The following is a 115,343-nucleotide window of genomic DNA, read 5'->3' on the forward strand; positions in this document are numbered from 1 at the left end:
GCATCAGCCGCGGGGCGAACTCCACCACGGCGGTGTCGAGGTTCAGCCCGCGCAGGGCGTTGGCGGCTTCCAGGCCGAGCAGGCCACCGCCTACCACCACGCCGGTGGTGGCGGTTTCGGCGGCGGCACGAATGGCGTCGAGGTCCTCCAGGGTGCGGTAGACCAGGCAGCCTTCGCGGTCGTTGCCGGGAATCGGCGGCACGAAGGGGTAGGAGCCGGTGGCCAGCACCAGGCGGTCGTAGCGGTAGCGGCCCTGGGGCGTGACGACCTCGCCCTTGTCGCGGTCGATGGCGGTGACCGCCTCGTGCAGGCGCAGTTCGATGCCGTGCTCGGCGTAGTACTCGCTGGTGGAGAGCGCCAGTGAGGCGGCATCGCGGCCGCTGAAGTATTCGGAGAGGTGCACGCGGTCGTAGGCCAGGTGGCGCTCCTCGCCGAACACGGTGACGGCGTAGCGCTCGGTGGCGCCCTGTTCGACCAGTTGCTCGACCAGGTGGTGGCCGACCATGCCGTTGCCGATGACGATCAGTTGCGGTTTCGCGGGCGTGTTCATGCGGCCTCCTTGGCGGGGCGTTGCGGTGATTCGTTCAGGGCGTCGTCGAGCAGGGCCTGGGCGTCGGCGGCGCCGAGCAGCAGCGCGGCGCGGCAGGCGGTGAGGTCGCGGCCAGCCAGGGCCTGCTCGAAGTACCAGGGGCCGGAGGCGGTGTCGCCGTAGAGCACGGCGCCCTCCAGACGGCCGCCTCTCAGCAGCAGGCGGCGGTAGTCGCCCTGCTGGGGATCGCGGTAGCTGAGTACTTCGTGATCGGGTTCGGCTTCGGTGGGGCCGAAGGCGTAGAGCGAGACGCCGCTGACCTTGAGCTTGGTGGCGGTCGGTTTCTCGACGTAGCCCTGGGCGGGCTCGGCATCGGCGTGGTCATGGTCGAGACAGAGCCGCTCGGCCAGCACCTCGACCTGGCGCCAGATCGGCTCGACCAGGCCGTAGAGGTTGCCGCGGTGTTCGCAGCACTCGCCCAGGGCGTGGATCGCCGGGTCGCTGGTGGTCAGCCACGCGTCGACGATCACGCCACGGTTGCTCTCGAGCCCGGCGGCGCGGGCCAGTTCGGCATTGGGCACGATGCCGATGGCCACCACCACGCAGTCGGCGGCGAGCCGGGTGCCGTCGCTCAGATGCGCGGCGCACACCTGGCCCTCGGCGTCGGCTTCCAGGCGCTCGAGCTGGGCGTCGGTATGGATGTCGAGGCCGCGACCGCGCAGCTCGTTTTCCAGCAGGCGGGCGGCGGTGAGATCGAGCTGGCGGTTCATCAGCCGGTCGTCGCGCTGCAGCAGGCTCACCCGCATGCCGCGTTTGCGCAGCCCCTCGGCAGCTTCCAGGCCGAGCAGGCCGCCGCCGATCACTACGGCGTTGCGGCCGGTTTCGGCGGCGCGTGCGAGGGCGTCGGCGTCGTGCAGGTCGCGGAACACGTGCACGCCGGGAAGCTCGAGCCCCGGCACCGGCGGGCGGGCCGGGTTCGAACCGGTGGCCAGCACCAGGCGGTCGTAGTCGAGTTCACGCCCGGCATCGGTGGTGAGGGTGCGTGCGTCGCGGTCGATGGCCTCCACCCGCTCGCCGAGGATGAGTTCGATGCCCTGCTCGGCATACCATTCGGCGCTGCGCAGGGTGAGGGCCTCGCGCTGCATTTCGCCGGCCAGCAGCGGCGAGAGCAGGATGCGGTTGTAGGCCGGCGTCTGCTCGGCCCCGATGACCGTGATCCTGGCGGGGCGCCCGGTCCGGGCGAGGAGTGCCTCGGCCAGCCGGTGGCCGGCCATGCCATTGCCGACGATGACCAGGTGCTCGACGGTGGATGTCTCGGGATGTCGCCTTGGCATGCGAACACCTCCTCTCGCTGCGCTTGTCAGAATGACGGGCCTATAACGCAACGACGCCTCGGCGCTTCCCCTGTCGATTCGAGGATCGAACCGGGGAGCACAGAGACGTCGTTGTCGCTTTCATGTGGGCGATCGCCTTTGATCGCCGCTCTGTCCTGCAGTATCAAGATCCCGGCCAAGGTAACAGGTGCGTGATCTTTTTCCTTTTGTGCCAGTGTCTTGGGGAGGAGGTCGAAGGTCTCGGTGCAGGCCGGTCAGCGCTCAGCTTGGCCGCCCGTGCACATCAGTGGTGCGTTGCGGCATCGAAATGCACAGGGCTGTAGCACGCCGCCAGCAGCGCGGGGTCGAAGCGGCCACCCTGGGCTTCCAGTTGACGCACGATGGGTTCGGCGAAGTGCAGGGCGGCCTGCGGCGTCGGGCGCAGCAGGTCCCCCCCGCAGAGCTGCTGATGGATGGGCGCTGCATCGCTGTCGAGGGTGTCGAGGTGGCGAATCGAGCGATCGAGGTAGGGCGGCAGGGCCAGCCATTCATGTGCCTGACGGCGATGATCCGGCGAGGCGGCCAGCCACTCGCCGGCTGCTACCAGGGCGCGCAGCAGGGCGGCCAGTGTGGCCGGGTAGCGCTGCGCCCAGGAGCGGGTCACGCCGAGCACCTTCTCGGGGTGGCCGGGCCACAGCTGGGCACCGGTGGCGACCAGCCGGCCCACACTGCAGTGGCGGGCGAGGGTGCCCCAGGGCTCGCCGGCGCAGAAGCCATCGATCTGGCCGTCGCGCAGGGCTTCCACCATGCGCGGCGGCGGCAGGGCGACCAGCTCGACGTCGCGGTCGGGGGCGATGTCGCCCAGCGTCAGCCATTCGCGCAGCTGGTAGTGCTGGCAGGAGTAGGGATACACCATGGCCAGGCGCGGGCGCCTGCTGCTGCCCGAGCCGCGCAGCCAGTCGCCCAGCGCCAGGGCGCTGCTGCCCGGGTCTGCGTCGAGGGCGGCACCGCTGGCCTGACACAGCGACGTGGAGAGCGTGATGGTATTGCCGTTGCGCGAGAGCAGCAGCGGCGCCAGCGTTTCGCAGGGGGCGCGGCCCAGGCCCAGGCTCATGGCCAGCGGCATGGGGGCGAGCATCTGCGCACCGTCGAGCAGGCCGGCGGCGACCTTGTCGCGCAGGGTGGCCCAGGCGTTCTCCCGCGACAGGCTGACGTCCAGCCCCTGGGCGGCGAAGCAGCCCCGTTCGCGGGCGACGATCAGCAGGGCGGCATCGAGCAGCGGCACGAAGCCGAGGGTGAGGCGCGCGAGTTCCGGGCTGGCGGCGTGAAGTGGCGGTTGGCTCATGAGCGGGTTCCCCGTTTGTCGGCGGCGTGCCCCTGGGGCAATAGCGGGTTCAGGCGGCCGAGAATGTCGACGACGCTGTCGGCGACCTCGGCGATACGCTGGCCGCGGTCCATGGCGAGCTTGCGCAGCATGCGATAGGCCTGCTCCTCGTCGCAGCCCTGATGCTTCATCAACAGGCCCTTGGCGCGCTCGATACGCTTGCGCTCGGCCAGTTGGTTGCGCGCCTTGTCCAGCTCCTGGCGCATGCTGTGGAAGGCGTCGAAGCGGGCGATGGCGACCTCGACGATAGCCTCCACGCGCTCCGGCACCAGGCCGTCGACGACGTAGGCGCTGACGCCGGCCTTGAGCGCGGCCTGCAGCGTGTCGGAGTCGTGCTGGTCGGCGAAGAACACCACCGGGCGAGGGTTCTCGCGGTTGAGCAGCGCCATGCTCTCCAGCGTGTCGCGGTCGGGGCTCTCCATGTCGATGATCACCACGTCGGGCTGATGGCGCGCGACCATCTCGTTGAGGCTGGCCGGGTTCGAGAGCCGGCAGATGACCCGGTGTCCCTCGGCCATCAGCGCCTCCTCGACCATGGCGGCACGTACCACCTCATCGTCGACCAGCAGAATGTTCAGGGGTGGTGGCATAGGGTCTCGCTCGTGAATGGCATGCCTAGGTGGTCTTTTCCTGTCTCCAAGCAAGAAACATTCCATCTTTCGCTTCGTCGCAGGCGGGTGGCGCCTCAGCCGGCGCTGGCGGCGGGCAGCCAAGTCATCCGGCGTGCCCGCTCGGCACTAGCCTGGTGCAAGGGCGGAGCCGGTCGTGGGGAAATGGTGCAGGGCAGCATGCGGGAGGGGCGCGGGAAAAGAGGCATCTAGCTGATAGCCGTTCGGTCTTCGGTGGATGGCACGCTTCCTGCTTGATACGGGTCAATACTCTACCGAGGGCGCCATGCGGCGCCCCGAGCGGCAACGACGCCCGCCAACGCCGCCCTTCGGGGTTGGTCGTTGGCGGGCGTCGTCGTTTCGCCAGGAACAGACAGGAGATCGACATGCGCGAGGCCCGAACCACTTGCCCATACTGCGGCGTCGGCTGTGGCGTGCTGGCCAGCGTCGAGGATGGCGAGATCGTCGACGTACAGGGCGACCCGGCGCACCCGGCCAACTTCGGCCGGCTGTGCGTGAAGGGCTCGGCGCTGCACGAGACGCTGGGGCACCATGGCCGCCTGACCCGGCCCAGGGTCGACGGTGTCGAGACCGACTGGGACACGGCGCTGGACGCCGTCGCCGAGCGGCTCACGGCGGTGCGCGACCGCCACGGTGCGCAGGCCGTCGCCGCCTATCTTTCGGGGCAACTGCTCACCGAGGACTATTACGTCGCCAACAAGCTGTTCAAGGGCTTTCTCGGCACGCCGCACCTGGATACCAACTCGCGGCTGTGCATGGCCTCGGCGGTGGCGGCCCACAAGCGTGCCTTCGGCGCCGACGCCGTGCCGTGCAGCTACGAGGATCTCGAAGAGGCCGAGCTGGTGGTGCTGGTGGGCTCCAACCTGGCCTGGAACCATCCGGTGCTCTACCAGCGCCTCAAGGTGGCCAAGCAGCGCAACCCGCTGCTGCGGGTGGTGGTAATCGACCCGCGGGTCACCGATACCTGCGAGATCGCCGACCTCTACCTGGGGCTCGCGCCGGGCAGCGATGCGCGCCTGTTCACCGGATTGCTGGCCTGGATGGCCGAGCGCAACAAGCTCGACCGGGTCTATCTGGAGGCGCATACCCAGGGCTTCGAGGAGGCGCTCGCCGCGGCACGGGAACAGGATGCCTGGGTGGAGGCCATCGCCGCCGACTGTGACGTCGATGCCGAGCGCCTGGAGACCTTCTTCTACTGGTTCGCCAGCCACCTGCACGTGGTCACGCTGTTCTCCCAGGGGGTGAACCAGTCGAGCAGCGGCACCGACAAGGGCAACGCCATCATCAACTGCCACCTGGCGGGCGGCAAGATCGGCCTGCCGGGGGCGGGGCCGTTCTCGATCACCGGCCAGCCCAACGCCATGGGCGGGCGCGAGGTGGGCGGGCTGGCCAACCAGTTGGCCGCCCACATGGACTACGACACCCCCGGCGCGCGCGACCGGGTCACGCGCTTCTGGGCCACCGAGCGACTGGTGCCGTGCCTGCCCGAGGCGCCCGGCCACAAGGCGGTGGCGCTGTTCGAGGCGATCGAGCGCGGCGAGGTGCAGGCGCTATGGATCATGGCCACCAACCCGGCGGTAAGCCTGCCGCGGGCCGACCGGGTGCGCGAGGCGCTTGCGAAGTGCCCGCTGGTGATCGTCTCCGAGTGCATGGCCAATACCGACCTGCTGCCCTATGCCGATATCGTGCTGCCGGCCTCGAGCTGGTCGGAGAAGGACGGCACCGTGACCAACTCCGAGCGGCGCATCTCGCGCCAGCGCGGCATCCTGCCACCGCCCGGGGAGGCCCGGCACGACTGGTGGATCGTCTGCGAGGTGGCCAGGCGGCTGGGCTTCGGCGAGGCGTTCGCCTATACCCATCCGTGCGAGATCTTCGACGAGCACGCCCGGCTCTCGGGCTTCGAGAACGGTGAGGGGCCGGGGGAGAGCCGCCGGCTGTTCGATATCTCCGGCCTGGCCGGGCTCGACCGCGCCGCCTACGATGCCCTGGCGCCGATCCAGTGGCCGGTCAACGCCGCCGCCCCCCACGGTACCGCGCGGCTGTTCACCGATGGCCGCTTCGCCACGCCGGGCGGTCGCGCCCGCCTGCTGCCGGTACGCCCGCGCCCGCCGGCCCAGGCATTGGACGCGGCACGCCCGCTGCGGCTCAACACCGGGCGCGTGCGCGACCAGTGGCACACCATGACCCGCACCGGCCGTGCACCGCGGCTGATGAATCACCGCGCCGAGCCGTTCATTGAGCTCACCCCGGAAGACGCCGCCGAGTGGGGCGTGGCGGAGCATGGCCTGGCGCGCCTGGCGGGAGCGGGCGGCGACTATGTCGGCCGGGTGCGGCTGTCGCGCGGCCAGCGTCGCGGCGAGGTGTTCGTGCCGATGCACTGGAGCGGCTACTTCAGCGGCACGGCGCGCATGGGGGCGCTGCTCGAGGCGCACCTCGACCCGTTCTCCGGCCAGCCGGAATCGAAGCACGGCGCGGTGGCGCTGGCGCCGCTGGCGGTGGAATGGGAGGCCACCCTGCTGGTGGCCGACGACCTGGGCGTGGCGGAATCGAGCTGGTGCGACGAGAGCCGCTACTGGGCACGCATTCCGCTGCACGGCTGCCAGCGATGGCAGTTGGCTGGCGGCGAGAGCGCCTGCGGCGGGGTTGCGAAAAAAACGGCGCAGCGCGACTGGCTGACCTGGCTCGAGGCAACGCTGCCGGTGGCGCCGACGCTGTGGTGCACCGATCCGGCTACCGGAAGGCTGCGTGCCGCCGGGGTGGATGCCGCAGGGCGCCTGCGCTGGTGGCTGATGGCGGGGCCGCCGCTGGAGCTGCCCAACCTGGCCTGGCTCGATGCGCGCTTCGAGGAGGCCAGCGCCGGCGCGGGGCTCTCGGCGCAGCACCGCCGCCGCCTGCTGGCCGGTTGCGACGACGGCGCCGCCAACCAGGGGCCGGTGGTGTGCAGCTGCCATCAGGTGGGCCAACGCGCTATCCTAGAGGCCATCCGTGAAGGCGACGACAGCGTCGAGGCGTTGGGCGCCAGGCTGGCCTGCGGCACCCAGTGCGGAAGTTGCGTTCCCGAGCTGAAAGCGCTGATCGAAGAGGAGAAGGCCCATGCGAGCGCTGAGCCAATTGAAGTCACTGCTGTCGCCTGAGCTGTCGCGCCTGGCGCAGCGGCCCCGGGCGCTGGGGCAGGCGGCGTTCTCGCGTCTGCACGGCCTGGGCCATATCGTGCGTTCGCCGTTCGGCCGTTCCACGCGCGTCGAGGCGCCCACCCTGACGCTGGACGGCGAGTGCCGTGCCGGCCGGGTCTACCTGGTGGGGGCGGGCAGCGGCGACGTCGAGCTGCTCACGCTCAAGGCGGCGCGCCTGCTGCAGCAGGCCGAGGCGGTGGTCTACGACCGCCTGGTGGGCGACGACGTGCTGGCGCTGATTCCCGCCGGCCACGAGCGCTACTACGTGGGCAAGGAGCGTGGCCACCACAGCGTGCCCCAGGCCGAGATCGGCGCTTTGCTGGTGAGGCTGGCGCGGGAGGGCAAGTCGGTGGTGCGGCTCAAGGGCGGCGACCCCGGCGTATTCGGGCGCATGGGCGAGGAGCTCGCCGCACTGGCCGAGGCCGGCGTCGAGGCCGAGATCGTGCCGGGCATCACTGCTGCCTCGGCGGCCGCGGCCGGCATGGGCATCCCGCTCACCGACCGCGCCCACGCCCAGCAGCTGCGCTTCGTCACCGCCCAGCTGTGCCGCAAGGACGGCGAGCCCGACTGGGCCACCCTGGCGCGCCAGGACGAGACGCTGATCTTCTACATGGGCCTGACCAAGGTCGAGGCCATCTGTGCCGGGCTGCGCCGCAATGGGCTGCCCGACGACTGGCCGATCATGCTGGTGGCCAACGCCAGCCTGCCCGAGCAGGCGTCGCTGGTGGGCACCCTGGCCGACATGCCGGGCAAGCTGGCCGCCTCGCCGCTGCCTTCACCCTGCCTGATTGTGGTCGGCAGCGTGGTGCGCATGGTCGCGACCAGCCCGGCCGCGGCGGCGTTTATCCAGGGCGAGCAGGACGAGGGTCACACGCCTCGCTGAGCCGTGCGTCGCATTGGAAAGGCGCGACGTTGCGCTGCACCAAGAGTGAGCACGGCGCCCCGGGATGCACCGAGGTGGCCGATTTCGCCGGGGGCATAGCGCTTCTCTGACCGCCGGTCGCCGAATCCCGATGGCTGGCGGCTTCGTCTGAAACCCTCCGCGGTTGCCTTCCGGTGGCGTATTTGTCGGGGGCGCCAGTGTGTTGGCACGTAACGTGCTTATTCATGGCAGGGCTTTGCTGCCGATGCAGGCGGGTCAGCGGGATCAACGACGATCGCCGCTGCCTTTCTTCGCAGGCCCACGACAACGCGACGAACACAGGCAAAGGCGCCTGAAGCTTAAGAGCTTCAGGCGCCTTTGCGTTTGTCACGTCAGCCACGAGACGAGAGGCGCCACGCGCGTAAGAACGTTATGTCCTATCTGCTTCCTTCCGAGTTCGCGACCAAGATGGTGGATGCCGGCGAGTCCAAGCTCCACATGGCCACCCGAGACGTCCTGATCCGCGCCTTCATGGCGGGGGCCATCCTGGCCCTGGCCGCGGTGTTCGCGGTGACCATCACGGTCCAGACCGGTTCGGCCATCCTCGGGGCCGCGCTGTTCCCGGTCGGCTTCTGCATGCTCTACCTGATGGGCTTCGACCTGCTGACCGGGGTCTTCGTACTGACGCCGCTGGCCTGGCTGGACCGGCGCCCCGGCGTCACCATCGAGAGGATCCTGATCCACTGGGGCAAGGTCTTCTGCGGCAACCTGGCCGGCGCCCTGACCGTGGCGGTGCTGATGGCGATCGTCTTCACTTACGGCTTCGCCACGCCGCCGGACGAGGTGGGGCAGAAGATCGCCGGTATCGGCCATGCCCGTACCGTGGGCTACAAGGAGTTTGGCGCGGCGGGCATGCTGACCATCCTGATTCGCGGCATCCTGTGCAACTGGATGGTCTCGCTCGGTGTCGTCGGGGCGATGATCTCGACCACGGTGGGCGGCAAGGTGATCGCCATGTGGATGCCGATCATGGTGTTCTTCTTCATGGGCTTCGAGCACTCCATCGTCAACATGTTCCTGTTCCCCTCGGCGCTGATGATGGGCGGCGACTTTTCGATCGCGGATTACCTGATCTGGAACGAGATCCCCGTGGTGGTAGGCAACCTGATCGGCGGGCTCTCGCTGACCGGGCTGACGCTCTACACCACCCACGTGCGCACGGCGCCGCTGCGCGATATCTGAGATGTCGGCTTTCGAACCCGGCCGGATGCTGCGGGTGTCGCTGGGCCAGTGCTCGGAGGCAGGGCGCAAGGCGGTCAACCAGGACTTCCACGGCGCCTACGTGCCCCGCGAACCGCAGCTTTCGAGCAAGGGTATCGTGGTGGCGCTGGCCGATGGCATCAGCAGCAGCGAAGTGAGCCGGGTTGCCAGCGAGGCGGCGGTGAAGGGGTTCATCGAGGACTACTACTCCACCGCCGAAAGCTGGACGGTGAAGACCTCGGCGCAGCGGGTGCTGGTGGCGACCAACTCCTGGCTGCACGCCCAGAGCCGGCGCAGCGAATACCGCTGGGACAAGGACCGGGGCTACGTCTGCACCTTCACCGCACTGGTGCTCAAGTCCGCCACGGCGCACGTTTTCCACGTCGGCGATGCGCGGCTCTATCGGCTTGCCGCTGGCCGCCTGGAGCCGCTGACCCGCGAGCACCGCGCCTGGGTGGCACCCGACAGAAGCTACCTCAGCCGGGCGATGGGCGTCAGCGAGCAGCTCGAGATCGATTACCTCGCGCTGCCCGTCGCGGCAGGGGAAACCTTCCTGCTGATGACCGACGGCATTCACGAGCACGTCGGCGAGGCGGCGATGCTGGCGGCGCTGGCCGAGCACGAAGGCGACCTGGACGCCGCTGCCGCCGCCATCGTGCAGGAAGCTTATGCCCAGGGCAGCGAGGACAATCTGACGGTGCAGGTGGTGCGGGTCGAGGAAGTACCTCCGACAGGGGCCGGCGAGATCGCCCCGGGAGCGGTGTCGCTGCCGTTTCCGCCAGCCCTCGCGCCGCGCATGGTGCTGGAGGGGTATCGCATCGTCAGGCAGCTCCACGCCAGCCACCGCAGCCACGCCTACCTGGCGGTGGACGAAGCCAGCGGCGAGCAGGTGGTGATCAAGATGCTCTCTACCGAGCTTCAGCAGGATCCCGACCAGGTGGAACGCTTCCTGATGGAGGAGTGGATCGGCCGGCGCATCGACAGCGCGCATGTCGTCAAGCCGCACCGCTCGGAGCGTCGGCGCCAATATCTCTACAGCGTGACGGAATACATCGAGGGGCAGACCCTGGCCCAGTGGTTGCGCGACCATCCGCACCCGGCCCTGGAGACGGTGCGCGGCCTCGTCGAACAGCTGGCCCGCGGCCTGCGTGCCTTCCATCGCCTGGAGATGGTGCACCAGGACCTTCGGCCGCTTAACGTGATGATCGATGCCACCGGCACGGTGAAGATCATCGACCTGGGGTCGGTGCGCGTGGGTGGGCTGGTTGAGACCGCTTCGGCGCAAGCGGGGGAGGTACCGCTGGGTACGCTGGCGTACACTGCGCCGGAGTGCTTTCTGGGCGAGCCGGCCACGCCACGCTCGGACCTCTACTCGCTGGCCGTGATCGCCTATCAGCTGCTCACCGGGGAGCTGCCCTACGGCACCCAGGTGGCCCAGGCGCGTACCCGCGCGGCGCAGCGGCGGCTGAGCTATCGCCCCGCGCTGGCCAGCAATCGCGAACTCCCGGCCTGGGTCGACGAGGTACTCAGGAAGGCGCTGCACCCCATGCCCGAGAAGCGCTTCGATGCACTGTCGGAGTTCGTCCACGAGCTGCGCCAGCCGAGCCGCGAGTTCCTCGCCCGGGCCCGCCCGCCGCTGATCGAACGCGACCCCGTACTGTTCTGGAAAGGCGTGGCCGCACTGCTGGCGCTGCTCGTTCTGGTGCTGCTGCTCGAGTGAGGCTGCGGGGTGCTTTACATTCGCTGCTAGGCCCGCGAACTCTTGCCGGGGCGCTGACGGCGAGCGGCGAGGGCATGCACGAGCTGTCGCTTGTTCATGCTCGAGCGGCCGCCGATGCCCCGCTCGCTGGCGAGCCGGTAAAGCTCGTCCTTGCTCTTCGCTTCGAGCTTCGTCGCCTCACCGTCCGGCTTGCGCTCGGCGTGCCCGTCGGGCTTCGGCTGCTCGGCCGTTTTCTCAGGTTGGGGCCTCCCTGCCAGCTCCATACATGCCTTCACCGCATCCAGCAGCTCCTCGCGTTTCATCTTCGACGTGCCGGAGAGTCCATACTTCCTCGCCATGTCGAGCAGCTCGGCCTTGGTGCGCAGGTTGAGCCCGTACACGTGCTCGTGCTCGCCCACGCTGTAGGGCAGGGCTTCCGATGCGTCGGCCTCTTTCAGCTCGGCGATCATCTGTTCCAGATACTCGATCACCTTCTTGCGCTGGGCTTTTTCGCTGACGTTCCAGGCATGGCTGCTGGCACGCTTGTGCGCAACCTTGAATTTCTTGCCTTCCAGGCAGGTCATGTAGCTGTTGGCATCGAGCTTGTCGACGCGCTGGTGGGACACGATCAGCCAGTTGTACTCCGTGCCGATGGGGGCGCCGGACTCCTCGGGCGCGCGAGCCGCCCGCCGCTTGGTGGTCTGGTAGTAGATCTCCCACTCGTCGGGGCTGATCTTGCGCTCGCGCCACTCGCCCTGGTCGTAGTACCACTTGTGCGAGCGGCCGACTTGCATTCCCGAATAGCCCTGGCCTTCGTGCTGCTTGAGGCGGTCATAGCCCTGTGGCCTGCGTTCGTCATCAGCCATCGCCGCTGTCCTCCCTGGTGGCGTTCGATATGGGCGTCTGCTTCATAGAGGCAGCATAGCCGATAGGGTTTCCCGTGATCGGTTCGCGCGGCGGCATCTGCTAGGCTGAGCCCACAGGCGCCTGGAAGGGCGCGGGCGGATGCCGCTGCAACCGGCAAGGAGCCGATATGTCCGATAGGGAGAGTGCCACCGACGCGATCTCGTCTTTCACCCGCCGTGCATTGATCGTCATCGGGCTCGTCGGCCTGGTGTCGGTGCTGCTCTATTTCGCCAACCGGCTGCTGGGTGTGCTGCTGCTGGTGTTTGCCAGCGTTCTGGTCGCGGTGGCCATCGACGGAATGGTGCGGCTGTGCCAGCGCTACCTGCCGCTGTCGCGACCCTGGGCGCTGGTGCTGGCCGCCGTTCTGATCCTGCTGGTCCTGGTGGGGCTGGGGGCGCTGGTCGGGCCGCCGCTGATGGAGCAGCTCTCGCAGCTGACCCAGGAATTGCCGCAGGCGTTCCAGCAGCTCGTCGGCATGGCTCGCGAATTGCCCGGGGTCGAGCAGGCGCTGGGTGGGGTCGAGGACCCGGCCCGCTCGCTGGCACAGCCGGTGCTGAATCGCGCGACGAGCGTCTTGTCGACCACCTTCGATGCGCTGACCAGCTTTCTGCTGGCCCTGTTGGTGGGCGTCTATCTCGTGGTCGACCCGGCCGAATATGCCCGCAACCTGCTGATGCTGTGCCCGCCGGCTCGACGCGAGCGGCTGGGGCAGGTGCTGGGCATGCAGGGGCAGGCGCTACGGCTGTGGCTGATCAGCCGGCTGATCTCGATGGTGTTCATCGGGGTGTTCGTGGCGCTGGGCCTCGCCGTCATGGGGGTTCCGATGGCCGGGGCCCTGGGACTGATCGCGGGGCTCCTCACCTTCATCCCCTACCTGGGGCCGATCCTGGGCGTGATTCCCACCGTGCTGATCGCCTTCCTCCAGGCGCCGCAACTGGGGCTTTACGCCGTGCTTCTCTACTTGTTCATCGAGACGTTGGAGTCCAACGTCGTGACGCCCCTGGCGGCCAAGGGCATGGTGCGCTTGCCCCCAGCCTACACCGTGGTGGTGCAGCTCGCCGGCGGGGCCGTGGCGGGGGTCGCCGGCGTGATGCTTGCCACGCCGCTCGCGGTGGCGATCGCAGTGGCGGTGCAGATGCTCTATGTGGAGGACGTGCTGGGCGACGATGTCGAGGTGCTGGGAGAGCCCTAGGCGGAACGATCGCTCATGGTCGATAGACCAGCACCGTGTAGTTGCGTCCCTCGATTTCCTCGAAGTTCTTGAGCTTGTCCATCAGGTGCTGATCGAGCCGCTTGCCTTCATGCAGTAGTAACATGCCGCTGGCGGAGTAAATGTCCTGGGCCAGAATCATGCCCGGCTTTACCTGGCTCGTTTCTAGCGAAATGACCGCTTTGCCACTGGTCTGCAGGTCCGGAGCCTTTTCGACACACAGCTTGACGAAATCATGGCACAGCTCGGGGTCGTAGATGCGTCCCGCAAACTTGCGCAGCAGAGCCAATGCCTGCGGGCGTGGCACTTCACGTGGCAGGACCATGCCACGCTGGAGTTCGATGAAGTCCACGGCCAGCCCCAGCAGGCGTGAACCATAGGGAATGTCACTGCCTTCGAGTCGATCGGGAAAACCGTTGCCGTTCCAGCGTTCGCGATGGTGGCGAACGAATTTTGCCGCTCTCTTCAGCTGAGGCATTGCCATCAGATGGTTCTCGCCGCTGACCGGGTAATGCTGGTAGGCAGTCCGTTCATTGGCCGACAGCTGCTCGGACGGGGTGGCAAGTAAATGATCGTCCCAGGTGAGTTTGCCGATGTTGTAGAGTGCGGCAGCCAGCTGCAGGTCTTGCTGTAACGTATGGTCCAGCGCGTGTGTCTCGCAGAACGCAGTGACCAGGGCATATACCTGTTCGTTTGTCTGAAGATGGCGAGGCAGGCGATGATGGAGAAGATCGCCGATTACGCGTGCTGTCGTCACATGCATGTGCAGCAGCTCATCGTACGTCTTATCCAGCATTTCGGCGGTTTGCTTGAGCTCTTGCTGAGTTGCCTCGATCCGTTGCTCCAGCGCAGCATTGAGCGCGATCAGATCCTGGTTCTGTTCGAGCAGCGCCATCTCGCGCTGCATCCACTCGCGCTGAGTGCCGAGATGCTTCCGCGATCGGCGAAGCAGCAGGCGAAGTCTCTCTTCGTGCCACGGTTTGGGGATAAAGCCGTAGACGTGCCCTTCGTCGATAGCGCGAAGAGCCTCTTCTAGGCCGGAGGAAACATCGGTCATGAGCAGGCGAATACAGTCCGGCCAACGCTCCTGGATGAGCTCCAGCACTTCGTGGCCATCCAGGCCTGGCGTGAGCGCGTCGCATAGCACCATGTCGACGGGCTCGAGTTCCAGGATCGCCTGGGCATCCTGCGCGCTTTCAGCATGCAGGACGCGTAAGCCCTCCTGCTCCCCTATGTCGGAGAGAGAGGACAGGGTTTCGGTGTCCTCGAGTACCAGCAACAGCGTTACCGGCTCGGGATCTGCCTGAGCCGGCATCTGGCCTGGCTGCCGTTGTTCGTTGTGAATCGCTTCGCCTTCCATGCTGCTCCCCCCAACCATTGAAGCAGTGAGCCGAATTCGGCTTTAACTGCGATATCGGCCACATTGGGAGAAGCTTTAGGGAACGCTGCGTTTCAGTTCGACAGATGCGCCAACACAGTATCGACGCTGCTCTTGTCGACCACACCGCGTTCGGTGTCAATGCCGACGTACGACACCACGCCATCCTCGGCGATCAGTGCGAAGCGCAGGCAGCGAATGCCCATGCAGGCGCCACTGGCATCCTTCTCCATGCCCAGGGCGCGGGTGAATTCGGCGTTGCCGTCGGCCAGCATCAGGATCGCCTCGGCGTTCTGGTCCTTCTGCCAGGCGCGCATCACGAAGGCGTCGTTGACCGCCATGCAGGCCAGGGTGTCGACCTTCTCCAGCACCTTGTCGGCCTTGATCACGAAGCCGGGCATGTGGGTGTTGGAACAGCCGGGGGTGAAGGCGCCGGGCACCCCGAACAGCACCACCCGCTTGCCGGCGAACAGCTCGCCGGTGGAGATGTCCTCGGGCCCGTCGGGGCCGTTGGTCTTGATGGTGACGTCGGGAATCTTGTCGCCTACGGAAATGGGCATGGACAGCTCCTGTTCATCTATTCGGTGGGAACACTGTAGTGCAAATCGGCACCCGGGTGCGTTGCCGAGTGTAGCGGCGGTCAACTGCCCTGATAGGCGTCGAAGACTTCCTGGCCGGTCATGTCGTGGGTCTCGTTGGCGAAGCGGTAGTACTCGGGTTTCTGGTCGATGAAGATCTGGCTGTCGAAATTCCACGCTTCGCCGCCGTCGACCAGGCCCACCGGAACGGCATAGTGGTTGCCGGTCTTGAGGCGGTAGAAGAGATGGGTGCCGCAGCGTCGGCAGAAGCCGCGTTCGGCCCAATCCGACGAGGCATAGACGGTGACGTTCTCCTCGCCTTCGATCTCGACGTCGCTGACCGACTCCAGCGCCAGCAGCGGGCCGCCGCCCCAGGTGCGGCACATGCTGCAGTGGCAGGCGCCGACGTTCTGCTTGTTGACGGCCACGGCGACCCTGACCGCGCCGCACAGGCAGCTGCCGCGTGCATTCATCCCGTCCTTCATGTCGCTCCTCCTCTCGTCGTGTAAGCCGTGGGCGCGACGTCGCCCAAGTCACCAGTGTAGCCGCTGATCGCGGGCATTTACCGTACTCCTCTGACCGTCCCCACATGCCGTGGGCGCGCACCCGGGTCGACCCGCATGCCCGCGTCTCCCTGATCGGTTAGTCGGACTGGAAGGCTTGACGGTGAAAGGCGGCCGCAGCCTCGACCTCGGCAATGCCGGTAATGCCGGGCTCGGGGATGGCGCCACCGGCCAGCACGCTCAGCACCACCCTCACGCCGCGTGCCAGGGAGACGAGGTGATAACCCCCCTCCAGGACAAGGACCAGGCGACCTTGGCAGTGACGCCTCGCCAGGTCCTGAAGGATGCCGGTCATGGCGGCGAAACCCTCGTAGGAGACGTTCAGCGCGAGGTCGAAGGGGTGCGGGTCGAACCCGGCCGACACCAGGATCAGCTCCGGCTGGAACCAATCGGCGGCGGGGACGAGGATCTCCTTGAAGGCCTTGAGATAGGCCTGGTCGCCGGCGCCCGCCGGCATGGGCACGTTGACGGTGGTGCCCTCTCCCAGGCCGGCACCGATCTCCTCCAGTTTCCCGGTCCCCGGGTAGAAGGGCGAGGCCCGGTGGATGTCGCAGAACAGCACATCGGGATCCGCCCAGAAGATGTCCTGGGTACCGTTGCCGTGATGAGCGTCCCAGTCGACGATCATCACGCGACGACAGCCGAGGGCCTCCCGCGCATGCGCAGCGGCGACCGCCACGTTGTTGAACAGGCAGAAGCCCCTGGCGCGGACCGGCTCGGCGTGGTGACCTGGCGGGCGGACCAGGGCAAAGGCGCTCTCCGCGCGACCGTCGAGTACCGCTTCGACCGCGGCGATGGCGGTGCCGGCGGCCACTTCGGCGGCCTCGATGCTGCCGCTGGACACCGCCGTGGTATCCACGTCGAGCCAGGCATTCTTGCCGCGTAGATCGAAGATATGGCTGAGATAGGAACTGGTGTGGACGCGTCCCAGCTGCTCCCTGGTCGCCGGCTTGCCGCTCTCGAAGCGCAGGCCGGGGACCGGTTCGAGTTCGAGGAGGTTGAGGATGGCGCTCAGTCGTCCGGCGTGTTCCGGATATTTCCAGGGGACATTGAGCGACGCAAGGAGCTGGCGGATGCGCCGCTCCATGCGGTTGGGCAGGAAAGGCGCGTCGGTATCCGGCTGGTGAGACAGGACGCGCTCGTCATAAAAGGCGATGACGCTGTTGGGCTCGGCCACGTGCAGCTCCTGCAGGAAAGGTGTCGTTTTCCCACAGCATAGCCGCTTGTAAAACGCTAGCCGGCTGGATCCAGGGGCGACTCCTGAATCATTGCGCGCAGCGCCGCGGCGGCGGCCGAGAGCGGGTGGCGATGGCGAATGACGATGCCCAGCGGGCGCTCGACGTCGGGTGTCGTCAGCGGTCGGTAGTCGATGCCGTCGGTGGCGATCTGGCGAAAGCTCAGTCGCGGCAGCACGCTGATGCCGAGCCCGGCGGCGACCATGCGGCCCACGGTGGCGATCTGGCTGGCGTCGCACAGGATCGAAAGCGGCGCGCCCACCTCGGCCATGATGCGGTCGATGTCCTGGCGCGAGCTGGAGAGGCGACTGATGCCGATGAAGGGGTGTCCGGCCAGCTGCCGCCAGTGCACGCTCGCTTGCTCGAGCAGCGGATGACCGCTGGGGCAGACCGCCACGTAGCGATCCACCAGCACCGGCTCGAAGGCGAGCTCCTCGGTGTCGTGGGGGGCCACCGACAACCCCAGGTCGGCGCGCCCCTCGCGCACCAGCTGGCTGACCTGCTCGGCCAGCACGTCGTGCAGGCTCAGGTTGATGCGCGGGTAGCGGGCGTGAAAGGTGGCGATGATGCCTGGCAGCAGCCCCGCCGCCAGGGTGGGCAGGGCGGCCACGGTGATCTTGCCGCGCTGCTTGGAGAAGCGCTCGCCGAGATCCTCGAAGGCCTCGGACCAGTCATGCAGCAGGCGTACCGCCACCGGCAGGAAGGCCTCGCCCTCGGGGGTCAGGCTGAGCTGGCGTGTGGCGCGCGAAAATAGCGCGCCGCCCACCGTCTCCTCGAGCTTGCGCAGGGCGATGGAGATCGCCGGCTGGGAGAGATGGATACGCTCGCTGGCTTCGGCGAGGCTGCTCGACTGGGCCACGGCGACGAAGGCGCGCAGCTGCTTGATGCTGGGATTCATTTGGAAAGTAAAACACAAGTTAAAAACTATTCAATATACAAAACATAGGGGGCGCACCATGCTGATCGAGTGGGATGACCCCATCCGCCACCTGACAACAACAAGCCCGCCAGGCCGGGCCCAAAGGAGCCACTCATGAAGCCAACGCCAAAGATGAAGACCCTGCTGGCCGCCATGACGGCCAGCGCCGCGTTTGTTGCCGCTGCCGCCACCGCTCAGGCCGAAGAGCGCCTGCTGATCGGCTCGACCTCCAGTTCGTCGAGCCACTATGGCTACTTCGTCGCCGTCAACCAGATCATCAACAGCCAGGTCGAGGGCGTGAGCGCCTCGGTGGCGGAAACCGGCGCCACCGTCGACAACCTGCGCCGCCTGAGCCGCAACCAGATCGACATGGGGCTGGTGACCACCAACACCGGCTACCATGCCTACGCCGGCCAGGAGGACTTCGACGGCCGCCCGGTCGACAGCCGCCTGCTGTGGGTCTATACCGTGGCGCCCCAGAACGTGGTGATTCGCGAAGACGCCGGCGTGACCACGCTCGAGGAACTCGAGGGGGTGCGCTTCAACCCGGGCATCACCGGCTCGGCCACCGAGAGCACCACCGAGGCCGTGCTCGAGACGCTCGGCATCGCGCCGGACTACGTGCGCGGCTCCACTACCGACGTGGTCGACTCCATCAAGGACGGTCGCATCATGGGCTACGTCAAGTCCGGGGTGGGCAACAAGCTCGACGGCTCGACCATGGACATTGCCACCTTCACGCCGATCAACGTGCTCTCGCTCACGGGCGAGCAGGCCGACACCCTGCGCAGCGAGATGCCAGACCTCGCCGTGGTCGACATTCCCGAGGGCGCGGGGGAGGGCGTTCCGGCCTACACCACCTGGGCCTTCGGCGTGGCCGTGCACGCCCACCCGGACCTCGACGAGGAGACTGCCTACCAGATCGTCAAGGCGGTGATGGAGAACCCCGAGCCCCAGGCCAACGCCTTCTCGGCGGTACGTGACGAGGATCTGGCGAAGATGACCCTCGAGGTGGGCACCGTGCCGCTGCATGCCGGCGCGGCGCGCTACTTCGAGGAGCAGGGGATGGCGATTCCCGACGCCTTGCGGCCCGCCGAATAACGGCGAGGGGAGACGATCGTCATGCGCGAGAACCTGACCAAGCTGCTGGCCCTCATGCTGGGCGGGCTGATCCTCTACACCTCGGCGACCGGCCCCTTCGAGAGCCTGATCCAGCGAGGCATCTTTCTTGCGCTGGTGATCCTGCTCGGGTTGACGCTCTATCCGCTGGGGGAGGGGCGGCGCTGGCGACCGCTGGGGCTGGCCCTCGACCTGACGCTGGCGGTGGGCACGGTGCTCGCTTGCGGCTACGTGGTGGCGAACCACGAGCGGATCCTCGTCGAGCTGCCCTGGGCCACGCCGCGGGACATGCTGTTCACCGGCGTACTGCTGGTGGCGGTGCTGGAGCTGTCGCGGCGCGCCATCGGTGCGATCTTCCCGCTTCTGGTGCTGGCGGGGCTGGCCTATGCCTGGCTCGGGGCGGCGATCCCCGGGCCGCTGGGGCATCGCGGCTTCGACCTCTACTACATCACCGAGACGCTCTATCTCGGCGACCTCGGCGTGTGGGGCATGCTGGTCGGCGTGGCCGCCACCACCATCGCCGCCTTCGTGCTGTTCGGCTGCCTGCTGCTGCACACCGGCGGCGGTCAGACCTTCATGGACCTGGCGCTGCGCATCAGCGGGCGCTCGCCGGGCGGCGCCGCCAAGGTGGCCACCGTGGCTTCGGGGTTGTTCGGCATGGTCAGCGGCAGCGCCGTGGCCAACGTAGCGACCACCGGCAACTTCACCATCCCCATGATGAAGCGGCTCAAGTATCCGGCGCCCTTCGCCTCGGGGGTGGAGGCGGTGGCTTCCACCGGCGGCCAGATCGCCCCGCCGATCCTGGGGGCGGCGGCCTTCATCATGGCCGAGATCCTCGGCGAGAGTTACCTGCGCATCGCGCTTGCCGCGCTGCTGCCGGCCATCCTGTTCTACCTCGGCGTGTTCATGACCATTCACCTGGTGGCGCGCCGGCGCAATCTGCAGGTGGTGCCCGACGAGGAGCTGCCGAGCTGGCCGGAGGTGCTGCGTCCGCAGCGCATCGTGCCGATCCTGGCGGCGCTGGGCGGGCTCTTCTACGGCGTGCTGTCGGGGCGCTCGATCCAGACCGCGGCCTTCTTCGGCATCCTGATGACGGTGTTAACCTTCGTGCCCTTCGCCCTGCTGGCGCGCATGTCGCTGCGTGAGATCGCCGCCAAGCTGTTCGCGGGCCTGATCGATGCCGGCAAGGGCATGGTGATCATCGGCGTGCTGCTGGCCGGGGCGCAGATGCTGGTGGCGATGATCGGCATGACCGGCATCGGCGTGACGCTGGCCAGCCTGATCGTCAACGTGGGCGGGGAGTCTCTGTTCCTGGTGGCCTTCATCGTCGGCGGCGTGTGCCTGATCCTGGGCATGGGCATTCCCACCACGGCGGCCTACGTGCTGGTGGCCTCGGTGCTGGCCCCGGCGCTCACCACCATCGGCGTCGAGCCGCTGATCGCCCACCTGTTCGTGTTCTACTTCGCCACCCTGTCGGTGATCACGCCGCCGGTGTGCGTGGCGGTGTTCGTCGCTGCGGGCATTGCCGGCACCAACTGGCTGCCGGCGGCGGGCGAGGCGGTACGCCTGGCGGCGGCGATCTACGTGATTCCCTTTCTGCTACTGATCTATCCCGCGCTGGCTGGCTTCGGCAACGCCCTGGATATCCTGCTGGCCAGCTCCCAGGGCGTGGTGTTCGTGCTCGCCTTCGCCTCGCTGATGTCGCGGGTGGCCATGACCGGCAATCGGCTGCTGGATGTGGCTGGGCTCGTGCTGGTAGTGGGCCTGGCGTTGATTCCCGGCTGGCTGACGACGAGCGCGGCGCTGGTGCTGCTGGTGGGGCTCTTCGCCCGGCGTCGGCAACGCCTGGCCGCGGCCTCGCCCGGCGGCAGGAGACCTGACGGGCAGAGGCCCGGCACCCCGGGCGTGGCGGCCAAGGAGACCCACTCATGACCTTCCTGCTGGGCAGCGGGGCCGGCTTCTCCGGCGACCGCACCGATGCCGCCATCCCGGTGGTGGCGGAGCTGATCCGCCGCGGCCAGCCTGCCGCGCTGGTCTTCGAGACCTTGGGCGAGCGCACCCTGGCGGCGGCCCACCGCGCCCTGCGCGACGACCCGGCGGCGGGCTACGAACCGCTGCTGGAGGAGCTGCTCGCGCCGGTGCTCGACGACTGCCTGACGCACGGCATCGCCATTCTCGGCAACTTCGGTGCGGCCAACCCCGACGGCGCCTGCCGCGTGGTGGCCGAACTGGCCGCCGGCACGGCGCGGGGCGAGGCGAGCATCGGGCGAGTGCATGGCGACGACATCCGCGCGCGGCTGGCGGAGCTGGATCTTCAGCGCTGGGAGGCCGAGAGCCGCGAGCTGCCCGGCGAGGAGGCGCTGATCTCGGCCAACGTCTATCTCGGCGCGGCGCCCCTGGTGGAGGCGCTCGGGCTCGGCGCCGAGGTGGTGGTCTCCGGCCGGGTGGCCGACCCGGCGCTGTTCCTGGCGCCGCTGATGCATCATTTCGGCTGGGCCTGGGACGACTGGGACCGCCTGGCCGCCGGCATGATGGCGGGCCATCTCGGCGAGTGCGGTGCCCAGGTCACCGGGGGCTACTTCGCCGACCCCGGCTTCAAGGAGGTTCCCGGCCTGGCCACGGTGGGCTATCCCATCATCGAGGTGGAGGAGAATGGCCGCCTGGTGGTGACCAAGCCCGCTGGCACCGGCGGCATGGTCACCGCGCGCACGGTCAAGGAGCAGCTGCTCTACGAGGTACACGACCCGGCCAACTACCTGACGCCCGACGTGGTGGTGGACCTCTCCACGGTGCGGGTGGAGGAGCTCGGACCCAACCGGGTGGCGGTGAGCGGCATTCGCGGAAAGCCGGCGCCGCAGCGGCTCAAGACCACCGTCTGCTACGAGGGTGGCTGGCAGGGCGAGGCGGAGATCTCCTACGCCGGACCCAATGCCCTGGCCCGGGCCCGGCTCGCTGCCGAGGTGCTGCGCGAGCGGCTGACGTTTCGGGCTCCGCCGGAGCTGCGTTCGCGACTGGACATCGTCGGCCACGCCAGCGTGTTCGACAGCGATGCCGGCGACCTGCAGCGCAGGCTGCCGGCATCAGACAGCGGCGACTACCGCCTGCGGCTGGCCGCCGAGCACGCCGAGCGGCGCTGGGTGGAGCGTGCCACCCAGGAGCTGCTGGCGCTCTACTGTGCCGGTCCGGCCGGCGGTGGCGGGGTGCGCCGCCAGTTCCAGCGGCGCGTGTGCACGGCGTCCTACCTGGTCAAGCGTAGCGACGTGGAGGCCTTCGCCACGCTGTTCGAGGCAAGCCCGGTCAACCAGAGGAGGGCCGCCCATGGCGCACGCTGAAGCGAACGTGACCGCAAGCCTAGCCGAGGGACACGCCGTACCGCTGCACCGTCTGGCCCACGCCCGTGCCGGCGACAAGGGCGACCGGCTCAACCTGGCGTTATTCGCCTATGATCCATGCCGCTACGAGACGCTGGTGGCGCAGGTCACCGAGGAGCGGGTGCTGGCGCTGTTCGCCCATCGCGGAGCGAGCCGCGTGCGCCGCTACCTGATGCCGGGCCTGGCCGGCATGAACCTGGTGATCGACGACGTGCTGCAGGGTGGCGTCAACGGCGCCCTCAACCTGGACGGTCACGGCAAGACGCTGTCGTTCCTGCTGTTGAGCATGGATGTGGTGGTCGGGAAGACCTGACGCGCTACTGAAAAGAACGGCGCCTGCCCGGGTTCGCATGACATCGTCATGGGAGCCCGGGCAGGCGCCGTTGTCTGGCGATGGCCCTCAAGGCTGGGCCGGGTAGCCCAGGCGAGCTGCGCTCAGCGCAGCGACAACGCCCCGGCGCCAGTGTCTTCGCCCACGGCATCGGTGTAGGCCTTGGCCTCCTCGGCCTCGACCTCGGGCGAGAAGCGCACCACCAGGGCGCACAGCGAGGCGATCACCACGGCAATGCCGAGGTAGAACAGACCCTGCTGGTAGGAGAGCGACTCCGAGCGGAACAGGAAGCCGGCCGCCACGGCACCGGCGTTGCCACCGGCGCCGACGATGCCGGCCACCGCCCCCAGCGCCTTCTTGTTGATGAAGGGCACCACGCCGAAGGTGGCGCCCTCGGCCATCTGCACGAACAGGCTGAACACCAGCATGATACCGATGGCCAGCGTCAGCACGTGCATCTGCGAGAAGAACATCAGCGCAACGCCCTCGCAGAGCATGGCGATGAACAGCCAGCGCACGCGCCCCTTGAGCCCGCCGTTGCGGGCGAAGAGGTCGGAGAAGACGCCGCCCAGGGTGCGCGCGAAGATGTTCATCAGCCCGAACAGGCCGGCGATCATGCCTGCGGTGGCCAGGGTCAGGTCGAAGTTGTCGAAGAAGTAGATGGCGGCGATGTTGTTGATCGTCAGCTCGACGCCGAAGCAGGCTGCGTAGACCACGAACAGCGCCCACACGCGGATATCCTTGGCCGCGGCCTTGAAGCTCGCGCCCATGCCGTGTTCGCCATTGGCCTCGGGGAGCTCGCCGCGAGCGCGCAGGTCGCTGAAGTTGCCGTCGGGGGCGTCCTGGGTGAACAGGTAGTAGCCGATGCCGGCGAAGAACAGCACCACGCCGGGGACGATCATCGCCAGGCGCCAGCCCAGCGCCTCGTTGACGCCGAGCATCAGGATGCCGGAGAAGATCAGCGGCATCAGGATCTGGGTGGTGCCGCCGCCGAGGTTACCCCAGCCGGCCGAGGTGGCATTGGCGGTACCGACCACGTTGGGTGCGAACATCACCGAGGTGTGGTACTGGGTGATCACGAAGGAGGCGCCGATGGCGCCGATCGCCAGGCGCGCCAGGAAGAAGGTCTCGAAGCTCGAGGCCAGGCCGATCCCCATCACCGGCAGTGACCCCAGGCACAGCAGCCAGGTATAGGCCTTGCGCGGCCCGATGCGGTCGCAGAGCAGGCCCATGACCAGGCGCACCAGGATGGTGATCGCCACCGAGGCGATGATGGTGTTGCCGATCTGGGTCTTGGTCAGCCCCAGGTCGTCACGCACGACGGCCATCAGCGGAGCGATGCCGAACCAGCCGAAGAAGCAGAGGTGGAAGGCGAACCAGGAGAAGTGGAAGGCGCGCATCTGGGGCGTGCGCAGGGTCAGGAGGCGAATGCGGTTCGCCTTGTTGCGAATTTCCATGGGCTTTGACCTCGTACGGATTGCCGATACATGTGTTCGCCCTTCTCCGTTGAAGGTCAGGTCTGACGCACTCGTGCTTCCTTCAGGAAGCCTGGTCCACGCCTACCCGGCATTGACTTATGTCAAGCAACCTGTTTGCCACATCATTGGCTTGTTCTTTTAAAACACTGGGTTGTGATTTGATAGGAGCAGAAGAGAGTGGCCGGGAGCGCGTGTCGCCGTGATAAGAGTGGTGCAGTGCCGCACACGATGCCCCCTGCTGGTGCCAATAGGGGGCTCTCTCCGTTCACGCTGATTCAGTACATGGCCAGCTGCGTGGGCACGCGGTCGCAGCCGAGGAAGGCGGAGTTTTCCAGCCACTCGGGGTCGGGGTAATAGGCGAACAGGTAGTGATCCTCCTTGATGCTGTCGATCAGCGGATAGGCCACTTCCTGGCGCACCGCGGGGCAGCCGTGGCTGCGGCCCAGCCGGCCGGTCTTCTGGATGAACGCCTCGCTGACGTAGTCGGCGCCATGAATGACGATGGCACGCTGGTAGGCCAGGTCGTTGACGCCGGCTTCCAATCCCTCCAGGCGCAGCGAGTAGCCGTTGCTGCCGTAGTAGCTGTTCATGGTGCGAAACAGCCCCAGGCTCGACTGGTGGCTCTCGGGGGTGTTGGAGAACAGCGTGGCTTCGGCATCACCCGAGCCGCGACCGTGGGAGACCAGTTCCTCGAACAGCAGTGCCTCCTCGGCCAGGTCGAACACCCACAGGCGCGGTTCGCTCGAGGGACGCGAGAAGTCGATCACCGCCAGCCGCTCGGCATCGGGCTCGGCGCAGGCCAGGGCGCTGGCGGCCAGCTCCAGCACCCGGGGGTCGGCGCCCGGCGCCAGGCGGGTCAGCGTCTGGCGCAGCGACGAACCGGGGGAGGAGAGCCCGGCTTGAGCAAGGAAGTCGCCGGCCTGGGCCGTGGGCAGGGTGGCCAGCAGGGCAGCGGTCAGGATCGGTAGCGGGAGTCGCAGGGTCGGGTGAAGACGCATCGTACATGCCTATGACGTGGATTCCTCATGCCGAGCATGCGGAAACGCAAAAAGGTGAATAAGGTAAATAAGGTATGGACCCGGCTGGCTTGCAGCCAAGTACCAGGCACTATTATGGGGGGAGTGGCCAGGAAGGCCAGACCAGCCATCAACGGAGCAGGAGCCATAGATGCGGGTTATTACATGGATGGGTTTATGGGCGTTGTTGCTTGGCCTCGGGCCACTGGCCTGGGCAGAGCCGGAAGCGGCGTGGCAGGGCGACGATGCAAGCGGCGTTGTCGCCGAGCTGGTGCGTCAGGTGGCCTCGCAGGATCAGCGGTTGCGGGACTTCTATGCCCTGCGTGACCATCGCCCCGCCTGGCAGGATGCCGATACCGTGGCGGCATTCACCTCGGCGCTGCATACCCTCGAAAGCGATGGGTTACACCCGCAGGATTATCGTCCGGATGAGCTGAGAGCTCGGCATCGTGAGGTCTATGAACAGGGCGCCGATATCGAAGCGCAGGTGCAATACGATCTGTTCGCTACCCGCACGCTGCTCACGGCGCTGGGGCATCTGCAGCGTGGCAAGGTCGATCCCGGGGCGCTCGGCACCGGGTGGGAAGTGCCGGTGTCGAAGCCTGACTTCTCCCTTGCGGCGGTGTCCGGCGCGATCGACCAGCTGAGATTCGAAGCGTTGATCAATGAAGTACGTCCGGATTTCGTTCCCTACCAGCGGTTGCGTTCGGGGCTGGCGCGCTATCGCAACATCGAGCGGCTCGGCGGCTGGCCTCGCTTGCCTCCACGTGAGCAATCGCTGCGCCCGGGTGATGTCGACGACGATGTCGCGCTGTTGCGCGAGCGCTTGACGAGGATAGGGGAGCTGGAATTGGTCGCTGTCGATAGCGACGCGTTCCCGGGCGCCGGGCTCGAGGCATTCGATCCACGGCGCTACGATGGCGGGCTCGAGGCCGCGGTCAAGCGCTTCCAGCGCCGGCACCTGCTGGAACCGGATGGGGTCGTCGGGCGCCAGACCCTGGCGGCACTCAACGTTCCGGTGGAGCGTCGCATCGACCAGATCCGCCTCAACATGGAGCGTGCCCGCTGGCTGTTGCACGGCTTGCCGGAGTCCTTCGTGCTGGTCGACATCGCCGGCTATCGGCTCAGCTATTTCCGCCCCAACGGCCAGATATGGCGCTCGCGTATCGTGGTGGGCCGGCCCTATCGGCGTACGCCTTCTCTACGTTCGGAAATCACCCACGTGACCGTCAACCCCACCTGGACGATACCGCCCACCATCAAACGCGAGGACGTGTTGCCCCGGGTGCGGCAGGATCTTGGCTATCTGTGGCGCGAGCGGATCCAGGTGCTGAGCCCCTCGGGCACACCCCTCGACCCCTGGGAAATCGACTGGGACAATCCCGGTAACATCGTGCTGCGCCAGGCGCCGGGGCCGCAGAATGCCCTGGGCCAGCTGGTCATTCGGTTTCCCAACGACCATATGGTCTACCTTCACGACACGCCGTCCCAGGACCTCTTTTCGCGCGAGCAGCGTGCCTTCAGCTCTGGCTGCATTCGCGTCGAGAACATTCGCGAGCTGGCCCAGCTATTGATGGACGACACCCACAGCGAACACGACATCGAAGCGCGCATCGACAGCGGTGAAACGCGTAACGTCTCGCTCGCCAACCGCATGCCGGTCATCATCCACTACTGGACGGTCAACCCCGGCGACGACGGCGAACTCTCGTTCCGCCCCGACATCTACGAGCGCGACGACGCCCTGCTGCGTGAACTGGATCGCCCGCTGGCGCTGTGAGCCGGCGGGCGGGGAAAAGGCCCCGGCCACGTCCTGCGGCCGGGGCCATGGCTAAGCCAGGCTGGCTCCGCAGCGCGGACAGACCTCGCCGGGACTTTCGCCGGCACCGGGGGCGGCGCTGGAAGCCGCAACGGCTCCACTCCTGGGAGCGAAACGTTCCGGGTTGATCGGTACCAGCTTGCCGCGCTCCCAGCGCAGGCCGATGTCCTTGAGCATGCGTGGGTCGCAATCGCGCAGCAGGGCATCGCGGCGGCGGTTGGCGTAGTAGCTGCGTACGGCGCGAAGCAGGCGACGGGTGGTGCGTAGTACTGCCATGATCTCGGTCTCCTTGAGTGGAGGCCGGGAACTTGTGCGCGACGGGTGGGAAAAGTGCTATCCAGGCTTGGCCGCGACAAGTGCCGCGGCCAGCGTCCCTCAAGTGTCGTCGTTTCGACGGCCGGCCCACGGCAGCAGCAAACAGGTACGCATCGCGTTAATGCATACGCGATGTTGCCAATTTGCCTTTTTGCCTGGAAGTAGCCGCATGAGGAACGCGTCTCGATTGAGGGATTGGTTGGGATTGTGCCGCATCGACGATACGACTCTTTTCTTATAGACATTCGCTCAACAAGCGTCAACCGATGATCCGAAAAGTAGGCTATCGATAGCCTTCTGCCTGGAGGCGGAACAGCCGGGCGTAGCGGCCGTTCTGTGCCATCAGGCTTGCGTGGTCGCCGCGCTCGATGACCTCGCCGCCGTCGATCACGAGAATCTGGTCGGCGGCGCGCACGGTGGAGAAGCGGTGCGAGATGAGGAGGGTCATCTTGTCGCGGCGGTGCTCGCGGAAGTCGGCATAAACGGCCGCTTCGGCGGCGGCGTCCATGGCCGCGGTGGGTTCGTCGAGCACCAGGATGTCGGCGCTCTCGCGCATGTAGGCCCGGGCCAGGGCGATCTTCTGCCACTGGCCGCCGGAGAGCTCCTGGCCGCCCTTGAACCAGCGGCCGAGCTGGGTGTGGTAGCCGCCGGGCATGGTGCGGATGAACGTGTCGGCGAGGCCGCGCTCGGCGGCCTCCTGCCAGCGCGCCTCGTCGGCGAACGCCTCGACGTCGCCGGCACCGAGGTTCTCGCCCACCTTGAGCTGGTAGCGCACGAAGTCCTGGAAGATCACGCCGATGCGCCGGCGCAGGGTATGGACGTCCCACTCGCGCAGGTCGCTGCCGTCGAGCAGGATACGGCCCTCGCTGGGCTCATAGAGGCGCGTGAGCAGCTTGATCAGGGTGGTCTTGCCGGAGCCGTTGGCGCCCACCAGCGCCAGGCTATGGCCCGGTGCCAGGTGCAGTGAGACGTCGCGCAGCGCCGGTGCGTCGGCGCCGGGGTAGGTGAAGCCGACCCGCTCGAAGCGGATGCCGTCGCCCGGCTTCGCGCCCTGGGTCAAGCTGCCGCCCTGCGGTGCCACCGGTTGCTCCAGGTACTCGTAGAGGTTCGACAGGTAGAGGTTGTCCTCGTACATGCCGCTGATCGAGGTGAGGCTGGCCGACAGCGCCGCCTGGCCCTGCTTGAACACCATCAGGTACATGGTCATCTCGCCCAGGGTCAGGGTGCCCGATACGGTTTCCACCACCACCCAGGCGTAGGCGCCATAGAACGCCAGCGTGCCCAGCAGACCGAGCAGGAAACCCCAGCTCTCGCGGCGAAGGGTCAGGCGCCGGTCTTCGCCGTAGAGGGTATCGAAGATCCGGCGGTAGCGCTCGAGCAGCAGCGGCTCCAGGCCGAACAGCTTGACCTCCTTGATGCTGTCCTCCCGGGCCAGCACGGTTTCCAGATACATCTGCATGCGGGTCTGGGGCGAGCGCCAGCGGAACAGGCGGAAGGCATCGCCGGAGAACTTGGCCTCGGAGACGAACACCGGCAGGGCGCCGAGCACCAGGATGCCGATCGCCCAGGGCGAGAACTGCACCAGCAGCACGCCGAAGCTGGCCAGCGAGATGCCGTTCTGCAGCAGCGCGAAGGTTTTGTTGACCAGCCCCAGTGGCCGGGTCGAGGCTTCGCGGCGGGCGCGGGTCAGTTTGTCGTAGAACTCGGAGTCCTCGAACTGGGCGAGCGATAGCGTGCCGGCCTTCTCCAGGATCATGACGTTGACCTTCTGGCCGAGCAGCGCGCGCAGCAGCGACTGCTGTGCCGCGAGCCCCCGCTGGGCCAGAGCGATGGCGGCGATCACCCCGGCTTCCGCCAGCACGTAGCGCAGCACCGGCCAGGTGGATTCAAGGGTCAGGGAGGCGCCTGTCTGTTGATGGTGGGCCATGGCGGCGACCACGGCATCGACGATCAACTGGCCGATCCAGGCGGCCACCGCCGGCAGCACGCCGGCGATCAGGGTGCAGGCCGCGAGCCCCAGGGTGAGGGCGCGCGAGGTCTGCCACACCAGCGTCAAGGCGCGTCGGCTGTAACGGAACACGCCGAAGAAGGCGGCCAGGCGGTTGCCGTTGGGAGGCGGTGGGGCGGGTGAAGTGCGGCGCATGGGCTGTGTGAGGAGAGAGCTCCGATTCAAGAAACGACGCCCTGCTCGAGGGCAGGGCGTCGCATGTCATGCTGGCGGCTGATCGAGACGCGATCAGTCGTCGTCTTCTTCGGTATCGGCCTGGGCCACCACCGGGCCGGTCTGTCCGGAACGCAGCGCGGCAAGCAAGGGCTCCGCCTCACGCTGGAAGGCCACCAGGCGCTCGCCGTCGAGACTCTGGCTCTCCGGCAGCTCGACCTTCATGGCGTCGACCGCATTGTTGTCGACGATGACTTCGTAGTGCAGATGAGGGCCGGTGCTGCGGCCGGTGTTGCCCGACAGCGCGATGCGCTCCCCCATCGAGACGCGGTCACCGCGATTGACCAGCGCCCGCGAGAGGTGCAGGTAGCGGGTGCGGTAGCCGTTGTCATGGCGCACCACGATGTAGCGACCCGCCATGGGATGGTTGCCGACCTTCTCGACGCGACCGTCGGCCGGGGCGGTGACCGGCGTGCCGATGGGCATCGCCCAGTCGGTGCCGCGGTGCGGACTGACGCGACCGGTCACCGGATGCGTGCGGCGCGGATTGAAGCTGGAGCTCATGCGATAGCTACCCTCGAACGGGTAGCGGCTGAAGGCGGGGTCGAGGCTCTGGCCGTCCGGCGTATAGAAGTTGTTGTCGTCGCTGTTGCGCACCAGCGTCAGGTTCATGCGCGCGCCTTGGTACTCGATGGCCAGCACGCGGGAGTCGAAGCTGCTGCCGTCGATGATGTCGGACTCGATCAGCACCTGGAATTCATCGCCGCGACGGGTGTCGCGGCGGAAGTCGAGCTTCTTCTCCAGCAGACGCGATATCTGGGCCACTTCGGTGCTGGAGAGGCCGGTGGCCTGGGCGGAACGGGCGAAGCTGCCGCTGACGCTGCCGGCAAACAGTCGCTGAGTGGCCTCGCCGGCACGCTCGATGGTGGCGACATCGAAACCGTCCTCGTCGCGCTCGAGCATGAAACCTTCGCGGGCATTCTTCATGATGCGCAGGGCCAGCAGACGCTCCTGCTCGTCGAGCTGGTATTCGAAGGTGTTGCCGACCCGCCAGTGGGTCAGCAGGCGCTGGTCCGGCATGTCTTCGAGCAGGCGCATGGCCTCGCTGTAGCCAAGGCCGAGTTCGTTCTGGGCCAGCACGGCGAAGGTGTCGCCCTGCTGTACGGTATAGGTACGCCATTCCGGCACGTGGGGTTCGGTGGCGGCGACCTCGTGGTCGAAGTGGATCGGGCCTTCCTCGAACAGCGCCAGCTCTTCGTCCGGATAGTCCTCGTAGGAGGTCGCGTCGGCGGCCAGCGCCTCGTCGTCGGTATGCATGTCGTCGAGCATGCCGCTGGCCAGGGTGCCGATTACCATGGCCATGTGCAGCGCGCCGGAATCCAGCTCCGTTGCCAGTTCGATGCCGCCGGTATCGCCGGGAAGACCAGCGGTAGCGGCATCGAGCTCGGCAGCGGCCGGAGCGGCCTGTGGCTGCGCCCGGGCTACGGCGACCCCGGACAGGTCGACGATCTCGCTGGGCTGCAGTTGGGAGAGCGGAATGTAGTCACGGGAGGCGTCGATGGCCTGGGTGGCGATCTCGATGGCATCGGCGACGGAGTAGCGCTCGCTGTTGAGAGCGGGGAGGCCGGGCTGGGCCTCGGGCGACAGGGGGAAGAGAACGGTCTCGGGCACCTGCCCCTCGCGCTGGGTGTTCTCGACGAGGGTGACGATCTTTTGCGCGCCCAGCACGGTCACCATGGTGGCGACGGGTAACAGCAGTAACTTATGCGTGCGGGGCAGCGAATGAAGGATTCGCAACATGTGTTTTGGCCATAAAAAAAGATGACAAGAATATAAAAAGCCACGGGAACCTTAACCCATGATATATGGCCTGCCTAGACTGTACGTGCATACAGAAAAACACGCCCGGAGTCCCTCGACTGAGGCTCCAGGCCGCTGGCATAGAGTCGAACACTGTTCAACAAAGTCATTGAACGTGAATAAAAGGCAGGAAACAACCCCTATTCGGTAAATGAACTCGAGTCGATCAGTCGGTGAAGCTACCGTTGCGGTAGTCGCGTAGCGCCTGGTCGATCTCGTGCATGTGGTTCATCACGAAGGGACCGTAGTGCGCGATCGGCTCGCGATGGGGAGTGCCCGCGAGCAGCAGGCATTGCGCACCCTCGCGGCTGGCGAGGGCCAGGGTATCGCCGGCGCCCAGCCGGGCCAGCTGGCCGGCTGCCACGGTCTCCTCACCGATCTGCAGCGTCCCCTCGAAGACGTAGACGGCCAGCGTCTCGCTGTGAGCGGCGAGGGTCAGCTCGCCGCCGCCCTTCAACTGGGCATGGGCCACGGCGCCGTCGCCCGCCAGGCTCTCCAGCGGGCCCGCGATGCTGTCGCCCGCCATGGACGTCCAGTGTCCACCCAGGGCGATCAACTCCGCCTTGTCTGCTTTCAGGCGCGGCATTTCACCGCTGCGCACGTCGCGGTAGCGTGGCTCGCTCATCTTCTCCCGCGCCGGCAGGTTGAGCCACAGCTGAAAGCCATGCAGGCCCTGGCTATCGGTCAGCGGCATCTCGGAATGCACGATGCCACGGCCGGTATGCATCCACTGGGCGCCGCCGGCCTGGATGGCGCTGCTGTGGCCCAGGTGATCCTCATGGGTGATGCCGCCATGGATGATGTAGGTCAGCGTCTGAATGCCGCGGTGCGGATGGGGCGGGAAGCCGCCGATGTAGTCGTCGGGCCGGTCGGAGCCGAGCTCGTCGAGCATCAGGAAGGGGTCGAGCTCACCGTCGAAGCGATGGATCCGCTGGATGTGCACGCCATCGCCATCCTGGCTGGGATGGCTCTGGATCAGGCGTTCGATGCGGCGAAAGCTGGGGCTGGCGACCATGATCTGCGTCCTTCGATGAAGTTCAGAATGATAGATATGCCTGGCATTCTAGGCCGCTTTTTTCGAAGATTAAGCGCAACGTTTCGCAGCTTTCATTCGAGGAAGTCGAATATGTCCCGTGTCACCCTGGCCCAGTGGCAGATGCTTGCGGCGGTGGTCGACCATGGCGGCTTCGCGCGTGCCGCCGAGGCGGTGCACAAGAGCCCCTCCACGCTCAATCACGCCGTGCACAAGTTGGAGCAGCAGCTCGGCGTGAAGGTGCTGGAACCGGTAGGGCGCCAGGTGCGCCTGACCGAGGCCGGCGAGATGCTGCTGCGCCGGGCACGCCAGCTGATCGAGGGCGCCGAGGCGCTGGAGGACGTCGCCGGCCGTCTCGCGGAGGGGCTCGAGGCCGAAGTGGTGCTGTCGGTCGACCAGATCTTTCCCACCGGCGCCTTGGCCGTGGCGTTGAGCCGCTTCTCCGCCGCTTACCCCTACGTGCGCGTGCAGCTCCACGAGACCGTGCTCAACGGCGGCATCGAGATGCTCTACGACGGCCGCGCCGACCTGGCCGTTTCGGGCCTGGCGGCGCAGGGGTTTCTCGGCGAGCCGCTGGTGACGATCCGCTTCGTTGCCGTGGCCCATCGCGACCATGAGCTCCACGCGCTGGAGCGCGAGCTAGACCTGCGCGACCTGCAGCGCCATCGTCAGCTGGTGGTGCGCGACTCGGCGCTGCGCCAGTCGATGGATGCCGGCTGGCTCAAGGCGGAGCAGCGCTGGACGGTCAGCCATCTCGAGACCTCCATCGACATGGTACGGCGTTGCCTGGGGTTCGCCTGGCTGCCCGAGACGCGCATCCGTGGCGACCTGGAAAGCGGTGTGCTGCGTCCGTTGCCGCTCTCGGCCGGCGGGATCCGTGAGGTGCCGATGCAGATGATCTTCCGCGATCGCGACCGGGCGGGGCCCGCGACCCATGACATGGCCCGGGCGCTGAAGGAAGCGGTGGCGAGCGAGTGCCCGAGCGAGGCATGATCTTTCGTTTTTTTCGATGTGAAGGGCGGAAAAACTGCGCTTGAGCATCAAGCAAATCGGTTTAACCTGCTACGGAAACACTGCACAAATGCCTGCGCGAGCGAATCGCTGCGTTGCGCGGTGCCGAAGCGTCGGACCGGCGGATCCTCAGATATACCCCATAGGCTCCGGTTGACTCGCAGCCTTCGGCTTCTCGCCCCTCCGGGGCCAGCCTACGGCTGTTTGTCGCTTCGCTCGGTTCTGTGCTCCGTGCGCCTTGCGACCCACAGGGATGTGGGAAGTGCGTTGGTTCGTCGGGAACGAACCTAGCCGCTTCATCTCGCTCGTCGATTTGTTCAGAGCTTCCTTAGTCAGACATTTCCAAACCCGGAGGACATGATGGGCCTGTTGATCGACGGCAAATGGCACGACCAGTGGTACGACACAAAGAAGCACGGCGGCGAGTTCGTGCGCGAGTCGGCCAAGCTGCGCGACTGGGTCACCCGCGACGGCGAGCCGGGGCCTCAAGGCCAGCGGGCTGTACCGGCGGAGGCGGGGCGCTTTCATCTCTACGTGTCGCTGGCCTGCCCTTGGGCGCATCGCACCCTGATCATGCGCAAGCTCAAGGGATTGGACGAGCTGATCGGCGTCTCCCACGTCAGCCCGCTGATGCTCGACCAGGGCTGGACCTACCACGAAGGCGAGGGCGCGAGCGGCGATCCGGTCAACGGCGTCGAGTACCATCGCGAACTCTACACACTGACCGACCCGCACTACACCGGCCGGGTGACGGTGCCGGTGCTGTGGGACAAGCGGGAAGGGCGCATCGTCAACAACGAGTCCGCCGAGTTGGTGCGCATCTTCAACGATGCCTTCGACGAGCTCGCCGATAACCGGCTCGACTTCTACCCCGCGGATCTGCGCGAGACCATCGACGCGATCAACGAGGACGTCTACGAACACATCAACAACGGGGTTTACAAGTCGGGCTTTGCCACCGAGCAGAGCGTCTACGAGAAGCACGTGACGGCCTTGTTCGAGGCGCTCGACCGCATCGAGGCGCGTCTGGCCGAGCACCGCTATCTGGCCGGGGAGTGGCTCACCGAGGCCGACATCCGCCTGTTCACCACCCTGGTGCGCTTCGACGCCGTCTACTATGGCCACTTCAAGTGCAACTTCCGGCGCATCGAAGACTACCCCAACCTCTCCCACTACCTGCGCGAGCTCTATCAGTGGCCGGGGGTGGCCGAGACGGTCAGCCTCGATCACATCAAGCGCCACTACTATTACAGCCACGACACCATCAACCCGACGCGCATCGTGCCCAAGGGACCATTGCTCGATTTCGAGCGTCCCCACGATCGTGAGCGGCTGCCGGGGCAGGGAATTCGCCAGAAGGGGTAAGCTACTAGCGGCGGGCAACGAGCTGCGAGCCATAGGTTAAGCTTGCTGCCGAAGCCCGAAGCCCGAAGCCCGAAGCCCGAAGCCCGAAGCCCGAAGCCCGAAGCCCGAAGCCCGAAGCCCGAAGCCCGAAGCCCGAAGCCCGAAGCCCGAAGCCCGAAGCCCGAAGCCCGAAGCCCGAAGCCCGAAGCCCGAAGCCCGAAGCCCGAAGCCCGCGACTTCACGGCTTCCTGGCATGCTTCGCCAGCCACCGGTCCAGCGCGTTGGCGAACTCGCGCCGGTCGGCGTCGCTGTAGCCCTTGGGTCCGCCGGTGTGCTCACCGCTGGAGCGCAACGTCTCCATGAAATCCCTCATCTGCACTCGCGCACGTATGTTGTTCTTGTCGAGGATCTCGCCGCGGGTGGTCATCACCGCCGCGCCCTTGTCGATGGCCTCCAGGGCCAGCGGCAGGTCGGAGCTGATCAGCAGATCGCCTTGCTCGAGGCGGGCCACGATCTCGTTGTCGGCGGCATCGAAGCCATGGCTCACCGACAGCGACTTGACCCATTTCGAGGGCGGCAGGGGGATCGAGTGGTTGGCCACGAACCAGGCCGGGGTGGTGGTGCGCTCGGCGGCGCGAACGATGATGTCGCGCGCGACCTTGGGGCAGGCGTCGGCATCGACCCAGAGCGTGGGCATTCGGCAAGGCTCCTCGAAGAAGAAAAAGCAAGGTTTGGGTGATCGTAGCGTTGAAAGTACTGGTCATGGAACCAGTGTCGATGGTAGCATGCGCGCTCCTCGCATGTGTTGACCCCGCCATCATGACGATTCGCTCCACACGACGAAGTGTGAGAGGCAATCACCGAGACCGGCAGCGATCTGCTGCAACGTCCGAGATGTGAAGATGGAGCGCTACAGGATGCCGCCAACCGGGCGACATCGGCGCAAAAAGGTCGCCACAGCGGTTCGTGTCCAGGGAGACGAGCCGGATGCCAGGTGCGACCGGCGTCCCACGTAAAACGTGATCCGCTCTGTCCAGGCCGAAACGGCCGCATGACAGGGCCACCGACCATGCCACATGGCTGCGTCGGGGATGCCTCAATGTGATTGCCGGCGAGTGCCGGCCTACCAAGGTGTGATTGATGACCTCGACTTCTGTCGCCTCGCCGAGCTTCGGCGATCTTGCGCTGCTGCCTGCCGTTCTTGCCGCTGTAGAAACACTGGGTTACGAAATTCCTTCACCGATTCAGGCGCAGACCATTCCGGCGTTGCTGGAAGGGCGTGACATGCTGGGCCAGGCCCAGACCGGCACCGGCAAGACCGCGGCCTTTGCCCTGCCGCTGCTGTCGCGTCTCGAGATGACCCGGCGCGAGCCTCAGGTGCTGGTGCTGGCGCCGACCCGTGAGCTGGCCCAGCAGGTGGCCGTTTCCTTTACCAAGTACGGCCAGAACCTGCAGGGGCTGGAAGTGGCCACCCTGTGCGGTGGCCAGGAATATCGTGAACAGCTGGGTGCGCTCAAGCGTGGCGCCCAGGTGGTGGTGGGCACGCCGGGCCGGGTGATCGACCACCTCGACCGCGGCAGCCTCAAGCTCGATGGCCTCTCTGCGCTGGTGCTGGACGAAGCCGACGAGATGCTGCGCATGGGCTTCATCGACGACGTCAAGCGCGTGGTCGCCGACACCCCGCAGGACGCCCAGCGGGTGTTCTTCTCCGCCACCCTGCCGGCCGAGATCGAGCGTATCGTCAACCGCTATCTGGTCGATCCGGTCAAGGTGGCGATCGAATCGCGCACCACCACCGCCGAGAGCATCGAACAGCGCCTGGTGCGGGTCGACGGCGGCGCCAAGCTGGAGGCGCTGGCGCGCATCCTCGAGGTCGAGCCGGTGGACGCCGCGATCGTCTTCGTGCGTACCCGGGCTGCCTGTACCACGCTGATGGAGCAACTCTCCGCCCGCGGCGTGAACGTGGCCAGCCTCTCCGGCGACCTGGACCAGAGCCTGCGCGAGCGCACCATCCAGCGCCTCAAGCGCGGCAAGATCGACGTGCTGATCGCCACCGACGTGGCCGCCCGTGGCCTCGACGTGCCGCGCATCACCCACGTGATCAACTACGACCTGCCCCAGGACAGTGAGGCCTATACCCACCGTATCGGTCGTACCGGCCGTGCCGGTCGCGAAGGTGTGGCGATCACCTTCGCCGGCTTCCGCGAAGGCCGCAAGATCGGCTGGCTGGAGCAGGCCACCGGTCAGCGCATGACCGAGATGGCGCTGCCCGACGAGGCCGCCATCCGCGCTCATCGCGACGAAGTGTTCCATCAGCGCGTCATCGGCATGCTGACCGCTGGGGCCGACGAGCAGCGTGCTCTGGTCGAGCGGCTGGTGGCGGAAGGCCATGACCCGGTCGAGCTGGCCTGTGCCTTCGCCGCCCTGGCGCGTGCCGACGAGGCGCCCATCGGCCGCCTGCAGGCGCCGCGCAAGGAGCGCACCGAGCGCGCCCCGCGCGATGGCAAGCCGCCGCGTCGCGAGCGTGGCCCGAGCGAGGGCATGACCCGCTACCGCGTTGCCGTCGGTCACAAGGACGGCGTCAAGCCGGGTCAACTGGTCGGCGCTCTGGCCAACGAGGGCGGCATCGAGGGTTCGCGGATCGGCCGTATCGATATCCGCAACGCCTTCTCGGTGGTGGAGCTGCCCAGCTCGCTGCCGCCGAGCATCCTGGCCAAGATGGCCCGCGCCCGCGTCGCCGGCCGCCCGCTGGAGATCAGCGAGGATGGCGGTGCCCCCGAGCGCGCCCCGCGTCGTCGTCGCGAAGACGGTGATGCACCGGTGCGTCGCCGCACCAGCGCCTGAGCGCAGCGTTCGCCGCTAGCGGCGAACGCGGAAGAACAAGGCCCAGACCGGGAAACCGGCCTGGGCTTTTTCATGTCGACTTGCCAATTGCCATACTACCATACTAGTCTGTTCAGGGCGGCGACGCTCAGTGAACAATGAGAAAACGGAGAACGGTGCCCATGACAACTCCCCTGCAGGCCATGTGGCAGGAAGCGCAGGACGACGGCTCGGTTCGCGAGCGGCTCTACCGCGTGCTGCGCCAGGCGATCATCCGCATGGTGCTGGCCCCCGGGCAGGCGCTGTCCGAGAAGGAGCTGGCCGACGCCTTCTCGGTGAGCCGGCAGCCGGTGCGCGAGGCCTTCATCCGTCTGTCGGAGGCGGGGCTGGTCGAGGTGCGCCCGCAGCGCGGCACCTACGTGGTGAGGATCTCGCAGCAGGCCGTGCTCGAGGCCCGCTTCGTGCGTGAGGCGATCGAAGTGGCAGTGGCGCGTGAGGCCGCCACGCTGGGCGTGGCCGAGCGCACCCTCGATGAGCTGCGCGAGCTGATCGAACGCCAGCGGCGCTGCAGCGTTTCCAGCGATTACGACCGTTTCTTCCAGCTCGACGAGGCCTTCCATCGGGCGCTGTCGCTGGGGGTGGGGCATACCGCCGCCTGGCGCGTGACGGAGGAGGTCAAGGCACAGCTCGACCGGGTGCGCTACCTGAGCATTCCCGATTCGACGCCGATCGCCAAGCTGACCGACCAGCACTCGATGATCGTCGAGGCCATCGGTAGACGCGACCCCGAGGCGGCGGGGCAGGCCATGAGCGTGCATCAGCGCGAAATCCTGCACTCCCTGCCGGAGCTCATGCGCCGCTTCCCCGAGATGTTCGACGGTGCGCCCAGTGCGGTCTCCGTTGGCAGCAGGTAGCCATCACGCAGCAAGACGCCAAGCACGAGACGCAACAATCATAACACACGTCAGGAGGCTCACATGAAGACAATCGCACTCGTATCCGCCGTGGCACTGGCCGCCGGCGCCAACCTGGCCCACGCGGCCTACCAGTTGAATCTCTCCTCGGCGCTCAGCGCCCAGGACCCCATCGTGCAGGCCATGGAGGAGGCCAGCCAGACGATTGCGGAACGTTCCGATGGCGAGCTTACCGTGCAGGTCTTTCCCAACAGCCAGCTCGGCTCCGACGAGGACGTGGTCGAGCAGATCCGCAGCGGGGCCAACATCGCCGTCCTGATCGATGCCGGGCGCCTCTCGGAGTACCAGCCGGAGCTGGGCATCCTCAGCGCGCCCTACCTGGTGGAGTCCCACACGGACTACGAACGCATCACCTCATCGGATCTCTATCGGGAGTGGGTCGAGAGCCTGGCCGAGAACAGCGGCCTGCGTCTGCTTAACTACAACTGGTTCCAGGGCTCGCGCCACATGCTGACCCAGAAGCTCGTCGAGACGCCCGAAGATCTCAGCGGCGTTCGCGTGCGCACCATCAACTCGCCGGTGTGGGTCAAGACCATCGAGGCGATGGGGGCCACCCCCACGCCGCTGCCCTGGTCGGAGGTCTACTCCGCGCTGCAGCTCGGCTCGATCGACGGCGCCGAGGCGCAGCTCACCGCCGCCGAAGGCCAGAACCTGCACGAGGTGATCACGCACATCGCCCTGACCGGCCATATCCACCTGATGACCGGTCTCGCCACGTCCGAGCAGTGGTACCAGTCACTGCCGGAAGAGCTGCGCACCATCCTCGACGAGGAGCTGCGCAGCGCGGGGGAGGCGGCCAGCCAGGCGACCGTCGACGCCCAGGACGCCGTGCGCGGGCGCATGGAAGCGGAAGGCGTGACCTTCACCGAAGTGGACGTCGAACGGTTCCGCGAGCGCGTCTCCGGCGTCTACGAAGAGCTCGGCTACGACCAGTACCGCGACCAGCTGACTGCGGAATAGTGAGCCGGCCCGCCCCCGTCGCGTACGCGGCGGGGGCCTGGCTATATCCGGGTTCGAGGATTTTCCCTTATGTGGTACTGGTACGACCGATTCGAGGCGTGGCTTGCCGTCGCGCTGCTGGGTGGCACTTCGCTGACCCTGCTGGCGAGCTCGACGGCGCGCGCCATCGGCCAGCCCTTCGCCGGCGGCGCCGAGCTGGCCCAGCTGCTGTTCATCTGGACTGCCGTGCTGGGTGCCGACATCACCTTGCGCCACGGGGGACAGGTACGCATCGACGCCCTGACGGTGCGCCTGCCGCTGCCGCTGCAGCGCCTGGTCACGGGGCTGTGCCTGGCGCTGATGCTGGGCTTCCTGGCTTTGCTCGTGTGGTACGGCTTTCCCCTGGCGCTGTCCAACTGGCAGCGACCAATGGGCGTGGCCGGGCTGAGCTATGGCTACATCACCCTGGCGCTGCCGGTGGGTGCTGCGCTGATGATCGTCTCGCTCGTGCGGCGCATCGTGGCCAAGGGCATCGTGGCGAGCCTGATGCCGGAAGACGATGTCGTGGAGGAGACACTATGACGGCCGCACTGCTGTTGGGCCTTGGCCTGGTGCTGATGGCCATCGGCATGCCCGTGGCCTTCGCCATCGGTATCGCCGGGTTCACCTACTTCTTCCTGCCCGAGACTTTCCTGCCGACCAATATCGGGCCGCAGCGTATCGTCTCGGCGACGCAATCCTTTCCGCTGCTGGCGGTGCCGCTGTTCATCTTCATCGGCCATCTGATGAACGCCAGCGGTATCACCCCGCGGCTGATGCGGCTCTCCACGCTGCTGGCCGGCTGGATGAGCGGCGGCCTGGCCCAGGCCAGCATCGTGCTCAGCACGCTGATGGGCGGGGTGTCGGGTTCGGCGGTGGCCGATGCTGCCATGCAGTCGCGGGTGCTGGGGCAGGGCATGGTGCAGCAGGGCTACAGCCCGGGCTTCACCGGGGCGGTGCTCTCCATCGGCGGGCTCGTCACCGCCACCATCCCGCCGAGCATCGGCCTGATCCTCTATGGCTATCTGGGCGAGGTCTCCATCGGGCGGCTGTTCATCGCCGGCGTGGTGCCCGGCTTCCTGCTGATGGTGGCGCTGATGGTGACCACCTACTTCGTGGCCCGGCGGCGCGGCTACACGCCGGTACGCGAGGGGCTGCCTGCCGGCCGCGAGGTGCTCTCGGCCGCACGCAGCAGCCTCTGGGCGTTGCTGTTCCCGGTGTGGCTGCTGGTGGGCATCCGCTATGGCCTGTTCACGCCCACCGAGGCGGGGGCCTTCGCCGTGGCCTATGCACTGCTGGTGGGCTGCGTGATCCATCGCGAGATGGGATGGCGCGAGATCCTCGCGGCGATGCACGCCAGCGTGCGCGACATCGGCATGATCATGCTGATCATCATGTTCTCGGGAATCATCGGCTACGTGGTCTCCTTCGAGCGGGTGCCGCAGACCATTGCCGAGCTGACGCTGGGCGTGTTCTCCAGCCACGCCACGCTGCTGCTCACCCTGGCCGTGCTGCTGGTGCTGCTCGGCATGCTGCTCGAGGCCACCGTGGTGGTGATGCTGCTGACGCCGATCCTGGTGCCGGTGGTCAAGGCGGCCGGGGTCGATCCGGTGCACTTCGGGCTGCTGATGATGACCCTGGTGACCTTCGGCGGCATGACCCCACCGGTGGGCATCTCGATGTACACCGTATGCGGCATCCTGCGCTGCTCCTTCTTCGACTACAGCCGCGAGCTGGTGCCCTTCGCCCTGGCGGTGTTCGTGGTGGTACTGGGCATCATCTTCTTCCCCGACATCGTGCTGTTCCTGCCCAACCTGCTGATGGGCTGAGGCTGGCCGCGCGTCAATCATGGAGGATTCTATGACTCACTCCGACAAGATCGCCTTCATGGGCCCCGATTTCCTGCTCGAGAACGAGCCGGCGCGCCGGCTCTACCACGAGCATGCCGCGGCCATGCCGATCTGCGATTACCACTCGCACCTGAGCCCGGAAGAGATCGCCGGCGACGTTCGCTTCGACAACCTCACCGAGCTGTGGCTCAAGGGCGATCACTACAAGTGGCGGGCGATGCGCATCGCCGGCATCGACGAGCGGCGCATCACCGGTGACGCGAGCGACCGCGAGCGCTTCCAGGCCTGGGCCGAAACGGTGCCGGACTGTCTCGGCAATCCGCTCTACCACTGGACCCACCTGGAGCTGCGCCACCCGCTGGGCATCGAGAACACGCTGCTCTCGCCGGCTACCGCCGAGGAGATCTGGACCACCGCACGCGAGCGGCTGGCGATGCCACAGCTGAGCGCCCAGGGCATCCTCGAGCGCTTCCACGTGCGCACCGTATGTACCACCGACGACCCGGTGGACGATCTCGGCCTGCACCGGCGGCATGTCGAGAGCGGGACAATGCCCGCCATGCTGCCGACCTTCCGCGCCGACGCCGTGCTCAAGATCGAAGCACCCGGCTTCGCCGACTATCTCGGCGAGCTGGAGCGTGCCAGCGGCGTGGCTATCCGCGGCTACGACGATCTGCTGGCGGCCCTGTATCAGCGCCTCGAGCACTTCGCCGCCCACGGCTGCTGCCTCTCCGATCACAGCCTGGAGAAGCCAGTGTTCGTTTCCCCGCCGAGCACGGCCGAACTCGGCCGGATGATCGAGCGCCGCCGCCAGGGCAGAACCCTCTCTGGCGACGAGAATGCCGCCTTCACCACCGCGCTGCTGCTGTGGCTGGGACGCGAGTACGCCCGCCGCGGCTGGGTGATGCAGCTGCACCTCGGCGCGCTGCGCAGCCTGAGCCAGCGCGGTCTGGCCGAGATCGGCGCCAACAGCGGCTTCGACGCCATCGGCGACGTCACCTACGCCGAACCGCTGGCGGCGATTCTCGATGCGCTGGACCGCGAGCGGGCACTGCCGCGCACCGTGGTCTACAACCTCAACCCGCGCGACAACGAGATGCTGGCAAGCCTGGTCGGCTCGTTCGCCAGCGACGGCATCCCCGGCAAGCTGCAGTTCGGTGCCGCCTGGTGGTTCAACGACCAGCGTGACGGCATCGAGCGCCAGCTCGTCACCCAGATGAACTTCGGCCTGCTGCGCCACTTCGTCGGCATGCTCACCGATTCGCGCAGCCTGCTGTCCTTCTCCCGTCACGACTACTTCCGCCGCATCTTCTGCCAGATGCTCGGCGCGCAGATCCAGCGCGGCGAGTTGCCGAACGATCTCGACCGCATCGGCGAGCTGGTGCGGGCGGTGTGCTACGACAACGTGCAGCGCTACCTCTTCGAGCGATAGGAATTCTTCCATATCAGAGCGATGGAACACTCATGAAAATCAGCGACGCCTATGTGATCGTCACCTCGCCGGGGCGCAACTTCGTCACCCTCAAGATCGTTACCGAGTCGGGTACCTACGGCATCGGCGACGCTACCCTCAACGGCCGCGAGATGGCCGTGGTGGCCTATCTCGAGGAGCATGTGATCCCCGCCCTGATCGGGCGCGACGCCAGCCGCATCGAAGATATCTGGCACTACCTCTACCGCGGGGCCTACTGGCGCCGGGGGCCGGTGACCATGGCGGCGGTGTCGGCGGTGGACCTGGCGCTGTGGGACATCAAGGCCAAGGCGGCGGGCATGCCGCTCTACCAGCTCCTCGGCGGCAAGAGCCGCGAGCGGGTGATGACCTACGCCCACTGCACCGGACGCGACATCGAGGGCTGCCTCGCCGAGGTCGAGAAACACGTCAAGCTCGGCTATCGCGCCGTGCGGGTGCAGGCCGGGGTGCCCGGCATTCCCACCATCTACGGCGTGGCCAAGCGCGAGGGCGAGCGCTACGAGCCCGCGGACGCCGAGCTTCCCGCCGAGCACGTGTGGAGTACCGAGAAGTACCTCAACCACGTGCCCAAGCTGTTCGCCGCGGTGCGCGAGCGCTTCGGCGACGAGCTGCACGTGCTGCACGACGTGCATCATCGCCTCACGCCCATCGAGGCGGCGCGCCTGGGCAAGGCGGTAGAGCCCTATCACCTGTTCTGGCTCGAGGACTGCGTGCCGGCGGAGAACCAGGAGAGCTTCCGCCTGATTCGCCACCACACCACCACACCGCTGGCGGTGGGGGAGGTGTTCAACTCGATCCACGACTACCGCGAACTGCTCGAGAACCAGTGGATCGACTACATCCGCACGCCCCTCACGCATGGCGGCGGCATCACCCACCTGCGGCGCATCGCCGACCTGGCCGGGCTCTACCACGTGCGTACCGGCTTCCACGGACCGACGGACCTGTCGCCGGTGTGCCTGGGCGCGGCGGTCCATTTCGACACCTGGGTGCCCAACTTCGGCATCCAGGAGCACATGCCCCACACGCCGGAGACCGACGCCGTCTTCCCCCACGACTACCGCTTCGAGGATGGTCACTTCCTGGTCGGCGAGGCGCCGGGGCACGGCGTCGACATCGACGAGACCCTGGCCAAGCAGTACCCCTACAAGCGCGCCAGCCTGCCGGTCAACCGGCTGGAGGACGGCACCCTGTGGCACTGGTGAGGAGTCAGCTCATGCCAGACGTGACCCGCCTACCCGCCGCCGAGCCGACCGGGCATATCGGCATCGTCCACCTGGGGCTCGGTGCTTTCCACCGCGCTCATCAGGCGGTCTACCTGGAGCGCTATCGCCAGCGCAGCGGCGATGGTGCCTGGGGCGTGAGCAGCGCCAACCTGCGCGGCGGCGTGGCGCTGGTGGATGCCCTGCGCGACGCCGACTATCACTACCATGTCGCCGAATACGCCGACCGCGACCATGTCACCCTGCGCGAGATCGGCGTGATCGAGGAGGCCCTATTCACTGGCCGGGACCCTTCGGGCCAGTGGGGGCGCGACCTCGCGGCGCTGCTGGCGCGCCTGGCGTCGCCCGACACGCGACTCGTCACCCTGACGGTGACCGAGAAGGGCTACTTCCTGAGCCCCGCCGAGGGCGCCTTGCTGCGCGACGACCCGCTCATCGCCCACGATATCGAGCATCCCCAGGCACCGCGCAGCGCACCGGGCATCCTGGTCGAGGTGTTGGCTCGGCGACGCGAAGCGGGAATCCCTCCATTCACGGTACTGTGCTGCGACAACATGCCGAACAACGGCCAGCGCACGAGGGAGGCGGTGGTGCAACTTGCCGCCTGTCGCGACGGCGAGCTGGCCGCCTGGATCGAGCGCGAGGTGGCGTTCCCATGCAGCATGGTCGACCGCATCGTACCGGCCATGACCGAGGCCGACCTCGCCCGCCTGGCCGAGCTGGGCGTCGACGACCCCAGCGCCGTGGTGGGCGAGGCGTTCTCGCAATGGGTGGTGGAGGACGACTTCCCCCTCGGCCGACCGGCCTGGGAGGCCGAGGGCGTGAAGATGGTCGCCGACGTGGCGCCGTTCGAGACCATGAAGCTGCGTATGCTCAACGGCAGCCATTCGCTGCTGGCTTACCTGGGGGCGCTGGACGGTATCGAGACCGTCTTCGATGCGGTGAGTCGCGACGACCTGGTGGCGCTGCTGCATCGCTACATGCTGCGTGAGGCGGCGCCGACCCTGGCGATGCCGGCCGGTACCGATCTCGAGGGCTACGCCGAGCAACTGCTCTACCGCTTCGCCAACGACAGCCTGCGCCATCGCCTGCAGCAGATCGCCATGGACGGCTCGCAGAAGCTGCCCCAGCGCTGGCTGCACGGCGCCCTGGCCAGGCTAGAAGCGGGAGGCGAGGTGCCTTGTACGGCACTGGGCGTAGCGGCGTGGATTCGCTACACCGCCGGACGCGATCTGCACGGCAATGTCCATGCCGTTGACGATCCCATGGCGGGCACGTTCGCCTTGCTGCACGAAGCCCATGGCGAGGATCATGAGAGTCTGGTGCTGGCCTTCCTCGAACTCGATGCCGTGGTACCCCCGGCGTTGGCCGAGCACGCCGGCTTCGCGGCGGAGGTGGTGTCGGCCTACCGCTGCCTGACGACGCTTGGTCTCGACGCCGCGCTTGCGCGGCTCGATGCACCCACCTGATAGCGAGAGGTTCGTCATGGAACATACCTGGCGCTGGTTCGGCCCCAGCGATCCGATCACCCTCGACGAGATTCGCCAGACCGGTGCTACCGGCATCGTCACGGCGCTTCACGAAATACCCAACGGCACGCCCTGGCCGGCGGGTGACATCGCTGAGCGCAAGGCAATGATCGAGGCCGCGGGGCTCTCGTGGTCGGTGGTCGAGAGCGTGCCGGTGCACGAGTCCATCAAACAGGGCGCGCCCGAGCGCGAGCGCTACATCGCTGCCTACCAAGAGACCCTGCGCCACCTGGGCGACTGCGGCATCGACACCGTCTGCTACAACTTCATGCCGGTGCTCGACTGGACCCGCACCGATCTCGCCTGGCGCCTGCCGGACGGCGGCCTGGCGCTGCGCTTCGACCAGGCTGCGCTGGCTGCCTTCGACCTCTTCCTGCTTGGGCGGCGTGGCGCCAAGGCGGAATACAGTGAGGCCGAACAAGCCGAGGCCAGGCGCTACCTGGAGGGGCTGGACGAGGTGTCGCGCCAGCGACTGGTCAACAACGTCATCGCCGGCCTGCCCGGGGCCGAGGAACACTACACCCTGGCACGGTTCCGCGAGGCGCTGGCCGAGTACGACGGCATTGATGCCGAGCGCCTGCGTGAAAATCTCGGCCATTTCCTGCGTGCCATCGTGCCGGTCGCCGAAGAAGCCGGCGTACGGCTCGCCATCCACCCGGACGACCCGCCGCGTCCGCTGTTCGGCCTGCCGCGGGTGGTCTCCACCCCCGAGGATGCCCAGTGGCTGCTCGATGCCGCACCGAGCGAGGCCAATGGCCTGACGCTGTGCACCGGCTCCTATGGTGTGCGCGAGGACATTGACCTGGCCGCCATGGCGCGCCGCTTCGGCCCGCGCATCTACTTCGCCCACCTGCGCTCGACTCGGCGCGAGGCCGCCGATCCGCGCACCTTCCACGAGGCGCATCACCTCGGCGGCGACGTCGACATGGTGGCAGTGATCGCCGCCCTGGTGGAGGAGGAGCGGCGCCGCGAGCGAGAGGGTGGGCCGCGCCTGCCGCTGCGGCCGGATCATGGTCACCATATTCTCGACGACCAGCGCCGCGACACCCGCCCCGGCTATCCGCTCTACGGGCGCATGAAGGGGCTCGCCGAGCTGCGCGGCGTGGAGCTGGCAGTAAGGCGGTTGACGAGCTGAAGCCTACCGGGTGAAACGACAAGGCCCACCGTGCAGCAGCCGGTGGGCCTTGTCATGTGACGGAGTGTTTTACTGGCCGGGAGCGGCGACCTGGCCTGCCGACGTGCCGGTGCTGCGCCCGGGCTGCTACGTGGTGCACGATCACGGCCTCTACCGCGAGGCCCAGCGCGATGTGCTGATGCAGCGCCCCGATCTGCAGCACGGGCTCGAGCCCGCACTGGAGGTCTTCGCCCAGGTGCAATCGCTGCCCGAGCCTGGCCTGGCGATCGTCGCCCTGGGCAAGCGCGACATCGGCCACGACCAGCTGCCGGTGCCCCTGCGTCGCTACCGCGAAGGGGGCGCGCCGGACGCAACGCTCTCCGTGACGGGGTGGCAGGTGGCCAAGCTGATGGACCAGCACACCTTCGTGTACCTGCCCGGAGACGCCAACGATATCGCCGTGGGCGATATCGTCGCCGTCGGCGCCTCCCATCCATGCCTCACCTTTGACAAGTGGCGTCATCTGCTGCTGGTGAACGAGGCGCTGGAGGTCCAGGACAGCCTGGCAACCTGCTTCTAGCCGCCCTGGGACGCTCGCTTCTCATGCCTCGCGTTTGCCATCGACCAACCGTGACACCCCCCAGGGGTTGCCGTCACGCAGCACCTCGGGCAGCAGTCCCTGCGGCAGCGCCTGGTAGCACACCGGGCGCAGGAAGCGGAAGATCGCCGCGCTGCCCACCGAGGTGCTGCGCGAGTCGGAGGTCGCCGGGTAGGGGCCGCCGTGGACCATGGCGTGGCAGACCTCGACCCCGGTCGGCCAGCCGTTGGCCAGGATCCGCCCCGCCTTGCGCTCGAGGATCGGCAGCAGCGCCTTCGCCGCGTCCTGGTCGGCGTCGTCCATCTGCAGGGTGGCGGTGAGCTGGCCTTCGAGCTGGGAGGCGACCTGGCGCATCTCGTGCTGATCGGCGCACTCGATCACCAGCGAGGTGGCGCCGAACACCTCCTCCTGCAGTTCGGTATCCGCGAGGAAGTCCCCGGCCGCGGTGACGTAAAGCCCCGCCTGGCACGGGTGGGCCGATTCGCCCACCTGGCCGCGGGCGACTTCCCTGACCTTGTCGTTCGACGAGAGCCGGCCCACGCCCTGCTGGTAGGCGTCATGGATGCCCGGAGTGAGCATGGTCTGGGCGGCGCTCTGTTTGACCGCGTCGCCCGCGGCCTCGACGAAGGCATCGAGTTCGGCGCCCTTCACCGCGATGACCAGGCCCGGGTTGGTGCAGAACTGCCCGGCGCCCATGTTGAGCGAGGCGACGAAGCCCTCGGCGATCTTGGCCCCACGGGCACGCAATGCCTCGGGCAGCAGGAACACCGGGTTGATCGAGCTCATCTCGGCGTAGACCGGGATCGGCTGCGGGCGGGCCTGGGCGGTCTTCATCAGCGCCGTGCCGCCGCTGCGGGAGCCGGTGAAGCCCACCGCCTGGATGCGCGGGTCACTGACCAGCGCCTGGCCGATCTCGCGGCCCGAACCGAACAGCAGCGAGAACACCCCCTCGGGCAACCCGCACTTCTCGACGGCGCGCTGCACGGCACGCCCGACCAGCTCGGAGGTGCCGGGGTGGGCGGAGTGGCCCTTGACGATCACCGGGCAGCCGGCGGCCAGTGCCGAGGCGGTGTCGCCACCGGCCACGGAGAAGGCCAGCGGGAAGTTCGAGGCGCCGAACACGGCGACGGGGCCGAGCGGAATGTGGCGCTGGCGCAGGTCGGCGCGGGGCATCGGCTCGCGCTCGGGCAGCGCCGGATCGACACGCACGTCGAGCCACTCGCCGGCGCGCACCACGCTGGCGAACAGGCGCAGCTGGCCGCAGGTGCGGCCGCGCTCGCCCTCCAGGCGCGCCCGGGGCAGGCCGGTCTCGGCGATGGCGCGTTCGATCAGTTCGTCGCCGATGGCCTCGATCTCAGTGGCGACTGTCTCGAGAAAGGCGGCGCGCGCTTCGAGCGTCGTCTCGCGGTAGGTGGCGAAGGCCGCCTCGGCCAGCTCACAGGCGCGCTCGACCTCGGCCTGGGTGCCGCCCACGTAGGTGGGCTCCAGGCGCTCGCCGGTGGCGGGATTGACGGCGTGGATGGGCTTTGAACTGCCGCTTGCGGCCTCGCGGCCGATCAGCATCTTGCCTTCCAGGGGCATAACGAACTCCTTGCTGCTCAGAGCGATTTCACTTCGATGGTTGGCTTGTCTGCCTCGAAGCGTAGTGGATTACGCAGGGGGCGGCCGAATTCGCTCAGTGCGATCTCGAAGCGGTCGCCATCCCGGGTCTGGATGCCGTCGGCGAAGCTCAGGGTGGCGGTGCCGAAGAAGTGTACGTGCACGTCGCCGGGGCGACGGAAGCCCGGGTACTTGAAATGGTGGTATTCCAGGTTGGCCAGGCTATGGGCCATGTTGGCCTCGCCGGTGAGGAAGGGCTTTTCCCACAGGGTGTCGCCGCCGCGCACGATTCGGCTGGTGCCTACCAGATGCTTGGGCAACTCACCGATCAAAAGTTCCGGGCCGAAGCTGCAGGCGCGCAGCTTGGAGTGGGCCAGCCACAGGTAGTTGAAGCGCTCGGTCACGTGGTCGGAGAACTCGTTACCGATGGCGTAGCCCACCCGCCAGGGCCGGCAGTCGTCGCCGATCACATAGAGCCCGGCCAGCTCCGGCTCCTCGCCGGCGTCCTCGGCGAAGGGTGGCACGGGCATTTCCGCCTCGGGGGCGACGACGCAGCTGCCGTCGCCCTTGTAGAACCACTCCGGCTGGGCGCCGACGCCACCGGCCTGTGGTTTGCCGCCCTCCACGCCGAGCTTGAACATGCGCATGGAGTCGGTGAGCTCGGCCTCACTGACCTGGGCCTTGGCATGCATGGCCGAGCGTGTATCGGCACTGCCCAGGTGGGTGAGGCCGGTGCCGGTGACCAGGCAGTGGGCCGGGTCGGGATGGGTCAGCGGCGGCAGCAGGCGTTTCTCGTCGACCAGTCGCTGGTAGTCGAGGCGGGTCTCGGTCAGTGCTGCCTCGACGGCGTCGGCCAGCGACTGTCCCGCGGCGATGGCGCGGCGGGACAGCGTATAGGTGTCAACGTCGAGCAGGCGAACCTCACGGTCGCTCTCGACCCGGGCGGCACGGGCCTGGCCTTGGTACTCGCATTGCATCAGGCGCATATGGCGGTTTCCTCGTGTTGAACGGTATTCAGAGCGGCCAGATCGCCAGCTGTGGCCACAGCAGCAGGGCGGCCAGCACGCAGAGCTGGATGAGCATGAACGGCAATACCGAAAGGTAGATGTCCTTGAGAGAGACTTCCGGGGGGGCCACGCTCTTGAGATAGAACGCTGCCGGGCCGAACGGTGGTGACAGGAACGAGACCTGCATGTTCACGGCGAACAGGATGCCGAACCAGATCGGATCGAAGCCCAGCTCAGTGACGATGGGCAGGAAGATCGGCAGGGCCAGCATGGCGATGCCGATCCAGTCGAGGAACAGGCCGAGCACCAACATGATGCCCATCATTACCAGGATGACGACGATCGGCGCCACTTCGAGACCGAGGATCAGGCCCGAGACGAAGCGGTTGCCGCCCATCAGATTGTAGACCCCGACCAAAGCGGCGGCGCCGATGCCGATCCAGATGATCATGCCGCAGGTATTCAGCGTCTGGCCCAGGCTGTGGTGCAGCATGGCCAGCGAGAATTCCCGGCGCACCACGATCGCCAGCATCACGCCGAACACGCCCATGGCCGCCGCCTCGGTGACCGAGGCGATGCCGCCGTAGATGGTGCCGAGCACCAGGAAGGCGATCAGCCCGGGGAGCAGGATCGCCTTGGCGGCGTCGAGCCTGTTGGCGAAGGGGTTGTCCTGGCTCTCTTCGGTCAGCGGCGGCCCCATGTCGGGGTTCTTGAGGCAGCGCACCAGCACGTAGGCGATATAGGAGCCCATCAGGATCACGGCGGGAGTGACGGCGGCGGTGAACAGCTCGGCGATGGAAACGCTGGCGATCAGGCCGTAGATGATCAGCACGATCGACGGCGGCATCATGGTACCCAGCGCGCCGCCGGCGCATACCACGCCGATCGACAGGCGCTTGTCGTAGCCCAGGCGCAGCATCTGCGGCAGCGCCAGGATGCCCAGCAGCACGATCTCGCCGCCGATGATACCCGAGAGCGCCGCCAGGAAGAACGCCACCACGATGGTCTGCACCGCCACGCCGCCGGGCAGGCGGCCGGCGAACACGCGCATGGCGTTGAACAGGTCCTTGGCGATGCCGGAACGGTCGAGCAGCGACGCCATCAGCACGAACATCGGCACCGCCACCAGCGAGTATTCGGTGATGAAGCCGTAGACCCGGCTGGTGACCAGCGGCAGGGCGGTCTCGCCGAACCAGCCGAAGGTGAAGGCCATTGCCACCAGGCCGGTGATGAAAGCCAGCGGCAGGCCGGTCACCAGCAACGCGAAGATGGCGCCGACCATCAGCAGGGTCGCGGTCGAGATGTCCATCAGCGCACCTCCCGACCGGGGCGGGCCCGCAACGACTGGGCCAGGTGCAGCAGCGCCTGCAGCGTCATCAGGGCCAGGGCGAACAGGATCGCGCCCTTGACCAGGGCCGGAAAGGGCGGGTTCCACGAGGTGCCGGAGCGCTCGAGGCGCCACTCGCCGAGCGGGTTATGCGAGGCTTTCCAGAACATGGTGAAGGCGGCATAGCTCATGGCCAGACAGAAGCCCAGGGTCACCAGGTCGTTGAAGCGATCCATCCAGCCCCTGAGACGGGGGCCGACGTTGTCGTAGAGGACCCTGACCCGAATGTGGCTGTTGCGCGCCAAGGCGGCGGGGCCGCCCAGGGCGAAGCTGATGGCGATCAGGAACACCACGCTTTCGTGCACCCAGGAGGTGGGGGAGCCGAATCCATAGCGCAGGAAGACCTCGACCACGCTAATGGCCATGGCCAGCAGGATCATCCAGGCGGCGCCCCGTGCGCCCCGCGATACCAGGCGGTCGAGGGCATTGCGCTCGGGCGAGGCGTCCTCGACCTGCTCCACGATGTCGGCGAGTTCCTGTTCGGGCAGGGGCTTGGGGTCATGTTGTGGCTGCGACATGGCGAGTCTCGATAGGCGTTGCGGGCCGCCAGAAGCTGGCGGCCCGCGTCGGTTGCCGGTGCTTGGGTCAGAGCAGGTTGCGCGAGCGCAGGAAGGCGGTGGCCGAGTCGTAGATCTTCTGCGTCATCTCGTTCTCGCCGGCCCACTCCTGCCACTCCTGTTCCGCGGCGGCACTGAACTTGCGACGCTCTTCGGCGGGCAGGTCGAAGGGATGGACGTCCGGGTCCTCCTGCAGGCGTTGCAGGGTCTCGATGTCCTGGGCCTTGAGCCGGGCGATCAGGTCGTAGGCCATGCCGTCGAAGGCGGTCTCGAGAGTCGCCTGCAGGTCCTCGGGCAGGTCGTCCCATATCTGCTTGTTGATCGACACGGCGATCATCGGCATCGAATGGAACCCCGGGTACAGCGGGTAGGGGGCGAAGGCGTGCAGGCCCATGGCGTCGTTGTTGGAGAGCACGGTGGAGTCGGCGGCGTCGATGACCTTCTTCTCCAGCGCGGTATAGACTTCGGAGCCGGGCAGGTTGACGGGGCTGGCCCCGATGCGCTCGAAGACGTTGTATACCATGCCCTGCGGGGCGCGGATCTTGAGGCCCTCGAAGTCATCGAGCGTCTCGATCGGCACGGTGGAGGGCACCGACTCGAGCGGGAAGGTGGCCGCACCGATCAGGTGCACGCCGTAGGGCTCGACCAGCTCGTTGTAGAGCTCCTCGCCGCCGCCGTGCTTCATGTATTCAAGGAAGTCGTAGGGGTTCTGCCAGGCGCCGACCAGGTTGCCCAGCATGCCGAACGCCGGGTCCTGGCCCGAGAAGTAGCTGGGGTCGGTCATATGGCCCTGCAGGATGCCGGAACTCACCGCATCCAGGGTCTCGGTGGGGCCGACCACGGCGTTGATCGGCATGACCTCGATCTCGATACGTCCATCGGTCATGCGGGAGATACGTTCGGCCCACTCCTGCTTGATCTTGAAGCTGGGCTCGCCGGAGGTCTCCGAGGCCTGGAAGGACCATTCGTATTCGGCGGCATGAGCCGTAGAGAGACCCAGCAGCAGAGCCGAGCCAACGATGCCGGCGCGCGAAAGGCGAGATGTGAAATGAGACATACGGGCTCCAGGGGTTGTTTGTTGTGGTGGGCCGCTTATATGTTGAACATATAGCATCCATGTTCAACATAAACTTTAGTCGTGTCATCTACACTGGCGTGAACGAATTTCTCGTCATGAACCAAAGGATTTGGCAATGCAAAGCATCAAGATCGGCCTGGTCGGGGTGGGCAAGATCGCCCGCGACCAGCACCTGCCGGCGCTGGCCGGGAGCCGGGGTTACGAGCTGGTGGCGACCGCGGATCCCCACGCCCGCCACGCGCCGGTACCCGGCTACACCGCCTTGGGTGAAATGCTCGAGGCGCATCCCGAACTGGAAGCAGTGGCCATCTGCACGCCGACGCACCTGCGCTACTCCCAGGCGCGCATCGCCCTGGAACAGGGCAGGAGCGTGCTGCTGGAGAAGCCGCCCGGGGCGACCCTGAGCGAGGTGGAGGATCTGGTCGAGCTGGCCGAGCGGCAGGGTCGCACCCTGTTCGCCGCCTGGCATTCGCGCTTTGCCCCGGGCGTGGAGCAGGCGCGCGACTGGTTGCGGGATCGCCGTATAAGGCGGGTCGAGATCGACTGGCGGGAAGACGTGCGGGTGTGGCATCCCGGTCAGGCGTGGATCTGGGAGCCGGCCGGCATGGGCGTCTTCGACCCCGGCATCAATGCCTTGTCGATCATCACCGAGATACTGCCTCGCGCCTTCTTCCTGCGCGAGGCGCGGCTGTGGGTGCCAAGCAACTGCCAGGCGCCGATCGCCGCGGCGCTGACCTTCGGCGATACCGAGGGCACGCCGATCGTGGCCGACTTCGATTTCCGCCAGCCGAGCCCGCCGATCTGGAGCATTCACGTCGAGACCGAGGCGGGGCGGCTCAGCCTGCTGCGGGGCGGCTGCCGGCTGGAGCTCGACGGCCAGTGCCTGCTCGACGCCGAGGAGCGTGAGTATCCGGGCCTCTACGCCCGCTTCGCCGAACTGGTCCGGCAGCGACGCAGCGACGTGGACCTGGCCCCGCTGCGGCACGTGGCGGATGCCTGCCTCGCCGCCTGGCGCGAGCCGACCGAGCCCTTTATCGAGTGAACTAGATAAGCCCCTGCTGGCGCTGATGAGCCACCAGTTCACGCACCATGCCCATCAGCGTTGCCGCCCCCGGGGAGGGCCGGCGTCGTCTCAGGCTCACCAGGCCGAATGGCTGCACGCTGAGCCGCTGGTGGAAAGGCAGGATGCGAAAGCGCGTCGGGGCGCACAGCAGGTCGGCCACCTGACGCGTGGTGGCGGTGATCGTGTCCGAGCGATCGATCAACGCCAGCGCCACCAGGATGTCGGTGGTATCGACGACCTGTGCTGGCGGCTCGACGGCATAGTGGAGAAACAGCGCGTCGACCCGCTGGCGCATCAGCGCCCCCTGGGGCTGTAGCGCCCACGGGTAGGCGGCCATGGCCGCTAGCGTCAGCGGATCGGCTCCCGAGAGCGGGTGTCCTTCGCGACACACGAAGCAGATCTCCTCCTCGCCGATCTCCTCGAACACGAACGGCTCGGACGAGAAGCCGGCCGGTATCCGGGTAATGGCGAAATCGAGTTCCCCTTCCAGCAGCCGCGGCACCAGCCGCTTGCTGACGTCGACCTCGACGCTGACCTTGAGCCTGGGGTGGCTTCGGTGCACCCGCTCGATGGCGCTGGCCAGAAGCGTCACCGCCGGCGCCATCACCGTGCCGATGGCCACCTTGCCCGCATTGCCCTCGAACAGGGCGTTCAACTCTTCGCCGGTATTGTGAAGCTCAGAGAGCATGGCCTGGGCATGCCGGACCATGACCTCTCCGTACCAGTTCGGCTCGAGCCCACGTGGGTGGCGGTCGAACAGCTTGACGCCCAGTTGAGACTCGACATCCCCCAGCAGCTTCGAGGCCGCCGGCTGGCTGATGCCCAACTGGGCGGCCGCGCGATGCAGGTTGCGCTGCTCGTCGAGGGCCAGAAAGAGCTGGAGATGGCGCAACTTTAGTCGTGCTTGCAGGAACCAGTCGTCACCCAGCGTGCGCATGGCGCCCCTCCGCCTCTTCTGGAAATAATAATTTTGATATCGATTTATCGACCACTGCATATTGGTTGGTTATGTCATGGCTGTCTACTGTAGCGACGGTATCCGCGACGACATGTCGTACCGACAACAACAATTCCAAGATCAAGGAGACAGATCATGTCACTCACCTACGCCTCGATGCGCGGTGCCGTTTCGCCCCTGTTGCTGAGTGCCGGCGCCGTCATGCTGATGCTGGGCGTGGCCGAGGCCCATGGCAGCGCCGAGTCGACGACCAACGGCACCACCTCGCGTAGCCTCGACAAGTCATCGTTCGGCCAGCTGCCCGACGGCCGCCAGGTCGACGTTTACCGCATGACCAACGCCAATGGCATCGAGATGCGTGTCATCAACTATGGCGGCATCATCCTTTCGCTGAAGACGCCGGATGTCGACGGCGACTTCGACGATATCGTGCTGGGCTTCGATTCGCTGGAGGAGTATCTCTCCGATACTTATCGTCAGGCCAATCCCTACTTCGGCGCGCTGATCGGCCGCTACGGCAACCGCATCGCCGGTGGCCAGTTCTCTCTCGACGGCGAACCCCACTCCCTGGCGACCAACGACGGGGCCAACCATCTGCACGGTGGCCAGCAGGGGTTCGACAGGGTGCTATGGCAGGCCGAGCCGTTCGAGAGCAACGAAGGTGCCGGCCTGACACTTCGCTATACCAGCGAGGACGGCGAGGAGGGCTATCCGGGCAGGCTCGAGACGGAGGTGACCTACACCCTGACCGACGCCGACGAGTTGATCGTCGACTACCGGGCCACGACCGACAAGGCGACGCCGGTCAACCTCACCCAGCACAGCTACTTCAATCTCGAGGGAGAGGGCGGCGACAGCATTCTCGACCACCGGCTGATGATCAACGCCGACGCCTTTACCCCGGTGGACGACACGCTGATCCCCACCGGCGAAATCCGCTCGGTCGAAGGCACACCGTTCGACTTCACCCAGCCGACGCCGATCGGCGAGCGCATCGGGCAGGACAACGAGCAGCTGGCGTTCGGCAAGGGGTACGACCACAACTTCGTGCTCGCCGAGCAGGGCGCTTCTTCCAGTGAGTCCGTGCTGGCCGCCAGGGTCTGGGAGCCGGACAGCGGACGGCTGCTGGAGATTCTCACCACCGAGCCGGGCATCCAGTTCTACTCGGGCAATTTCCTCGCCGGCGACCTGACGGGCAAAAAGGGGCAGGCCTACGAGCATCGCTCGGGGTTCGCGCTGGAGACCCAGCACTTCCCCGACTCGCCCAATCAGGAGGCTTTTCCCAGCACCGTTCTCGAGCCGGGGGAGACCTATCGCTCGCGCACGATCTATCGATTCTCCGCCCAGGAGACCCCGGACTCGTGAGGCATGAGTTCGAACACCAACAACAACACCCCGTAGAGACTCCAGGAGGACGACATGCCAATCGCAACCACACTTTCCCGTTTGACGCTGGGTGGCGCTCTGACACTCACCGCAGTGGGCGCTGTCCAGGCGCAGGATGACGTACGTATCGGCTTCATCGTCAAGAAACCCGAGCAGGCCTGGTTCATCAACGAGCAGGAAGCGGCGACCCAGGTGGGCGAGGAGCTGGGCTTCCGCGTCGTCCGGCTGGGCGGCGAGGACGGCCAGGAGGTGCTCAGCGCCATCGACAACCTCAACTCCCAGGGCGCCCAGGGCTTCGTCATCTGCCCGCCCGACGTGCGCCTGGGGCCGGCCATCATGAACCGCGCCGAGCAGTATGGCATGAAGGTAGTGACGGTGGACGACCGCTTCGTGGGCGGCGACGGCGAGCCCATGGAGGAAGTGCCGCACCTGGGCATGTCCGGCTACAAGATCGGTCAGCAGGTCGGCGAGGCGCTGGCCGCCGAGATGGAGGCGCGCGGCTGGGACCCGCAGGAGGTCGCCGCGCTGCGCATCACCAACTACGAGTTGCCCACCGCCAAGGAGCGCACCGACGGTGCCACCGACGTGCTGCTGGAGTGGGGGTTCCCGGAAGACAACATCTTCGACGCGCCCCAGCAGAACACCGATACCAGCAGCGCCTTCTCGGCCGCTTCGCCGGTGATCTCCCAGCGCGGGGACTTCGAGCACTGGATCATCTACGCCCTCAACGAGGAGAGCGTGCTGGGCGGCGTGCGCGCCACCGAGCAGTACGGCCTGGCTCCCGAAGACGTGATCGGCGTGGGCATCAACGGTTCCGGCGCGGCCTTCGCCGAGTTCTCGCGCAGCAATCCGACCGGCTTCCACGGCACGGTGGCGGTGAGTTCCACCCAGCATGGGCAGCAAACCGCGGAAAATCTCTATCGCTGGATCACCGAGGGCGAGGAGCCGCCGGCCAACACCGAAACCTCCGGCACCCTGATGACGCGCGACAACTGGCAGGATGTGCGCGCCGAACTCGGGCTGTGAACGTGACGGATCACGATGACCGGGAGTGCACCATGACGGAACCCTTTCTCCGCTTCGACGGCATCAGCGTGGTCTTCCCCGGCGTGCGCGCGCTCGACCAGGTCAGCTTCGGGGTCCATGCCGGCCAGGTTCATGCACTGATGGGCGAGAACGGCGCCGGCAAGTCGACGCTGCTCAAGGTGCTCAGCGGCGTTAACCGTGCCAGCGAAGGAGCGCTGTGGATCGACGGCGAGCGCCATGTGTTCGCCAATGCCCGCGAGGCGCTCGGCCAGGGCATCGCCATCATCTATCAGGAGCTGACGCTGGCGCCCAACATGTCGGTGGCCGAGAACCTGCTGCTCGGCCAGCTGCCGGCCAGCCTCGGCTTCATCGACCGGCGGCGGCTGCGCGATCGGGCGATGCGCATCCTCGAGGAACTCGGCGAAGGTGGCATTCACCCCTCGACCAAGGTGCGCGACCTCTCCATCGGCCAGCAGCAGATGATCGAGATCGGCCGTGCGCTGCTGCGCGATGCCCGCATCATCGCCTTCGACGAGCCGACCAGCAGCCTGTCGGTACAGGAGACGCGCCAGCTCGAGCGCATCGTCGCCCGGCTGCGCGACGAGGGGCGCGTAGTGCTCTACGTGACGCATCGCATGGAGGAGGTCTTCAAGATGTGCGATGCGGTCACCGTGTTCCGTGACGGCAGGCACATCCGCACCCACGACAGCCTCGACGCGCTCGATCACGACACCCTGGTCAGCGAGATGGTCGGTCGCGATATCGAGGACGTCTACGGCTACCGCGAGCGCGAGCAGGGCGAGGTGGTGCTGGAGATCGACGCCATCGAAGGCCGGGGGCTCAAGGCGCCGATCAGCTTCGAGGTGAAGCGCGGCGAGGTGTTCGGCCTGTTCGGCCTGGTAGGGGCCGGGCGCAGCGAACTGATGCGGCTGGTGTGCGGCGCCGAGACCGCCAGGGCGGGCGAAGTGCGCTTCCAGGGAGTGGCGCGCCGCTTCGCCAGTACCGGCGAAGCCATTCGCCAGGGCATCGCCATGTGCCCCGAGGATCGCAAGTCGCAGGGCATCTTTCCGGTGGCCAGCGTGGCCGACAACCTCAACATCAGCTGCCGGCGCTTCTTCAAGCGCTGGGGGCTGCTGCGCGACCCGCGGCGCGAGCGTGCCAACGCCGAGGCGTATATCCGGCGGCTGAGCATCAAGACGCCGGGGCCGCGCACGCCCATCGGCACGCTCTCCGGCGGCAACCAGCAGAAGGTGATCCTGGCGCGCTGGCTGGCCGAGAAGATCGACCTGTTCGTGGTCGACGAGCCGACCCGCGGCATCGACGTCGGGGCTCGCCGCGACATCTACACCCTGCTCTACGAGCTGGCCGAGCAGGGCAAGAGCGTGATCGTGATCTCCAGCGACCTGGCCGAAGTGAGCTCCATCTGCGACCGCATCGGCGTGATGCGCGACGGCGCGCTGATCGACATCGTGCCGCGCCGGGAGGCCACCCAGGAGCGCCTGCTGGGGCTGGCGCTGCCCGCTTGAGCCGATCGCCACGGACATCGTAAGTACTTCGATAAGAGCCATCCGAGGGACATGACATGACAACCCAAAAACTCACCGGGGCTGATGCCGGCACGACGGCGGCGCCCCCGCGCCGGGGCCTGCCCAAGCCCCTGCGCACCCTGCTCGACACCTCCGGCCTGATCGCCATCTTCGTGATCCTGTTCGTGGCGCTGGCCGTATTCATCCCGGGCTTCCTCACCGGGCGCAACATGGTGGGCCTGCTGCTCTCCATCACCCTGATCGGCACCATCGCCACCACCATGATGATGGTGCTGGCACTGGGCGAGGTCGACCTGTCGGTGGCCTCCATCGTCGCTTTCGCCGGCGTCGTCGCCGCCGTGGTCACCTCGACCTCCGGCAGCGTGACGATCGGCGTGCTCGGCGGCGTGCTCGCCGGGGGCGCGGTGGGCGCCTTCAACGGCTTCGTGGTGGCGAAGTTCGGCATCAACTCGTTGATCGCCACGCTTGCCGCCATGGAGTTCGTGCGCGGCCTGGCCTACATCACCTCTGGCGGCGATGCGGTGATGATCACCGTACCCGAGTTCTTCGATCTCGGCAGCGCCTCCTTCCTCGGCCTGACGCTGCCGGTGTGGACCATGATCGCCTGCTTCGTGATCTTCGGTGTGCTGCTCAACATGACCGCCTTCGGGCGCAACGTGCTGGCCACCGGCGGCAACCCCGAGGCGGCGGCGCTGGCCGGGGTCAACGTGCGCCGGCTCAAGGTCATCGTCTTCGGCCTGCAGGGCGTGGTGGCGGGCATCGCCGGCGTGCTGCTCACCTCGCGCATGGGGCTCGGCGATCCCAATACCTCGATGGGCCTGGAGCTGGCCGTCATCTCGGCCTGCGTGCTGGGCGGCGTGGCGCTCTCCGGCGGCGTGGCCACCATCACCGGCGTGCTGGTGGGTGTGTTGATCATGGGCTGCGTGCAGAACGCCATGGGCCTGCTCAACGTTCCCACCTTCTATCAGTACCTGGTACGCGGCGCGATCCTGCTGCTGGCGGTGATGTTCGACCGCTGGAAGCAGACCCGACGTCAGCGTGCATGATCCTTCGGTTTCAGGAGACCTCGTATGACCGACCGCAAGCGTCCCTTGCGCAGCGCCCAGTGGTTCGGCACCGCCGACAAGAACGGCTTCATGTACCGCAGCTGGATGAAGAACCAGGGCATTCCGGACCACGAGTTCGAGGGCAAGCCGATCATCGGCATCTGCAACACCTGGTCGGAGCTCACGCCCTGCAATGCGCATTTCCGCAAGCTGGCCGAGCACGTCAAGAAGGGGGTGCTGGAAGCGGGCGGCTACCCGGTGGAGTTCCCGGTGTTTTCCAATGGCGAGTCGCTGCTGCGGCCCACGGCGATGTTCACCCGCAACCTGGCCAGCATGGACGTGGAGGAGTCGATCCGCGGCAACCCGCTGGATGCGGTGGTGCTGCTGGTGGGCTGCGACAAGACCACGCCGGCGCTGTTGATGGGGGCGGCGAGCTGCGACATCCCTACCATCGTGGTCAGCGGCGGGCCGATGCTCAACGGCAAGCACGAGGGCAAGGATATCGGTTCGGGCACCGTGGTCTGGCAGCTCTCCGAGCAGGTCAAGGCGGGCAAGATCTCGATTCACGAGTTCATGGCCGCCGAGGCCGGCATGTCGCGCTCGGCGGGCACCTGCAACACCATGGGTACGGCCTCGACCATGGCCTGCATGGCGGAATCCCTGGGTACCTCGTTGCCGCACAACGCGGCGATCCCCGCGGTGGATTCGCGGCGCTACGTGCTGGCGCACCTCTCCGGCAATCGCATCGTCGAGATGGTCCATGAAGACCTGCGGCTGTCGAAGGTCCTCACCAGGCAGGCCTTCGAAAACGCCATTCGCACCAATGCCGCCATCGGCGGCTCGACCAACGCCGTGATCCACCTCAAGGCGATCGCCGGACGCATCGGCGTCGAGCTCGACCTCGACGACTGGAGCCGCGTCGGCCGCGGCACGCCGACCATCGTCGACCTGCAGCCCTCGGGGCGCTTCCTGATGGAGGAGTTCTACTACGCCGGCGGGCTGCCCGCGGTGCTGCGCCGGCTGGGCGAGGCCGACCGCCTGCCACACAAGAAGGCGCTGACGGTCAACGGTCGGACATTGTGGGACAACGTCAAGGACGCCCCGCTCTACAGCGACGAGGTCATCCGCCCGCTGGACAAGCCCCTGCGCGAGGATGGCGGCATGTGCGTGCTGCGCGGCAACCTGGCCCCGCGCGGGGCGGTGCTCAAGCCCTCGGCGGCGAGCCCCGAGCTGATGACCCATCGCGGCCGGGCGGTGGTGTTCGAGGATTTCGACGACTACAAGGCGCGCATCAACGACCCCGAGCTGGAGGTCGATGCCAGCAGCGTGCTGGTAATGAAGAACTGTGGGCCGCGCGGCTATCACGGCATGGCCGAGGTCGGCAACATGGGCCTGCCGGCGAAGCTGCTCGAACAGGGTGTGACCGACATGGTGCGCATCTCCGACGCGCGCATGAGCGGCACCGCCTACGGCACCGTGGTGCTGCACGTGGCCCCCGAATCCGCCGCCGGCGGGCCGCTCGCTGCGGTGCGCGACGGTGACTGGATCGCGCTCGACTGCGATGCCGGCACGCTGCACCTGGAGATCGACGATGCCGAACTCGAGGCGCGCCTGGCCCAGCGCGACCCTACCGCCGAGTCGCGCCGGATCGCCAGCGACGGCGGTTATCGCCAGCTCTATATCGAGCGGGTGCTGCAGGCCGACGAGGGCTGCGACTTCGACTTCCTGCGCGGCTCGCGCGGGGCCGAAGTGCCAAGGCATTCCCATTGAGCCGGCTGGCAGGAGCGCGAAGCATGGTCGAAGGGGCGGTGGTGCAATGCGTATGGCGGGGCAGGGCGCAACTGGGCGAAGGGCCGCTATGGTGCCCCGGGCGGGGCGAAGCCGGTCAACTGCTGTTCGTCGACATCATCCGGCGCTCCCTGCATGCGCACGACGTCGCCAGTGGCACGACACGCGGCTGGCCGCTCGAGGAGGCGTGCTGCTGGCTGGTGCCGCGGGCCGACGGCGACGGCTTCATCGCCGGGTTCGCCTCGCGGCTGGTGCACCTGCGTCTCGACGAGAGCGGGGCGCGTATCGTCGGTGACTGGGCCACCCCCGACGAGCCGGCGGGCAATCGCTTCAACGACGCGGCGGTGGACGCCCGGGGGCGGCTCTGGTTCGGCTCGATGAAGGAGGACGCGAGCAAGAGTGGCGAGCCCGGACGGGGCTCCCTCTACTGCCTCGATGGCGCGGGCCTGCGCCGGGTCGACCATGGCTATGGTGTGGCCAACGGGCCCGCCGTGAGCCCCGACGGCAGGACGCTCTACCACAGCGATACGGCAGCCGGCATCGTCTACGCCTTCGACCTTTCGCCGGACGGCGAGCTGTCCGGCAGGCGCGAGCACCTGCGCTTCCACGGTACCCAGGGCTATCCGGACGGCATGACCTGCGACGCCGAGGGCGGCCTGTGGGTCGCCCACTGGGGCGGCGGGCGCGTCAGCCGTTTCCTGCCCGACGGCACGCTGGACGAGACCCTGCTCCTGCCCGCCTCGCGAGTCACCTCCTGCACCTTCGGCGGACCCGAGCTGAACCAGCTCTACATCACCACCGCCGCCGACGGCCGCGACCAGGAAGCGCTGGCAGGCGGCCTGTTCCGTGTTGATCCAGGAGTCCGGGGCCTGGCCTCGTCAATGTTTATCCCCTAGCCATTTTTCGAGCAGTGCCTAGGCGGGGTCGAGCCAGCTGCCCAGCGTGCCGTCGCCCGGCTCGATGCCTAGCGCGTCGGCCGTTCCCTGAAGCACGTCCCGGGCGGCCAGGAAGGCCTCGCGGGGCTGACGGGTGCGAATCGCCTCCATCACCCGGCGATGGCGCTCGAAGCTGGCCACGGGGTCGGCGGTGCTGTCGTTGGAGGTCTCCACCAGCAAATGGATCGAGGGGCGCAGGATGTGCGAGAGCTGCGCCCAGACGATGTTGTGGCTGGCCTTGAAGATGGCCACGTGGAAGGCGACGTCGTGGTCGCTGTAGCGCTGCCGCTCCTCTTTGGTTTCGGCATGGAGATGGCGGCTCATGCCCTCCAGCGCTTCCTCGATGGCCACCAGGTCGACGGCCTTGGCTCGCCGCGCCGCCGTCATCGCCACGTAGGGTTCGACGTCGAGCCGGAAGGCCAGGATCTCGCGCTGGATGCGCGGGTTGGGCGAGGCGTAGCGGGTCATCCACTCGGTCACCGAAGGATCGAGAATGTTCCACGCCTCGTAGTCGCGCACCTTGGAGCCGTGGCCCGAGATTCGCGCGATGATGCCGACGTCGACCAACTGGCGCAGGTCGCTCCTCACCGCTGAGCGGTTGATGGCGAACTGCTCGCAGAGATCGATCTCCTTGGGAACGAAGTCGCCGGGCTGGTAGCGCCCGGAAAAGATGGCTTCGGCGAGGTATTCCACCACGCTGGGGCGGGCAGGCTTGGCGTTGCGCTTGGGCGGGTTGGCGGTCATGGCAGCTCATGTCGATGATTTGCCACGCAAAGTGCCATATGTTCAACATATAGGCAATGCGGCCTAGGTCGCAACGACAGGGCGGGAGTGTCGCCCTGTCGTTGCGCAGCCTCTTGAGGAGCGCCGCCTAGCGATGACGGTGGGCCATCCACTGGCGTATACCGAAGGTCCACGGCGGCAGCTTGTCGGAGCGGTCGACGCGGTTGACCAGCGCGCCCAGCGCCGGCGTGGCGATGGTGACGCTGTCGCCGATGTGATGGGTGAAGCCCTGGCCCTCGCCGTCGCGGTCCTGGGTCGGCGAGAACATGGTGCCGAGGAACAGCATGAAGCCGTCCGGGTACTGGTGGTGGGCGCCGACGGTCTGGCGCACCAGGTCGAGCGGGTCGCGGCTGATCTCGCGCATGTCGCTCTCGCCTTCGAGCAGGAAGCCGTCGTCCTCGCCCTCGATGCGCAGCGTCACGTGGGCCTGGCGCACGCTATCCAGCGTGAAGCGCTCGTCGAACAGGCGGATGAACGGACCGATGGCGCAGGAGGCATTGTTGTCCTTGGCCTTGCCCAACAGCAGGGCGCTGCGGCCCTCGATGTCGCGCAGGTTGACGTCGTTGCCCAGCGTGGCGCCCATGGGTTCGCCCCGGGCATCCACCGCCAGCACGATTTCCGGCTCGGGGTTGTTCCACTCGGAGGCCGGATGCAGGCCGACCCGGGCACCGAAGCCCACCGAGGAGAGCGGCTGCGCCTTGGTGAACACCTCGGCGTCGGGGCCGAGGCCCACCTCCATGTACTGGGACCAGGCACCGCGCGCCTGCAGCGCCGCCTTGAGTGCCATGGCCTCGTCGGAGCCCGGGGCGATGCGCGACAGGTCCTGGCCGATCATCTCGTTGAGCTCGCTGCGCAGCTGGCTGGCCTTGGCGGCATCGCCGCCGGCCTGCTCCTCGATCACCCGCTCCAGCAGGCTCACGGCGAAGGTCACGCCGCAGGCCTTGATCGCCTGCACGTCGCAGGGGGCGAGCAGGTAGGGCGCTTGCTGCGGTTCGGCCAGGGAGTTCTGCAGCAGGGTGGCGACAGGGCCCAGCGACTCGCCTTCGGCACGCCGCACGAACTCAGCGGCATCGTCGCGGTCGAGCAGGTCGGCCATGCAGTCGCACTGGGCGGAGATGTCGATCACCTCACCTCGGCGCACCACGACCAGGGCCGGGCCGTCGTCACGCCATACGCGGCCCACCAGCAGGGCCTGTTCCACGTCTTGGGGTAGATAAGTCACTGACTTGTTGTCGTTCACGTCTCATGCCTCGCGTTTGCCATCGATCAACCGTGACACACCCGTCCTTCGTGAGCCAGCGTTGGCGCATGCCTGACAGGCCCGGGCGATAGTACGGGATGACGTTATGATGGTAGACGTGTATGACTCAACCCTAACGTGATATGGGAAAGCCGACGACGCAGAACCATCCGGCCGAGACAGGGCCGCCGACTCGCACGAGGAACGCGACATGACCGACCGCAAGATCACGCCCGACCAGCTGCGCTCGCGCTGGTGGTTCGACAATCCCGAATCGCCGGGCACCACGGCGCTGTGCATCGAGCGCTACATGAACTACGGCATCACCCTGGAGGAGCTCGCCAGCGGCAAGCCGATCATCGGCATCTGCCAGTCGGGCTCCGACCTGACGCCGTGCAACCGCCACCACATCGAGCTGGTCAAGCGGGTCAAGGACGGCATTCGTGCCGCCGGCGGGGTGCCGTTCGAGTTCCCGCTGCACCCGATTCACGAGAACGCGCGGCGGCCCACTGCCGCGCTCGACCGCAACCTGGCCTACCTGGGCCTGGTCGAGGTGCTGCACGGCTATCCGCTCGACGGGGTGGTGCTCACCACCGGCTGCGACAAGACCACCCCGGCGAGCCTGATGGCCGCCGCCACGGTCAACATTCCCGCCATCGTGCTTTCCGGCGGGCCGATGCTCAACGGCTGGCGCGGGCCGGACCGGGTCGGCTCCGGTACCATCATCTGGGAGCTGCGCAAGCGGCTGGCGGCGGGCGACATCGACTATGCCGAGTTCCTCGCCCGGGCCACCGATTCGGCCCCATCGGTGGGGCACTGCAACACCATGGGCACCGCCTCGACCATGAACTCCATGGCCGAGGCGCTGGGCATGAGCCTGCCCGGGTCGGCGATGATCCCGGCGCCCTACAAGGAGCGCTCGATCGTGGCCTACGACACCGGCACGCGCATCGTCGACATGGTGTGGCAGGACCTGCGCCCCAGCGACATCCTAACCCGCGAGGCGTTCGAGAACGCCATCGTGGTGTGCTCGGCGCTGGGCGGCTCCTCCAACGCGCCGATCCATATCAACGCCATCGCCCGACACTCGGGCGTCGAGCTGACCAACGACGACTGGCAGGCGCTGGGCCATGCCATCCCGCTGCTGGCCAACGTGATGCCTGCCGGGGCCTATCTCTCCGAGGAGTTCCATCGCGCCGGCGGCGTGCCGGCGGTGGTCAACGAGCTGCTCGGCGCCGGCAAGCTGCATGGGGAGGCGCTCACCGTCAACGGCCGCACGCTGGCCGACAATGTGGCGGGCTGCGAGACCCAGGATCCCGAGGTGATCCGCCGCTACGACAACCCGCTGGTCGAGCAGGCCGGCTTCCTCAATCTCAAGGGGAACCTGTTCGACTCGGCGCTGATGAAGACCAGTGTGATTTCCGCCGACTTTCGTGCGCGCTTCCTCTCCAACCCCGATGATCCCAACGCCTTCGAGGGCAAGGTGGTGGTGTTCGACGGCTCGGAGGACTACCACGCGCGTATCGACGACCCGGCTCTCGGCATCGACGAACACACCATCCTGGTGATGCGCGGTGCCGGGCCGGTGGGGCATCCCGGCGGCGCCGAGGTGGTCAACATGCAGCCGCCCGAGGCGCTGATCAAGCGCGGCATCGAATCGCTGCCGTGCCTGGGCGACGGGCGGCAGTCGGGCACCTCCGGCTCGCCCTCGATCCTCAACGCCGCGCCCGAGGCAGCCACCGGCGGTGGCCTGGCGCTGCTCGAGGATGGCGACCGCCTGCGCGTCGACCTGAATCGCGGCGAAGTGCGCCTGCTGATCGATGATGCCGAGATACAGGCGCGACGTGAACACTTGGAAAAGCAGGGCGGTTACCGCTATCCCGCTCATCAGACGCCATGGCAGGAAATCCAGCGCACCCTGGTCGACCAGCACGACCAGGGCATGGTGCTCAAGTTGGCGCCCAAGTACCGCGACGTGGCACGCCAGAGTCCGCCGCGCGACAATCATTGAGGCGATGGAAGACGTGACAGGCAAGGGAGGTCATATGCCAGAGGGCAGTATCGAAGTGGCGGTTAAGCTCGACATGAGCCTGGGCGAGAGCCCGGTATGGTCGGTGGAGCGCCAGACGCTCTACTGGGCCGATATCAACAACGGTCATGTCTACACCTGGCGTCCGCAGGAGGGCGGTGCTCCGGCACGCATCGAGCTGGGCGAGAAGGTGGGCTGCGTGGCGCTTGCCGATTCCGGGCTGGTGGCTGCCGCCGCGTCGGGCATCCTGCGCCTGCCCGAGAGCGGCGAGCCCGAGCGGCTGGTGGCCAACCCTGAGTGGAAGAAAGCGCAGCAGGCGGGGCAGGGTAATCGCTTCAACGACGGCCGCTGCGACGCCGCCGGCCGGCTATGGGTGGGCACCATCGCCAGCGACGAGACGAGCCCCAGCGCGGCGCTCTACTGTCTCGACCGCGGCGAACTCACCCGGCGCTTGCCGAATGTCCGCATCTCCAACGGCCTCGCCTTCAGCCCCGACCGGCGCTGGCTCTACCACACCGACTCGCCGAGCCGGCGCATCCTGCGCTACCCCTTCGACCTCGACAGCGGCACGCTGGGGGAGGGAGAGACCTGGGTCGACCTGGAGACGCTGGGGCTGCCCGGCGTGCCCGATGGCGCGGCGGTGGACAGCGAAGGTTGCTACTGGAGTGCGCTCTACGACGGCGGTCGCATCGTGCGCTTCTCGCCCGAGGGCGAACTGGTGGCGGAGCATGAGGTGCCTTGTCCGCACCCGACCATGGTCGCCTTCGGCGGGCCCGACCTGCGCACCCTTTATATCACTACCGCGACCCAGCACCTGGATGCAGAGGGCAAGGCGCGCTGGCCGCTGGCCGGTAGCCTGCTGCAGATGCGGACTGGCGTGGCGGGGCTTGCCGAGCCCGGCTTCGGCAGTTAACGGCTGGCCAGCCGTTGCCCCAGCGCCTGCATGAAGCGGCTGCCCGCCGCGAGCTGCTCGAGCTCGATGTATTCGTCGGGCTGGTGGGCCTGGCGAATGCTGCCGGGGCCGCAGATCACGGTGGGTAGCCCCACGCGCTGGAACTGACCGGCCTCGGTGGCGTAGGCCACCGCGCCGCTAGGCTGCTCGCCGAGCAGCTCGCGGCACAGGCCGAGCACCTCGGCATTGTTGTCGTCGGCCAGCGCCGGCACGGTGATGTTGAGCGCTTCGGTGACGATGCTCGTCTCGGGCGCACGCTGCTGCATCTCGGCCTCGAGTTCGGCGGCGTAGTCGTTCACCCTGCCGAGCAGTTCCTCGACGCGGTCGCCGGGGAGGTGGCGGATCTCCCATTCGAAGGTGCACTCGCGGGCCATGATGTTGATCGCGGTGCCGCCGGCGATCTTGCCCACGTGCAGGCTGGAGTGGGCGACGTTGAAGGCCTCGTCGACACGCCCTTCGGCGCGCAGCTCGCTCATCACGTCCTCGATTCTGGTCACCAGCCGTGCGGCAACGTGGATCGCCGACACGCCCTGGTCGATCTGGCTGGAGTGCGAGGCGCGGCCGGTCACGGTGGTACGCAGGTTGGTGGCGCCCTTGTGGGCCACCACCGGCTGCATCAGGGTCGGCTCGCCGACGATCACCGCCGCCGGGCGGGGGTGGTCGGCCATCAATCTTTCGATCATGCGCGGTGCGCCGATGCAGCCCACCTCCTCGTCGTAGGAGAGGGCCAGGTAGAGCGGTGCACTGAGTTCCAGGTTCACCCATTTCGGCAACTCAGCCAGGGCGCAGGCGATGAAGCCCTTCATGTCGCAGGTGCCGCGCCCGTAGAGCTTGCCGTCGCCCTTGTCGACCAGGGTGAACGGGTCGGTGGACCAGGGTTGGCCGTCGACCGGCACCACGTCGGTGTGTCCCGAGAGCACCACGCCGCCTTCCACCGCCGGGCCGATGCGTGCCAGCAGGTTGGCCTTCTTGCCGTCGTCGCTCTCCACCCGCCAATGCTCGACCCCCTGCTCGTCGAGGTAGCCCTCGACGAAGGCGATCAGTTCGAGGTTGGAATCGCGCGACACGGTGGCAAAGCCTACCAGGCGTTCGAGCATCTCGGCGGCAGTCATGATTCTCTCCTTCGGGGCATTGCCTGAAGCCTAACACGCCTGCAGCTCGCAACGGATGGTCGTCTTCGGCTTGGCATGACGAAAGGCTGGCTCAATCGAATATGGCGGTGTTATTGAAAATGGCTATTGCTGCGGTGTGGAAAATCAAGTCTCTCTCTTTCGGTTCCGCTGATATACCTGTTCTCACACTACAGCCACATTTTCACGACAACACGTCACAAAGGGAGAGCGTCATGGATCAGAAAGTCGACAGCAGCGCAGGCAAGTGCCCCGTCATGCACGGGTCACGCACAAGACATGGGGACAAGGGCAACGCCACACACGACTGGTGGCCCAACCAGCTCAATCTGAACATTCTTCACCAGCATGCGCCCAAGTCCAACCCGCTGGGCGAGGCGTTCGACTACGCCGAGGCGTTCAAGTCCCTCGATCTTCCCGCCGTCAAGCAAGACCTCGAGGCGCTGATGACCGACTCCCAGGAGTGGTGGCCGGCCGACTATGGCCACTACGGTCCGCTGTTCATCCGCATGGCCTGGCACAGCGCCGGCAGCTACCGGGTGGGCGACGGCCGCGGCGGGGCGGGCACCGGCACTCAGCGCTTCGCGCCGCTCAACAGCTGGCCCGACAACGGCAACCTCGACAAGGCGCGCCGCCTGCTGTGGCCGATCAAGCGCAAGTACGGCAACAAGCTCTCCTGGGCCGATCTCTACATCCTGGCGGGCAACGTCGCCCTGGAATCCATGGGCTTCAAGACCTTCGGCTTCGCTGGAGGGCGTGAGGACGTCTACCAGCCGGAAGAGGACATCTACTGGGGCGCCGAGGACGAGTGGCTGGCCGACAGCGGCCATGCCAAGAGCCGCTACAGCGGCGAGCGCGAGCTGGAGAACCCGCTGGCCGCGGTGCAGATGGGCCTCATCTACGTCAACCCGGAAGGCCCCGACGGCAACCCGGATCCGCTGGCATCCGCACGTGACATTCGCGACACCTTCGCCCGCATGGCGATGAACGACTACGAAACAGTGGCCCTGACCGCTGGCGGCCACACCTTCGGCAAGACCCATGGCGCCGGCGATCCGGTCAACGTGGGGCCTGAGCCGGAGGCGGCGCCCATGGAGGAGATGGGCTTCGGATGGAAGAGCCGCTACAAGAGCGGCAAGGGCCGCGACACCATCACCAGCGGCCTCGAGGGCGCCTGGACCCCGACGCCAACGAAGTGGGACATGAGCTACTTCGACGTGCTGTTCGGCTACGAGTGGGAGCTCACCACCAGCCCGGCGGGTGCCAAGCAGTGGGTGCCCAAGAACCTGGCCGAGAAGGACATGGCGCCGGATGCCGAGGATGCCTCGAAGCGTGTGGGCATCATGATGTCCACCGCCGACATGGCCATGCGCGAGGACCCGGCGTATCGCAGGATCGCCGAGCACTTCCACAACAATCCGGACGAGTTTGCCGACGCCTTCGCCCGCGCCTGGTTCAAGCTGACCCACCGCGACATGGGCCCGAAGGCACGCTACCTCGGCCCGGAAGTCCCGGCCGAAGAGCTGATCTGGCAGGACCCGGTGCCCGCCGTGGACCATGAGCTGATCGATGCCCGGGACATCGCCAGCCTCAAGAGCAAGATTCTCGGTTCCGGGCTGAGCGTCGCCGAGCTGGTCTACACCGCCTGGTCGTCCGCCTCCACCTTCCGTGGCTCCGATATGCGCGGCGGGGCCAACGGCGCGCGTATTCGCCTGGCGCCGCAGAAGGATTGGGAAGCCAACCAGCCCGAGCAGTTGGCCAAGGTACTCAGGACACTAGAGAACATCCAGGGCGACTTCAATGCCACTCAGTCCGGCAGCAAGCGGGTGTCGCTGGCCGACCTGATCGTACTCGGCGGTGCCGCCGCCATCGAGAAGGCGGCCAGGGACGCCGGCCATGCCATCGAAGTACCGTTCACGCCGGGCCGCACCGACGCCAGCGCCGAGCAGACCGACGTCGACTCCTTCGAGTGGCTGCGCCCCGAGGCCGACGGCTTCCGCAACTACCGCCGCGCTCGCTTCACCGTCTCCGACGAGGAAATGCTGATCGACAAGGCCCAACTGCTGGGGCTCAGCGCGCCGGAGATGACCGTGCTGGTGGGTGGCCTGCGCGTGCTCGAGGCCAACTACGGCCACTCGCGCCACGGCGTGTTTACCGATCGCCCCGGCACCCTGACCAACGACTTCTTCGTCAACCTGGTCGACATGGGCACCCGGTGGCAGCCGGCCACGGCGGAGGCCGACGTGTTCGAGGGACGCGACCGCAAGAGTGGCGAGCTGAAGTGGACCGGCACCCGGGTCGACCTGGTGTTCGGCTCCAACTCACAGCTGCGCGCCATCGCCGAGGTCTATGCCCAGGACGACGCTAGGGAGAAGTTCGTTCAGGACTTCGTTGCCGCCTGGAACAAGGTAATGAACGTGGACCGCTTCGACCTGGCGTGAGCCAGGAAACGCACCGTAATGAGACAGTGGCGCCCCGGCAACGGGGCGTTCTTATTCGTTGACGAAACGCATTTTTTCGACACGTCATGCCAACATGTCGATGTGATAAACATGTCTCTCAAACATGTTTAAAAAATCCGTTTTTTTCGACACGTCCTCTGGATAACCCGCTCAGTAGCGGCTTTCGGGTCTCAATTCCTCCTCGACGGGCCTCACCTCGATGGTGCCAAGTCGCGCTGACGGCCAGCCGGCAGCAATCTCCAAGGCTTCCTCTTGTGACGCGACCTCGATCAGGAAGAAGCCGCCTAGCTGCTCCTTGGTCTCGGCAAAGGGCCCATCGGTCATGATGAGTTCGTCATCACGAATTCTCAGGGTGTGAGCCTTGGTGGCGCTCTGCAGGGCGTTGGTCAGGACCAGCTTGCCTTGTCTCTGCAGGTCGGCCACATACTCCAGGGTTTCCTGTAGTAGCTCATGCCACTGGGCCTCCGTCATTTCGCTGAATATTCGCTCTTCCTCATAGGCGAGACAGAGATACTTCATGAGAGACCCTCATGTTGGGAATGCTGTCCGGTAGAAGATGGCGCACGGGATGGGCCGGCGCAATGGGCCGTGAAGGGCGCGGACGTCAAAGGCTAACCAACCTGGCCCGGCTCGTGCCATTGCCCAGCGGTTCCACCTGGATCTGTACCGGAATGCGCTCGTGCATTTCCTGAACGTGGGAGATCACGCCGACGCGGCGGCCGAGGGCCTGCAGGCCGTCGAGAGCTTCCATGGCCAGTGCCAGTGACTGCGGGTCGAGGCTGCCGAAGCCTTCGTCGATGAACAGCGATTCGATGGTGAGCTCGCCCGAAGCCATGGAGGCGAGCCCCAGGGCCAGCGCCAGCGAGACGAGGAAGGTCTCGCCGCCCGAGAGCGAGTGCACCGAGCGGCGCTCGTCGCCCATGTCGTGGTCCACCACCAGCATGCCGAGTTCGCTGCCGCCGCGGGTCAGCCGGTAGCGTCGGCTGAGGCCGCCGAGGTGAGCGTTGGCGTGCTCCAGCAGCTGGTCGAGATTGTAGGCCTGAGCGATACGACGGAAGGTCTTGCCGTCGGCGGAGCCGATCAGCTCGCTGATACGCGCCCAGCGCGCATGCTCGGTGCGGGCCGTTTCCAGCTCGGCCTGGCCCTCCTGCTGGCGCGCGCGGCGGCGGTCGTCGTCGCGCAGGGCATGAACCGCGTCGTCACGCGCCTGCTGGGCGTGTTCCACCTTAGGCGCCAGGGCCTGCCGTTCGGCGACGAGTGCCTCCCGGCGATTGGCGATCTCCGCTTCGACCTCTTCACCCAGTAGCGCATCGTCGCTGTCGTCATTGGCCAGCGCCTGCCCGTGGCGATGCTCGAGCAGGGCGCGGCGCCGCTCGCCAAGGCTTGCCTCGGTGCGCTGGCATGCCTCGTCGGCCTCATTCAGTTCACGCTCCTCGCGCTCGGCTTCCGCCTCGGGCTGTGCCAGCAGCCGGGCCAGCGTGGCATCGTCCAGCTGTGGATGGGCCTGGCGCCAGTCGGCCAGCTCCCGCTCCAGCGAGGCGCCTTCCTGGACGAGCTGCTCGATGCGCTGGGCCTCGTGGATGGCCTGCTGGGAGAGCCGCGCCTGTTCCCGCTCGGCACCATGGCAGCGCTCGATGGCCTGTTCGCGCTGCTGACGGGCCGACTCCTGGCGCGCCTCCAGCTGCTGCTGCCAGGCATCGACGGAAGGCTGTTCACCGAGCAGGGCTTGGAGGGTAGCGGCCACCTCGCTGCGCTGGCGGCGCAAGGGAGGCAGCCGTTGTGCTTGCTTGTTCAGCTCCGCTTCGAGCGCGGCCCGCCTGGCCTCGAGCTGGGCGAGGGCGAGCTCGCCCTGGCGCAGGGCATCCTCGAGCGGGACCAGCTCGGCCTCGGCGCGGGTCAGCGCCTGGAGCGTGCGTTCGCCATGCTCACGCTCGCCATCGCACTCCCGGCGCTGGTATGCCAGCCAGGCGTTGCGTTCGGCGGCGTCGATGGCATTGAGTTCGGCGTGGAGCGGGTGCTCGATCAGGGCTTGCTGTGCCTGAGCCAGGCGACTATTGGCCTGCTGCAGTTCCTGGCGACAGCGGGCCAGCGCTGCCAGGACGGCGCGGTATTCGCCCTCAAGTTCGTTGCGTGCCAACTGGGCCTGCTCGAAGGCCTGCCTGGCCTCGGTCAGCTGCTGCTCTTCCTGCGCCTGTTGGGCGGCGAGCTGCGCTGCCTCGGGCGTGGCTGGGGGCTGATGGCGGAAGGGGTGGTCCAGCCCGCCGCAGACCGGGCAGGGCTCGCCTTCATGGAGTGTTTCACGCAGGCGTGCCACGCTCTCGCTGCGGGCGGCGCGGCTGCGTTCGACGAAGTCGCGCAGCGTGGTGTAGTGACGTTCCCGCTCGTCGAGCCGTTCCCGGGCGGCCTTGCCTTGGGTGACCAGTTCGGCCTGGCGCGCTTCGTCGTCGCTGGTCTGCTTGGCCAGCTGCTGCCGGGCCTGCTCGGCGCGGCAGGCCTCCTGCCATCGCCCTTCCAGCTCGCTCAGCGCCAGGCTTCGCCGAGCGGCTCGGTCGTGAGCCTGCTGGGCTGCCTGGCGTGCCGCGTCGAGTCGTTCATGGCTGCCCATCAATTGGCGCAGCGCAGCCTGCCACTCGTCGCGTTTGCGCTTGTGTTCGAGCTGCCTGGCGTCGGCTTCCCTGCGCTGCTCGGCCAATCGCTCGGTCTGTTGTCGGCAATCGCGATGCTGCGTCTCGAGTTCGTCCAGCTGTTGGTCCAGAGTGACGAGTGACTGGGTCTGTTCCCGGGCCTGGCGCAGGGCGGGTTCGGCTTGCTGGCGTGCCTGAGTGGCGACCTCCAATTGTCGTGCAGCCTGGTCCCGCGCCTGTTCGGCAGCCCCTTGGGCGGCCTTGGCCTGTTCGAGGGCCTTGAGGGTCTGGCGGTGGGTGTCCTCCAGTGCAGCGATCTCGTGAGGCAGTGCGACCTGACGCAGCAGGCGGTGGCGCTGAGGCGCGAGCAGGCGGCGGCATTCTCGGTCGGCTCGAGCGTCGGCAAGCGAGTGCCAGCGCGCTTCGGTATCGCGCTGCTGCCGTAGCCCTTCGGCGTAAGCCTGGCGCAGCCGGTCGTCGCTGACATGCCACTGCTGGCGTGCTTCCAGGCTTTGGTTCTGTCGCTGCAGGGTGGCCAGTTCGGTCTCGGCTTGTTTGGCGGCCTGCTCGAGCTCGGCGCGGGCTTCGGGCTCGGCGGGCAGGTCGTCGGCGAGCCGGGCCTGAAGGGCATCGACGCGCTTCTTCGCTTCGCTGGCACGGCGATAGGCGGCCATGGAGATCCGCGAATACTCGGCGGTGCCGGTCAGGCGCTCCAGCAGGTCGCTGCGCTCGTTGTCGTCGGCCTTGAGGAAGGCGGCGAATTCGCTCTGGGCCAGCAGCACGGCGCGGGTGAACTGGTCGAAGGTGAGGCCCAGGCGCTCCGGCAGCAGGCGGTCGAACTCGCGTTTCTGGGCGGTGAGCAGGCGATCGTCGTCGAGATCGCGCAGCGACTGCTCCGCGGTCTGCAGGCGTCCGCCGGCCTTGTCCCGGGCGCGGCGAACGGCCCAGCGGGCACGGTAGCGGCGCCCGTCGCGGCCGAGGAAGTCGACCTCGGCATGGCCACTGGCGGTACCCCGGCGCAGCAGAGTGCGCGGGTCGGCGGTGCTCACCGTGTCGCCCTCCACGTCGGGTAGCGGGGCGTCGCGTACCGGCGCCTGGCGCAGCCGCGGGGTGTTGCCGTAGAGCGCCAGGCACAGGGCGTCGAGCAGGGTGCTCTTGCCGGCCCCGGTGGGACCGGTGATGGCGAACAGGCCGGCGGCATCGAGCGGCGGCATGGTGAAGTCGAGTTCCAGCGGGCCGGGCAGGGAGGCCAGATTGGCCAGGCGCAGGGCGAGGATCTTCATGGGCGGCCCTCCGTGCCTGCGTCTTCCGTTTTGCCGTCGAGCACGTCCTGCAGCAGCCGGTCGAAGTCGGCCATGACCTCGGCCTCGGGGGCCTCGCCCCAATGCGCTTGCCAGGTTCGTTCGAACAACTTGCGTGGCCCCAGCTGTTCCAGGTCGACCCGCTCCGCCGCCGGCCCGCCCTCGTGCTGGGGCAGGCGGCGTTCCAGGCGCAGCAGGCGCAGCGCCTTGCCCTCCAGCACGGCTTCGACCCGGGCGCGCAGGTCGGGCATCGGGGCGTTGAGTGCGACACGCACTTCCAACCAGGGCCAGCGCTCGCGCGGCAGGGTCGGGTCGTCGGGCAGTGCCTCGAGTTCGGCCAGCACGGCATCGAGTTCATTGGGGCCGACACGATGCATGGCCACCGGGCGCGGCACGGGGATCGCTTCCGTGGCGGCGAGGGTTTCGCCCTGAAGCACCGCCTCCACCACCTGATGGGGATAAGTTACCTCGCTGAAGTCGAGTGGCAGGGGGCTGCCGCTGTAGCGGATGCGCGCCTCGCCGACCTGCTGGGCACGGTGCAGGTGGCCCAGGGCCACATAGGCGATGTCGGCGGGAAAGAGGCCGGCGGAGATCGACTCCTCGCCGCCAATGACGATGGGTCGCTCGCTGGCCTCGGAAACGGCGGCACCGTACAGGTGGGCGTGGCTCATGGCCACCAGCGCCTGGCCGGGTAGGCGACGCTCGCGGGCGGCCGCGATCAGCTGCTCGTGGACGCGGGAGATACCGGCGACGTAGTCGTTGCGTGGCGCATCGTTGTGCGGCTCGCCTTCGCTGACGTCGGCACGGGCCAGGCCGTGACCGGTGACCTCGGCGGGGCGCAGGAAGGGCAGTGCCAGGCACCAGGCGCAGGTTTCGCCGGCGGCATCGGTGAGCGGAACCAGCAGGCGCTCGGTATCGAGCGCGCCATCGTCGAGCCAGCTCACCCGGCCCAGGGCATGGGTGCGCAGGCGGCGCATCAGCGGCGCCGGCAGCTCGATGCGGTTGCCGCTGTCATGGTTGCCGGCGATCAGCACGATATCCAGCATCGGCAGGCGCTCGTGGGCGGCAGCGATGAAGTCGTAGAGCAGCGCCTGCGCCTGCAGCGACGGGTTGACCACATCGAAGACGTCACCGGCGACGAGCAGCGCGTCGGCCTCGCGTTCGACGAGGGTCTCGAGCAGCCAGTCGAGGAAGGCGCGATGTTCGGCGTGGCGCTCCTGGCCGTGGAAAGTCTGGCCCAGGTGCCAGTCGGCGGTATGGAGGATTTTCATCGTATCCCTTGCGGCTTTGGCCTGAGGCGATAGTCTACGCGAGACCCAGGGAGGAAACAGGAGGACAGGGATGCCCGCAGAGACGCTTCACGACTGGAATCTGAGCCCCGAGGAGGCCATCGCGCTGCAGAAGCGCATGGCCGGTCGCATCGAGCGCGAGGATCGGCTGGGGCCGGTGCGCCATATCGCCGGCGTCGACATCGGCTTCGAGCAGGGCGGCGAGATCACCCGGGCGGCGGTGGTGGTGCTGGCCTGGCCCGGCGACCCGCTTGCCGGGCTGGAGATCGTGGAACAAGTGGTGCACCGCGAGCCGACCCGCATGCCCTACATTCCCGGGCTGCTCTCCTTCCGCGAGATTCCGGCGGCGCTGGAAGCCTTCGGCCAGCTTGTGACACGCCCCGAACTGGTGATGGTCGACGGCCAGGGCATCGCCCATCCGCGGCGTCTCGGCGTCGCCTCCCACCTGGGGCTGTGGCTCGACCTGCCGACCATCGGCGTGGCCAAGTCGCGCCTGTGCGGCGTACATGACGAAGTACCCGAGGCGCGCGGCGAGTCGACACCGCTGCGCCATCGCGGCGAGACCATCGGCGCGGTGCTGCGCACGCGGGTGGGCGTCAAGCCGCTGTTCGTCTCGCTGGGGCATCGCATCAGCCTCGAGACCTCGCTCGACTGGGTGGTGAAATGCCTGGGCCGAACCAAGCTGCCGGAGCCGACCCGGCTGGCCGATCGGCTGGCCTCCCGGCGGGGACCCTTGCCACGACCGGCGGATTGAAGCCGCGCCCGGCATCGGCTCGGGTATACTGGCTCTCCACCATCACCCGAGCCTGCCAATGCCTGACTCCCTGACGCCCGCCTGCGCCGCCACCCGTGCCTGGGTGGAAGGCTTCGTCATCGCCCATAACGTTTGCCCCTTTGCCCGGCGGGAGTTCGTAAGCGATTCCATCTGTTTCGTCGAGGTAGCGGCGAACGGGTGGGAGCCAGCGCTGGAGGCGATGATCGAGGAGTGCCGCCGGCTCGACGCCACGCCCGGGATCGAGACCACGCTGATGATCTTGCGCCCGGGGCTCGAGGATTTCGACGACTATCTCGACTTCCTCGCCGTGGCCGAGGGGCTGCTGGTCGAGCAAGGCTACGAGGGGGTCTATCAGCTTGCCAGCTTTCATCCCGACTACTGCTTCGAAGGCGCGGCGGAGGACGATCCGGCCAACTTCACCAATCGCTCGCCCTGGCCCATGCTGCACCTGCTGCGCGAAGCGGGCCTGGAGCGCGCCCTGGCCCACTATCCCGACCCCGAGGCGATTCCCGAGCGCAACATCGAGGCGATGCGCCGGCTCGGCAGTGAACGCCTGGCCGCCGCGCTGGCGGCGCTGCAAGCCAGGGTCGACAAGCGCTAGACGATATCCAGCGGCTCCTTGCGATCCGGCGCCGGAAAGGCTTCGTCGAGCCGGGCCAAGGTAGCGTCATCGAGTTCAACCGTCAGCGCCCCGGCATTCTGTTCGACGTGCTGCGGCTGGACCGCCTTGGGAATGGCGATGACGTCGCGCTCGCCCTCCACGGGGCGGATCGTCCAGGCCAGCAGCAGTTGAGCGGGGGTGACGCCGAGCCCGTCGGCTACTTCTCTCACCACCGGGTGGCCGAACAGATCCTGGCGCAGCTTGCCGGCCTGCGCCAGCGGGCAGTAGGCCATCAGCGGCATGCCGAGGCGCCGCATCAAGGGGCGCAGGGCGTACTCGGTGCCGCGCGAGCCCAGATGGTAGAGCACCTGGTTGACGGCGCAGTCGCTGCCGCCGGGCAGGGCGTGCAGCGTCTCGATTTCGTCCGCGTCGAAATTGGAGACGCCGAAGCGGCGAATCTTGCCCTGCTCGCGCAGCCGCTCGAACGCCTCCAGGGTCTCCTCGAGCGGAATATCACCGGGCCAATGGAGCAGGTAGAGGTCGAGGCGGTCGGTGCCGAGCCGCGTCAGGCTGCGCTCGCAGGCGGCGATGGCACTGTCGCGACCGGCGTTCCACGGATAGACCTTGGAGACCAAAAAGGCCTGGTCGCGGCGGCCGGCGAGCGCCTCGCCGACCACCTCCTCGGCGCCGCCGTCGGCATACATCTCAGCGGTGTCGATCAACGTCAGGCCCAGCTCCAGGCCGTGCTGCAGGGCCCGCACCTCGTCGCGACGAGGCGCCAGGCCCTCGCCCATGTACCAGGTGCCCTGGCCGATGGCCGGCAGGCGGATGGCGGCCTCACTGACGGTGGCGGTCAGGGTGACATGAGGAGATTGTCGAGACATGATGGCGGCCTTTGTGGAAAAAGTTTCCATAATGTTGCGTCAAGGGGGATGGCGAAGACAAGGCCATGCGCTATGGTGAGGGAGGGCAGCGCGCAACGGCGTTGCTCTTCAATCCTATGGCCAGTTCTCTACAAGGAGTCGACCCACATGAGCATCAAGAAAACCGGTAGCGCTGTCTGGGAGGGTAGCCTGAAAGAAGGCAAGGGTCAGGTCTCGACCGAGAGTGGCACGATCAAGGATGCGCCCTACAGTTTCGGCAAGCGCTTCGAGGGCGAGCCCGGCTCCAATCCCGAGGAACTGATCGGCGCGGCGCACGCCAGCTGCTACTCCATGGCGCTGTCGATGATCATGGGCGAGGCCGGCCTGACCCCCGAGCGTATCGCCACCGAGGCGGCCGTGACCCTCGAGCAGGACGCCGGCGGCTTCAGCATCACCAGGATCCATCTCACCACCCGGGTACGCAGCCCCGGTACCGATGCCGATGCCTTCCACGGCGCGGCCGAAAAGGCCAAGGAAGGGTGCCCGGTCTCCAAGCTGTTCAAGGCCGAGATCACCCTGGACGCCGCGTTGGAAAACTAAATCCCCCAGCGTTGCGCGGCCACCCTCGGGTGGCCGCACTGGTTTCGGGCGCCTAGATCGCGGGCATGGCCTGGCGCGCCGCCTCGACCAGGGAGCGAACCAGACGTTGCTGGGGGCGGTTGAAGAGCAGCCACTCCGGGTGCCATTGCACGCCGATCAGGAACTCGTGCTCGCGCGATTCGATGCCCTGGACCAGGCCATCGCGGTCGCGGGCAACGATGTCGATGCCGCGCCCGGCTTCCTGCACCGCCTGATGGTGCAGGCTGTTGATGCGGCACCAGCTCACCTTGAGGATGCGTCGCAGCTGGGTATCGGGCGCGATGTCCACCGTCTTGCGCGGCAGAACGGTGCGCCGACGCTTGAGCCCTTCGTGAGTGGTATAGATGTCGGGGTCCAGGGTGCCGCCGAGGTGGACGTTGAGCATCTGGGCGCCGCGGCAGATCCCCAGGACAGGCTTGCCCTGCGGGATGAAGCGTTCCATCAGCTCGAGTTCGAGTTCGTCGCGCTGGGGGTCGAGGCGTACGTCGAGCTGCACCTCGCCGCCGTAGAGGTGGGCCTGGATGTCATCGCCACCGCCGATGATCAGACCGTCGAGCGCCTCGGGCAGCGGTCGGGAAGGGGAGAGGCGAAGCGGCCGGCCGCCGTGTCGCCACACGGCGAACCAGTCGAACCACCAGGCGATGCGACTCTTGTCATCCGACGTGGTGATACCGATGAGCGGGCGCGTCATGAGGGCGAGCGGACCTCCTTGATCCAGTTCCGCAGCCTGCCCACCATGCGGGTCATGAGCGACTGCGTGTGCAGATTGACGTAGCGGCTGGCGCGTCCGTCGAGTTCCTTGCGATCGGCGGCGAGTCGCTCCACCGCCACCCAGCGATTCCACTCCACCACGGCGCCCCAGCCGCGCTGGGACAGCTGGGCATTGGGCAAGCGGTAATGGTACGTGGGGCGTGGCTTGATCAGGTTGTTGCGGAACAGCTCGTCCGGGTAGTCGGGGCACAGGTGGGCGAACAGCGGGTAGAGATCCAGTTCGCGGTTACGCGTGGGGTTGAAGCTGATGTAATCGGCGATCAGCGTATCGAGATCGGGGGCGTAGTCGGGGTCGAGCACCTTGAGCGCATAGTGCTTGGGGAAGGGGTTGGCGTGCGGCAGTACTTCCCGCGTGATGTCGATGTCGATCTCCTTGCGCAACCAGGCCGCCATGAGCAGGAAGGCGCGGAAATGTCGAAGGATGGCCTCGGGTTCCAGGCTGGCGGCCTCGGGGTTGAGGTGCAGGCCGAAGCCATACAGCAGGCTGGCATCGGTGCCCTTGGCGCCATGGGCGTGAAGAGCCGCGAACAGCGCGTCGAGCTCGGCGAGCTCGTTCCAGGGCACCGGTGGGCAGACGATCTCGGTCGGCACCAGGCCGGTCACGACGTCGCCGATCAGTTCGCGGGTCTTGTTGTGAAAGTCCAGCCGCATCTGGTGGCGTTGGCGCTCCCATTCGGTGTCATGGCGCGGCAATGCCTCCAGCAGCCTGGCATCGGGGTGGGCATACTGGGTGTCGAGCTCGATGACGAAGTCTCCCCAGCGGGTGGCTTCGACTCGCAGCCGATGGGGGCTGACCAGCTTCAGTTCGCCACCGAACAGGTTGCGTACCAGCTCACCGGTCTGTTGAGGGGGGAGCCCGGCAAACTCGATTTCGGCGCCAACCCGTCGGGTCCTACCCTGGACATTCAGAGGCTCGGGTGGTGATTGCGGCAGCATGAAGGCATCCTGTGCGACTCGAGAGTCTGAACGCCAGCCTAGCACAGTGCGGCGACAAGACCGCAGGGAGCACCGCTGGCCGGCTGTTGTCCCAGGCACATGACAAACGGAACGAGGGAGTGTCGATCGATGCCAGGAGCTTTTCCCCCGCGCAGTGGCGCCGCGTACTGGCGAGTGGCGATTCGCATCGGGCTGCTGCTGCTGCTGGCCTGGGCGGTCCCCGCGAACGCCCAACTCTCGCTCGGCGGGCTGGGGCAGGAGGAGCAGACCCAGGAGACTCCCCACGACGCCGAGACGTTTCAGCAATCGCTCGATGACGTGATCACCACGCTGGAGGATGACGAGCGCCGTGGCGCCCTGCTCGACGAGCTGCGCGAGATTCGCCAGGTCCACGAGGGCGGCAGCGCCGAGGATTCCATTCAGCGCCAGGGGCTGCTCGGCGCCTTGGCCGAGACCTTCAGCGAGCTGGGCGACCAGGCCGAGGCCGGCGAGTCGCCGCTCGACGACTGGCGGCGCCAACTGGAGCAGGGCTGGGCGGGGCTCAGCGAGCTGGTGGTGGAGACCGGCACCGGCGAGATCGCGCGCTTCGCCGTCCACAGTGCGGTGCTGCTGGGCATCTGGGCCGGCGCGCTGGTCATTCTGGTTGCCCTGGGCAGGCTGCTGTTCGTGCGTCAGGGCTTGCCGCTCGACCTGCCGCGGGAGCCGCGCGGCTGGCTGCTGGCGCTGCACTTCCTGCGCCGCATGCTGCCCTGGGCGCTCGCCTTCGTCCTGACCATGGGGTTGGTCCAGGTACTGCCTCCCAGCCCGGGGCGCACCCTGGCCCTCATCTTCACCTACCTGGCGCTGTGCGGTCGTACCCTGTCGGTGGTCGTGGAGTGCGTGGTGTCGGTGTTCACTCGCGGGCATCGCTTCCCCGCGGTCGTGATCCTGCAGCAGCGGGGTCTGCGCCTGCTGTTCGTGATCGGCGCGCTGATTGCGCTCGGCGATGCGCTCAATGCAGAGCGGCTCTCCTTGATCGTGGGAGAGGAACCGGCGGCGCTGGGCTCGGTGTTCGCCAACATGCTGGCAGCGCTGCTCAGCATCCGTTTCATCTTCAAGTTCAAGCGTCCGATCAAGCACTTGATCCGTAACCGTTCCTGGCGCGTGCGCCGCGAAGGTGGCACCGCCATCGAACTGGCGCGCGTCGTCGGCGAGCTCTGGCACGTGCCGGCGTTGCTGATCGTCGTGGTCTCGTTGCTGGCGATCTTCGTCACCGTGGGGGATGTGGGGACCGCATTGGCGCGCTCGATCATCTCGGCGGCGCTGCTGGTGTCGACCCTGGTGGTCACCGGCCTGATCCAGCGCCACAGCGAGCGACGCAGCCGGCGCCGCCGCATCAGCGAGTACCGTCGCCGCCTCGAGCGCGTCGGCTATGCGCTCTCTCATATGGTGGCGTGGATCGTCTTTGCCGAGCTGTCGCTGCAGGTGTGGGGCGGCTCGCTGTTCGGCCTGGGCCGCGAGGGCGTGGCCGGGGTGCGTATCGGCCAGGCCCTGCTGGCGCTGGGCTTCACCGTGCTGCTGGCCTGGCTGGCGTGGATCTTCGCCGATACCGCCATCCAGCGTGCGCTGGTCTCTTCCGCCCGTTCGCGGGGACGGCGCGTCAACCAGGCCCGCGCCCAGACCATCACGCCGATGATCCGCAACGTGATATTCGCCACCATCGTGCTGATCGCCGCCATCGTCGGGTTGGCCAACCTGGGGGTCAACGTCACGCCGCTGCTGGCCGGTGCCGGCGTCATCGGTCTGGCCGTGGGCTTCGGCGCCCAGACCCTGGTGCAGGACCTGATCACCGGTATCTTCATCATCGTCGAGGATTCGCTGGCGGTGGACGACTTCGTCCAGATCAACGGTCACATGGGTACGGTCGAGGGGCTGACCCTGCGCACGGTGCGCCTGCGCGACCTGGACGGCATCCTGCACATCATTACCTTCAGCGCCATCCAGTCGATCCACAACATGTCGCGGCACTTCGGTATCGCGCTGATGCGCATCCGCATACCGCACACCATGAAGATCGACGATGCCATCTCCCTGATGCAGGAGACCGCGCAAGAGCTGCGCCAGGATCCGATGATGCGACATTACATCTGGTCGCCGCTGGAGATGCAGGGCGTCGACCGTTTCGACGAAGGCGCCGCCGTGCTGCGCATGCGTTTTCGCACCGCGCCGGTCATGCAATGGGACGTGGCGCGTGCCTTCAACCTGCTGCTCAAACAGCGCATGGAACAGCAGGGCTTGGACCTCGGCATGCCGCGCCTGAGCGTGAGCATGGAGGGCCAGCCTGGCGATGCCATGGCAAACGGGGAACCGGAAGGCGGCGATACGGCGCCCCCACGCGATGCCAAGGGGCGAGCACCGGGGGAAGCCGGCATCGCCGATCCCGAAGGCGCGACCAACCCGCAGCGAGCCTCGCCGGACTCCTCGTGAACAGCGGCGCGAAGGCGCGTGTCGTTGCCCGAAGCCGGTCCGAGATGGAAAGCAGGGCGGCATTGCCCGTACTATGAAAATTACTTGGTCCGTCAATGGCCTCCGGTACAAGGAGCTGCGCCGACGTGATTACCGTCGAACGCAAGGATAGCTTCCATCTCAAGGTCTCCCGCGTGCTGCAGGAGGAGACCTCGCATCGGCTGGATCTCTTCCTGTTCGTACCTGGAGAGCTCGGTCTCAACGAACATGTCATCTCCGAGGATGCGTTCTACTACAGTGCGATCCACGTCAAGCGGACCTATTACAGCGACAAGCACCACCTGCCGCTGGTGCTCAGCCGCCTGGCCAGCCGCGGCCGGCTGAGCAGCGAGCAGTACCGCCTGAGCCTGAGCCTTTATGCCTATCAGTATGTGGTGGCCCTCGAGCGGGCGACGCAGTCGCTGCTGGATACCGCCAGGCGCGTACAGCAGGCCGAGCGCCATGCCGAAACGGCCGAGCGAGGCGAGGCGCCGGGTGGCGAGACGAATGGCGCCGGCGGCGGCGAGACGCAGGAACGCATCGTGGCGGCCGGCTTGCAGGAGCGCCTCGAGGAGCTGTGCGAACTGGCCCAGGGCATCCTGCGGCGCCTGCGCCGCAACCAGCCGAGCGAGGAGAGCCTGCACAAGTACTACGCCAATATCGACAACTACCTGTCGTGGTTCACCGAGCAGCGCCTGCTGGCGCTGGTCGCCCACTTGCCGCGAGGGCGCGACTACCGCACCATTCGCGAGCGCCTGCTGGAGATCGGCCAGGCCGAGGCCGCTCACCGCGAGCTGGCCGAATACAACGCCAGCCGCGTCGTGCGCGACCCCACGCGCATGTCCAACAAGATGCGCCTGCTGCGGCGGCTCATCGAGTACCCGGTCACCCTCAAGCAGCAGAGCCAGGAGCTGGGCGGCGCGGAGCAGAAGGCGGTCAAGGGGTTGGCCACCGGCGTGGTGATGATCTTCGTCTCGCTGGGGCTGCTGCAGGCCCGCGACACCGTGGGCAACGTCACTGCCCTGTTCGTGCTGGCCATGGCGGTACTGTACGCCATGCGCGAGGTGTTCAAGGACGACCTGCGCAACACCCTGTGGCGCTGGTTGCGCAAGGGACGCCCCAAGTGGCGGCGCCAATACTTCGATGCGACCAGCAACGAGCTGGTGGGGCGCCAGCTCGAGTGGTTCGACTACAAGCGTTTCGGCAAGCTCGACGAGCAGATCCAGCGGGTGCGCATGCGCAACGTGGCTCAGCGCGAGGAGGTGGTGCTGCACTACCGTTCCAGCTCGCGCATGTCGCCGACGCGCTTTCTCAGCGGTTACGAGAAGACCCGCGAGACCGTCTCGCTCGACCTGTCGCAGCTGACCCGGCTGATGGACAAGGGCAGCCACCGCGTCTATCGCCTCAAGGATGGCCAGGTCACCCGGGAGTCGGTGGAGAAGCGACACCTGCTCAACCTGGTGATACGCGAGGAGGGCGCCAATGCCGAACCCCTGCTGCAGCGCTGGAAGATCGTCATGAGCCGTTCGCGGGTCGTCGACGTGGTCAAGGTGCACCAGGAGGGAGGCAAGCCCGGGGAGCAGGACGATGCTCAGGGTGAGCCTCATGCCGTGTAACGCGATATGACTTCGACATTGTTCCAGGTCAAGTCGAAGCCAAGGTCGGTTTGCTAGTGTCAAGGGGTGCGGCGAATTGTGACACTCGCCAAGTCGAACTAGATTTCAAGTTAGGTCGGCCTCAACCCTGATCGCTCCCTTTACGGAGGTGCTGCCATGCAAGCCGTTGATGTCATGACTCCCAAAGTGATAACCGTATCGCCCGACGCCGACGTTCGGGAGATTGCACGCCTCCTGCTCGAGAACAACATCAGCGCCGTGCCCGTCGTGGATGCAGAGGAGAGGGTCCTCGGCATCGTCAGCGAGGGTGACCTGATGCGTCGTGTCGGGAGCGGCAGCGAGCAGAGCAAGTCTTGGTGGCTGAAGGCGTTCTTCACCGGGGGCAACAGTGCCAGCGAGTACGTCAAGACCCACGCCCGCAAGGCGCACGAGATCATGACCCGCGACCCCATCACCATCGGCGAGGACGAGTCGCTGCAGCGCGTGGCCAAGCTGCTGGAGAAGCATCACATCAAGCGGGTGCCGGTCGTACGTGACGGCAGGCTGGTGGGCATCGTCAGCCGTGCCAACCTGCTGCGAGGCTTCTCGGCCACGGCGCCCGATGCGCAGACGTCGGTCACCACCGACGATCGCCAGATTCGCGATGCCATCCTCAAGGAGGTGGACGAGAACACCGGGGTCTGGGTCGATCGCATCAACGTCATCGTCACCGAGGGTGTGGTGCAGGTCTGGGGGCTGGTCGAGAGTCAGGAGGAGAAGATGGCCGTCCAGGTCGCCGCCGAGAACACGCCCGGCGTGAAGTCGGTGGAGAACAACCTGGGCATGGTGCCCCGCGGCGTAGGGCATTTCTGAGGCGAAGCCGGCAGTGGAATGCAAGCGGGGCGGCCGGGCGGCCGCCCCGCTTGCGTCGTGTGCCGTGGCGGCGAGCTCAGCCGATCCGCTCGAGCGCCGCCTCCAGGTTGGCCAGGCTGCGCTCGGGGGCGTGCAGCTTGTCGAGCCCGAACAGGCCGATACGGAAGGCGCGATAATCGTCGCCTTCGTCGCACATCAGCGGCACGCCACCGGCGACCTGGAGGCCGGCAGCGGCAAACTTGGCCACGATATCGGCGTCGTCGGTGTAGCAGACCACCACGCCCGGCGCCTCGAAGCCGGGCGCCGCCACGCTGCGGTAGCCGTAGCGCGCCAGCAGTTCACGCGCGCCGCGACCCAGCGCCCACTGCTCCTCGCATACCCGATCGAAGCCGTAGTCGGCGGTCTCTTGCATGATGTCCCGCAGCCGCGCCAGGCCGTCGGTGGGCATCGTGGCATGGTAGGCGTGGCCGCCGTTCTCATAGGTCTCCATGATCGAGAGCCACTTGCGCAGATCGCAGGCGAAGCTGGTGCTGACGGTCCGCTCGATGCGCTCGCGGGCCGCTTCGGAGAGCATCACCATGCCGCAGCAGGGCAGACCGCTCCAGCCTTTCTGGGGGGCGCTGACCAGCACGTCGATGCCGAGCTCGACCATGTCCACCCACAGCGTGCCCGAGGCGATGCCGTCGAGCACGAACAGCCCATCGACCTCGTGCACCGCCGCCGCGACCCGCTTCAGGTAATCGTCGGGCAACAGCAGGCCGGCGGAGGTCTCGACATGGGGCGCGAATACGACCCCTGGCCGTTCTTCGCGGATGGTGCGCTCGACCTCCTCGATGGGCGCCGGAGCGAAAGGGGAGTGCGGATCCTGCGGGTCCGGACGGCGCGCCTTGAGCACCGTGGTCGAGGTGGCGATGGCGCCCATCTCCAGGATCTGCGACCAGCGATAGCTGAACTGGCCGTTGCGGATGATCAGGCAGTGCCGGTTGGTGGCGAACTGGCGGGCCACGGCCTCCATGCCGAAGGTGCCGCTGCCGGGCACGATCACGGCGCTGCGAGCCCGATAGACCCGCTTGAGCGTCGACGAGACGTCGCGCATCACGCCCTGGAAGCGCTGGGACATGTGGTTGAGCGAACGGTCCGTGTAGACCACCGAGTATTCGAGCAGGCCATCGGGGTCGACGTCAGGCAACAGGCCGGGCATGGGTTTCTCCCTTGGGGTGCATGGCTGAATGAAATTTCAAGCCAATGAGGATATGCCCTTTCCAGGCATCGAACCAGCGCAGGCTGGCCGGCGTGTGCACGGCGCGGCCGAGGCGGTAATGGCATCGGGACGAATCGGGCGGGGTTCCACTACCGCAGGCCAGATGGCCTGCGGCGCCGCCTACGGTGGTTCACTTGTGGCAGAAGTAGACTCTTGCCGGCGGGATGTTGATGGGTTCGAAGGCGCTCTCCACGCGCGAGAAGGTCTGGCGCAGGTCGGAGGAGACCTTGGGCGAGAACTGGTAGATCAGCATGGACCCCTTGGGTGCCAGTGCCGCCTGGCTGCCTGCGAGGATACGTGCCCGGCAGGCGGCTGGCATGGTGCTGAACGGAAGGCCTGCCACCACGTAATCGGCCGCGGGCAGGCCCAACCGCTCCAGCTCGGCTTCGATCGTTTCGGCCGAGCCGGCAATCACCTTCAAGCGTGGATCGGACAGCGTGCGGTTGAGGTAGTCGACGAAGTCGCCATTGGTCTCGATGACCACTAGCGTGGCGTCTGGATGCAGGCGGTGGAGGATCTCCTGGGTGATGGTGCCCACGCCGGGCCCGTATTCGACGATGACTCGCGCTCGCTCCCAGTCGACCGGTTCCAGCAGGCGGCGTATGAGAAAGGAGGAACTGGGAATGATCGAGCCCAGCATGCGGGGATGCTTGAAGAAGTTGCGGGCGAATAGCGACAGTTGAGCCCGTCGCTCGGGGCCTGCCACGACCGAGGGTCGCTCTTGGACCGCCATGGGCATTCCTCCTTCAGTTTTTGCTGAACATGCCTCCACTCTAGGCCAGCCTGGGCCGGCGTGAAAGGACGGGATAGGGCGGGGTGGTGCGTCGTCCCCTCGACGGCCACCCACCGAACCGCCGGCGGGTGGAGCAGGCGGTCTCCTTCCGTTGAATTAGTGCTAAAGAAGGGTGTGGAATATACTTGACGAGCGAAGTGGCGATGTTTAGCTTGAATGGAGAAACTTTGTGTAAACGTCTAATAATAATTGACGCGTCACACCTCTACGCTTTTGCCCCGGGTAAAACGATGCCTCACAACAAGATCAGCGAATCGAGTGCCCATCCCTCCCAAGCGTTGATTACCTTCGAAGGGGTACAAAAGACCTACGATGGCGAGATTCTGGTCGTCAAGGACCTCAACCTGACGATTCGTCAGGGGGAGTTCGTGACGCTGCTTGGCCCCTCCGGCTCGGGCAAGACCACCTGCCTGATGATGCTGGCCGGCTTCGAGGTGCCCACCAGCGGCGACATCTTCCTGCGTGATCAGCGTCTCAACAGCGTGCCGCCCCACAAGCGCAACTTCGGCATGGTGTTCCAGAACTATGCGCTGTTTCCGCATATGACGGTGGAAGAGAATATCCGTTACCCGCTCAAGACGCGCAAGATGCCGGCCGCGGAAGCTGACCGCAAGGTGGCGCGTATTCTCGACATGATCCAGCTGCGCGATTTCGCCAGGCGTCGTCCCACCCAGCTCTCCGGGGGCCAGCAGCAGCGCGTGGCACTGGCTCGCTCGCTGGTGTTCGAGCCGCAGCTGGTGCTGATGGACGAACCGCTGGGGGCGCTGGACAAGCAGCTACGCGAGCAGATGCAGCTGGAGATCAAACACCTCCACGAGCAGTTGGGTCTCACCGTGGTCTTCGTCACCCATGACCAGAGCGAGGCGTTGACCATGTCCGATCGCGTGGCGGTGTTCAACGACGGCGTCATCCAGCAGATCGACACGCCGAGCAACCTCTACGAACATCCCGCCAACGCTTTCGTCGCCCAGTTCATCGGCGAGAACAACACCTTGCCGGGGCGCATCGAAACCGTGGAGGGAAGCCGCTGCCGGGCGCGCTTCGGCGACGGCTACAGCACCGGGGCGCTGATCGCTCCCGACCTGACGGCGGGAGACCCCACGCGGCTGTCGATCCGCCCCGAGCGGGTCAAGCTCAACGGCTCCGCCCAGGGGCTGCCCAATCGCCTGCAGGCCCGCGTGCGTGAGTTCATCTACCTGGGTGACCACCTGCGGGTGCGCTGCGAGTTGGCCGGCAACGACGAATTCATGGCCCGTGTGCCGGTGGACGATTTCGATGGCAACATGCAGCCGGGCGATCTCGTGGAGCTCGGCTGGCGAGACGAGGACGTGCGCGCACTCGATGCCTCCTGAGACCCAGGAAGGCGCCCACGCCGACCGCAACATATCAATAACAAGGCCATCCAGGCCGGGAGAAGATACATGACGCACCATCGCTTTCCACTGTCCCGCATCAGCCGCGGCGCCGCCATCGCCAGCCTCGCCACCCTCGGCCTGGCGGTGTCGGCCAGCGCCCAGGCGTTGACCGTGATCTCTTTCGGCGGCGCCTCTGGCGAGGCCATGCAGAAGGCCTACTACGGCCCCTTCACCGAGCAGACCGGCATCGACCTGACCCCGGGCGACTACAACGGCGAGCTGTCGCGCATTCGCGCCATGGTCGAAACCGGCAACGTGAGCTGGGACCTGGTGGAGATGGAATCGCCCGAACTGGTGCGCGGCTGCTTCGAAGGGTTGTTCGAGCCCATCGACTGGCAGCGCCTGGGGCTGGGTGACCAGCTGATCGATGCGGCGTTCGACGAGTGCGGCGTGGGTACCTTCGTCTGGTCGACGGTGCTCGCCTTCGACGCCGATGCGCTTGATGCCGCGCCGACCTCCTGGGTCGACTTCTGGGACGTCGAGAGGTTTCCGGGCACCCGTGGGCTGCGCCGCGGCGCCAAGTACACCCTTGAGTTCGCGCTGATGGCCGACGGCGTCGCCGTCGATGAGGTATATGAGGTGCTGAGGACCCCGGAAGGCGTCGATCGCGCCTTCGCCAAGCTCGACGAGCTCAAGGACCATATCCAGTGGTGGGAGGCCGGCGCACAGCCGCCCCAGTGGCTGGTGGCGGGCGACGTGGCAATGACCTCGGCCTACAACGGGCGCATCGCCGCTGCCCAGGAGGAGGGCAGCAACCTCGAGATCGTCTGGGACGAGAGCCTCTATGACCTCGACTACTGGGCCATCGTGGCCGGCAGTGAACATGTCGACGAGGCCTACCAGTTCATCGAGTTCGCCAGCCAGCCCGAGAACCAGGCGGTCTATTCCAGCGAGATTCCCTACGGTCCGGTGCACCCCGCCGCCATCGAGCAGTTGGACGATGCCCAGGCCCGACGCATGCCGACCCACGAGGAGAACATGGCCGGGGCGCTGGCCATCGACACCGGCTTCTGGGTCGATCATGGCGAAGAGCTCGAGCAGCGCTTCAGCGCCTGGGCGGCGCGCTGAGGAAGGGGAGGCAGCGGCTCTTGCCGCTGCCATGCTGAGTGCGTCGGCGGTCCCGGCTCGGACTGGGGCCGCCGCGCGAGATTCTTGGGGAAGGCGATGTCCGCGAACCTGACGGCCACCCTGGCGTCGACGAAGCCTGGAGGCAATCTCAAGGCGCAGCTGCGCCGCGCCGAACGCCTGCGCAAGCTGAAGGCCATCGGCCTGGTGGCTCCCCTGGCGCTGTTCCTGATCGTCGTGTTCGTCGTGCCCATCGGCAGCATGCTGTGGCGCAGCGTCGACAATACCGAGCTGGATGCGGTGATGCCGCTCACGGCGCAGGGGTTGCGCGACTGGGATGGCACCGGGTTGCCGGACAATGCCACCCTGGCGGCCTTCGCCGCCGAGCTGCGCGATTCCCGCCAGGGAGGCGGCCTGGGTCGCATCGGGCGGCGCCTCAACTACGAGGATACCCGCTACCGTGGCCTGCTGATGACGACCTTGCGCGGCCTACCAGCCCCCGGGGAGGTCGACACCGATACCGACTGGGCCGCGATACTGAGCGAGATCGACCCCGCCTGGGGCGAGACCGACACCTGGCTTGGTATCCAGCGTGCCGCGCCCACCACGACCGATCGCTACCTGCTGGCCTCGCTCGACCTGGAGCGCGGCGCCGAGGGCGGGATCCAGCGCATCGACAGTCAGGACCGAGTCTTTCTCTCGGTTTTCCAGCGTACTATGGTGATCGCCGGCGGGGTGACCCTGATCTGCCTGGCATTGGGCTTTCCGCTGGCCTACCTGCTGGCCACGCTGCCGGCCAGGACCAGCAACCTGTTGATGATCCTGGTCTTGCTACCGTTCTGGACCTCGCTGCTGGTGCGCACCGCCTCCTGGATCATCCTGCTGCAATCCAACGGGCTGGTGAACCAGGGCCTGATCAACATCGGGCTGATCGACTCGCCGTTGCAGCTGGTGTTCAACCGGATCGGGGTCTTCTTCGCCATGGTGCACATCCTGCTGCCGTTCATGGTGCTGCCGCTGTACAGCGTGATGAAGGGCATCTCACCGAGCTACCAGCGCGCCGCGATATCGCTCGGTGCCCATCCCTTCGCCGCCTTCTGGCAGGTCTACGTGCCGCAGACCATTTCCGGCGTGGCGGCGGGTACCATCCTGGTCTTCATCATGGCGCTCGGTTACTACATCACCCCGGCGCTGGTGGGCGGGCCTGCCGACCAGATGGTCAGCTACTACGTGGCCTACTACACCAACACCACCAACAACTGGGGCATGGCCGCGGCGCTGGGCAGCCTGCTGCTGGTGATCACGCTGTTGCTCTATCTGGTTTACCACCGCCTGGTGAACCGCAAGCAACTGATCAGGAGCTGAACCATGGCGCTACCCCCCTATGCCTCGCCGGTGGAGAGAGTGTGGTTCTGGACGTTTCGCCTGTTCTGCGGCCTGGTTCTGCTGTTCCTGATTGCGCCGGTGCTGGTGATCGTGCCGCTGTCGTTCAGCAGCGGCTCCTTCCTCACCTACCCGCTGCCGGGCTTCTCGCTGCGCTGGTATGAAGCCATTTTCACGTCGTCGGCGTGGATGGCGGCGCTGAAGAACAGCCTGATCGTGGCGCCGCTGGCCACGCTGCTGGCCATGCTCTTCGGTACCCTGGCGGCGGTGGGACTCAACCGCGCCGAGTTTCCCGGCAAGGGGCTGATCGTGGCGCTGCTCATCTCGCCCATGGTGGTGCCGCTGGTGATCGTCGCGGTGGGCATGTACTTCTTCTTCGCCCAGGTGGGGCTGCTCAACTCCTATACCGGCCTGGTGCTGGCCCATACGGTGCTGGGCGTGCCCTTCGTGGTGATCACCGTCAACGCTACGCTGCAGGGCTTCGACTTCAACCAGATGCGCGCCGGGGCGAGCCTCGGCGCCGACCCGGTGCGGGTGTTCTTCACCGTGGTGCTGCCGCAGATCGTGCCGGGGGTGGTCTCGGGCGGGCTGTTCGCCTTCGCCACCTCGTTCGACGAGGTGGTGGTGGCGCTGTTCATCGCCAGCCCCACCGAGCGTACGCTGCCGATCCAGATGTTCTCCGGCATTCGCGAGAACATCAGCCCGGCAATCGCCGCCATGGCCACCATCCTGATCCTGATCTCGACGCTGCTTTTGGTTACCATGGAGCTGCTGCGACGGCGCAGCGAGAGACTGAAGGGGAATCCCTGAGCCACTCGCCGCATTTGTCTGTCACTGCGCCCCGTTCTGCGGGGCGCAGGCGTGTCGGTGCCCGGGGGTGAAGGCGCTCGGGCACGTGAGAGTCGGAGTCCCTGCGTGAACGATTTCCTGATCATCGGTGGTGGCGTCATCGGCATGCTGACCGCCAGCCAACTGGCCGAGGCCGGCCACGGCGTCACCTTGGTGGAGCGTGGCCGCTGTGGCCAGGAAGCCTCCTGGGCCGGCGGCGGCATCGTCTCGCCACTCTACCCCTGGCGCTACAGCGAGCCGGTATCGCAGCTGGCGCGTCATGCCGAGCGTGAATACGGCGTGCTGGCAGCGCACCTGTTCGACACCACCGGGATCGACATCGAGTATCGCCAGAAGGGGCTGCTCTACCTCCGTGTGGACGACGGAGAGCGGGCATTCGCCTGGGCGCAGCGACAGGGCTGGCCGCTGGAGCGAGTGGAGGCGTCCTTCATCTATGCCAAGGAGCCCTGGCTGGGCGAAGGGATTCACGACGGCCTGTGGATGCCGACCCTGGGCAGCGTGCGCAACCCGCGGCTGTGCCGAGCGCTGCGCGCACGGCTGGAAGCATTGCCCAATGTCGAGGTGGTGGAGCAGGCCGCGGTGCAGCGGCTCGTCGTCGAGCGCGGGCGTGCCTGCGGTGTCGAGACCGTGCAGGGGCGCATCGCTGCCGGTCGGGTGATACTGTGCGGCGGGGCCTGGAGCGGGGCGCTGCTCGCCGAGCACGACGTGGCGCTGCCGGTGCGGCCGGTCAAGGGTCAGATGATGCTCTTCACCACGCCGCCGATGCCGGGCGGCCGCCAGCTGCTCGAACGCGTGGTGCTGGCCGACGGGCGCTACCTGATTCCCCGCGGCGACGGCCGGGTGCTGGTCGGTTCGACGCTGGAGCAGGTCGACTTCGACAAGCGCACCACCGAGGAGGCGCGCGATTCGCTGTGGCAGAGCGCCGTGGCCATGTTGCCGGCCCTGGCCGAGTGCGAGGTCGAACACCACTGGGCCGGACTGCGCCCGGGGGCGCCGGACGGCATTCCGTTCATTGGCGCCGTGCCCGGCCTCGAGGGGCTCTACGTCAACGCGGGGCACTACCGCAACGGTCTGGTGCTGGCGCCGGCGGCGACCCGGCTGCTCGTCGATCTGCTGCTGGAGCGCGACCCGCTCGTCGACCCCTCGCCCTATCGCCCGGGCCGGCGCCGGGCGCGTTCAGCTGCGCTGTGCGGCCTGGATCGCGGTCAGGGCGATGGTGTAGACGATGTCGTCGACCAGGGCACCGCGTGAGAGGTCATTGACCGGCTTGTTGAGGCCCTGCAGCATCGGTCCCACGCTGACCACCCGGGCGCTGCGCTGCACCGCCTTGTAGGTGGTGTTGCCGGTGTTGAGGTCGGGAAAGACGAACACCGTGGCACGGCCGGCCACGGGAGAGTCCGGCGCCTTCTGCCGGCCGACGCTCTCGATGGCGGCGGCGTCGTACTGCAGCGGGCCGTCGATCAAGAGGTCCGGCGCCAGCTCGCGGGCCAGGCGTGTGGCCTGGCGCACCTTGTCGACGTCGGCGCCGCTGCCCGACTCGCCGGTGGAGTAGCTGATCATCGCCACCCGCGGCTCGATGCCGAAGGCCTGGGCGGAGCGGGCGCTCTGGATGGCGATCTCGGCCAGTGCCTCGGCATCGGGATCGGGATTGACCGCGCAATCGCCGTAGACCACCACCTGTTCCGGCAGCAGCATGAAGAAGATCGACGACACCTGGCGATAGCCGGGGGCGGTCTTGATCAGCTGGAAGGCGGGGCGCACGGTGTTGGCGGTGGTATGGATGGCCCCGGACACCAGCCCGTCGACCTCGTCGAGCTGCAGCATCATGGTGCCGAGCACCACGTTGTCCTGCAGCTGGTCCTCCGCGGTCAGCTCATTCACCTTGCCGCGACGGCGTTCCACCATGGCGGCCACGTAGCGGCTGCGGATCTGCTCGGGGTCGAGGATCTCGAGCCCTTCCGGCAGCTCGATCCCGCGGTTGCGCGCCACCTCCTCGACCTCCTCGCGACGGGCCAGCAGTACGCAGTGGGCGATGCCGCGACGCTGGCAGATCGCCGCGGCTTCCACGGTGCGAGGCTCGTTGCCCTCGGGCAGGATGATGCGCCGGCTGGCGCGCTGGGCCAGCTTGACCAGCTGGTGACGAAACGCCGAGGGCGACAGGCGGCGGGTGAAGCCGCGGCTCAGGTGATCCTTGAGCCACTGCAGGTCCAGGTGGCCGGCGACGAAGCGCGTCACCTGCTCGGCACGCTCCAGGTCGTCCATGGGAATGTCGTTGCCCATGCGGCCCAGGTTCTTGGCCGTGGTGAAGCTGTCGGTATCCACCGCCAGCACCGGCATGCCGGTATTCAGCGCCGGCCGGCACATCTCGATCATGTTGTCGTTGGGCATGAAGCCGTTGGTCAGCAGCACGCCGGCCATGGGCACCCCGTTCATGGTGGCCAGCGCCGAGGCCAGCACGATATCGTCGCGGTCGCCGGAGGTGACGATCAGGCTGCCGGGGCGGAACACGTGCAGGGCGTTGGCGGCGCTGCGGGCACACAGGCTGGTGGAGAGCACCCGCCGGTTGGCGGCGTCGCCCTCGTTGAGGAAGCGCGCGTCGAGGGCTCGCGCCACGTCGACCACCCGCGGCGCGGTCAGCGCCGGGTTGTAGGGCACCACGCCGATCAGGTGGAAGCGGTCGGTGGCCAGTGCCGGCGAGTGGCGGCGCAGCTCGGCGAGAAAGGCATCGTCGAGGGCGACACTGCTGGTGCCGGGGGCGAGCGCCGGCTCCTCGGCGCCGGGCAGGTTCTGCATGCGCATCAGGATGCAGCCCAGGGTGCGCGCCGAGCCCACGCCGCCGAAGGCGCGGGCGTGCATGTCGAGCTGCTCCGCCAGCGCCTCGGGAGCGGCGGCGTCACCGCTGCCGACCAGGATGGTGCGTGCGTTGAGCGCATGGGCAAGGTGGGCATTGAGCTGGGTGGCGTAGGTGCCGTGGGCGGTGGGCACCACGCCCTCCACTACGATCAGGTCCGGTGTGATGCCGTCGTGGCTGCCTGCGACCTCGTCGAACAGCTCGATGACCTCTTCCATCAGCACGTCGAGACGATCCTGACGCAGCAGGCGCTCCATGTCGGCCTGGGCGATGGGCGCCGGTGGGCGCAGTCCGAGAGTGCTACCGACCAGCGCCGTGGAGCGGTCGGGACCGGGGCCGTTGAGCTCGTCCTGACGGAACGGCTTGAAGAAGCCGGTCTTGAGGCCGATGGTGTCGAGGGCCTGCATCAGGCCGAGGCTGGCCGAGGTCAGGCCGACGCCGACACCGGTCGGCACCATCAAAAGAACCTGGGTCTGTGGGCGGGTGTCGTGCGGTGTCATGCGTTGGCCTCATCCAGTCGCTGGCGGGTTTCGGTGGCGATCTGTCCCTCCTCGTCGGTGGGTATGACCCACAGCTGGCGCCCCCCGGCATCGATACGCCCCTCGCGTCCGCGGGTCGTCTCGCTGTTGACGGTGCGGTTGAGCTGCAGGCCGAAGTGGGGCAGCAGGCCGATGATCCGCTCGCGCACACGGGCGGAGTTCTCGCCGATGCCGCCAGTGAAGACCAGGCCGTCGAGGCGCGGCAGGGCGCAGGAGAGGGCGGCCAGCGACTTGGCGATGCGGTAGCAGAACACCTCGATGGCCAGCGCCGCGCCGGCATGCCCATGCGCCTCGGCCGTCTCCAGCTCACGCATGTCGTTGGTCAGCCCCGAGAGCCCCAGCAGGCCGCTGTTGCGGTTGAGCACCTCGTCGATGCGCTCGAGCGACCAGCCGAGCTGGCGCGACAGATGCGCGTGCAGGCCGGGGTCGACGTCGCCGCTGCGCGTGCCCATCGCCACGCCCTCCAGCGGGGTTAGCCCCATGCTGGTGTCGAGGCTCTCGCCCTGCCACACGGCACAAGTGGAGCAGCCGTTGCCCAGGTGGGCGGTGAGCCAGCCGCCACCCTCGAGCCCGCCGAGCCGGTCGGCACGCCGGCTGACGTAGGCGTGACTGGTGCCGTGAAAGCCGTAGCGGCGAATGGCGTGGTCACGGTAGAGCGCGTCCGGCAGCGCATAGCGGTAGGCCCGCTCCGGCAGGCTCTGGTGGAAGGCGGTGTCGAACACCGCCACCTGGGGCAGGTCGGGGAACAGCCGGCGCGTGGCGACCACCCCCGCCAGGTTGGCCGGGTTGTGCAGCGGCGCCAGCGCCGAAGTGCGCTCGATCGCCTCGACCACGTCGTCATCGATCAGGACGGCGCGGGTGAAGCGCTCTCCGCCGTGAACGATGCGGTGTCCCACCGCGACCGGCCGGTGCCCCTCCAGGCGCTCGAGAATGGCTTCCAGCGCATGGGTATGCCCCGCATCGCCGAGAGCCTGCGCAAAGGCGTCGCCACGGCTGTCGATGCCCGTGAGCCGGGCGTCACCGCTGCCCAGGCGCTCCGCCAGCCCGGCCAGGCGCGGCTGATCCGGCACGGACGGCACCAGGGCATATTTGATCGACGACGAACCGCAATTGATGACCAGGACCGGGGCGTTCATCGGGGCTCCGCATGAGATGGGTGTAGAGGCAGGATAGACGTAAGACTTTAGTCTATCATCCAGGTGGTGTCCGCGGTGCTGCTTCAGGTCAAGGCGGCCTTTATTAGTCGTCTATCGAAAATGCTGGCATGCTGACGGCTCCCGACCGCAGGAAACCGCCATGTCGACTGACACCGCGGCGCTTGGCAGCGCATCGCTGCTGCCGCGCCATCTCGCCGTATTACTGCTGGCCACCGTTGCCACCCTGTTCGCCGGTAATCATGTCGCGGCCCGCCTGGCCTTCGACGAGGGCACCGGGCTGCTGCTCGCCGTGCTGGTGCGCTCGGCCGCGGCGCTCGTCGTGCTGATGGCGCTCTTCCTGTGGCAGGGCAAGCGCCTGGCGCTTCCGGCCGGCTCGCGCCCCTGGCAGCTGCTGGCGGGGCTGATGGTCGCGATTCAGAGCCTGTGTCTCTATTCGGCGGTGGCGCGGATCCCGGTCGTCGTGGCGCTGTTGTTGATGAACACCTTTCCCATTCAGCTGGCTTTGATCACCTGGGCGCTGGGCGGGCCGCGCCCGACACTGCGCGCGGCGCTGATCATGGCGGCGATCCTGGTGGGCCTGGTGGTGGTGCTCGACGTCCCGACCTGGCTGGCGAGCCCCGCGACGCTCGGGCCGGCGTGGCTGCCCGGCGTGGCGTTCGGGCTGGGGGCGGCCACGGCCTTTTCGGTCGCTCTGTGGGTCACCGAACATCACCTGGGCCAGGTGGGCAGTACCCTGCGCAGCCTGCTGACCATGCTCACGGTATTCGTCGTGATGCTCGTAGCCGGCACTCTGCAACTGGTACCGGGCGGCATGGCGCTGCCCGGCAGCGGCAGCGGCTGGGCAGCGCTGGTGGCATTGGCGCTACTCTACAGCGTGGCTTTTTCGGTGCTGTTCATCAGCGTGCCGCGGCTGGAGATGGCGCGCAACGCGCCGGTAATGAACGTCGAACCGGTCGCTTCGCTGCTGCTGGGCTACCTGGTGCTGGGGCAGATGCTGTCGGTCACGCAGCTGGTCGGCGGGGCCATCGTGCTGGGGGGTATCGTGGTGCTCAGCCTGTCGCCGCGCTGAGTCAGCGTCGGCGCCGAGCCTGGTACGGGACGATTCGTCTTGCGCGTATCCCGACTCTGTACCAGACTTGGAGTCGGTGTATGGAAACACTGTTTCTTAATGGAGGTACGATATGAGACTGCTTGCCGTTTCCACCGCTGCGCTGCTCACCGCGGCCTTCGCTTCCTCGGCCCAGGCCCAGCAGTATCAGATGCCGATGTACCCCCGCGCCTATGCCGGCGCCGATGCCATGTTCTGGGAGCTCGACCCCGAGCAGGGCTCTTCGGCCGACTCCGTGGGCCTGCGCCTCAACGGCGGCGCGCAGTTCAACGACTACTTCGGCGCCGAGGCCCACCTGGGCACCGGCGGCTCCGAAGGCTCGACCGAACTGGATTATCTGGTGGGCGCCTATGCCAAGGGTATCCTGCCGGTTTCCCAGGAGTTTCGCCTCTACGGCCTGGCGGGCTTCACCGAGGTGGACTTCGATGCCGACCGCGAGAGCGGTTTCTCCTACGGTGGTGGCGCCGAGTTCGACATAGCGCCCAACCTGGCCGTCGGCGCCGACTACATGCGCTACCTGGACAAGTCCGACTACACCTTCGACGCCGCCAGCGTCGGGGTTCGCTATCGCTTCTGAGGTGCCTGCCGTAACGTCCCGACCAGCCCCCGTGGCCGATGCCATGGGGCGTCTTCGTCGTTAGCGGCTCGATGCGCTTCCCGGCCACCTTCCCTGCTCCTTCCAGCCTGCCAGCAGGTCGGGGAAATGCTTGAGTTCCCGGTTTTCGACGACTTCGACCTGCAGGCCCTGCAGGCGCTGCAGCTCGGTGAGCCGCTGCCGGGAGGTATCGAACTCACCGCAGGCCAGCAGCACCCGGGTGGCGGCAAGCCCTGCCGAATGGTTGAGCATGCCGTGCAACCGCTTCAGACCCTGCTCGACACAGGTTCTGGTCCCGGGCCGGGCGATGAGGGATTCGATGAACAGCAACTGGTTGCGTTCCACGGCCAGGCAGTCCGATACCACGGGTTCGCCGTTGTGCTGGCCGCTCAGGTCGAGAATGTGGGCCTCGCTGCAGACGCGCGACAGCCCGGCCTCCCGGGCGCTGAGCCAGGTATACTCCGTCAGCCAGCCCCCGCCCAGGTAGCGTCCAGCCTCCACGGAATCGATGTCGACGACCTCCGGCGCGTCGCTTGACCAGCGCAGCAGGCCGGCCTCATGCAGGGCCTTCAGCGCATCGGTGGCGGGAAAGTTCGGCGCGGCCTTGAGCCATTGCCGCTCGGCGCCGGGCCGGAGCCGGGCCCCCGATTGCCGGTTGACGCTCTCCAGCATGCCTCCCTCGCCGTGGACCATGTCGTGCAGTTCACCGAGCAGGACGGCCAGGCGATCGGCATGGTGGGCGAGATAGCGGGTGAGAGACTTGCGCTGGGCGCAGGCCTGGCGCCAGTCGCCGCTGTCGGAGAGTGCCCGGACACGCTTGCGGCCGTTGGCCTGCAGGTAACGGTCGACGTCCAGCACCGGCTCGATGGCCATGACCTCGGGAGCGGAGTCCGGGCCGTCACAGGCCATGCGGTAGAGCGCACCGGCCTGAATGTCCACGTATAGCCAGTCGGCGGAACAGCGCCGCATGGCCTGCTGGAACAGCAGGGCGATGAGCGTGCTGCAGCCGCCGGCATCCAGGGTCACCGAGAGGGTGGGCGTGTCGAACTGCTGGCGATACAGGGTCTCGGCCAGTTCGTCGGCATAGCGGGCACAGCGATCGGGTTCGTCGGCGGGAAGTCTGGGGTGTGTCTCGATCGCGGTGCCGGGGGGCAGCTCGTGACGCAGCAGGATCGCCAGCCGCTCGGTCGCCTGGGGGGGGGATTGGCAGGGTATCAGCACGATCCGCTGTGGGCGCAACTGCAGAATGGGAATGAGGCTTACCTCGGGGCGCTCGGTCACCAGCGCGACGTGCAGGTGTGACATGGGCTCGCTCCCTCCGCACTTCTCCTTGCATATTTCTACAGGCTACATCCGAGCGCTCCATGCTGTCGCCTGTGGCGACAAAAAAACACGCCGGCGCTTGGCCGGCGTGATCGTCTTGCGACAAGGTCGCGGTGCTCACACCTCCTTGTAGAGTTCCGCACCTTGCCGGCGGAACTTCTCCGCCTGTTCCTCCATGCCCTTCATCACCGCGTCCGCGTCGCCGTCGAGGCCGTGCTCGGCGGCGTAGTCGCGCACCTCCTGGGTGATCTTCATGGAGCAGAACTTGGGTCCGCACATGGAGCAGAAGTGGGCGACCTTGGCGGAGTCCTTGGGCAGGGTCTCGTCGTGGTATTCGCGGGCGGTGTCCGGGTCGAGGCCGAGGTTGAACTGGTCTTCCCAGCGGAACTCGAAGCGCGCCTTGGACAGGGCGTTGTCGCGGCGCTGGGCGGCCGGGTGGCCCTTGGCCAGATCCGCCGCATGGGCGGCGATCTTGTAGGTGATGATGCCGGTCTTGACGTCGTCCTTGTTGGGCAGCCCGAGGTGCTCCTTGGGCGTCACGTAGCAGAGCATGGCGCAGCCGTACCAGCCGATCATCGCCGCGCCGATGCCGGAGGTGATGTGGTCGTAGCCCGGGGCGATGTCGGTGACCAGCGGGCCGAGGGTGTAGAAGGGCGCCTCGTCGCAGTACTCCAGCTGCTTGTCCATGTTCTCCTTGACCAGGTGCATGGGCACGTGGCCGGGGCCCTCGATCATCACCTGCACGTCGTGCTTCCAGGCGATGCGGGTCAGTTCGCCCAGGGTCTTGAGCTCGGCCATCTGCGCCTCGTCGTTGGCGTCGGCCACCGAGCCCGGGCGCAGGCCGTCGCCCAGCGAGAAGGCGACATCGTACTGCTTGCAGATCTCGCAGATCTCCTCGAAGTGGGTGTAGAGGAAGCTCTCCTGGTGGTGGAACAGGCACCACTTGGCCATGATCGAGCCGCCACGGGAGACGATGCCGGTGACGCGCTTGGCGGTCAGCGGCACGTAGCGCAGCAGCACCCCGGCGTGGATGGTGAAGTAGTCCACGCCCTGCTCGGCCTGCTCGATCAGGGTGTCGCGGAACACCTCCCAGGTAAGATTCTCGGCCACGCCGTTGACCTTCTCCAGCGCCTGGTAGATCGGCACCGTGCCGATCGGCACCGGCGAGTTGCGGATGATCCACTCGCGGGTCTCGTGGATGTTCTGGCCGGTGGAGAGGTCCATGATGGTGTCCGCCCCCCAGCGGATGCCCCAGGTCATCTTGTCGACTTCCTCCTCGATGGAGGAGGTCACCGCCGAGTTGCCCAGGTTGCCGTTGATCTTCACCAGAAAGTTGCGGCCGATGATCATCGGCTCGGACTCGGGGTGGTTGATGTTGCAGGGGATGATCGCCCGGCCGGCGGCTACCTCGGCGCGCACAAACTCCGGCGTGATCTCTTCGGGTAGCCTGGCGCCGAAACCCTGGCCGGCATGCTGATGGCCGAGGATGCGCTCCACTTCTGCCGTACCCAACGCCTGCCGACGCTGGTTCTCGCGAATGGCGATGAACTCCATCTCCGGCGTGACGATGCCCTGGCGGGCGTAGTGCAGCTGGGTGACGTTCTTCCCCGCTTTGGCGCGCCTGGGCGTGCGGGTCAGGTCGAAGCGCAGCGGGGCGAGCATGGGGTCGCTGGCGCGGCGCTTGCCGTACTCGGAGGTGGGGCCGTCGAGGAACTCGGTGTCGCCGCGCTCCTCGATCCAGGCGCGGCGCAGCTCGGGCAGGCCGCGGCGCAGATCATTGCTGGCCGCCGGGTCGGTGTAGGGGCCGGAGGTATCGTAGACCAGCAGCGGTGGGTTCTCCTCGTCTGCACCGGAGGTCTTGGTCGGCGACAGGCTGATCTCGCGGAAGGGCACGCGGATGTCGGGTCGCGAGCCTTCGACGTAGGCCTTGCGCGAGCCGGGCAGCGGCTGGATGGCGGCTTCGTCGACCTTGGCGGTCTCGGCGAGGAAGTGGGCGGTCTTGCTCATGGGTTAGGATCCTTGATGGTTGTTGTCGGTCAGGGGGCGTCAGAGGCTGTGGTCGAGCCCCATCTGCCAGAAATCGATCTCGAGCCGGGTGGCATCGCGGAACACCTCGGCCAGCTCGGCGAAGCGCGCCGGGGTGACGTCGGCCAGGCGGGCGTCGAGCCACTCGAGCTCGGCACGCATGGCGACCTGGAAGTCGTCGCTTGCGTACATGGCGATCCAGGCGTCATAGGGATTGGCGTCGCCGCGCACGGTATCCGGCTGGGCGTTCAGCCAGTTGGCGATCTCGCCGTAGCCCACCAGGCAGGGGGCCAGCGCCACGTGGAGGTCGAGCAGGTCGCCACGGTTGCCGGTATCGAGTACGTAGCGGGTATAGGCCAGGGTGGCCCTGGCCTCGGGCAGCGCGGCCAGCTCCGCCTCGGTGATGCCCCACTCGCGGCAGTAGCCCACGTGGAGCTCGAGCTCCACGTCGAGAATCGCCTTGAGCCCCTCATGGGCCTGGCGCAGATCACTCAGGGTGCGGCTCTTGTAGGCGGCCAGGGCGTAGGCGCGGGCGAAGTGGATCAGGAACAGGTAGTCCTGCTGCAGGTAGTGGCGAAAGGCGCCTTCGTCGAGGGTGCCGCTGCCCAGCCGGCGCACGAAGCCGTGCTCGATGTAGGCGCGCCAGTCGTCGTGGCAGGCGTCGGTCAGGTCGGTAAAGCGATAGCCCATCTGGCCTCCGGTGTGAAAGGATCCGGAGTGCGGGCGAAGGGGAGAAGAGTGGGACAGGGCTGGGAAGGGAATACTGGCGCCCTGGTCACCGCTTGATTCCTACGCCGGTACGAGCCGGATCAGGTTCAACGGGCCCCGCCGTGACGACACTCTGATTCAGAATATCGTATGGCGATCTCAGCCGGTTCCACCGGCACCCCGTCAAGCGTTGTGGCCAGTCTAGCAGGTCGTTGGCCGCTTTCCAGCCATACGTACCCCTTGGCTCATTCGGTCGGCACCTCCAGGCGTTCGAACCAGGTCTCGCTATCGGGCAGCGTCAGCTCGCTGGCGGGTTGGCCGCCGGCATACCACGACCGGGCGTTGCGCAGCTGCCAGCGGCGGCGTTCGCCATCCAGTTCGATGCCCAGCCGCAGCGGCCCATAGCGGGCAAAGGCGCGGCCAGCCAGATGCGAGTCGCGCAGGGCGAGGTTGGCCAGCAGCTCCAGACGCTCGCCGGCCTGCACGGCGAGGTTCTCCACCCGGACGGTATCGTCGTTCAGCATCACTCGCGCCTCGCCGTGCACCTCGCCCAGCGTCAGGCGTTCGCGCAGCCAGCGCCGCTCCCGGGCGGCATCGACGAGCAGGCGGACCAGCAAGCCGCTGTCGCGCATGGCCAGGTCGAGCCGGGCGTCGAGGGCCAACGGTGTTTCCCAGCGCATGTTGCCTTCGGGCACGTCGAGCCGGGCCCACCAGCCACGGGTGAGGTTGCCGCCGTCATCGGTCAGGTGCACGTTCTCGAGGCCCAGTCGAGAGCCGGAGATATCGAAGGTGAGAGTCTCCAGGTCGCCATCGGCGAGGCGGGTTGCCAGGTGCAGTTCGCCTTCGAGAATCTGGTCATGTAGCACGAGGCGGGCCTGGGGCGCCCGCAGTTCCAGGTGGCCGGCGGCGCTCATGCCATCCAGGTGCAGTTGGGCGGCGAGGCGTGCTTGGCCTTCGATCAGGCTGATGCCACCACCCTCCGGCAGGTAGGCGTTGAAGGCCGCGAGGTCTGGCGCCACCACGTGGGGCATGTCGATGTGCGTGCTCAGTTGGCGAAGGCCCTCGGGCAGCCCGAAGTGGCGCGCCCGGCTGCGAAGCTCCAGCAGGCGCCCTTCGATCAGCGCACCCTCGGTCTCCTGGCGGCGCAGGCCGAAGCGGGGCAGGCTAAGATGCAGCGTGGCGCCGGGATCGGTGACCTCCAACTCGAGCGAGCCGTCGCCGAAGGCCTCGTAGTGCAGGAAACGGGCGGCGAGTCGGTCGGAGTGGGCCTCGAGCCGGCTACCGGATGAGGGCATCCCCTCGGCAAAATGGAGATCGGCGCGCAACCTGCCGCTGCCCTGCACCGACAGGCCTTGCTCCTCGGGCAGGAGAGCATTGAGGAAACCGAGTCGGTCGAGCAGGCCGTCCAGCCGCAGCGTGCCGGCCAGCGGCCTGCGGTGTGCTTCGCGCCCGGGCCAGTCGAGGCCGCCTCGCAGGCGTGCCTGGCGGGCCACCAGCAGGGTGCGCAGTGTCTCGCCGTCGTTCGCCGAGGCGATCATTTCCACCCGGCTGCCGGAGAAGTCCAGCAACTGGCGGGCCGGGTCGAGATCGCGCAATGCCAGGGTGGCGTCCAGTGCACCTCGGAACGATGTTCCCCGCAGACGACCATGAATGGCATCGCCCGCCAGGCTGATGCGCCCCCGCCCACGTGCCTCCTCTAGTGTGAGAGATCCGTCGCTGCTGGCCTGGCCGCCGTCCAGCTGCAGCGGCACGCCCTCCGGTAGATAGGCGTTGAGTACGCTCGCATCGGGGATGCGGGCGTCGTGCCAAGTCACTCGCGCCGTGGGGGAGTGAGCGATCCTCTGCGTGATCGGAAGCGTGGCAGTCAGCGCCAGGTGATCGGCCTGGAAGAGCCGACGAACATCGCTCAAGCGGGTGAGGTCCACATCGTTGACGGCGAGGTCGGCGCTCGCCTCGGGATGGGGCTCGCCGGCTTGCACAGCGATGAGAAGCTGCCCCTCGCCGCGAGCGTGGTGGCCGAGGAAGCGAGCGCCGAGCGCTTCGGAACGTACCTCCAGTCGACTCCCTTCCTGCGGCTGCCCGTGGCGCACGTGCAGCGTGCCAGAAAGCCGGCCGCCTCCCTCCAGCCCGAGGTCGAGCCCGTCGAACAGTTCGGTCAGGATAGGGTCGAGCACGCCGAGATTGGCAAGGCGACCGTGCAGGGCCAGTTCCGCCGACCAGGACGGATCGCCCTTGAGCAGGCTACCGCCGTTCAGCGCTCTCCATGCCTGTGGCGCGCGAACGCGAGCGGTGGGCAGCGCCAGCGTCGTGGTGAGCGGCTGCACCTCGCCCGGGGCGGCGGCCTCCAGGTCGAGGCGGGTACCCGAGACATCCACCACGCCACGGGTCACGTCGAGTTCGGCGATGGGCAGGTGCAGGTCGAGCCGTCCTCTCAGCGGCTGCTCGCCGAGACGCAGGGCGATGCGGTCGCCGCTCAGATCGAAGCTGCCGGAGAGGCGTTCGGCGTCGTAGGCGAGCCCGCCCTGCAGCCTTGCCGAGCCGCCCTTCAGCTCGAGCGGTACCGGTGGCGGGAGATAGTGATCGAAGGCGGCGATGTCCGGCGCTTCAGCGTCGTGCCAGCGTAGTTCGGCATGCTGGAGCTCGTCCGGCGGCGCATGCAGGTGCAGCCCGGCAGTCTCGAGCGTTAGCCGGAAACCCTCGCCGTTCAGCAGGGCAGGCCGAGAAGCGGCGCCGGGCGTGGCATCGCGCATGGTGATGGCGCCGAGGGCAAGGGCGAGACGGGCGTGCTCTTCGACGTCGACTTCCACTGTGCCACTGCCGTCGACCCGGTAACGAGTGCCACCCTCGAGCCAGCGCCGCTCGTCGAGCTGGACGGAAAGGCGAGGGGAGTCCAGGCGCAGGCGGCTGCCCGGCTGCACCTCGCCGTTCACGACGGTCAGTTCGACTTCGAGAACACCGTGGCCGCCGATCTGTAGCCAGCCCAGGTCGGCGAGGTAGGGGTTGAAGAGGTCGTAGGCGTCGCTTCGGCCGGCCAGGTCGAGGGAGCCGGAGATGAAGCGCGCCGCCTGGCTACCGGCATGGTCCTTCAACGCCAGCGGGGCGAGTTCGAGGTCGGCGTCAAGCGCCACGCTCTCCACCAGTGGCGTATCGTCCTGAAAGATGGTGGCTCGTTCCCACTGCCCTGCCATGGCTTTCGCGGCCAGCTCACCGTCACGCCAGACGACGCCGCTCAGGTGCAGGTGGCCGCTGCCCCGCAGGCGGTACGCACCCAGGCGAACCTGGCGAACGCCCTCGGCGTCGAGGCGATGAAGGCGCAGCTGGCGATTCAGCAGCGAGGCAGGTGAAAGCACCAGGCTGGCGCGCTCGGCCACGAGCGCGTAGCGGCGCCCGCCGCCAGTGCCGGACAGGCGGGGCTCGGTGATCGTGAGGTGGCCGGGAAAGAGCGTCCAGGCGCGCTTCCACTCGAGCGCGATCCGTGGCTCACGGTCGAACTGGCGGCGGGCCCAGTCGCTGGCGAGCAGGGCGTTGGCGACAGCCAGATAGAGCACATACAGTGTCGCCGCGAACGTGACAAACCCTGCCAGCGCCCCGAGTGGCGTGGTTCGGGTCATGCGCGGCTCCCTCGTCCCTGAGGCATGCAATCTCCTCGCTGCGAACGGCGGTAGGGCCGTTCAGTAGAGGCGGTACGTCTTGTGATTCGGTACGCCCTGCTGCTCCTCGATGACCTTGCGGTAGCGCTTGTACTCCCACTGGTACTGGGCCGGATCCAGGGCGATGGCGTCCTCCACGCAGGCGTTGACACCGGTGGCCGATTGCGTCTCGTCGGTCGAGTAGACGCGCTCGTCGGCGGCGAGGAAGTGGATCGCGAAGCCGCGGCCGGGAAGACGCCGGGCCACGCCGGTGACCACCCGGGCGTCGGTGCGCGCGACCAGCTTGGGCAGCAGAGTCGCGGTGTAGGCCAGGCGATGGTAGAAGGGGGCGAACACGCCGCTGCCCCAGTCGGGCTCCTGGTCCGGCAGGATGCCGACGGCCTCGCTGCGCTTGAGCGCCTTGAGCAGGGCCGCGACGCCACGCGGGTTGGTCGGTACCAGGCTCGCGCCCATGCGCTCTCTGCCCTGGCGTATCACCGGGTCGAGTTCGGCGATCTTGGGCGGCTCGTACATGGCGGTGAACGGAAAGTGACTCGAGAGCCAGAAGTTGAGCACCTCCCAGTTGCCGAAGTGCGGGGCCAGGACGATGACGCCGCGCCCCTCGGCGCGGGCTTCGTCGAGCAGTTCGCGGCCGTGAATCTCGAGAATCGACCCTTCGACCCGCTGCGGCTCGCCCATCCAGGCGAAGCCCAGTTCGAGCATGGTGGCGGTGGAGTGGGTCAGGCTCTGCCGGGCGAGCCGGCGACGTTCGGTCGCGCCCTGGTCGGGGTAGACCTCGGCGAGGTTGGTTTCGGTGACCTCGCGTTCGCGGCGGCTGAAGCGATGCACCAGCGGGCCGGCGATGCGGGCCAGCCGCCAGAGCATGGCGGGACGGTAGCGGGCCAGGATATGCCACAGCATGGCGATGGCACGGCCCTGCACGGTGGCGGTGGGTGGCTGCGGCTCGCTCATGGCTCAGATCAGCCAGGCATCCACATTGTCGGGGGCACGCTGCTCCTGCAGGCGCTTGATGCCCTTGACGCAGCGAATCACCAGCCAGACGACCACCACCAGCCAGGTCACGAAGCCGATCAATACCAGCATCAGCAGCGCAGAAATGGCGAAGTAGAGCAGCGCGAGCCAGAAGGTGCGGATCTGGTAGCGATAGTGCTCATCGAACCAATGGGGTCCCTCACCGCGATAGACGTAGGCGATCACCACGCCGACCAGCATGGTCAGGCCACCGGTGACGATGCCTGCCAGGAACAGCGCATAGACGACGATGGGCAGGGTGGTGTCGGGCGCGCCGCCCGAATCGATGACGCTGCGGCTCTCGGGACTTTCGTTCATGAGGCATCCAGTCGTTCATGGTTTGCGTCAATGATACCGGCCGTGGGCGACATTGCCAGGGAGGCGTCTATTCGAGCGCCTCCTTGAGCGGGCGGCTGATCTCCAGCAAGTTGCCGTCGGGGTCGCGCAGATAGAGCGACTCGATAGGGCCGTTGGCGCCTTGGCGGGTGACCGGGCCGAGCTCGACTTCGACATCCAGCGCCGCCAGGTGGCGCTGGACCTCGTCCAGCGGCAGCAGGCTGCGCAGGCACAGGTCGAGGCTGCCCGGCGTGGGGGTGGCGGCGCGCGGCTCGATGTCGGTGGCCGTCCAATGCAGGCGCAGGGCGATGTCGCCGAGCATCAGGTCGACTCGCTCGCGATCGCGATAGCGCACCTCGAGCCCGAGCACACGGGAGTAGAAGTCCACGGCGCGGGAAATGTCGGTCACGGTGATGACCAGGTGGTCCAGACCTGACAGCATTGCCGGCCTCCTCGTTGTGATGCGGTTTCTGTAAGCTATGGTTCGCCAGGCCCAAAAGGATACGACGATGCCGACCTGCCCGCTATGCGCATCCCCCGATTCGCGACTTTTTCACCGCGACGCGAGGCGCGACTACTACCGTTGCGGGAACTGCCGGCTGGCATTCGTACCACCGGAGCAGCACCTGTCGCCCGAGCAGGAAAAAGCGGTCTACGACCAGCACGAGAATCACCCCGACGATCCCGGCTACCGGCGCTTCCTGGCACGGTTGTTCGTGCCCCTGCGCAGTCGTCTGACGCCGGGTGCCCGTGGCCTCGACTTCGGTGCCGGCCCCGGCCCGACGTTGTCGCTGATGTTCGAGGAGGCGGGCCACCCCATGGCGATCTACGATCCGTTCTACGCGCCGGACCCCGCCGTGCTTGAGCGCCGCTACGATTTCGTTACCGCCACCGAGGTGGTGGAGCACCTGTTCGAGCCGGGCCGTGAGCTCGAGCGTCTTGCGGCCATGCTGCCCGAAGGGGGCTGGCTGGGGCTGATGACCAAGCGCATGACCGACGAGGCGGCCTTCGCCCGCTGGCACTACATCCTCGACCCCACCCATGTGTGTTTTTTCAGCGAGGCGAGCTTCGAGTGGCTGGCGCAGCGGCTCGGCATGAGCGTCGAGTTTCCCGCTGCGGACGTGGCGCTGCTCCAGCAGCGTTCGGTTCGCTGAGGTTCTTGATGCCCATCAATTTTCCCTTGCCGCGACTGACCTAGAGTCATAGGGCAGGCAAGCGTGTCCGCAGTCTTGCTGCGCTTGGCGGACATGTCCCGCACAGCATGGCGATGCCAGGGGAGGGAACATGGGTAACGCGGAGGTGGTAGCCAGTAAGAGCGAGAAGCGGTTTTGTTTTCCGACGGCCTTTACCATTCTGTTCGGCTTGACGATCCTGGCGGCGGTACTGACCTGGATCGTGCCGGCAGGTCAGTACGAGAGGGTATACGACGAGTCGCTGGGGCGCGAGGTCACCCTGGTGGGTAGCTATCAGCAGGTCGAGGCCAACCCGCAGAATGCCTGGGACGTGCTGATGGCGCCCGTAGCGGGCCTGTACGACCCCGGCAGCTACGAGGCCAACGCGATCGACGTTGCCCTGTTCGTTCTGATCATTGGGGGCTTCATCGGCGTAGTCACGGCCACCGGTGCCATCGATGCCGGTATCGGGCGTGCCATGAAGCGTATGGCAGGCCACGAAAAGTGGATGATTCCGCTGCTGATGGGGCTCTTCGCTCTGGGCGGCACGACGTATGGAATGGCCGAGGAGACGCTGGCCTTCTACATGCTGTTGATCCCCATCATCATTGCCGCGGGATACGACTCGGTGACGGCAGTGGCGATCATTCTGTTGGGGGCGGGGGTCGGGGTGCTGGGCTCGACGGTCAACGCCTTTGCCACGGTCATCGCCTCCGATGCTGCCGGCATACCCTTCACCGACGGTCTGACCCTCAGGTTGATGATCCTGGTGCTGTGCTTCGTCGCCACCGTCCTCTATGTGATGCGCTACGCGGCCAAGGTCAAACGAAACCCCGAGGTTTCCATCGTCGGCGACCAGCGCGAAGCGGATCGAGAATATTTCCTGAGCCAGCGGAGCGCGGAAGAACTTCCTTTCACGCGTACTCGCATGCTGGTGCTCGCCCTATTTGCCGCCACTTTCCTGATCATGGTGTGGGGAGTGCTGATGGCCGGCTGGTGGATGGGAGAGATGACGGCGCTGTTCCTGGCGTCCAGTCTGGTCATCGGCGTGACGGCTCGCCTGGGAGAGGCGCGTTTCGTGGAGTCTTTCGTCGGCGGAGCCAAAGAGCTGCTGGGCGTGGCACTGATCATCGGTCTGGCGCGGGGTATCGTGGTCATCATGGATGCCGGCCTCATCACCGATACCATCCTGCATTGGTCCGAGGAGCGGGTGAGCGGCCTTTCCAACGTTGCCTTCATCAACGTCATGTACTGGCTGCAAATCATGATGTCGTTCTTCGTTCCCTCTTCCTCGGGGTTGGCCGTAATGAGCATGCCCGTGCTGGCACCTATGGCCGACTTTGCGGGAGTAGGGCGAGACCTGGTCGTGACGGCCTACCAATCTGCGAATGGCCTGGTCAACCTGATCAATCCGACCTTTGCCGTGGTCATGGGGGCGTTGGCGATAGGGCGTGTGCCCTATGAACGCTGGCTGCGCTTCATGTGGCCGCTGCTGGTGATTCTTACTCTGGTCATCCTCGGCTGTCTGAGTCTGGCGGCAATGCTGGGGTGAGGCACTGCAAGGTATCGAATCAGGCGTGCACGGCCGCCTGCCAGTTCGAGGCGTAACGAGGCGGTTAGCCGCTAACGGAACCGTTGGCGAGACATGCGAAAGGAGACGTCCCCATGCCGATTCAGCTAGGCGTACATTCCGAAGTCGGCAAATTGCACAAGGTGTTGGTCTGTTCGCCGGGGCTCGCCCACCAGCGCCTGACGCCGGGCAATTGCCACGAGCTATTGTTCGACGACGTGCTGTGGGTCAGCCAGGCCAAGCGTGACCACTTCGATTTCGTGACCAAGATGCGTGAGCGTGGGGTGGAAGTGCTGGAGATGCACAACCTGCTGACCGACATTTTGAAAAGCGCTGATGCAAGGAAATGGGTGCTGGATCGCAAGATTACTCCCGATCTCGTCGGGGTCGGGCTCGCAGACGAAGTTCGCGCTTGGCTGGACGACATGGAAGCAAGGCAGCTGGCGACCTATCTCATCGGCGGCATTTCGGGTGCCGATCTTCCCGAGACGGAAGGGGCGGAAGTATTGAAGATGTTTCGTGATTACCTGGGGCACTCGAGCTTCCTCCTACCGCCTCTACCAAATACCGTCTTTACCCGCGATACGACCTGCTGGATCTATGGCGGGGTCACGCTGAACCCGATGTACTGGGAGGCCAGGCGGCAGGAAACGCTGCTGACCACGGCCATCTATCGCTTCCATCCCTCCTTTACCGACGCGGAGTTTCGAACCTGGTATGGCGACCCTGAGCGCTATCATGGGCTGGCCACGCTGGAGGGTGGCGACGTGATGCCGCTTGGCAAGGGCATCGTCCTGATTGGCATGGGCGAACGCACGTCGCGACAAGCCATCGGTCAACTGGCCCAGTCTCTCTTCGAAGCCGAGGCCGCTGAGCGAATCATTGTCGCGGGGCTGCCAAGATCCCGTGCCGCCATGCATTTGGATACCGTGTTCAGCTTCTGCGATCGCGACCTGGCTACGGTGTTTCCTGAAGTGGTGCAGGGAATCGTGGCATTCAGCTTGCGCTCCGACGAGAGCAAGCCCGGCGGCATTGACCTGCGCCGCGAAACCTTGCCGTTCCTGGACGTCGTTGCCGAAGCGCTTGGCCTGAAGGCGCTGCGTGTCGTCGAGACAGGGGGCGACTGGTTCGAGTCGGAGCGTGAGCAGTGGGACGACGGCAACAACGTCGTGGCGATCGAACCCGGTGTAGTGATCGGCTATGACCGCAATACCTACACCAATACCCTGCTGCGCAAGGCCGGGGTGGAGGTGATCACCATCGACGCGAGCGAACTGGGCCGTGGGCGCGGCGGCGGTCATTGCATGACCTGCCCCATTGTGCGCGATCCGATCGACTACTAGCCGAAAGGTCAAGGAGGATGATGGCATGCGTATCGTGATTGCCCTTGGGGGCAATGCGCTGCTGCGCCGAGGCGAACCCATGACTGCTGACGCCCAGCGCGCCAATATCGGTGTCGCCTGCGAGCAGATCGCCAAGGTGGCTTCGGGCAATGAGCTGGTCATCGCCCATGGGAACGGGCCACAGGTAGGACTGCTGGCATTGCAGGGAGCGGCCTATACCGCTGTTTCCCCCTATCCACTGGATGTGTTGGGTGCGGAAACGGAAGGCATGATCGGCTACCTGATCGAGCAGGAACTCGGGAACCGCTTGCCCGCCGAGGTACCTTTCGCCACCCTGCTGACGCAAGTGGAGGTCGAGCCCGACGATCCTGCCTTTCAGCGTCCCAGCAAGCCGATTGGCCCCGTCTACTCGGCGGACGAAGCTGAACGCTTGGCTAGGGAAAAAGGGTGGTGCATCGCGCCGGATGGTGACAGGTTCCGTCGGGTCGTGCCGAGCCCTCGCCCCAAGCGGATCTTTGAACTCAGGCCGATAAGGTGGCTGCTGGAGAAGGGCACCATCGTCATCTGCGCCGGCGGGGGAGGCATTCCTGCCGTCTATGATGAGAACCGCAAGCTGCGCGGAGTTGAGGCGGTGATCGACAAGGACCTTTGCTCGGCGCTGCTGGCCGAGCAACTGCAAGCCGACCTGCTGGTCATCGCCACCGATGTCGACGCGGCATACGTCGATTGGAGCGATCCGAGCCGCAAGGCCATCGCCAATGCACATCCGGACGCCTTGGAGGCGATCGAGTTCGCTGCCGGTTCGATGGGGCCCAAAGTCGAAGCTGCTTGTGGTTTTGCCAGGCGTACCGGCAACGAGGCGGTGATCGGCACCTTGGCCGACATCGAGGCCATCGTGAGAGGGCAGAGAGGGACACGGGTGAGCGTTGCTGCAGTCGGACTCACCTATCGCTAGCCGTGGCTGTGTGTTCGAAAGGAAAAATTGTCGAGTTGATCGTGTTAGCCAAGATAATATTCCAGCTGTTCTGACTGGTTCAATGAAAGCGATTGACTTGGTGTGCGGTGGGCGTATGATTCGCGCCGCCCCGTCCGAGCCGTAGCCCTCATTTCAGCGCTGCACAGGTGGGAGTGGGCAGCGTTCCACGGTGTTTTCTGTCATCTTTCTTTATTTCCATCTGCTGTCGAGAGGCGCGCAAATGTCGCGGCAACTGCTGGCCATGGCCCTGGCCCCCCTGCTGGGGCTCTTCATCCTGGGGATCGGCAACGGCTTCCTGGCCACGCTGATTACCCTGCGGCTGGACGCGGCCGGCGAGTCGCCGGTGGTAATCGGCTGGGTCTCCTCGGCGTACTTCATCGGCCTGGCGCTAGGGGCGATGCTCAACGACCGGCTTTTGCTGCGCATCGGCCATATTCGCGCCTATGGTAGCTTCGCCTCGCTGGTGGCGGTCACGGTGTTGTTGCAGGCGCTGTTCTTTGAGCCCTGGGCCTGGTTCGTGCTGCGCCTGATCGGTGGCTGGGCCACCGTGGGGGTCTACCTGGTCATCGAGAGCTGGCTGCTCACCTCCGGCGACCAGAAGGTGCGCGGCAGGCTGCTGGCGCTCTACATGATTTCGCTGTACGCCGCCGGGGTCGTCGGCCAGCTGTTGCTCGGCGTTACCGATGCCATGGGCGAGACCGCCCCGTTCATGGTGATCGGCATGCTGGCGTCGCTGTCGGTGTTGCCGATGGCGATGATCCCCCGGGTGTCGCCGCTGATCGATCATGCCGAGCCGCTGTCGCCGATGCGCCTGATCACCATCACGCCCACCGGCGTGATGGGCAGCTTCGGCTCCGGCCTGGCGGTGGCCGCGGTCTACACCCTGCTGCCGCTCTATCTCCAGCGCATCGGACTCTCGGTGGCGCAGGTAGGCCAGATGATGGCGGTGGTCGTGCTTGGCGCCATGCTGCTGCAGTATCCCATCGGGCGCTGGTCCGACCGTCACGACCGTCAGATCGTGCTGATCATGATCGGCGTCTTCTGCACCTTCATCTCCGTCGCCATGCTGCTGCTGCCGCTCTCGACCTGGCTACTGGCGGGGTTGCTGTTCCTGCTGGGGGGCGGCATCTTCGCGCTCTACCCGGTGGCGGTGAGCCACGCCGCCGACCGTGCCCCGGCCGGTGCGCTGGTGCGCATGAGCCAGGGGCTGCTGCTGATCAACGCCATCGGCTCGACGGTCAGCCCGCCGCTGATCTCGCCGGTGATGGCCTGGGTGGGGGATGCCGGTCTGTTCTGGGCCTTCGGTGGCATGGGTGTGTTCCTGGTGGGCTTCTTCGCCTGGCGGCGCAGCGTGCGCCCGGCACCGGTGCCGGTGGCGCCGTTTGCTCCGAATACGCCGATGTCGCCTGCGGGCGCCGAGCTCACCGTGACCGAGGAGCTGGTGCAGGGCGCTATCGAGCACGAGTACGTGGAAGACCTCTCCAATGTCGTGCCGGAAGTCGAAGTGGCCGAGCCCCTGGTCGGCCCGCCGCCGCCGGACGAGCCGCATATCGTCTACTATCAAGATGACGACGATACCGACCTGCCACCGAGCGATGAGTGCGAGCGAATCGAGGAGCCGCTTGACAGCGACGCCCGCCGCTGAGGGGGCTCTCGCGGCCTGGTGGTCTATTCTCGAGCTGTTGGCTTTCCCGAAGCGCCCGATGCCTCGCATCGGGCGCTTTGTTTTGCGTGGAGGTGCCAAATGAGCATGGCCTCGGGGCTGCGACCTAGGGATAATGGTTAACGAAAAGTAGGGAATCTACTATCGCCGTTATCATTTTCCTGAGGTAGTGCCATGTCTCCCTTTATTGCCCCCGTTCGTGACCTTCGCTTCGTGCTCGAGGAACTGCTCGAGCATCGCTCGCTCGCACTGCCCGGCTTCGACGAGGCCAGTCCCGACCTGGTCGAGGCGGTGCTGGAGGAAGCCGCCAAGTTGGCCGGGGAGGCCTGGGCCCCGCTCAATGCCAGCGGCGACCGGCAAGGCAGCGTGCGTCGTGAGGATGGCGGCGTGACCCTGCCGGACGGTTTCGCCGAGGCCTACCGTGCCTATGTGGAGGGTGGCTGGAACGGCATCGGCGTGTCCCAAGCGCTGGGCGGCCAGGGGCTTCCCGAGGTGGTGGCGAGCAGCGTGCAGGAGATGCTGCACGGCGCCAACATGGCGCTAGGGCTGTGCCCGATGCTCACCGCCGGGGCCATCGAGGCGCTGGCCCACCACGGCAGCGATGCGCTCAAGGCGACCTACCTGCCCAGGCTGGTCGAGGGCAGCTGGACCGGCACCATGAACCTCACCGAGCCCCAGGCCGGCTCCGATCTCTCCAAGGTGCGTACTCGCGCCGTGCCTGAAGACAATCATTACCGCCTGTTCGGGCAGAAGATCTTCATCACCTGGGG

The 115,343-nt window shown here is 67.0% G+C and carries 93 protein-coding genes, 1 pseudogene and 1 riboswitch (2 of these 95 cut by a window edge); of the genes and pseudogenes, 51 read left to right on the forward strand and 43 right to left on the reverse strand.

The window, feature by feature from the left end:
- The 4 genes from nirB to I4484_RS05905 form a co-directional block, all read right to left on the reverse strand.
- On the reverse strand, positions 1-550 hold the beginning of the coding sequence (nirB, locus tag I4484_RS05890; protein ID WP_197450056.1) for a nitrite reductase large subunit NirB. The gene continues 1,952 nt to the left of window position 1, outside the view; the window shows 550 of its 2,502 coding nt (coding positions 1-550); the start codon lies at positions 548-550; its stop codon lies beyond the left edge, outside the window.
- Complete coding sequence (locus I4484_RS05895; RefSeq protein WP_197450057.1) at positions 547-1,863, reverse strand: NAD(P)/FAD-dependent oxidoreductase; 1,317 nt, start codon at positions 1,861-1,863, stop codon at positions 547-549. Before I4484_RS05895 ends, nirB begins: the two co-directional genes overlap by 4 nt.
- Before the next feature lie 283 nt (positions 1,864-2,146).
- Entirely contained in the window at positions 2,147-3,187 is a 1,041-nt protein-coding gene (locus I4484_RS05900; RefSeq protein ID WP_197450058.1) for a CmpA/NrtA family ABC transporter substrate-binding protein, read from the reverse strand.
- A complete protein-coding gene (locus I4484_RS05905) occupies positions 3,184-3,816 on the reverse strand; it encodes an ANTAR domain-containing response regulator (RefSeq protein ID WP_197450059.1) in 633 nt (210 codons plus the stop codon). The genes I4484_RS05900 and I4484_RS05905 overlap by 4 nt, the downstream gene beginning before the upstream one ends.
- Positions 3,817-4,220: 404 nt before the next feature.
- Between I4484_RS05905 and I4484_RS05910 the strand changes: the two genes are divergently transcribed.
- From I4484_RS05910 to I4484_RS05925, 4 genes are all read left to right on the forward strand, one after another.
- Positions 4,221-6,989 (forward strand): nitrate reductase, encoded by a 2,769-nt coding sequence (locus I4484_RS05910; protein WP_197450060.1) that lies wholly within the window; start codon positions 4,221-4,223, stop codon positions 6,987-6,989.
- Positions 6,949-7,911: a uroporphyrinogen-III C-methyltransferase gene (cobA, locus tag I4484_RS05915; RefSeq protein WP_197450061.1), complete on the forward strand. Its 963-nt coding sequence runs from the start codon at positions 6,949-6,951 to the stop codon at positions 7,909-7,911. Before I4484_RS05910 ends, cobA begins: the two co-directional genes overlap by 41 nt.
- Before the next feature lie 411 nt (positions 7,912-8,322).
- Positions 8,323-9,132 carry a formate/nitrite transporter family protein gene (locus I4484_RS05920; RefSeq protein WP_197450062.1) on the forward strand — a complete coding sequence of 270 codons (810 nt, stop codon included), beginning with the start codon at positions 8,323-8,325 and terminating at the stop codon, positions 9,130-9,132.
- A gap of 1 nt (position 9,133) precedes the next feature.
- The gene (locus I4484_RS05925; RefSeq protein ID WP_197450063.1) at positions 9,134-10,870 is read left to right on the forward strand and encodes a bifunctional protein-serine/threonine kinase/phosphatase; all 1,737 of its coding nucleotides are present in this window, start codon (positions 9,134-9,136) and stop codon (positions 10,868-10,870) included.
- Positions 10,871-10,896: 26 nt separating this feature from the next.
- Here I4484_RS05925 and I4484_RS05930 read toward each other — a convergent pair whose 3' ends face one another.
- A complete protein-coding gene (locus I4484_RS05930) occupies positions 10,897-11,715 on the reverse strand; it encodes a Rho termination factor N-terminal domain-containing protein (RefSeq protein WP_197450064.1) in 819 nt (272 codons plus the stop codon).
- 167 nt (positions 11,716-11,882) lie between these two features.
- On the opposite strand from I4484_RS05930, the gene I4484_RS05935 reads away from it, so the two are divergent.
- Complete coding sequence (locus tag I4484_RS05935) at positions 11,883-12,947, forward strand: AI-2E family transporter (RefSeq protein WP_197450065.1); 1,065 nt, start codon at positions 11,883-11,885, stop codon at positions 12,945-12,947.
- A 13-nt stretch (positions 12,948-12,960) separates the two neighbouring features.
- Here I4484_RS05935 and I4484_RS05940 read toward each other — a convergent pair whose 3' ends face one another.
- The 5 genes from I4484_RS05940 to I4484_RS05960 all read right to left on the reverse strand — a co-directional run bounded on the left by I4484_RS05940 (position 12,961) and on the right by I4484_RS05960 (position 17,617).
- The gene (locus I4484_RS05940) at positions 12,961-14,325 is read right to left on the reverse strand and encodes an HD domain-containing phosphohydrolase (RefSeq protein WP_234283559.1); all 1,365 of its coding nucleotides are present in this window, start codon (positions 14,323-14,325) and stop codon (positions 12,961-12,963) included.
- A gap of 92 nt (positions 14,326-14,417) precedes the next feature.
- A complete protein-coding gene (locus I4484_RS05945) occupies positions 14,418-14,903 on the reverse strand; it encodes a peroxiredoxin (RefSeq protein ID WP_197450066.1) in 486 nt (161 codons plus the stop codon).
- An 80-nt stretch (positions 14,904-14,983) separates the two neighbouring features.
- The gene (locus tag I4484_RS05950) at positions 14,984-15,406 is read right to left on the reverse strand and encodes a GFA family protein (protein ID WP_197450067.1); all 423 of its coding nucleotides are present in this window, start codon (positions 15,404-15,406) and stop codon (positions 14,984-14,986) included.
- A gap of 157 nt (positions 15,407-15,563) precedes the next feature.
- On the reverse strand, positions 15,564-16,661 hold the full coding sequence (locus tag I4484_RS05955) for a histone deacetylase (RefSeq protein ID WP_234283558.1): 1,098 nt from the start codon (positions 16,659-16,661) through the stop codon (positions 15,564-15,566).
- A gap of 56 nt (positions 16,662-16,717) precedes the next feature.
- Positions 16,718-17,617 (reverse strand): LysR family transcriptional regulator, encoded by a 900-nt coding sequence (locus I4484_RS05960; protein WP_197450068.1) that lies wholly within the window; start codon positions 17,615-17,617, stop codon positions 16,718-16,720.
- Between the two features lie 135 nt (positions 17,618-17,752).
- Here I4484_RS05960 and I4484_RS05965 point away from each other — a divergent pair, with 135 nt between their 5' ends.
- The 4 genes from I4484_RS05965 to I4484_RS05980 are packed head-to-tail and all read left to right on the forward strand — an operon-like array spanning position 17,753 to position 22,441.
- Positions 17,753-18,739, forward strand: coding sequence for a TAXI family TRAP transporter solute-binding subunit (locus I4484_RS05965; protein WP_234283557.1), 987 nt, complete (start codon positions 17,753-17,755; stop codon positions 18,737-18,739).
- 21 nt (positions 18,740-18,760) lie between these two features.
- Positions 18,761-20,689 (forward strand): TRAP transporter fused permease subunit, encoded by a 1,929-nt coding sequence (locus I4484_RS05970; protein WP_234283556.1) that lies wholly within the window; start codon positions 18,761-18,763, stop codon positions 20,687-20,689.
- Entirely contained in the window at positions 20,686-22,089 is a 1,404-nt protein-coding gene (locus I4484_RS05975; protein ID WP_197450069.1) for an acyclic terpene utilization AtuA family protein, read from the forward strand. Before I4484_RS05970 ends, I4484_RS05975 begins: the two co-directional genes overlap by 4 nt.
- Positions 22,076-22,441, forward strand: coding sequence for a hypothetical protein (locus tag I4484_RS05980; protein ID WP_197450070.1), 366 nt, complete (start codon positions 22,076-22,078; stop codon positions 22,439-22,441). The genes I4484_RS05975 and I4484_RS05980 overlap by 14 nt, the downstream gene beginning before the upstream one ends.
- A gap of 122 nt (positions 22,442-22,563) precedes the next feature.
- Here the strand turns inward: I4484_RS05980 and I4484_RS05985 are convergent, their stop codons facing one another.
- Together I4484_RS05985 and I4484_RS05990 are read right to left on the reverse strand one after the other, a co-directional pair.
- The gene (locus I4484_RS05985) at positions 22,564-23,916 is read right to left on the reverse strand and encodes an MFS transporter (RefSeq protein WP_197450071.1); all 1,353 of its coding nucleotides are present in this window, start codon (positions 23,914-23,916) and stop codon (positions 22,564-22,566) included.
- A 296-nt stretch (positions 23,917-24,212) separates the two neighbouring features.
- Positions 24,213-24,935: a murein L,D-transpeptidase catalytic domain family protein gene (locus I4484_RS05990; RefSeq protein ID WP_197450072.1), complete on the reverse strand. Its 723-nt coding sequence runs from the start codon at positions 24,933-24,935 to the stop codon at positions 24,213-24,215.
- Between the two features lie 187 nt (positions 24,936-25,122).
- Here I4484_RS05990 and I4484_RS05995 point away from each other — a divergent pair, with 187 nt between their 5' ends.
- Entirely contained in the window at positions 25,123-26,733 is a 1,611-nt protein-coding gene (locus I4484_RS05995; protein ID WP_197450073.1) for a murein L,D-transpeptidase, read from the forward strand.
- A gap of 51 nt (positions 26,734-26,784) precedes the next feature.
- On the opposite strand, the gene I4484_RS06000 is transcribed toward I4484_RS05995, so the two are convergent.
- The 4 genes from I4484_RS06000 to I4484_RS06015 all read right to left on the reverse strand — a co-directional run bounded on the left by I4484_RS06000 (position 26,785) and on the right by I4484_RS06015 (position 32,123).
- Positions 26,785-27,048, reverse strand: a complete 264-nt coding sequence (locus I4484_RS06000) for a DUF1127 domain-containing protein (protein WP_197450074.1) — start codon at positions 27,046-27,048, stop codon at positions 26,785-26,787.
- Between the two features lie 322 nt (positions 27,049-27,370).
- Positions 27,371-29,230 carry an ABC transporter ATP-binding protein gene (locus I4484_RS06005; protein ID WP_197450075.1) on the reverse strand — a complete coding sequence of 620 codons (1,860 nt, stop codon included), beginning with the start codon at positions 29,228-29,230 and terminating at the stop codon, positions 27,371-27,373.
- Positions 29,231-29,323: 93 nt separating this feature from the next.
- Positions 29,324-31,048, reverse strand: a complete 1,725-nt coding sequence (locus tag I4484_RS06010) for a peptidoglycan DD-metalloendopeptidase family protein (RefSeq protein ID WP_197450076.1) — start codon at positions 31,046-31,048, stop codon at positions 29,324-29,326.
- 226 nt (positions 31,049-31,274) lie between these two features.
- The gene (locus tag I4484_RS06015; protein ID WP_197450077.1) at positions 31,275-32,123 is read right to left on the reverse strand and encodes a pirin family protein; all 849 of its coding nucleotides are present in this window, start codon (positions 32,121-32,123) and stop codon (positions 31,275-31,277) included.
- Positions 32,124-32,234: 111 nt separating this feature from the next.
- Between I4484_RS06015 and I4484_RS06020 the strand changes: the two genes are divergently transcribed.
- Both I4484_RS06020 and I4484_RS06025 read left to right on the forward strand, forming a co-directional pair.
- Complete coding sequence (locus I4484_RS06020) at positions 32,235-33,134, forward strand: LysR family transcriptional regulator (RefSeq protein WP_197450078.1); 900 nt, start codon at positions 32,235-32,237, stop codon at positions 33,132-33,134.
- 378 nt (positions 33,135-33,512) lie between these two features.
- The gene (locus I4484_RS06025; RefSeq protein ID WP_197450079.1) at positions 33,513-34,517 is read left to right on the forward strand and encodes a glutathione S-transferase family protein; all 1,005 of its coding nucleotides are present in this window, start codon (positions 33,513-33,515) and stop codon (positions 34,515-34,517) included.
- Between the two features lie 217 nt (positions 34,518-34,734).
- On the opposite strand, the gene I4484_RS06030 is transcribed toward I4484_RS06025, so the two are convergent.
- The gene (locus I4484_RS06030) at positions 34,735-35,193 is read right to left on the reverse strand and encodes a YaiI/YqxD family protein (RefSeq protein ID WP_197450080.1); all 459 of its coding nucleotides are present in this window, start codon (positions 35,191-35,193) and stop codon (positions 34,735-34,737) included.
- Between the two features lie 443 nt (positions 35,194-35,636).
- Between I4484_RS06030 and I4484_RS06035 the strand changes: the two genes are divergently transcribed.
- From I4484_RS06035 to I4484_RS06080, 10 genes and pseudogenes are all read left to right on the forward strand, one after another.
- Entirely contained in the window at positions 35,637-37,340 is a 1,704-nt protein-coding gene (locus I4484_RS06035; RefSeq protein WP_197450081.1) for a DEAD/DEAH box helicase, read from the forward strand.
- A 161-nt stretch (positions 37,341-37,501) separates the two neighbouring features.
- Entirely contained in the window at positions 37,502-38,233 is a 732-nt protein-coding gene (locus I4484_RS06040) for a GntR family transcriptional regulator (protein WP_197450082.1), read from the forward strand.
- A 63-nt stretch (positions 38,234-38,296) separates the two neighbouring features.
- Complete coding sequence (locus I4484_RS06045; protein WP_197450083.1) at positions 38,297-39,253, forward strand: C4-dicarboxylate TRAP transporter substrate-binding protein; 957 nt, start codon at positions 38,297-38,299, stop codon at positions 39,251-39,253.
- Between the two features lie 69 nt (positions 39,254-39,322).
- The gene (locus tag I4484_RS06050; RefSeq protein ID WP_197450084.1) at positions 39,323-39,814 is read left to right on the forward strand and encodes a TRAP transporter small permease; all 492 of its coding nucleotides are present in this window, start codon (positions 39,323-39,325) and stop codon (positions 39,812-39,814) included.
- The gene (locus I4484_RS06055) at positions 39,811-41,100 is read left to right on the forward strand and encodes a TRAP transporter large permease (protein ID WP_197450085.1); all 1,290 of its coding nucleotides are present in this window, start codon (positions 39,811-39,813) and stop codon (positions 41,098-41,100) included. The genes I4484_RS06050 and I4484_RS06055 overlap by 4 nt, the downstream gene beginning before the upstream one ends.
- A gap of 31 nt (positions 41,101-41,131) precedes the next feature.
- Positions 41,132-42,553 (forward strand): glucuronate isomerase, encoded by a 1,422-nt coding sequence (gene uxaC, locus I4484_RS06060; protein ID WP_197450086.1) that lies wholly within the window; start codon positions 41,132-41,134, stop codon positions 42,551-42,553.
- A 32-nt stretch (positions 42,554-42,585) separates the two neighbouring features.
- Positions 42,586-43,797, forward strand: a complete 1,212-nt coding sequence (gene manD, locus I4484_RS06065) for a D-mannonate dehydratase ManD (protein WP_197450087.1) — start codon at positions 42,586-42,588, stop codon at positions 43,795-43,797.
- Between the two features lie 11 nt (positions 43,798-43,808).
- On the forward strand, positions 43,809-45,284 hold the full coding sequence (locus I4484_RS06070; protein WP_197450088.1) for a mannitol dehydrogenase family protein: 1,476 nt from the start codon (positions 43,809-43,811) through the stop codon (positions 45,282-45,284).
- Between the two features lie 16 nt (positions 45,285-45,300).
- Positions 45,301-46,479, forward strand: a complete 1,179-nt coding sequence (gene uxuA, locus I4484_RS06075) for a mannonate dehydratase (protein WP_197450089.1) — start codon at positions 45,301-45,303, stop codon at positions 46,477-46,479.
- Between the two features lie 106 nt (positions 46,480-46,585).
- Positions 46,586-47,038 (forward strand): annotated as a pseudogene (locus I4484_RS06080) (amino acid deaminase); the annotation flags it as partial.
- Positions 47,039-47,059: 21 nt separating this feature from the next.
- Here the strand turns inward: I4484_RS06080 and I4484_RS06085 are convergent.
- The 5 genes from I4484_RS06085 to I4484_RS06105 form a co-directional block, all read right to left on the reverse strand.
- On the reverse strand, positions 47,060-48,637 hold the full coding sequence (locus I4484_RS06085) for an aldehyde dehydrogenase (NADP(+)) (RefSeq protein ID WP_197450090.1): 1,578 nt from the start codon (positions 48,635-48,637) through the stop codon (positions 47,060-47,062).
- A 17-nt stretch (positions 48,638-48,654) separates the two neighbouring features.
- Positions 48,655-49,641: an AraD1 family protein gene (gene araD1 / locus I4484_RS06090; RefSeq protein ID WP_197450091.1), complete on the reverse strand. Its 987-nt coding sequence runs from the start codon at positions 49,639-49,641 to the stop codon at positions 48,655-48,657.
- 28 nt (positions 49,642-49,669) lie between these two features.
- Entirely contained in the window at positions 49,670-50,971 is a 1,302-nt protein-coding gene (locus I4484_RS06095) for a TRAP transporter large permease subunit (RefSeq protein WP_197450092.1), read from the reverse strand.
- On the reverse strand, positions 50,971-51,567 hold the full coding sequence (locus I4484_RS06100) for a TRAP transporter small permease subunit (RefSeq protein WP_197450093.1): 597 nt from the start codon (positions 51,565-51,567) through the stop codon (positions 50,971-50,973). The genes I4484_RS06095 and I4484_RS06100 overlap by 1 nt, the downstream gene beginning before the upstream one ends.
- A gap of 67 nt (positions 51,568-51,634) precedes the next feature.
- Entirely contained in the window at positions 51,635-52,663 is a 1,029-nt protein-coding gene (locus tag I4484_RS06105; protein ID WP_197450094.1) for a TRAP transporter substrate-binding protein, read from the reverse strand.
- 136 nt (positions 52,664-52,799) lie between these two features.
- On the opposite strand from I4484_RS06105, the gene I4484_RS06110 reads away from it, so the two are divergent.
- Entirely contained in the window at positions 52,800-53,726 is a 927-nt protein-coding gene (locus tag I4484_RS06110; protein WP_197450095.1) for a Gfo/Idh/MocA family protein, read from the forward strand.
- 1 nt (position 53,727) lies between these two features.
- Here the strand turns inward: I4484_RS06110 and I4484_RS06115 are convergent, their stop codons facing one another.
- The gene (locus I4484_RS06115; protein WP_197450096.1) at positions 53,728-54,684 is read right to left on the reverse strand and encodes a LysR family transcriptional regulator; all 957 of its coding nucleotides are present in this window, start codon (positions 54,682-54,684) and stop codon (positions 53,728-53,730) included.
- Between the two features lie 156 nt (positions 54,685-54,840).
- On the opposite strand from I4484_RS06115, the gene I4484_RS06120 reads away from it, so the two are divergent.
- From I4484_RS06120 to I4484_RS06145, 6 genes are read left to right on the forward strand one after another with little or no spacing between them, the layout of a single operon-like run.
- The gene (locus I4484_RS06120; protein WP_197450097.1) at positions 54,841-56,070 is read left to right on the forward strand and encodes an aldose epimerase family protein; all 1,230 of its coding nucleotides are present in this window, start codon (positions 54,841-54,843) and stop codon (positions 56,068-56,070) included.
- A gap of 54 nt (positions 56,071-56,124) precedes the next feature.
- On the forward strand, positions 56,125-57,117 hold the full coding sequence (locus I4484_RS06125) for an arabinose ABC transporter substrate-binding protein (protein WP_197450098.1): 993 nt from the start codon (positions 56,125-56,127) through the stop codon (positions 57,115-57,117).
- A gap of 32 nt (positions 57,118-57,149) precedes the next feature.
- Complete coding sequence (araG, locus tag I4484_RS06130; RefSeq protein WP_197450099.1) at positions 57,150-58,643, forward strand: L-arabinose ABC transporter ATP-binding protein AraG; 1,494 nt, start codon at positions 57,150-57,152, stop codon at positions 58,641-58,643.
- A 56-nt stretch (positions 58,644-58,699) separates the two neighbouring features.
- Positions 58,700-59,710: an L-arabinose ABC transporter permease AraH gene (gene araH / locus I4484_RS06135; protein ID WP_197450100.1), complete on the forward strand. Its 1,011-nt coding sequence runs from the start codon at positions 58,700-58,702 to the stop codon at positions 59,708-59,710.
- Between the two features lie 24 nt (positions 59,711-59,734).
- Positions 59,735-61,480: an IlvD/Edd family dehydratase gene (locus tag I4484_RS06140; protein ID WP_197450101.1), complete on the forward strand. Its 1,746-nt coding sequence runs from the start codon at positions 59,735-59,737 to the stop codon at positions 61,478-61,480.
- Between the two features lie 23 nt (positions 61,481-61,503).
- Positions 61,504-62,394: an SMP-30/gluconolactonase/LRE family protein gene (locus I4484_RS06145; RefSeq protein ID WP_197450102.1), complete on the forward strand. Its 891-nt coding sequence runs from the start codon at positions 61,504-61,506 to the stop codon at positions 62,392-62,394.
- Positions 62,395-62,412: 18 nt separating this feature from the next.
- On the opposite strand, the gene I4484_RS06150 is transcribed toward I4484_RS06145, so the two are convergent.
- Positions 62,413-63,177, reverse strand: a complete 765-nt coding sequence (locus tag I4484_RS06150) for a FadR/GntR family transcriptional regulator (protein ID WP_197450103.1) — start codon at positions 63,175-63,177, stop codon at positions 62,413-62,415.
- Positions 63,178-63,304: 127 nt separating this feature from the next.
- Positions 63,305-64,456: a fumarylacetoacetate hydrolase family protein gene (locus tag I4484_RS06155; RefSeq protein WP_197450104.1), complete on the reverse strand. Its 1,152-nt coding sequence runs from the start codon at positions 64,454-64,456 to the stop codon at positions 63,305-63,307.
- A 211-nt stretch (positions 64,457-64,667) separates the two neighbouring features.
- Here I4484_RS06155 and I4484_RS06160 point away from each other — a divergent pair, with 211 nt between their 5' ends.
- On the forward strand, positions 64,668-66,467 hold the full coding sequence (locus I4484_RS06160) for an IlvD/Edd family dehydratase (protein ID WP_197450105.1): 1,800 nt from the start codon (positions 64,668-64,670) through the stop codon (positions 66,465-66,467).
- Between the two features lie 34 nt (positions 66,468-66,501).
- Positions 66,502-67,398 carry an SMP-30/gluconolactonase/LRE family protein gene (locus I4484_RS06165; protein WP_197450106.1) on the forward strand — a complete coding sequence of 299 codons (897 nt, stop codon included), beginning with the start codon at positions 66,502-66,504 and terminating at the stop codon, positions 67,396-67,398.
- Here I4484_RS06165 and argE read toward each other — a convergent pair.
- On the reverse strand, positions 67,395-68,549 hold the full coding sequence (argE, locus tag I4484_RS06170; RefSeq protein ID WP_197450107.1) for an acetylornithine deacetylase: 1,155 nt from the start codon (positions 68,547-68,549) through the stop codon (positions 67,395-67,397). The two genes, I4484_RS06165 and argE, sit on opposite strands and share 4 nt — an antisense overlap.
- Before the next feature lie 233 nt (positions 68,550-68,782).
- Between argE and katG the strand changes: the two genes are divergently transcribed.
- Positions 68,783-71,008, forward strand: a complete 2,226-nt coding sequence (katG, locus tag I4484_RS06175) for a catalase/peroxidase HPI (protein ID WP_197450108.1) — start codon at positions 68,783-68,785, stop codon at positions 71,006-71,008.
- A 171-nt stretch (positions 71,009-71,179) separates the two neighbouring features.
- On the opposite strand, the gene I4484_RS06180 is transcribed toward katG, so the two are convergent.
- The 3 genes from I4484_RS06180 to I4484_RS06190 form a co-directional block, all read right to left on the reverse strand.
- The gene (locus tag I4484_RS06180; protein ID WP_197450109.1) at positions 71,180-71,548 is read right to left on the reverse strand and encodes a YciI family protein; all 369 of its coding nucleotides are present in this window, start codon (positions 71,546-71,548) and stop codon (positions 71,180-71,182) included.
- A gap of 85 nt (positions 71,549-71,633) precedes the next feature.
- A complete protein-coding gene (locus I4484_RS06185; RefSeq protein ID WP_197450110.1) occupies positions 71,634-74,936 on the reverse strand; it encodes an AAA family ATPase in 3,303 nt (1,100 codons plus the stop codon).
- Positions 74,933-76,225: an exonuclease SbcCD subunit D C-terminal domain-containing protein gene (locus tag I4484_RS06190; RefSeq protein WP_197450111.1), complete on the reverse strand. Its 1,293-nt coding sequence runs from the start codon at positions 76,223-76,225 to the stop codon at positions 74,933-74,935. Before I4484_RS06190 ends, I4484_RS06185 begins: the two co-directional genes overlap by 4 nt.
- Positions 76,226-76,295: 70 nt before the next feature.
- Here I4484_RS06190 and nfi point away from each other — a divergent pair, with 70 nt between their 5' ends.
- On the forward strand, positions 76,296-76,997 hold the full coding sequence (gene nfi, locus I4484_RS06195) for a deoxyribonuclease V (RefSeq protein ID WP_197450112.1): 702 nt from the start codon (positions 76,296-76,298) through the stop codon (positions 76,995-76,997).
- Between the two features lie 58 nt (positions 76,998-77,055).
- Positions 77,056-77,619: a DUF1415 domain-containing protein gene (locus I4484_RS06200; RefSeq protein ID WP_197450113.1), complete on the forward strand. Its 564-nt coding sequence runs from the start codon at positions 77,056-77,058 to the stop codon at positions 77,617-77,619.
- Here I4484_RS06200 and I4484_RS06205 read toward each other — a convergent pair.
- Entirely contained in the window at positions 77,616-78,503 is an 888-nt protein-coding gene (locus tag I4484_RS06205; RefSeq protein ID WP_197450114.1) for an aldo/keto reductase, read from the reverse strand. The two genes, I4484_RS06200 and I4484_RS06205, sit on opposite strands and share 4 nt — an antisense overlap.
- Positions 78,504-78,650: 147 nt before the next feature.
- On the opposite strand from I4484_RS06205, the gene I4484_RS06210 reads away from it, so the two are divergent.
- Positions 78,651-79,082 (forward strand): OsmC family protein, encoded by a 432-nt coding sequence (locus tag I4484_RS06210; RefSeq protein ID WP_197450115.1) that lies wholly within the window; start codon positions 78,651-78,653, stop codon positions 79,080-79,082.
- 52 nt (positions 79,083-79,134) lie between these two features.
- Here I4484_RS06210 and I4484_RS06215 read toward each other — a convergent pair whose 3' ends face one another.
- Together I4484_RS06215 and I4484_RS06220 are read right to left on the reverse strand one after the other, a co-directional pair.
- On the reverse strand, positions 79,135-79,812 hold the full coding sequence (locus tag I4484_RS06215; RefSeq protein WP_197450116.1) for a gamma-glutamyl-gamma-aminobutyrate hydrolase family protein: 678 nt from the start codon (positions 79,810-79,812) through the stop codon (positions 79,135-79,137).
- Positions 79,809-80,828, reverse strand: a complete 1,020-nt coding sequence (locus tag I4484_RS06220; protein WP_197450117.1) for an amidoligase family protein — start codon at positions 80,826-80,828, stop codon at positions 79,809-79,811. Before I4484_RS06220 ends, I4484_RS06215 begins: the two co-directional genes overlap by 4 nt.
- A gap of 129 nt (positions 80,829-80,957) precedes the next feature.
- Here I4484_RS06220 and I4484_RS06225 point away from each other — a divergent pair, with 129 nt between their 5' ends.
- The 3 genes from I4484_RS06225 (at position 80,958) to I4484_RS06235 (ending at position 85,780) form a co-directional block, all read left to right on the forward strand.
- Positions 80,958-83,294 carry a mechanosensitive ion channel family protein gene (locus tag I4484_RS06225; RefSeq protein WP_197450118.1) on the forward strand — a complete coding sequence of 779 codons (2,337 nt, stop codon included), beginning with the start codon at positions 80,958-80,960 and terminating at the stop codon, positions 83,292-83,294.
- A gap of 125 nt (positions 83,295-83,419) precedes the next feature.
- Positions 83,420-84,928, forward strand: a complete 1,509-nt coding sequence (locus I4484_RS06230) for a hypothetical protein (RefSeq protein ID WP_197450119.1) — start codon at positions 83,420-83,422, stop codon at positions 84,926-84,928.
- A 156-nt stretch (positions 84,929-85,084) separates the two neighbouring features.
- Positions 85,085-85,780, forward strand: a complete 696-nt coding sequence (locus I4484_RS06235) for a CBS domain-containing protein (RefSeq protein ID WP_197450120.1) — start codon at positions 85,085-85,087, stop codon at positions 85,778-85,780.
- A gap of 76 nt (positions 85,781-85,856) precedes the next feature.
- On the opposite strand, the gene I4484_RS06240 is transcribed toward I4484_RS06235, so the two are convergent.
- Positions 85,857-86,981, reverse strand: a complete 1,125-nt coding sequence (locus I4484_RS06240) for an aminotransferase class V-fold PLP-dependent enzyme (RefSeq protein ID WP_197450121.1) — start codon at positions 86,979-86,981, stop codon at positions 85,857-85,859.
- 190 nt (positions 86,982-87,171) lie between these two features.
- Entirely contained in the window at positions 87,172-87,774 is a 603-nt protein-coding gene (locus tag I4484_RS06245) for a class I SAM-dependent methyltransferase (protein ID WP_197450122.1), read from the reverse strand.
- Positions 87,775-88,064: 290 nt separating this feature from the next.
- Here I4484_RS06245 and I4484_RS06250 point away from each other — a divergent pair, with 290 nt between their 5' ends.
- The 5 genes from I4484_RS06250 to thiO all read left to right on the forward strand — a co-directional run bounded on the left by I4484_RS06250 (position 88,065) and on the right by thiO (position 93,797).
- The gene (locus I4484_RS06250; RefSeq protein WP_197450123.1) at positions 88,065-89,186 is read left to right on the forward strand and encodes an ABC transporter ATP-binding protein; all 1,122 of its coding nucleotides are present in this window, start codon (positions 88,065-88,067) and stop codon (positions 89,184-89,186) included.
- 69 nt (positions 89,187-89,255) lie between these two features.
- A complete protein-coding gene (locus I4484_RS06255; RefSeq protein ID WP_197450124.1) occupies positions 89,256-90,317 on the forward strand; it encodes an ABC transporter substrate-binding protein in 1,062 nt (353 codons plus the stop codon).
- Positions 90,318-90,413: 96 nt separating this feature from the next.
- A complete protein-coding gene (locus tag I4484_RS06260) occupies positions 90,414-91,679 on the forward strand; it encodes an ABC transporter permease (RefSeq protein ID WP_197450125.1) in 1,266 nt (421 codons plus the stop codon).
- Between the two features lie 3 nt (positions 91,680-91,682).
- The gene (locus tag I4484_RS06265; protein ID WP_197450126.1) at positions 91,683-92,507 is read left to right on the forward strand and encodes an ABC transporter permease; all 825 of its coding nucleotides are present in this window, start codon (positions 91,683-91,685) and stop codon (positions 92,505-92,507) included.
- A 105-nt stretch (positions 92,508-92,612) separates the two neighbouring features.
- The gene (gene thiO, locus I4484_RS06270) at positions 92,613-93,797 is read left to right on the forward strand and encodes a glycine oxidase ThiO (RefSeq protein ID WP_197450127.1); all 1,185 of its coding nucleotides are present in this window, start codon (positions 92,613-92,615) and stop codon (positions 93,795-93,797) included.
- On the opposite strand, the gene pta is transcribed toward thiO, so the two are convergent.
- Together pta and I4484_RS06280 are read right to left on the reverse strand one after the other, a co-directional pair.
- The gene (gene pta / locus I4484_RS06275) at positions 93,723-95,897 is read right to left on the reverse strand and encodes a phosphate acetyltransferase (RefSeq protein WP_197450128.1); all 2,175 of its coding nucleotides are present in this window, start codon (positions 95,895-95,897) and stop codon (positions 93,723-93,725) included. The two genes, thiO and pta, sit on opposite strands and share 75 nt — an antisense overlap.
- Positions 95,894-97,072 carry an acetate/propionate family kinase gene (locus tag I4484_RS06280; RefSeq protein WP_197450129.1) on the reverse strand — a complete coding sequence of 393 codons (1,179 nt, stop codon included), beginning with the start codon at positions 97,070-97,072 and terminating at the stop codon, positions 95,894-95,896. Before I4484_RS06280 ends, pta begins: the two co-directional genes overlap by 4 nt.
- Positions 97,073-97,232: 160 nt before the next feature.
- Between I4484_RS06280 and I4484_RS06285 the strand changes: the two genes are divergently transcribed.
- Positions 97,233-98,162 (forward strand): EamA family transporter, encoded by a 930-nt coding sequence (locus tag I4484_RS06285; RefSeq protein WP_197450130.1) that lies wholly within the window; start codon positions 97,233-97,235, stop codon positions 98,160-98,162.
- Positions 98,163-98,274: 112 nt separating this feature from the next.
- The gene (locus I4484_RS06290; RefSeq protein WP_197450131.1) at positions 98,275-98,778 is read left to right on the forward strand and encodes a porin family protein; all 504 of its coding nucleotides are present in this window, start codon (positions 98,275-98,277) and stop codon (positions 98,776-98,778) included.
- Between the two features lie 60 nt (positions 98,779-98,838).
- Here I4484_RS06290 and I4484_RS06295 read toward each other — a convergent pair whose 3' ends face one another.
- The 7 genes from I4484_RS06295 to I4484_RS06325 all read right to left on the reverse strand — a co-directional run bounded on the left by I4484_RS06295 (position 98,839) and on the right by I4484_RS06325 (position 108,291).
- Positions 98,839-100,101 (reverse strand): DUF1887 family CARF protein, encoded by a 1,263-nt coding sequence (locus I4484_RS06295; protein ID WP_197450132.1) that lies wholly within the window; start codon positions 100,099-100,101, stop codon positions 98,839-98,841.
- Positions 100,102-100,236: 135 nt separating this feature from the next.
- Positions 100,237-102,126, reverse strand: coding sequence for a phosphomethylpyrimidine synthase ThiC (gene thiC / locus I4484_RS06300; protein WP_197450133.1), 1,890 nt, complete (start codon positions 102,124-102,126; stop codon positions 100,237-100,239).
- 39 nt (positions 102,127-102,165) lie between these two features.
- Positions 102,166-102,834 (reverse strand): thiaminase II, encoded by a 669-nt coding sequence (gene tenA / locus I4484_RS06305; protein WP_197450134.1) that lies wholly within the window; start codon positions 102,832-102,834, stop codon positions 102,166-102,168.
- A gap of 79 nt (positions 102,835-102,913) precedes the next feature.
- Positions 102,914-103,045: riboswitch (TPP riboswitch) on the reverse strand.
- A 52-nt stretch (positions 103,046-103,097) separates the two neighbouring features.
- The gene (locus I4484_RS06310; RefSeq protein ID WP_197450135.1) at positions 103,098-106,463 is read right to left on the reverse strand and encodes a hypothetical protein; all 3,366 of its coding nucleotides are present in this window, start codon (positions 106,461-106,463) and stop codon (positions 103,098-103,100) included.
- 60 nt (positions 106,464-106,523) lie between these two features.
- Positions 106,524-107,453, reverse strand: coding sequence for a lysophospholipid acyltransferase family protein (locus I4484_RS06315; protein ID WP_197450136.1), 930 nt, complete (start codon positions 107,451-107,453; stop codon positions 106,524-106,526).
- Positions 107,454-107,456: 3 nt separating this feature from the next.
- A complete protein-coding gene (locus tag I4484_RS06320) occupies positions 107,457-107,831 on the reverse strand; it encodes a hypothetical protein (RefSeq protein ID WP_197450137.1) in 375 nt (124 codons plus the stop codon).
- A 67-nt stretch (positions 107,832-107,898) separates the two neighbouring features.
- Complete coding sequence (locus I4484_RS06325) at positions 107,899-108,291, reverse strand: VOC family protein (protein WP_197450138.1); 393 nt, start codon at positions 108,289-108,291, stop codon at positions 107,899-107,901.
- Positions 108,292-108,358: 67 nt separating this feature from the next.
- On the opposite strand from I4484_RS06325, the gene I4484_RS06330 reads away from it, so the two are divergent.
- From I4484_RS06330 to I4484_RS06355, 6 genes are all read left to right on the forward strand, one after another.
- Complete coding sequence (locus I4484_RS06330; RefSeq protein WP_197450139.1) at positions 108,359-109,003, forward strand: class I SAM-dependent methyltransferase; 645 nt, start codon at positions 108,359-108,361, stop codon at positions 109,001-109,003.
- 130 nt (positions 109,004-109,133) lie between these two features.
- Positions 109,134-110,573, forward strand: coding sequence for a YfcC family protein (locus tag I4484_RS06335; RefSeq protein ID WP_197450140.1), 1,440 nt, complete (start codon positions 109,134-109,136; stop codon positions 110,571-110,573).
- 113 nt (positions 110,574-110,686) lie between these two features.
- Positions 110,687-111,934, forward strand: a complete 1,248-nt coding sequence (gene arcA, locus I4484_RS06340) for an arginine deiminase (protein ID WP_197450141.1) — start codon at positions 110,687-110,689, stop codon at positions 111,932-111,934.
- A 25-nt stretch (positions 111,935-111,959) separates the two neighbouring features.
- On the forward strand, positions 111,960-112,889 hold the full coding sequence (gene arcC / locus I4484_RS06345) for a carbamate kinase (protein ID WP_197450142.1): 930 nt from the start codon (positions 111,960-111,962) through the stop codon (positions 112,887-112,889).
- Between the two features lie 241 nt (positions 112,890-113,130).
- Positions 113,131-114,555, forward strand: coding sequence for an MFS transporter (locus I4484_RS06350; protein WP_197450143.1), 1,425 nt, complete (start codon positions 113,131-113,133; stop codon positions 114,553-114,555).
- A 192-nt stretch (positions 114,556-114,747) separates the two neighbouring features.
- A protein-coding gene (locus I4484_RS06355) for an acyl-CoA dehydrogenase (RefSeq protein WP_197450144.1) crosses the window boundary here: on the forward strand, positions 114,748-115,343 show its beginning. 1,186 nt of this gene lie beyond the right edge of the window; the window shows 596 of its 1,782 coding nt (coding positions 1-596); the start codon lies at positions 114,748-114,750; its stop codon lies beyond the right edge, outside the window.

It is taken from the genome of Halomonas sp. SS10-MC5 (genome assembly GCF_015992245.1).
In the GTDB taxonomy this organism is placed as follows: domain Bacteria; phylum Pseudomonadota; class Gammaproteobacteria; order Pseudomonadales; family Halomonadaceae; genus Halomonas; species Halomonas sulfidoxydans.

Coding starts and splice junctions, on each gene's coding strand:
- arcA (WP_197450141.1), top strand. CDS start 110,687: ATGCCGATTCAGCTAGGCGTACATTCCGAAGTCGGCAAATTGCACAAG.
- I4484_RS06000 (WP_197450074.1), bottom strand. CDS start 27,048: ATGGCAGTACTACGCACCACCCGTCGCCTGCTTCGCGCCGTACGCAGC.
- I4484_RS05900 (WP_197450058.1), bottom strand. CDS start 3,187: ATGAGCCAACCGCCACTTCACGCCGCCAGCCCGGAACTCGCGCGCCTC.
- I4484_RS06285 (WP_197450130.1), top strand. CDS start 97,233: ATGTCGACTGACACCGCGGCGCTTGGCAGCGCATCGCTGCTGCCGCGC.
- I4484_RS05980 (WP_197450070.1), top strand. CDS start 22,076: ATGGCGCACGCTGAAGCGAACGTGACCGCAAGCCTAGCCGAGGGACAC.
- I4484_RS06290 (WP_197450131.1), top strand. CDS start 98,275: ATGAGACTGCTTGCCGTTTCCACCGCTGCGCTGCTCACCGCGGCCTTC.
- I4484_RS06040 (WP_197450082.1), top strand. CDS start 37,502: ATGACAACTCCCCTGCAGGCCATGTGGCAGGAAGCGCAGGACGACGGC.
- I4484_RS06025 (WP_197450079.1), top strand. CDS start 33,513: ATGGGCCTGTTGATCGACGGCAAATGGCACGACCAGTGGTACGACACA.
- I4484_RS06245 (WP_197450122.1), bottom strand. CDS start 87,774: ATGGCGGTCCAAGAGCGACCCTCGGTCGTGGCAGGCCCCGAGCGACGG.
- I4484_RS06310 (WP_197450135.1), bottom strand. CDS start 106,463: ATGACCCGAACCACGCCACTCGGGGCGCTGGCAGGGTTTGTCACGTTC.
- I4484_RS05910 (WP_197450060.1), top strand. CDS start 4,221: ATGCGCGAGGCCCGAACCACTTGCCCATACTGCGGCGTCGGCTGTGGC.
- I4484_RS06235 (WP_197450120.1), top strand. CDS start 85,085: ATGCAAGCCGTTGATGTCATGACTCCCAAAGTGATAACCGTATCGCCC.
- araG (WP_197450099.1), top strand. CDS start 57,150: ATGACGGAACCCTTTCTCCGCTTCGACGGCATCAGCGTGGTCTTCCCC.
- I4484_RS06005 (WP_197450075.1), bottom strand. CDS start 29,230: ATGCGCCGCACTTCACCCGCCCCACCGCCTCCCAACGGCAACCGCCTG.
- I4484_RS06280 (WP_197450129.1), bottom strand. CDS start 97,072: ATGAACGCCCCGGTCCTGGTCATCAATTGCGGTTCGTCGTCGATCAAA.
- I4484_RS05905 (WP_197450059.1), bottom strand. CDS start 3,816: ATGCCACCACCCCTGAACATTCTGCTGGTCGACGATGAGGTGGTACGT.
- I4484_RS06320 (WP_197450137.1), bottom strand. CDS start 107,831: ATGAACGAAAGTCCCGAGAGCCGCAGCGTCATCGATTCGGGCGGCGCG.
- I4484_RS06020 (WP_197450078.1), top strand. CDS start 32,235: ATGTCCCGTGTCACCCTGGCCCAGTGGCAGATGCTTGCGGCGGTGGTC.
- I4484_RS06165 (WP_197450106.1), top strand. CDS start 66,502: ATGCCAGAGGGCAGTATCGAAGTGGCGGTTAAGCTCGACATGAGCCTG.
- thiC (WP_197450133.1), bottom strand. CDS start 102,126: ATGAGCAAGACCGCCCACTTCCTCGCCGAGACCGCCAAGGTCGACGAA.
- I4484_RS06010 (WP_197450076.1), bottom strand. CDS start 31,048: ATGTTGCGAATCCTTCATTCGCTGCCCCGCACGCATAAGTTACTGCTG.
- I4484_RS06250 (WP_197450123.1), top strand. CDS start 88,065: ATGCCTCACAACAAGATCAGCGAATCGAGTGCCCATCCCTCCCAAGCG.
- araD1 (WP_197450091.1), bottom strand. CDS start 49,641: ATGCGCCTGATGCAATGCGAGTACCAAGGCCAGGCCCGTGCCGCCCGG.
- I4484_RS05950 (WP_197450067.1), bottom strand. CDS start 15,406: ATGAAGGACGGGATGAATGCACGCGGCAGCTGCCTGTGCGGCGCGGTC.
- I4484_RS05990 (WP_197450072.1), bottom strand. CDS start 24,935: ATGCGTCTTCACCCGACCCTGCGACTCCCGCTACCGATCCTGACCGCT.
- I4484_RS06145 (WP_197450102.1), top strand. CDS start 61,504: ATGGTCGAAGGGGCGGTGGTGCAATGCGTATGGCGGGGCAGGGCGCAA.
- I4484_RS06140 (WP_197450101.1), top strand. CDS start 59,735: ATGACCGACCGCAAGCGTCCCTTGCGCAGCGCCCAGTGGTTCGGCACC.
- I4484_RS06200 (WP_197450113.1), top strand. CDS start 77,056: ATGCCTGACTCCCTGACGCCCGCCTGCGCCGCCACCCGTGCCTGGGTG.
- I4484_RS06220 (WP_197450117.1), bottom strand. CDS start 80,828: ATGCTGCCGCAATCACCACCCGAGCCTCTGAATGTCCAGGGTAGGACC.
- I4484_RS06330 (WP_197450139.1), top strand. CDS start 108,359: ATGCCGACCTGCCCGCTATGCGCATCCCCCGATTCGCGACTTTTTCAC.
- I4484_RS06015 (WP_197450077.1), bottom strand. CDS start 32,123: ATGGTCGCCAGCCCCAGCTTTCGCCGCATCGAACGCCTGATCCAGAGC.
- I4484_RS06105 (WP_197450094.1), bottom strand. CDS start 52,663: ATGTCTCATTTCACATCTCGCCTTTCGCGCGCCGGCATCGTTGGCTCG.
- I4484_RS05975 (WP_197450069.1), top strand. CDS start 20,686: ATGACCTTCCTGCTGGGCAGCGGGGCCGGCTTCTCCGGCGACCGCACC.
- uxaC (WP_197450086.1), top strand. CDS start 41,132: ATGACTCACTCCGACAAGATCGCCTTCATGGGCCCCGATTTCCTGCTC.
- I4484_RS05995 (WP_197450073.1), top strand. CDS start 25,123: ATGGGTTTATGGGCGTTGTTGCTTGGCCTCGGGCCACTGGCCTGGGCA.
- I4484_RS06265 (WP_197450126.1), top strand. CDS start 91,683: ATGGCGCTACCCCCCTATGCCTCGCCGGTGGAGAGAGTGTGGTTCTGG.
- I4484_RS06045 (WP_197450083.1), top strand. CDS start 38,297: ATGAAGACAATCGCACTCGTATCCGCCGTGGCACTGGCCGCCGGCGCC.
- I4484_RS06070 (WP_197450088.1), top strand. CDS start 43,809: ATGCCAGACGTGACCCGCCTACCCGCCGCCGAGCCGACCGGGCATATC.
- I4484_RS06215 (WP_197450116.1), bottom strand. CDS start 79,812: ATGACGCGCCCGCTCATCGGTATCACCACGTCGGATGACAAGAGTCGC.
- I4484_RS05940 (WP_234283559.1), bottom strand. CDS start 14,325: ATGGAAGGCGAAGCGATTCACAACGAACAACGGCAGCCAGGCCAGATG.
- I4484_RS06205 (WP_197450114.1), bottom strand. CDS start 78,503: ATGTCTCGACAATCTCCTCATGTCACCCTGACCGCCACCGTCAGTGAG.
- argE (WP_197450107.1), bottom strand. CDS start 68,549: ATGACTGCCGCCGAGATGCTCGAACGCCTGGTAGGCTTTGCCACCGTG.
- I4484_RS06085 (WP_197450090.1), bottom strand. CDS start 48,637: ATGCCCCTGGAAGGCAAGATGCTGATCGGCCGCGAGGCCGCAAGCGGC.
- I4484_RS06350 (WP_197450143.1), top strand. CDS start 113,131: ATGTCGCGGCAACTGCTGGCCATGGCCCTGGCCCCCCTGCTGGGGCTC.
- nfi (WP_197450112.1), top strand. CDS start 76,296: ATGCCCGCAGAGACGCTTCACGACTGGAATCTGAGCCCCGAGGAGGCC.
- I4484_RS06115 (WP_197450096.1), bottom strand. CDS start 54,684: ATGCGCACGCTGGGTGACGACTGGTTCCTGCAAGCACGACTAAAGTTG.
- cobA (WP_197450061.1), top strand. CDS start 6,949: ATGCGAGCGCTGAGCCAATTGAAGTCACTGCTGTCGCCTGAGCTGTCG.
- I4484_RS06325 (WP_197450138.1), bottom strand. CDS start 108,291: ATGCTGTCAGGTCTGGACCACCTGGTCATCACCGTGACCGACATTTCC.
- I4484_RS05930 (WP_197450064.1), bottom strand. CDS start 11,715: ATGGCTGATGACGAACGCAGGCCACAGGGCTATGACCGCCTCAAGCAG.
- I4484_RS05960 (WP_197450068.1), bottom strand. CDS start 17,617: ATGAATCCCAGCATCAAGCAGCTGCGCGCCTTCGTCGCCGTGGCCCAG.
- I4484_RS06035 (WP_197450081.1), top strand. CDS start 35,637: ATGACCTCGACTTCTGTCGCCTCGCCGAGCTTCGGCGATCTTGCGCTG.
- tenA (WP_197450134.1), bottom strand. CDS start 102,834: ATGGGCTATCGCTTTACCGACCTGACCGACGCCTGCCACGACGACTGG.
- I4484_RS05985 (WP_197450071.1), bottom strand. CDS start 23,916: ATGGAAATTCGCAACAAGGCGAACCGCATTCGCCTCCTGACCCTGCGC.
- I4484_RS06125 (WP_197450098.1), top strand. CDS start 56,125: ATGCCAATCGCAACCACACTTTCCCGTTTGACGCTGGGTGGCGCTCTG.
- I4484_RS06295 (WP_197450132.1), bottom strand. CDS start 100,101: ATGTCACACCTGCACGTCGCGCTGGTGACCGAGCGCCCCGAGGTAAGC.
- manD (WP_197450087.1), top strand. CDS start 42,586: ATGAAAATCAGCGACGCCTATGTGATCGTCACCTCGCCGGGGCGCAAC.
- I4484_RS06050 (WP_197450084.1), top strand. CDS start 39,323: ATGTGGTACTGGTACGACCGATTCGAGGCGTGGCTTGCCGTCGCGCTG.
- I4484_RS05895 (WP_197450057.1), bottom strand. CDS start 1,863: ATGCCAAGGCGACATCCCGAGACATCCACCGTCGAGCACCTGGTCATC.
- I4484_RS06030 (WP_197450080.1), bottom strand. CDS start 35,193: ATGCCCACGCTCTGGGTCGATGCCGACGCCTGCCCCAAGGTCGCGCGC.
- I4484_RS06160 (WP_197450105.1), top strand. CDS start 64,668: ATGACCGACCGCAAGATCACGCCCGACCAGCTGCGCTCGCGCTGGTGG.
- I4484_RS06150 (WP_197450103.1), bottom strand. CDS start 63,177: ATGACCGCCAACCCGCCCAAGCGCAACGCCAAGCCTGCCCGCCCCAGC.
- I4484_RS06210 (WP_197450115.1), top strand. CDS start 78,651: ATGAGCATCAAGAAAACCGGTAGCGCTGTCTGGGAGGGTAGCCTGAAA.
- I4484_RS06240 (WP_197450121.1), bottom strand. CDS start 86,981: ATGCCCGGCCTGTTGCCTGACGTCGACCCCGATGGCCTGCTCGAATAC.
- pta (WP_197450128.1), bottom strand. CDS start 95,897: ATGACACCGCACGACACCCGCCCACAGACCCAGGTTCTTTTGATGGTG.
- I4484_RS06260 (WP_197450125.1), top strand. CDS start 90,414: ATGTCCGCGAACCTGACGGCCACCCTGGCGTCGACGAAGCCTGGAGGC.
- I4484_RS06190 (WP_197450111.1), bottom strand. CDS start 76,225: ATGAAAATCCTCCATACCGCCGACTGGCACCTGGGCCAGACTTTCCAC.
- uxuA (WP_197450089.1), top strand. CDS start 45,301: ATGGAACATACCTGGCGCTGGTTCGGCCCCAGCGATCCGATCACCCTC.
- I4484_RS05945 (WP_197450066.1), bottom strand. CDS start 14,903: ATGCCCATTTCCGTAGGCGACAAGATTCCCGACGTCACCATCAAGACC.
- I4484_RS06225 (WP_197450118.1), top strand. CDS start 80,958: ATGCCAGGAGCTTTTCCCCCGCGCAGTGGCGCCGCGTACTGGCGAGTG.
- I4484_RS06185 (WP_197450110.1), bottom strand. CDS start 74,936: ATGAAGATCCTCGCCCTGCGCCTGGCCAATCTGGCCTCCCTGCCCGGC.
- I4484_RS05965 (WP_234283557.1), top strand. CDS start 17,753: ATGAAGCCAACGCCAAAGATGAAGACCCTGCTGGCCGCCATGACGGCC.
- I4484_RS05970 (WP_234283556.1), top strand. CDS start 18,761: ATGCGCGAGAACCTGACCAAGCTGCTGGCCCTCATGCTGGGCGGGCTG.
- I4484_RS06120 (WP_197450097.1), top strand. CDS start 54,841: ATGTCACTCACCTACGCCTCGATGCGCGGTGCCGTTTCGCCCCTGTTG.
- I4484_RS06180 (WP_197450109.1), bottom strand. CDS start 71,548: ATGAAGTATCTCTGTCTCGCCTATGAGGAAGAGCGAATATTCAGCGAA.
- I4484_RS05920 (WP_197450062.1), top strand. CDS start 8,323: ATGTCCTATCTGCTTCCTTCCGAGTTCGCGACCAAGATGGTGGATGCC.
- I4484_RS06100 (WP_197450093.1), bottom strand. CDS start 51,567: ATGTCGCAGCCACAACATGACCCCAAGCCCCTGCCCGAACAGGAACTC.
- I4484_RS06335 (WP_197450140.1), top strand. CDS start 109,134: ATGGGTAACGCGGAGGTGGTAGCCAGTAAGAGCGAGAAGCGGTTTTGT.
- I4484_RS05935 (WP_197450065.1), top strand. CDS start 11,883: ATGTCCGATAGGGAGAGTGCCACCGACGCGATCTCGTCTTTCACCCGC.
- araH (WP_197450100.1), top strand. CDS start 58,700: ATGACAACCCAAAAACTCACCGGGGCTGATGCCGGCACGACGGCGGCG.
- I4484_RS06055 (WP_197450085.1), top strand. CDS start 39,811: ATGACGGCCGCACTGCTGTTGGGCCTTGGCCTGGTGCTGATGGCCATC.
- I4484_RS06255 (WP_197450124.1), top strand. CDS start 89,256: ATGACGCACCATCGCTTTCCACTGTCCCGCATCAGCCGCGGCGCCGCC.
- I4484_RS06110 (WP_197450095.1), top strand. CDS start 52,800: ATGCAAAGCATCAAGATCGGCCTGGTCGGGGTGGGCAAGATCGCCCGC.
- I4484_RS06315 (WP_197450136.1), bottom strand. CDS start 107,453: ATGAGCGAGCCGCAGCCACCCACCGCCACCGTGCAGGGCCGTGCCATC.
- katG (WP_197450108.1), top strand. CDS start 68,783: ATGGATCAGAAAGTCGACAGCAGCGCAGGCAAGTGCCCCGTCATGCAC.
- arcC (WP_197450142.1), top strand. CDS start 111,960: ATGCGTATCGTGATTGCCCTTGGGGGCAATGCGCTGCTGCGCCGAGGC.
- I4484_RS06095 (WP_197450092.1), bottom strand. CDS start 50,971: ATGGACATCTCGACCGCGACCCTGCTGATGGTCGGCGCCATCTTCGCG.
- I4484_RS05925 (WP_197450063.1), top strand. CDS start 9,134: ATGTCGGCTTTCGAACCCGGCCGGATGCTGCGGGTGTCGCTGGGCCAG.